At 61.3% G+C, this 115,343-nt stretch carries 85 protein-coding genes and 1 other annotated feature (1 of these 86 only partly in view); of the genes, 29 read left to right on the top strand and 56 right to left on the bottom strand.

From position 1 onward, the window contains the following. From plsX to AHA_RS11340, 6 genes are all read right to left on the bottom strand, one after another. On the bottom strand, positions 1-496 hold the start of the coding sequence (gene plsX / locus AHA_RS11365; RefSeq protein WP_011706103.1) for a phosphate acyltransferase PlsX. 524 nt of this gene lie to the left of the window's left edge; 496 of the gene's 1,020 nt are visible here — the first part of the coding sequence; the start codon lies at positions 494-496; the stop codon falls past the left edge of the window. Positions 497-505: 9 nt separating this feature from the next. Beyond that, positions 506-673 carry a 50S ribosomal protein L32 gene (gene rpmF, locus AHA_RS11360; RefSeq protein WP_005300935.1) on the bottom strand — a complete coding sequence of 56 codons (168 nt, stop codon included), beginning with the start codon at positions 671-673 and terminating at the stop codon, positions 506-508. Between the two features lie 19 nt (positions 674-692). Next, a complete protein-coding gene (yceD, locus tag AHA_RS11355; protein ID WP_011706102.1) occupies positions 693-1,214 on the bottom strand; it encodes a 23S rRNA accumulation protein YceD in 522 nt (173 codons plus the stop codon). A 248-nt stretch (positions 1,215-1,462) separates the two neighbouring features. Then, positions 1,463-2,128, bottom strand: coding sequence for an START domain-containing protein (locus tag AHA_RS11350; RefSeq protein ID WP_011706101.1), 666 nt, complete (start codon positions 2,126-2,128; stop codon positions 1,463-1,465). Positions 2,129-2,197: 69 nt separating this feature from the next. Further along, positions 2,198-3,172: an HTH-type transcriptional regulator YidZ gene (gene yidZ, locus AHA_RS11345; RefSeq protein WP_011706100.1), complete on the bottom strand. Its 975-nt coding sequence runs from the start codon at positions 3,170-3,172 to the stop codon at positions 2,198-2,200. Positions 3,173-3,174: 2 nt separating this feature from the next. Further along, positions 3,175-4,368 carry an MFS transporter gene (locus tag AHA_RS11340; RefSeq protein ID WP_011706099.1) on the bottom strand — a complete coding sequence of 398 codons (1,194 nt, stop codon included), beginning with the start codon at positions 4,366-4,368 and terminating at the stop codon, positions 3,175-3,177. Between the two features lie 183 nt (positions 4,369-4,551). Here AHA_RS11340 and AHA_RS11335 point away from each other — a divergent pair, with 183 nt between their 5' ends. Further along, on the top strand, positions 4,552-5,133 hold the full coding sequence (locus tag AHA_RS11335) for a Maf family protein (protein ID WP_164927647.1): 582 nt from the start codon (positions 4,552-4,554) through the stop codon (positions 5,131-5,133). A gap of 77 nt (positions 5,134-5,210) precedes the next feature. Here the strand turns inward: AHA_RS11335 and AHA_RS11330 are convergent, their stop codons facing one another. Together AHA_RS11330 and rluC are read right to left on the bottom strand one after the other, a co-directional pair. Continuing rightward, positions 5,211-5,858 (bottom strand): HAD family hydrolase, encoded by a 648-nt coding sequence (locus AHA_RS11330; protein ID WP_011706097.1) that lies wholly within the window; start codon positions 5,856-5,858, stop codon positions 5,211-5,213. Beyond that, positions 5,858-6,802, bottom strand: coding sequence for a 23S rRNA pseudouridine(955/2504/2580) synthase RluC (rluC, locus tag AHA_RS11325; RefSeq protein WP_202795491.1), 945 nt, complete (start codon positions 6,800-6,802; stop codon positions 5,858-5,860). Before rluC ends, AHA_RS11330 begins: the two co-directional genes overlap by 1 nt. Before the next feature lie 411 nt (positions 6,803-7,213). On the opposite strand from rluC, the gene rne reads away from it, so the two are divergent. Then, positions 7,214-10,333, top strand: a complete 3,120-nt coding sequence (gene rne / locus AHA_RS11320) for a ribonuclease E (protein ID WP_011706095.1) — start codon at positions 7,214-7,216, stop codon at positions 10,331-10,333. Positions 10,334-11,148: 815 nt separating this feature from the next. Here rne and AHA_RS11315 read toward each other — a convergent pair. The 4 genes from AHA_RS11315 to apbC all read right to left on the bottom strand — a co-directional run bounded on the left by AHA_RS11315 (position 11,149) and on the right by apbC (position 15,507). Then, complete coding sequence (locus AHA_RS11315) at positions 11,149-12,618, bottom strand: inorganic phosphate transporter (protein WP_011706094.1); 1,470 nt, start codon at positions 12,616-12,618, stop codon at positions 11,149-11,151. Between the two features lie 407 nt (positions 12,619-13,025). Further along, entirely contained in the window at positions 13,026-13,607 is a 582-nt protein-coding gene (dcd, locus tag AHA_RS11310) for a dCTP deaminase (RefSeq protein WP_011706092.1), read from the bottom strand. A gap of 63 nt (positions 13,608-13,670) precedes the next feature. Beyond that, positions 13,671-14,315 (bottom strand): uridine kinase, encoded by a 645-nt coding sequence (udk, locus tag AHA_RS11305; protein WP_011706091.1) that lies wholly within the window; start codon positions 14,313-14,315, stop codon positions 13,671-13,673. Positions 14,316-14,424: 109 nt separating this feature from the next. After that, the gene (gene apbC, locus AHA_RS11300; protein ID WP_011706090.1) at positions 14,425-15,507 is read right to left on the bottom strand and encodes an iron-sulfur cluster carrier protein ApbC; all 1,083 of its coding nucleotides are present in this window, start codon (positions 15,505-15,507) and stop codon (positions 14,425-14,427) included. A gap of 186 nt (positions 15,508-15,693) precedes the next feature. Here apbC and metG point away from each other — a divergent pair, with 186 nt between their 5' ends. Then, entirely contained in the window at positions 15,694-17,727 is a 2,034-nt protein-coding gene (gene metG / locus AHA_RS11295) for a methionine--tRNA ligase (protein WP_011706089.1), read from the top strand. Positions 17,728-17,781: 54 nt separating this feature from the next. On the opposite strand, the gene AHA_RS11290 is transcribed toward metG, so the two are convergent. Next, a complete protein-coding gene (locus tag AHA_RS11290) occupies positions 17,782-18,744 on the bottom strand; it encodes an IS1595-like element ISAhy1 family transposase (protein WP_011706088.1) in 963 nt (320 codons plus the stop codon). A gap of 227 nt (positions 18,745-18,971) precedes the next feature. Here AHA_RS11290 and AHA_RS11285 point away from each other — a divergent pair, with 227 nt between their 5' ends. Continuing rightward, the gene (locus AHA_RS11285) at positions 18,972-19,607 is read left to right on the top strand and encodes a glutathione S-transferase family protein (RefSeq protein WP_011706087.1); all 636 of its coding nucleotides are present in this window, start codon (positions 18,972-18,974) and stop codon (positions 19,605-19,607) included. A gap of 77 nt (positions 19,608-19,684) precedes the next feature. On the opposite strand, the gene AHA_RS11280 is transcribed toward AHA_RS11285, so the two are convergent. Next, on the bottom strand, positions 19,685-19,957 hold the full coding sequence (locus AHA_RS11280) for an acylphosphatase (protein WP_005300975.1): 273 nt from the start codon (positions 19,955-19,957) through the stop codon (positions 19,685-19,687). Between the two features lie 85 nt (positions 19,958-20,042). Between AHA_RS11280 and AHA_RS11275 the strand changes: the two genes are divergently transcribed. Further along, complete coding sequence (locus AHA_RS11275; protein ID WP_011706086.1) at positions 20,043-21,473, top strand: methyl-accepting chemotaxis protein; 1,431 nt, start codon at positions 20,043-20,045, stop codon at positions 21,471-21,473. A gap of 157 nt (positions 21,474-21,630) precedes the next feature. On the opposite strand, the gene AHA_RS21955 is transcribed toward AHA_RS11275, so the two are convergent. Continuing rightward, positions 21,631-23,145 (bottom strand): flagellin N-terminal helical domain-containing protein, encoded by a 1,515-nt coding sequence (locus AHA_RS21955; RefSeq protein ID WP_011706085.1) that lies wholly within the window; start codon positions 23,143-23,145, stop codon positions 21,631-21,633. A 347-nt stretch (positions 23,146-23,492) separates the two neighbouring features. Between AHA_RS21955 and AHA_RS11265 the strand changes: the two genes are divergently transcribed. After that, positions 23,493-24,686 (top strand): class I SAM-dependent methyltransferase, encoded by a 1,194-nt coding sequence (locus AHA_RS11265; RefSeq protein ID WP_164927646.1) that lies wholly within the window; start codon positions 23,493-23,495, stop codon positions 24,684-24,686. A gap of 481 nt (positions 24,687-25,167) precedes the next feature. On the opposite strand, the gene AHA_RS11260 is transcribed toward AHA_RS11265, so the two are convergent. Next, positions 25,168-25,812: a glutathione S-transferase family protein gene (locus tag AHA_RS11260; RefSeq protein WP_011706083.1), complete on the bottom strand. Its 645-nt coding sequence runs from the start codon at positions 25,810-25,812 to the stop codon at positions 25,168-25,170. Between the two features lie 260 nt (positions 25,813-26,072). Here AHA_RS11260 and AHA_RS11255 point away from each other — a divergent pair, with 260 nt between their 5' ends. The 4 genes from AHA_RS11255 to AHA_RS11240 all read left to right on the top strand — a co-directional run bounded on the left by AHA_RS11255 (position 26,073) and on the right by AHA_RS11240 (position 30,449). Continuing rightward, entirely contained in the window at positions 26,073-27,257 is a 1,185-nt protein-coding gene (locus tag AHA_RS11255) for an acyltransferase family protein (RefSeq protein WP_011706082.1), read from the top strand. Positions 27,258-27,642: 385 nt separating this feature from the next. Next, positions 27,643-28,680 (top strand): selenide, water dikinase SelD, encoded by a 1,038-nt coding sequence (selD, locus tag AHA_RS11250; protein ID WP_011706081.1) that lies wholly within the window; start codon positions 27,643-27,645, stop codon positions 28,678-28,680. Then, positions 28,677-29,777 (top strand): tRNA 2-selenouridine(34) synthase MnmH, encoded by a 1,101-nt coding sequence (gene mnmH, locus AHA_RS11245; protein ID WP_011706080.1) that lies wholly within the window; start codon positions 28,677-28,679, stop codon positions 29,775-29,777. Before selD ends, mnmH begins: the two co-directional genes overlap by 4 nt. Before the next feature lie 27 nt (positions 29,778-29,804). Continuing rightward, positions 29,805-30,449, top strand: a complete 645-nt coding sequence (locus AHA_RS11240; protein ID WP_011706079.1) for an MBL fold metallo-hydrolase — start codon at positions 29,805-29,807, stop codon at positions 30,447-30,449. On the opposite strand, the gene AHA_RS11235 is transcribed toward AHA_RS11240, so the two are convergent. The 7 genes from AHA_RS11235 to AHA_RS11205 form a co-directional block, all read right to left on the bottom strand. Beyond that, positions 30,439-31,440 (bottom strand): response regulator, encoded by a 1,002-nt coding sequence (locus tag AHA_RS11235; RefSeq protein ID WP_011706078.1) that lies wholly within the window; start codon positions 31,438-31,440, stop codon positions 30,439-30,441. The two genes, AHA_RS11240 and AHA_RS11235, sit on opposite strands and share 11 nt — an antisense overlap. Next, entirely contained in the window at positions 31,437-34,607 is a 3,171-nt protein-coding gene (locus AHA_RS11230) for a hybrid sensor histidine kinase/response regulator (protein WP_164927645.1), read from the bottom strand. The genes AHA_RS11235 and AHA_RS11230 overlap by 4 nt, the downstream gene beginning before the upstream one ends. Positions 34,608-34,812: 205 nt before the next feature. Further along, entirely contained in the window at positions 34,813-35,100 is a 288-nt protein-coding gene (rplY, locus tag AHA_RS11225) for a 50S ribosomal protein L25 (RefSeq protein ID WP_024945378.1), read from the bottom strand. Positions 35,101-35,206: 106 nt separating this feature from the next. Beyond that, entirely contained in the window at positions 35,207-36,073 is an 867-nt protein-coding gene (locus AHA_RS11220; protein WP_011706075.1) for a hypothetical protein, read from the bottom strand. 66 nt (positions 36,074-36,139) lie between these two features. After that, positions 36,140-40,039 (bottom strand): ATP-dependent RNA helicase HrpA, encoded by a 3,900-nt coding sequence (gene hrpA, locus AHA_RS11215; RefSeq protein ID WP_011706074.1) that lies wholly within the window; start codon positions 40,037-40,039, stop codon positions 36,140-36,142. A 217-nt stretch (positions 40,040-40,256) separates the two neighbouring features. Continuing rightward, positions 40,257-40,679 (bottom strand): CBS domain-containing protein, encoded by a 423-nt coding sequence (locus AHA_RS11210; protein ID WP_011706073.1) that lies wholly within the window; start codon positions 40,677-40,679, stop codon positions 40,257-40,259. Positions 40,680-40,763: 84 nt separating this feature from the next. Beyond that, a complete protein-coding gene (locus AHA_RS11205; RefSeq protein WP_011706072.1) occupies positions 40,764-41,834 on the bottom strand; it encodes a helix-turn-helix transcriptional regulator in 1,071 nt (356 codons plus the stop codon). Positions 41,835-42,871: 1,037 nt separating this feature from the next. On the opposite strand from AHA_RS11205, the gene AHA_RS11200 reads away from it, so the two are divergent. Then, on the top strand, positions 42,872-44,560 hold the full coding sequence (locus tag AHA_RS11200) for an ArnT family glycosyltransferase (protein ID WP_011706070.1): 1,689 nt from the start codon (positions 42,872-42,874) through the stop codon (positions 44,558-44,560). Positions 44,561-44,745: 185 nt separating this feature from the next. Here AHA_RS11200 and AHA_RS11195 read toward each other — a convergent pair whose 3' ends face one another. From AHA_RS11195 to AHA_RS11180, 4 genes are all read right to left on the bottom strand, one after another. Continuing rightward, positions 44,746-45,075 (bottom strand): YbaB/EbfC family nucleoid-associated protein, encoded by a 330-nt coding sequence (locus AHA_RS11195; protein WP_011706069.1) that lies wholly within the window; start codon positions 45,073-45,075, stop codon positions 44,746-44,748. Between the two features lie 115 nt (positions 45,076-45,190). After that, entirely contained in the window at positions 45,191-47,740 is a 2,550-nt protein-coding gene (gene dnaX / locus AHA_RS11190) for a DNA polymerase III subunit gamma/tau (protein WP_011706068.1), read from the bottom strand. A gap of 182 nt (positions 47,741-47,922) precedes the next feature. Then, positions 47,923-48,468: an adenine phosphoribosyltransferase gene (gene apt, locus AHA_RS11185; RefSeq protein WP_016350746.1), complete on the bottom strand. Its 546-nt coding sequence runs from the start codon at positions 48,466-48,468 to the stop codon at positions 47,923-47,925. A gap of 131 nt (positions 48,469-48,599) precedes the next feature. After that, the gene (locus tag AHA_RS11180) at positions 48,600-48,977 is read right to left on the bottom strand and encodes a YbaN family protein (RefSeq protein WP_011706066.1); all 378 of its coding nucleotides are present in this window, start codon (positions 48,975-48,977) and stop codon (positions 48,600-48,602) included. Positions 48,978-49,195: 218 nt separating this feature from the next. Between AHA_RS11180 and dusC the strand changes: the two genes are divergently transcribed. The 3 genes from dusC to AHA_RS11165 all read left to right on the top strand — a co-directional run bounded on the left by dusC (position 49,196) and on the right by AHA_RS11165 (position 51,459). Next, positions 49,196-50,140: a tRNA dihydrouridine(16) synthase DusC gene (gene dusC / locus AHA_RS11175; RefSeq protein WP_011706065.1), complete on the top strand. Its 945-nt coding sequence runs from the start codon at positions 49,196-49,198 to the stop codon at positions 50,138-50,140. Between the two features lie 97 nt (positions 50,141-50,237). Next, entirely contained in the window at positions 50,238-50,606 is a 369-nt protein-coding gene (locus AHA_RS11170) for a TraR/DksA family transcriptional regulator (RefSeq protein WP_011706064.1), read from the top strand. A 94-nt stretch (positions 50,607-50,700) separates the two neighbouring features. Further along, positions 50,701-51,459, top strand: a complete 759-nt coding sequence (locus AHA_RS11165; protein WP_011706063.1) for a substrate-binding periplasmic protein — start codon at positions 50,701-50,703, stop codon at positions 51,457-51,459. Positions 51,460-51,506: 47 nt separating this feature from the next. On the opposite strand, the gene rnd is transcribed toward AHA_RS11165, so the two are convergent. The 7 genes from rnd to AHA_RS11130 form a co-directional block, all read right to left on the bottom strand. Further along, on the bottom strand, positions 51,507-52,619 hold the full coding sequence (gene rnd, locus AHA_RS11160) for a ribonuclease D (protein ID WP_171280573.1): 1,113 nt from the start codon (positions 52,617-52,619) through the stop codon (positions 51,507-51,509). 96 nt (positions 52,620-52,715) lie between these two features. Next, on the bottom strand, positions 52,716-54,392 hold the full coding sequence (gene fadD / locus AHA_RS11155) for a long-chain-fatty-acid--CoA ligase FadD (protein WP_011706061.1): 1,677 nt from the start codon (positions 54,390-54,392) through the stop codon (positions 52,716-52,718). 198 nt (positions 54,393-54,590) lie between these two features. Further along, positions 54,591-55,457, bottom strand: coding sequence for an alpha/beta fold hydrolase (locus AHA_RS11150; RefSeq protein ID WP_164927644.1), 867 nt, complete (start codon positions 55,455-55,457; stop codon positions 54,591-54,593). A gap of 8 nt (positions 55,458-55,465) precedes the next feature. After that, positions 55,466-55,981, bottom strand: a complete 516-nt coding sequence (locus AHA_RS11145) for a Slp family lipoprotein (RefSeq protein ID WP_011706059.1) — start codon at positions 55,979-55,981, stop codon at positions 55,466-55,468. A 94-nt stretch (positions 55,982-56,075) separates the two neighbouring features. Beyond that, positions 56,076-56,777 (bottom strand): tRNA (adenosine(37)-N6)-threonylcarbamoyltransferase complex dimerization subunit type 1 TsaB, encoded by a 702-nt coding sequence (tsaB, locus tag AHA_RS11140; protein WP_164927643.1) that lies wholly within the window; start codon positions 56,775-56,777, stop codon positions 56,076-56,078. Between the two features lie 109 nt (positions 56,778-56,886). Then, positions 56,887-58,809, bottom strand: coding sequence for an ATP-dependent DNA helicase (locus AHA_RS11135; RefSeq protein ID WP_011706056.1), 1,923 nt, complete (start codon positions 58,807-58,809; stop codon positions 56,887-56,889). Positions 58,810-58,876: 67 nt separating this feature from the next. Continuing rightward, a complete protein-coding gene (locus tag AHA_RS11130; protein ID WP_011706055.1) occupies positions 58,877-59,119 on the bottom strand; it encodes a hypothetical protein in 243 nt (80 codons plus the stop codon). Positions 59,120-59,305: 186 nt separating this feature from the next. Then, positions 59,306-59,434: a sequence feature (His leader region), on the top strand. A 24-nt stretch (positions 59,435-59,458) separates the two neighbouring features. Here AHA_RS11130 and hisG point away from each other — a divergent pair. The 11 genes from hisG (at position 59,459) to hisIE (ending at position 74,288) form a co-directional block, all read left to right on the top strand. Beyond that, complete coding sequence (gene hisG, locus AHA_RS11125; RefSeq protein WP_011706053.1) at positions 59,459-60,355, top strand: ATP phosphoribosyltransferase; 897 nt, start codon at positions 59,459-59,461, stop codon at positions 60,353-60,355. Positions 60,356-60,367: 12 nt separating this feature from the next. Continuing rightward, positions 60,368-61,693 carry a histidinol dehydrogenase gene (hisD, locus tag AHA_RS11120; protein ID WP_011706052.1) on the top strand — a complete coding sequence of 442 codons (1,326 nt, stop codon included), beginning with the start codon at positions 60,368-60,370 and terminating at the stop codon, positions 61,691-61,693. Beyond that, positions 61,690-62,760, top strand: coding sequence for a histidinol-phosphate transaminase (hisC, locus tag AHA_RS11115; RefSeq protein WP_011706051.1), 1,071 nt, complete (start codon positions 61,690-61,692; stop codon positions 62,758-62,760). Before hisD ends, hisC begins: the two co-directional genes overlap by 4 nt. A 15-nt stretch (positions 62,761-62,775) precedes the next feature. Beyond that, positions 62,776-63,927, top strand: a complete 1,152-nt coding sequence (hisB, locus tag AHA_RS11110; protein ID WP_011706050.1) for a bifunctional histidinol-phosphatase/imidazoleglycerol-phosphate dehydratase HisB — start codon at positions 62,776-62,778, stop codon at positions 63,925-63,927. Next, positions 63,927-64,568 (top strand): imidazole glycerol phosphate synthase subunit HisH, encoded by a 642-nt coding sequence (gene hisH, locus AHA_RS11105; protein WP_011706049.1) that lies wholly within the window; start codon positions 63,927-63,929, stop codon positions 64,566-64,568. Before hisB ends, hisH begins: the two co-directional genes overlap by 1 nt. Before the next feature lie 5 nt (positions 64,569-64,573). Next, positions 64,574-65,317: a 1-(5-phosphoribosyl)-5-[(5-phosphoribosylamino)methylideneamino]imidazole-4-carboxamide isomerase gene (gene hisA / locus AHA_RS11100; protein ID WP_011706048.1), complete on the top strand. Its 744-nt coding sequence runs from the start codon at positions 64,574-64,576 to the stop codon at positions 65,315-65,317. A gap of 165 nt (positions 65,318-65,482) precedes the next feature. Then, a complete protein-coding gene (locus AHA_RS11095) occupies positions 65,483-66,592 on the top strand; it encodes a response regulator (RefSeq protein WP_011706047.1) in 1,110 nt (369 codons plus the stop codon). Beyond that, on the top strand, positions 66,585-68,738 hold the full coding sequence (locus AHA_RS11090; protein ID WP_011706046.1) for a PAS domain-containing protein: 2,154 nt from the start codon (positions 66,585-66,587) through the stop codon (positions 68,736-68,738). Before AHA_RS11095 ends, AHA_RS11090 begins: the two co-directional genes overlap by 8 nt. Next, positions 68,735-72,706 (top strand): PAS domain S-box protein, encoded by a 3,972-nt coding sequence (locus AHA_RS11085; protein WP_011706045.1) that lies wholly within the window; start codon positions 68,735-68,737, stop codon positions 72,704-72,706. The genes AHA_RS11090 and AHA_RS11085 overlap by 4 nt, the downstream gene beginning before the upstream one ends. 180 nt (positions 72,707-72,886) lie before the next feature. Beyond that, on the top strand, positions 72,887-73,660 hold the full coding sequence (gene hisF, locus AHA_RS11080) for an imidazole glycerol phosphate synthase subunit HisF (protein WP_011706044.1): 774 nt from the start codon (positions 72,887-72,889) through the stop codon (positions 73,658-73,660). Continuing rightward, positions 73,653-74,288 (top strand): bifunctional phosphoribosyl-AMP cyclohydrolase/phosphoribosyl-ATP diphosphatase HisIE, encoded by a 636-nt coding sequence (hisIE, locus tag AHA_RS11075; RefSeq protein WP_011706043.1) that lies wholly within the window; start codon positions 73,653-73,655, stop codon positions 74,286-74,288. The genes hisF and hisIE overlap by 8 nt, the downstream gene beginning before the upstream one ends. A 39-nt stretch (positions 74,289-74,327) precedes the next feature. Here the strand turns inward: hisIE and AHA_RS11070 are convergent, their stop codons facing one another. Next, positions 74,328-75,821: a KAP family P-loop NTPase fold protein gene (locus tag AHA_RS11070; protein WP_164927642.1), complete on the bottom strand. Its 1,494-nt coding sequence runs from the start codon at positions 75,819-75,821 to the stop codon at positions 74,328-74,330. 139 nt (positions 75,822-75,960) lie between these two features. Further along, positions 75,961-77,583 (bottom strand): acyl-CoA synthetase, encoded by a 1,623-nt coding sequence (locus tag AHA_RS11065; protein WP_011706041.1) that lies wholly within the window; start codon positions 77,581-77,583, stop codon positions 75,961-75,963. A 635-nt stretch (positions 77,584-78,218) separates the two neighbouring features. Here AHA_RS11065 and AHA_RS11060 point away from each other — a divergent pair. Further along, positions 78,219-79,745 (top strand): YfcC family protein, encoded by a 1,527-nt coding sequence (locus AHA_RS11060; protein ID WP_011706040.1) that lies wholly within the window; start codon positions 78,219-78,221, stop codon positions 79,743-79,745. 59 nt (positions 79,746-79,804) lie between these two features. Here the strand turns inward: AHA_RS11060 and AHA_RS11055 are convergent, their stop codons facing one another. Further along, positions 79,805-79,993, bottom strand: a complete 189-nt coding sequence (locus AHA_RS11055) for a hypothetical protein (RefSeq protein ID WP_011706039.1) — start codon at positions 79,991-79,993, stop codon at positions 79,805-79,807. Between the two features lie 503 nt (positions 79,994-80,496). Here AHA_RS11055 and AHA_RS11050 point away from each other — a divergent pair. Continuing rightward, entirely contained in the window at positions 80,497-81,042 is a 546-nt protein-coding gene (locus AHA_RS11050) for a glycine zipper 2TM domain-containing protein (protein WP_011706038.1), read from the top strand. Positions 81,043-81,179: 137 nt separating this feature from the next. Here the strand turns inward: AHA_RS11050 and AHA_RS11045 are convergent, their stop codons facing one another. The 12 genes from AHA_RS11045 to mocA all read right to left on the bottom strand — a co-directional run bounded on the left by AHA_RS11045 (position 81,180) and on the right by mocA (position 102,820). After that, positions 81,180-84,398, bottom strand: a complete 3,219-nt coding sequence (locus AHA_RS11045) for an ExeM/NucH family extracellular endonuclease (RefSeq protein WP_011706037.1) — start codon at positions 84,396-84,398, stop codon at positions 81,180-81,182. A 532-nt stretch (positions 84,399-84,930) separates the two neighbouring features. Beyond that, positions 84,931-85,416 carry a xanthine dehydrogenase iron sulfur-binding subunit XdhC gene (xdhC, locus tag AHA_RS11040; protein ID WP_011706036.1) on the bottom strand — a complete coding sequence of 162 codons (486 nt, stop codon included), beginning with the start codon at positions 85,414-85,416 and terminating at the stop codon, positions 84,931-84,933. Continuing rightward, positions 85,413-86,291: a xanthine dehydrogenase FAD-binding subunit XdhB gene (gene xdhB / locus AHA_RS11035; RefSeq protein WP_011706035.1), complete on the bottom strand. Its 879-nt coding sequence runs from the start codon at positions 86,289-86,291 to the stop codon at positions 85,413-85,415. Before xdhB ends, xdhC begins: the two co-directional genes overlap by 4 nt. Further along, the gene (gene xdhA, locus AHA_RS11030) at positions 86,284-88,602 is read right to left on the bottom strand and encodes a xanthine dehydrogenase molybdenum-binding subunit XdhA (RefSeq protein ID WP_011706034.1); all 2,319 of its coding nucleotides are present in this window, start codon (positions 88,600-88,602) and stop codon (positions 86,284-86,286) included. Before xdhA ends, xdhB begins: the two co-directional genes overlap by 8 nt. Positions 88,603-88,931: 329 nt before the next feature. Beyond that, positions 88,932-90,308 (bottom strand): NCS2 family permease, encoded by a 1,377-nt coding sequence (locus AHA_RS11025; RefSeq protein ID WP_011706033.1) that lies wholly within the window; start codon positions 90,306-90,308, stop codon positions 88,932-88,934. Positions 90,309-90,589: 281 nt separating this feature from the next. Beyond that, positions 90,590-91,906, bottom strand: coding sequence for a guanine deaminase (gene guaD / locus AHA_RS11020; protein WP_011706032.1), 1,317 nt, complete (start codon positions 91,904-91,906; stop codon positions 90,590-90,592). A 24-nt stretch (positions 91,907-91,930) separates the two neighbouring features. Then, on the bottom strand, positions 91,931-93,448 hold the full coding sequence (locus tag AHA_RS11015) for a nucleobase:cation symporter-2 family protein (protein ID WP_011706031.1): 1,518 nt from the start codon (positions 93,446-93,448) through the stop codon (positions 91,931-91,933). A 95-nt stretch (positions 93,449-93,543) separates the two neighbouring features. Continuing rightward, positions 93,544-96,441, bottom strand: a complete 2,898-nt coding sequence (locus tag AHA_RS11010) for a molybdopterin-dependent oxidoreductase Mo/Fe-S-binding subunit (protein WP_202795490.1) — start codon at positions 96,439-96,441, stop codon at positions 93,544-93,546. Next, a complete protein-coding gene (ygfM, locus tag AHA_RS11005) occupies positions 96,438-97,214 on the bottom strand; it encodes a molybdopterin-dependent oxidoreductase FAD-binding subunit (RefSeq protein ID WP_011706029.1) in 777 nt (258 codons plus the stop codon). The genes AHA_RS11010 and ygfM overlap by 4 nt, the downstream gene beginning before the upstream one ends. A gap of 80 nt (positions 97,215-97,294) precedes the next feature. Continuing rightward, positions 97,295-98,623, bottom strand: a complete 1,329-nt coding sequence (ssnA, locus tag AHA_RS11000) for a putative aminohydrolase SsnA (RefSeq protein WP_011706028.1) — start codon at positions 98,621-98,623, stop codon at positions 97,295-97,297. Between the two features lie 30 nt (positions 98,624-98,653). Beyond that, positions 98,654-101,764 carry a putative selenate reductase subunit YgfK gene (ygfK, locus tag AHA_RS10995; protein ID WP_011706027.1) on the bottom strand — a complete coding sequence of 1,037 codons (3,111 nt, stop codon included), beginning with the start codon at positions 101,762-101,764 and terminating at the stop codon, positions 98,654-98,656. Positions 101,765-102,184: 420 nt separating this feature from the next. Then, a complete protein-coding gene (gene mocA, locus AHA_RS10990; RefSeq protein ID WP_256681961.1) occupies positions 102,185-102,820 on the bottom strand; it encodes a molybdenum cofactor cytidylyltransferase in 636 nt (211 codons plus the stop codon). Here mocA and yqeC point away from each other — a divergent pair. After that, entirely contained in the window at positions 102,819-103,667 is an 849-nt protein-coding gene (gene yqeC / locus AHA_RS10985) for a selenium cofactor biosynthesis protein YqeC (protein WP_011706025.1), read from the top strand. The two genes, mocA and yqeC, sit on opposite strands and share 2 nt — an antisense overlap. A 19-nt stretch (positions 103,668-103,686) precedes the next feature. Beyond that, positions 103,687-105,279 (top strand): selenium-dependent molybdenum cofactor biosynthesis protein YqeB, encoded by a 1,593-nt coding sequence (gene yqeB / locus AHA_RS10980; RefSeq protein WP_011706024.1) that lies wholly within the window; start codon positions 103,687-103,689, stop codon positions 105,277-105,279. A gap of 69 nt (positions 105,280-105,348) precedes the next feature. Here yqeB and AHA_RS10975 read toward each other — a convergent pair whose 3' ends face one another. The 7 genes from AHA_RS10975 to AHA_RS10945 form a co-directional block, all read right to left on the bottom strand. Then, on the bottom strand, positions 105,349-106,272 hold the full coding sequence (locus tag AHA_RS10975; protein WP_011706023.1) for a DMT family transporter: 924 nt from the start codon (positions 106,270-106,272) through the stop codon (positions 105,349-105,351). 182 nt (positions 106,273-106,454) lie between these two features. After that, positions 106,455-107,387 (bottom strand): carbamate kinase, encoded by a 933-nt coding sequence (arcC, locus tag AHA_RS10970; RefSeq protein WP_011706022.1) that lies wholly within the window; start codon positions 107,385-107,387, stop codon positions 106,455-106,457. 95 nt (positions 107,388-107,482) lie between these two features. After that, complete coding sequence (hydA, locus tag AHA_RS10965) at positions 107,483-108,907, bottom strand: dihydropyrimidinase (protein WP_011706021.1); 1,425 nt, start codon at positions 108,905-108,907, stop codon at positions 107,483-107,485. A 118-nt stretch (positions 108,908-109,025) separates the two neighbouring features. Beyond that, on the bottom strand, positions 109,026-110,243 hold the full coding sequence (locus tag AHA_RS10960; protein WP_005301172.1) for a YgeY family selenium metabolism-linked hydrolase: 1,218 nt from the start codon (positions 110,241-110,243) through the stop codon (positions 109,026-109,028). Between the two features lie 123 nt (positions 110,244-110,366). Continuing rightward, the gene (dpaL, locus tag AHA_RS10955; protein WP_011706020.1) at positions 110,367-111,566 is read right to left on the bottom strand and encodes a diaminopropionate ammonia-lyase; all 1,200 of its coding nucleotides are present in this window, start codon (positions 111,564-111,566) and stop codon (positions 110,367-110,369) included. Positions 111,567-111,693: 127 nt separating this feature from the next. Next, positions 111,694-112,881 carry a knotted carbamoyltransferase YgeW gene (ygeW, locus tag AHA_RS10950; protein ID WP_011706019.1) on the bottom strand — a complete coding sequence of 396 codons (1,188 nt, stop codon included), beginning with the start codon at positions 112,879-112,881 and terminating at the stop codon, positions 111,694-111,696. A gap of 428 nt (positions 112,882-113,309) precedes the next feature. After that, positions 113,310-115,244, bottom strand: a complete 1,935-nt coding sequence (locus AHA_RS10945) for a sigma 54-interacting transcriptional regulator (protein WP_011706018.1) — start codon at positions 115,242-115,244, stop codon at positions 113,310-113,312. Between the last annotated feature and the right edge of the window lie 99 nt (positions 115,245-115,343).

Below are 115,343 nucleotides of genomic sequence, written 5' to 3'. Positions count from 1 at the left end.
CGCCCATCACCGCAAATTGCAGCAGGGTATCGGCATCGCAGCTGACGTTCGCGCCAAGATCCAGCATCACGGTACGTTTGCCGGAAAGGGTGGGCAACGCCTTGATGAGAGCGGGTCGGTCGACCCCGGGCAGGGATTTGAGCACGCACTTGGCCATGGCCATCAGCGCACCGGTATTGCCGGCGCTGACGCAGGCATCGGCCTCGCCGGCCTTCACCAGATTGAGGACGACCCGCATGGAGGAGTCTTTCAGGGTGCGCAGCGCCACGATCGGTTTGTCGCCCATGCCAACCACCTGGGATGCATGCACGAAACGAACGCGGGGATGATTCAGCAAGCCATGTTGCTGCAAAAGAGGGGTGGTCTGGTGTTGGTCACCGACCAGGATCAGTTTTAACTGGGGTAAAAGAGACAGTGCCTGCACGGCGGCAGGCACTGTTTCCGAGGGGCCAATATCTCCCCCCATGATGTCTAGCGCGACAGTTTGCGTAGACAAAGGCAATCCTTAAGCGATTACCTTTTTACCGCGGTAGAAACCATCGGCAGTCACGTGGTGACGACGATGGATTTCGCCACTGGTCTGATCAACAGTCAGGGCAGCGGTGGTCAGCGCATCGTGGGAACGACGCATGCCACGCTTGGCACGGGTTTTACGGTTCTGTTGTACGGCCATTGTAGGCTAACTCCTAAATTCACTTACGTTTAAGCTCTTCAAGAACTGCAAAGGGATTCGGCCGCTCATCAGCAGGTTCGATTTCACCCCAGGTCATCTCCATGTTACCGCGCGGGCAAGCATCCATGGGATGCATGGCCACCTGCGGCAACGAAAGGATGAGTTCATCCTCCAGGATTTGATGAAGATCCATCTCGCCGTTTTCGTCCAACTCAATGGGCTCATAAGCTTCCGGCAGTTCTTCCTCGTTTGTTCTCTCGAACAGCGGAGTGTAGATAAATTCAGCTTCACAGAGATGCTCGAATGTTTCTCCACAACGCTGGCAAACCAGGTCAACCTTGGCATGGGCAGTGCCTTTCATAACGGTCAACTTCTGGACATCTTTGCCAAAGTGCAGCGATACATCGATATCACTCTGCAAGCCTGCGGTTGATTCCTCCAGCCTGGGCATCTGCGACTTTTCCACTATCCCGACATAATCGAGCAGCTTCGAGGCACTACGGACTGGATCAACCTTTACGGGCAACTTCACCTTTTGCATAGGGCGCGAATATTATAGGTCCAACAACTGATAGTCAAAGGAAAAAGTCCTTACCGCCGATGATTTTAACCTCACAACCCCCGCACATGGCGGAACTTGCGCTCACCGGTGGCTGATTATGCCATAAACCAACGGATCCGACACCGGATCCTGGCCGCATTTGCGTTGACGGCGGGGATCCGGCTCACTCCTTGACAGCAGCATTTCACGGCGCAGGTGGCTCAATCACTCCCCTGCTCCAACGGGGTTCATGGATGGCTGCCGCACAGCCCAACCTGACGCCCCTGCCGCATGCGGGCGCAAGGGCAAGGTTCGGGCGGGATGGCCTCCATCAGACGGCGGATGGCCCGAAAACTGTCCAGCGCGGCCTGGGCTGCGATGGGGTTGATGAGCCAACCAGGCAGGTTGTCACCCGGGTTGGTATAGGTTTCGAGGCGTATCAGGGTGGTGCCGTTGAGTTGCGGCACCGCCTCCCAGCGTCCTTCACTGGTGCGGATCCGCACCCGACCGGGATAAGGCGGCAGAGCATCAGGGGCGGCCCATACCGTCAGCACCAGAGCACAATTTGGTAGGCGTTGCAGGCGGGAGTGGGTGATAAGCTCCCGCTCCTGTACCGGCCAGGGCGCAGAGAGCCGGGTATAGACCAGATCTTCATCGGGTGCCGGCTTGGCCAGAACTCTTACCTCCAGGCTCTGGGGCAGCCACTCCTGATGGCGGGCGGTATCACGCAGCACGGCCAGCAGCGCCGACGGCGGAGCAGCCACGTTCATCTCCAGGCGCAAAGTCTGAAAGGCGCCGGGAGGATGGGCCCGGCTCCAAAGCAGTATGCCCGCCTCCCCCGCCTGCAGGTGCCAGCCCTGTGCCCAGGCCGGCGCGCAGAGCAGCCATAACAGCCATATCCCGACTCTCATCATCCATGACCCCGCCTTGCCCATTCCTATGCTTATAGCCGTTTTTCTGGCCCTGCGAGGTGCTGACCAGGGTTAACCCGCGCCAGCGGCCCCGATATGCTGGTGGTAGAGGCGTTTGATCTCGTCGCGCAGCCACAGCACCTTGGTGTTGTGGTTGTTGCGCTTGTGCCAGAGCAGGATGAAGGCGATGTCGAGTTGCCGATAGAGGGCTTCATCCAGCGGCAACGGCAAGGAGATGAGATTGTTGTGGTGCTGGCGGGCATAGCTGGCGCAATAGGAGGGCACCACCGCGATCAGTTCGTGGTCAGACTGGGCTGCGATATGCAGCGCCTGCTCGAAGCTGGAGACCCGGATCGGCACCTGCCGGCTAAGCCCCTCATCATCCAGCAGACTGTCGAGCGCCCAGGCATCGCTCGCCTCCCACACCACGCTGACATGGGGATAGGCGAGAAAGTTGTCGAGGTTCCAGGTGCGGGCCAGCAGCGGGTGATCCTTGCGCAAAAACACCATGGGCCTGTCTTCGAACAACACCTCGTGATCGATGTAATAGGGCAGCCGATTGACCCTGGCAAGCGAGCTGGGGTGGGTTTCCCTCGCACAGAAGCCGAGATCGGCATCGCCATTGATGATGTCGTTGAGGGAGTGATGGTCCCAGTTCATGATCCGGATGGTCGATTTGCGATAGGTTTCATAAATCACCATGGGCAGATCATTGAGAAAGCTGATGTAAAAGGGCGACTCCAACACCAGCCTGAACGCGGCCCCCGCCGGAATGGCATTGCCGCAGAGAGAGGCGATGTTGCCCGATAGCTGGAACCACTCCTTGAGCTCTTCCTCCAGGGTGAGCGACAGATTGGTGGGCTCCAGCCCCCGCTGAGTGCGAAGGAACAACGGGTCGTCGAACCAGTCGCGCAGCCGCGCCAGCGCCTTGCTGACGGTGGGCGCCGTAACATTGAGTTTCTTGGCAGCCTTGGTGACACTGCGCTCTTGCAACAACAGCCGAAATACCACCAACAAATTGAGATCGAGGTCGATCAAGGGACGCATGCTCAGGGATTCTCCATGACCGGGGCGCCGTGGGCGGGGCTGTCGAAGGCCGGTCCCAAGGCGCGAAAGAGCAGATAGAGTAACACGGCGCCGAGCAGGGCACAGGCAAGCAGCGTGCTGGGGGTAAAGCCAAGCCACCCCATCAGCCAGATATAGCCGGCGCTCACGGTTATCTGGGCAAGACAGAGGGTGGCGCTGGCGAGCGCTATCTGGTGACGGCAACTGGCCAGCGCCTCACCCATGGCGATGCCGAAGCTCGCGGAAAAACCGATGCAGGTGAAGGCAAAGCCCGCCAGTAGCAGCCACAGGCCCCAGGAGCTCTCAAGATGAGAGGCCAGGATCAGCAGCAGCGCCAACCCTAACCCGCTGTGGGCCAGTGCAAGCAGGCTGTGCTTGTGGAGCCGACGCAGCAACCAGGGGGCAAGGAAAGAGGTGATCATGCTGATCATCGCCATGATCATCATGATGCGGGCATACTCTGCGGTTGCCAGCCCCCTCTGGGCCATCAGGATCATGGGTGAAGTGCTGACGTAGGTCAGAATGCAGGTCATGCCGGCACTGCTCAACGCGCACATCCAGAGGAACTGCGGCGCTCGCAAGCAGGCAAAGCGGGCTGCTGACGCGCTCGAGGATGACTCAGGGTGCAGCGGCAGGCTCTCTTTCAGCCCCAGCAGGTTGATCAGCAGCACCATGCCGCCGAGCAGCGCCATGGCCTGAAAGATGGCAGGCCATGGGAAGCCGGTCAGGATGAGATAGCCCAGCAGCGGCGCCAGCACGGGGATCACGCAGATGACCCCATTGATGGCCGACAGCACGGCCGCCAGACGGGCCGGTGGCAGCACGTCTCGCAGTACGGTAAATGTCATGATGTAGAGCGCGCCAGCCCCTGCCCCCTGACCCACTCGCGCCAGCAGAAACTGCGCAGTGTCGTCGGCGCTGCCGGCCAGTAGCGACGCCAGCATAAACAAGCCGGCCCCACTCAGGATCACCGGCCTGCGGCCGTGGCGATCCGCCAGCAGGCCGGCCAACGGGACGGTCGCCGCCATGCCGAGCAGATAGAGGGAAAACGCGGTGTGCAGCTGAGCCTCGCTGGCCTGAAGGCTGGCGCCTATGTTGGGCAACGCCACCAGATAGAGATCGATCCCTACCGGGTAGAGCGTGATCATCAAAAAACAGCAGAGCATGTAACGGCCCATGGTGACTCCTCAGCGAATGGGTAGCATCGACGGGGCACTATAACGTCAGGCCGGATGAATAAGCCGATAGCGGTGTTTTCCAATCTCGACATGCTGGAGAGAATGGCGGCGATATTTGCCCTCGCCGCACGGGGGCGATACCATCCACGCCTGCCCGTTTCTGAACCTGGATACCTGATTGCCATGTCGCGTCCCCTGATCCTCGCTTCCACCTCCCGTTACCGCAAAGCCCTGCTGGAAAAGCTGGGCCTCCCCTTTGAGTGCGCCGCGCCAAATGTTGATGAATCCGTGCTGCCCGGTGAAGATGCACAGACGCTGGTGGCACGGCTTGCCCATGCCAAGGCCCGTGCCATCGCCGACCAGCATGATCAGGGGCTGATCATCGGCTCGGATCAGGTGTGCGTCTGTGATGGCCGGATCCTGGGCAAGCCGGGAACGGTCGAGCGAGCGGTGGCCCAGCTGATGGCGGCCCAGGGGCGCAGCGTCACCTTTTATACCGGCCTGTGCGTGCTGGACGCCGCGTCTGGCCGCGCCGAACAGCTGATAGAACCCTTCACCGTTCATTTTCGCCAGCTGGATGAGGCGGCCATCCGCCGCTATGTAGAAGCTGAACAGCCCCTCGACTGTGCCGGCAGCTTCAAGTGTGAAGGCATGGGGATCGTGCTGTTCAAGGCCTTGGAAGGGCGCGATCCCAATGCACTGATCGGCCTGCCGCTGATCGGCCTGATCGAGCTGCTGGCCCGCCACGGTATCACCCTGCCCTGATGGGAGCGGCATGTCAGCCATGAAAAACGGGAGCCAAGGCTCCCGTTTTTCGTTTATTCATCGGTCATATCGCAAGGCTAATCCAGCAACCGCTGAAGCTCCGCCATGGTATCGACCACCGCCAGCGGATGGTGGGCCAGCAAGCGTGTACGGTCGTGCACGCCCCAACTCACCCCGATCCGCGGCATGGCCAGCGCCTCGGCCATCGCCATGTCGTGGATGGAATCGCCGATCATCACCGCCTGGTGCGGGGCAATGCCCAGCTCATCCAGAATTTGCGTCAGCATCAGGGGATCGGGCTTGGAGTTGGCCTCGTCCGCCCCGCGCGTGGCGGCAAACAGCGGCCGCAACCCGGTATCATCCAGTACCCTGTCCAATCCACGCCGTGACTTGCCGGTGGCGACCGCCAGGGCCACCCCTTGTGCATGCCAATGCTGCAACAGCTCCCTTGCCTCGGCAAACAACGGGCTGGGGGTGCTGTCATGGACGTAATGGTGGCGATAACGGGCGATCAGGGCGTTGGCTCGTTCACTCCCCTGCTCCAGGGAAAACAGCCGGGGGATACCAACCTCCAGACTGAGACCGATGATCTGGTGCGTCTCGACGGCGGTGGGCACGGGCTCGCCGCAATCGCCAGCCGCGTGCGCCACACAGGCAACAATCCGGCCCACCGAGTCCATCAGGGTACCGTCCCAATCGAAGATGGCGAGCCGGATGGTCTGCATCAGCGGGCCAACTTGTTCAGGAAGTCGTCGAGTTCGGGGGCCAGCGGTGCTTCCACCTGCATCTCGCGGCCATCGGCCGGATGGATGAAGCTCAGCTTCCAGGCATGCAAAAACAGTCGTTTCAGCCCATGGCTACGCATTTTATCGTCAAATGCGGCTTCTCCATACTTGTCATCACAGGCGATGGGATGACCCGCATGCTGGGTATGCACCCGGATCTGGTGGGTACGACCGGTGATCGGGCTGCACTCCACCAGGGTGGCCTCGGCAAACTGACGGGCAATCCGGAAACGCGTCTCGGAAGGCTTGCCATCGCTGCTGACCCGCACTACCCGCTCGCCGGATTGCAGGTCATTTTTGCGCAGCGGCGCATTGACCACCTTGACGTGAGGCTGCCACTGGCCACGCACCAGCGCCAGGTACTGCTTGCGCATGGTCTTGACCCGCAGTTGTTCATGCAGGCTGCGCAGGGCGCTGCGCTTCTTGGCAACCAGCAGTACGCCGGAGGTGTCGCGATCGAGCCGATGCACCAGTTCAAGGAAACGGGCTTCCGGGCGCAGGGCACGCAGCCCTTCAATCACGCCAAAGCTCAGACCGCTGCCGCCGTGTACCGCCATGCCGGACGGCTTGTTCAGCACGATCATGGCATCATCTTCAAACAGGATCTGGCTCTCCAGACGCTGGATGCTGCCGAGATTGGCCGAGGGCAGTTCGTTCTTTTCGGCAACCCGCACGGGGGGAACCCGTACCTCGTCGCCGGTGCAGAGTTTGTATTCCGGTTTGATGCGCTTTTTGTTGACGCGCACTTCCCCTTTGCGAAGGATGCGATAGATCAGGCTCTTGGGGACGCCCTTTAGCTGAGTCTTGAGAAAATTGTCGATGCGCTGCCCTTCATGCTCAGCTTCGATGGTGAGCAGCTGCACTTGTTGATGTATCTGTGTCATGGCGCGGATTTTAACACTGCCGGCGGCCCTTGGCTGCATGCTTTGTTGAAAAATGGCGCCTTGCTATAAAAGTGGTTTAAATGGGATAATAAACAAGGTTTTGTCATTGTGTTCAAGCCTTGTACTAAGTGGCCAAAATTTATGCCACCCAATCCCGAAACACCGTGTATACAAGAACATGACGGTTCCCGGGTGCGAGGTACAGCGCATGGAGAACGCAAACAGAACCGCTAATTTGTCTCCACACCGGTATCCTTTTCATGCCTTCTCGAGAAGGCTGGACCAGAGTGCCCTTAGTTTGCGCCTCATGCATACCCCAACCGGGAGGTTGCCCCAGTATGCTGAAGACCCGAGGCCGGCGCCGGCAGGATCCTGTGGAGGAAATCAAAATGACAAAATAACGAGAACTCAATGAAAAGAATGCTAATCAACGCGACTCAGGAAGAAGAGTTGCGCGTAGCGCTGGTTGACGGACAACAGCTCTACGATCTGGATATTGAAAGTCCGGGACACGAGCAGAAAAAAGCGAACATTTACAAGGGCAAAATCACCCGCGTAGAACCCAGTCTTGAAGCTGCTTTTGTCGACTATGGCGCCGAGCGCCACGGTTTCCTGCCGTTAAAGGAAATCGCCCGCAATTACTTCCCCTCCGGTTACTCCTATCAGGGTCGTCCCAACATCAAAGAAGTGGTCCGCGAAGGCCAGGAAGTGATCGTCCAGATCGACAAGGAAGAGCGTGGCACCAAGGGTGCAGCCCTCACCACCTTTATCAGTCTGGCCGGCAGCTACCTGGTACTGATGCCGAACAATCCTCGCGCCGGCGGCATCTCCCGTCGTATCGAAGGTGATGAACGGACTGAACTGAAAGAAGCCCTGAGCGGCCTGACCGTGCCGGACGGCATGGGCCTCATCGTGCGTACCGCCGGTGTGGGCAAGTCGCCAGAAGAGCTGGAGTGGGATCTGAACGTTCTGCTCAACCACTGGGATTCCATCCACAAGGCGTCACAGAGTCGCTCTGCACCGGTGCTGATCCATCAGGAAAGCAACGTCATCGTGCGGGCCATCCGTGACTACCTGCGTCGCGATGTCGGCGAGATCCTGATCGACAACCCGGTCATCTTCGAGCGTGCCAAGGCGCATATCGAGCTGGTTCGTCCCGATTTCCTCAATCGCGTGAAGCTGTACAAGGGTGAAGTTGCCCTGTTCAACCACTTCCAGATCGAGAGCCAGATCGAGTCGGCCTTCCAGCGTGAAGTGCGTCTGCCCTCCGGCGGCAGCATAGTCATCGATCCGACCGAAGCACTGACCTCCATCGATATCAACTCCTCCCGCGCCACCAAGGGCGGCGATATCGAAGAGACGGCGCTGCAAACCAACCTGGAAGCGGCCGACGAAATTGCCCGTCAATTGCGTCTGCGCGACCTGGGTGGCCTGATCGTCATCGACTTCATTGACATGACTCCGGTTCGTCATCAGCGCGAAGTGGAAAACCGTCTGCGTGAAGCGGTGCATCAGGACCGTGCCCGCATCCAGCTGGGCCGGATCTCCCGTTTCGGTCTGCTGGAGATGTCTCGCCAGCGTCTGCGTCCCTCCCTCAACGAGTCCAGCAGCCATATCTGCCCTCGTTGCCAGGGCCAGGGTGTGATCCGTGACAACGAATCACTGGCGCTGTCCATCCTGCGTCTCATCGAAGAAGAGGCCATGAAGGACAACACCGAGCAGGTTCACGGTCAGGTGCCGGTCGATGTTGCTGCCTATCTGCTCAACGAGAAGCGTGCTTCCATCGCCAGCCTGGAACAGCGCAATGATGTACGTGTCTACATCATTCCGAACCAGCATCTGGAAACCCCGCACTACGAAGTGACCCGCATCCGTCAGAACGAGATCCCGGAAGCGGCCAGCTACGAGCTGAAAACCGAGATTGCCAAGCCGGTCTACCAGCCGAAGCAGGCTCAGGTGATCGAGCGCGAACAACCGCTGCTGCAAGGTTTTGTCCAGGCGCCCCAGCCGGCCCCCGCCGCGCCGGCCCCGGTCGTGGCTCCCGCTGCACCGGCCGCCCCCGAAGCCGGTCTGTTTGGCAAACTGTTCAAGGCCATCTCCGGCTTGTTCGGTTCCGACACCGCCCCTGCCGACGTGAAGGCTCCGGCCGACAAACCGGCCGCCCAGCGCGAAGCACGCAAGGATGAGGGTCATCGTCATCAACGCGATGAAACCCGCAGCCGTGGTCAGCGTGGTCGTCGTGATGACAACCGTGGTAACCGCAGCCCTGCCGACGCCGCAGAGAAGCGGGAAGCGGGTGCCAACCGTGAAGGCGGTGAAAGCCGCAACCGTCGTCCCCGCAAAGAGCGTGAGCCGCGCCAAGAGCGTGAAGCCCGTGGCGAAGTGCGTGAACAGCGCATGGAACGTGAACCTCGCGAGGCTCGTGAGCCGCGTCAGGAACGCGAACCCCGCGCCCCGCGCCCTGCTCGTGAGCCCCGTGCTTCGCGTGAACCTCGTGCCGAAGTGGTCGTTGACGCGGTAGAAACCGTCGATACCACCATGGTCAACGACGAGCCGCGTCTGGAAAAAGAGCAGAAAGTGGCTGAGCGCCGCGAACGCCGTCAACTGCGCAAGCAGATCCGGGTCGATGCCCCGGCCAGCGACGTTGCCGCCCTGCCCGCCGATGCTCCGGTTGTTGCCACCGAAGATGCCTCCGACTCAGTAGAGCAGCACGATGAGCAGGCCGAAGGCCAGCGTCGTTCCCGTCGTACGCCGCGCAATCAGCGTATCGAAGGCCAACGTCGCAAGCGCATCAATGAAGATGCCCGCAGCCAGCGTGAAGATGAAGAACAGTCTGCCGAAGGCGCTACCCCTACCCTGACTGCAGCTGCCCAGGCAGATGCCGCCCAGGTGAAAGTGGAAGAGCCGGCAGTCCCTGTCATCACCATCCCCAGTGCTGAAGCGGTTGCCGCCGCCCTGCAGGCCTCTGCTGCGCTGACCGAGCATGTCGTGCCTGAAGCCGTTGTGGCAGAGGCTCACGAGCAGGCTGAAGTCGTGGCCGCAGAGCCAGTGGTAACCGAAGCGGTAGTTGCTGCGGTAGTTGCTGAAGAAGCCCAGGTAGCGGTTGTCAACGAGCCAGTGGTTGCAGAAGTTGCAGCCCCGGTCGCAGCGGAAGTCGTTGCTGTCGAGGCTCCGGCCATCGAGACTGCCGTGGTTGAAGCGGCACCTGCTGCACCGGCAGTTGAAGAAGCGGCTCCGGCAGTGGTTGAACAGCCAGCTCCGGTCGCTGAGCCTGTCATCGCTGACGAGGCTTCGGTAGCCACTGCCGTAGCAGCCCCTGTGGCCAAGCAAGTCAAACGTGGTGGTGGCCTGCTGGCCGGTGCCCGCAAGGCCTCTGCGCCGATGGCCACACCGGCTGCGGCCCCTGCCCTGCCAGTACGCGAGCCGGTTGATCATGCGCCGCTGGTGCGCAGTGAAGTGGCAAGCTCAGGTCGCCATGGCGGCAGTACCGCAGCGGTCAACGTTGCAACCAGCCCGGCCGGTCGTCCTTGATGACTCGCTAGTCTGACAAAAAGAGCCACACATTGTGTGGCTCTTTTTTTTAGGTGCGGTATAGCGTCAGCTCGTCTCGGTTACCCGTCCTTTTACTACTCCGCTACCTACCTACTAGCACTTAGAGCCACAAGTCTCTCGCATCATATTGAATAACCACAGCCATTGGCTCATTGCGGCTCAATCCACACTCCTTGTTTTGTCTTCCTGCTGCTGCGACTGTATGGCTCCTGATTTAGGCAGACTGGATAAGATAAGAGCCGGCACAGATACAAATATCGCGCTGTGTAGACATCCTTGACGACACTGGTGCGCATGAACTACATGGCCAACATCTCGAAATCGGTTTGAAGTGCGTATGCCTCTATCAATCGGCATTGGTTGTCCATTCGACCTTCCATCCTCTCGGCACTCCAGACGTACTGCCGACCAATACAGGCAAAGACCCCTCTTCCACCGCTGTCAACACAGCTAATCCCATCTGCTAATTTAGGCCGTCATGTACCATGGGATAACAGGCGCCGACCTTAGCCGAGCAGCGCCATGGCTCTCACGGCACCCTATGCAGGGGGTATTAACCGCAAAAGATGCCCAATCTGCCACCTCCCTCTGTTTTGAATGCCTGTTGATGGGTGGGGATGATCTTGGAGGGTGAGAGAACTAATTGATTAAATGGAATAATTAGTTTGATGGCATATGAAGGATGGTCAGGCTGGAAACCCGGCGGGTAGGAGCCTGACATCACACGCTCGTTTTTAAGGCCATGAAAAAAGGGCCGCAAGGGCCCTTTCTCAACACGCTTTTGGTATCTGCGATCAGCTGAACAGATGATGGCTGATCAGGAACAGACCACCCGAGAGCAGCATGGTCAGCGGCAGGGTCAGCACCCAGGCCATCAAGATGGTCTTGATGGTCTGGCTCTGCAGGCCCGACTTGTTGGCCACCATGGTCCCCGCTACCGCAGAGGAGAGGATATGAGTGGTCGATACCGGCATCCCGGTCAGACTGGCCACGCCGATGGAGGCGGCAGCGGTGATCTGGGCGGCGATCCCCTGGCTGTAGGTCATGCCGGAGGAGCCAATTTTCTCGCCTACTGTGTAGACGATACGACGCCAGCCCACCATGGTGCCACAGCCCAGCGCCAGCGCGATGGAGACGATGACCCAGGTCGGTGCATATTCGGCAGTGGCCGTCAGATCCTTGCGCCATTTGGCTAGGTCAGTCAGCTCTTTGGCCGGCAACGGCAGCTTGGACACCTTGCGAGCGGTATCGTCGATACACAGCAGCAGACGGCGCACTTCACGGCGGTCGGTCAGGTCCATCTCTTCATAGGTCCGCACTTGGGCAAGACGATTGTCCAGCGTGGCCATGGCCTGCAAGGCACCATCGGCAGCACAATGGGTCATCAACTCTTCCTGGGCCTGGGCAGGCACACTGAAGTTCACTACCTTGGAAACCTGCTCATGGTTGCGCTGATAGATCTCCATGATGCGCTGATTGGCATCCTGGGTGCGATCCAGGTCATAGGAGCGGCTGTTCATGTCCAGTGCGAAATAGGCAGGAGCCATGCAGATCAGCACCAGCATCACCAGACCGATACCCTTCTGGCCATCGTTGGAACCGTGCACAAAGCTCACGCCCATGGCAGATGCCACCAGAGTGAGACGTGCCCAGAACGGCGGATGCTTCTTGCCGTCCACCAGCAGACGCTCTTCCGGGGTCTTGTGGATTTTGCTGCCCTGCCAGACACGTTTCATGGCGAACAGCAGCAATGCGGCGATGATGAAACCGACGGTGGGAGAGATGATGAGGGAAAGCATGATGTCGATGGCTTTCGCGACGTTGATGCCTTCCTGCAGCGGTTGATGGCTGATCCAGGCATAGGCGCCGCCTACCCCCAGAATGGAGCCGATCAGCGTATGTGAGCTGGACGCCGGGATCCCGAAGAACCAGGTACCCAGATTCCATACGATGGCGGAAAACAACAGGGAGAACACCATGATCAGACCCTGAGTGGAGTCCATCCCCAGCAGCAGATCGATGGGCAGCAGGTGGACAATGGCATAAGCCACGCCCAGACCACCCATCATGACCCCGGCAAAGTTGAACAGACCGGAGGCCACTACTGCCATGTGTGCCGGCATCGCCTTGGTATAGATAACCGTTGCTACCGCGTTGGCGGTATCGTGAAAGCCGTTGATGAATTCATAGGCCAACACAAAAAAAACGGCCAATACCAAACCGATTGACCACCACAAACCCAAACCACTAAACATTTCAAACATAAAAAACGAACCTGTTTATGAGTTGCGGCGGATTATGCCAGAAGGCTGGTAACGCCATACCCGTTGTTGAAATATTTCAGTAAGAAAAAAAAAGAGCATTCCGTCTGCAAATAGCTTAGAGCCAGTCACCATGCGGCTTGTCACAGATTAATTAAACAGACCTTGCCTGACAAAAACAGTGCCCAAACGGGAACAATTCATCATCAGTCTGCCGCAGAGATCACTCTCACCGACCTCGGCTCCGTCAATTTTCGACCGACCGTATCGCCCTGTTTGTACGAATGGCAGGCAAGATCACTCCCTCGCCCTGCCCTCTTCGCCACATCAATCTGCCGAAGCAAATGGAGAAGGGCGCCATCGGCGCCCTCTTTTAACACATTGCCAACGGCTCGACTGTCGACCCGCTCTCAGTCCTGATTGATGCGGCTGGCAACCGCACCCTGCTGGCTCTTGTACTTGGCGTTTTCCCGTTTGTTGTAGGGACGCGCCGCCACACCGGAGAGCATCTCGAAGTTCAGCGCACCGATCTTCATCTTGGGGCGCAGCGCCAGCGGCAGCTTGCCGCCGTTGTAGAACTCCAGCACGATGCGGCCGGACCAGCCCGGATCGATGCGGTGCGCAGTCACGTGCACCATCAGCCCGAGGCGGGCCAGGGACGAGCGGCCATCCAGCCAGCCCACGATGTCGGCCGGCAGGGTGACCGATTCATAGGTCACCGCCAGCGCCAGCTGACCCGGGTGCAGATAGAAGGCTTCGCCATCCGGCACATGGATTTCATCGCTCATCACCCGATCGATGGCGTCGGCCATTTCGCTGCTGGGGCCGCTCAGATCGATATAGGGGGCGGTATGATCGCGAAACACCCGAAACTCGTTGCCCAGCAGCACGTCGACGCTGACGCCGCTGATCCGTTCAATACCGGGTCTGGGCTCAATGACGATCTTGCCTTCATCCAGATGACGTTCGATATCGGTATCACAAAGACGCATTGGGCGACTCTCCTGACAAATTGTTCATTTAAAAAAGCCGGGCATCACCCGGCTTGATTTCTCTCAACCAATCAACATGTGGCGAATACGCGCCTTGAGCATGTCGATGGCGATGCGGTTCTTGCCGCCACGGGGGACGATCACGTCCGCGTACTGCTTGGAAGGCTCAATAAACTGCAGGAACATGGGGCGTACCGTCTTCTGGTACTGCTTGAGCACCGAGTCCATGGTCCGGCCACGCTCCTGCACGTCACGCACCAGACGGCGCAGCAGGCAGATGTCGAGCGGCGTATCCATGAAGATGGAGGCATCCATCAGATCCCGCAAACGGCTGTCGGTCAGCAGCAGGATCCCTTCCAGAATGATCACCCGACGCGGTGCGAACGGGGTCACTTCACTCATGCGGGTATGTTCGGTATAGGAGTATTGGGGAATATTGACCGCATCACCTTGCACCAGCTGGCTCAGGTGCTGGACCAGCAGGTCGTGATCCAGCGCGTTGGGGTGGTCATAGTTGGTTTTGACCCGCTCTTCCATGGTCAGGTGGGTCTGATCGCGGTAGTAGCAATCTTCGGTGATCACGCCAATCTGACCGGCTCCCAGCTCGGCCACCAGCTCTTCATAGATGGTTTGGGCTATAAGACTCTTGCCGGAAGCGGATGCACCAGCAATACCGATGATCACACACGAATGTTGAGTATCAGACATTGAAAATACCTAAAGAGAAGAGCAGTGGGGATGGTTTAAACCGATCCATTATATAAAAAAGGGTGAGCCATGCCCACCCTCAAATCCACCCCAGGCGGTCGACCGCCGATTATTCATCCAGCGCCATGGCATAGAGGGGGGTCGCAATCGGTTTACCGCTGAAATAGAGTTCAGCTCCCACCCGACGGGCCAGTTTCAGATAGGCCTCTGCCAGCTCCCCGCTCGGGGCGCCAAACACGGTCGGACAGCCATCGTCCATGTGCTGGCGGATGTCGATGTGCAGCGGCAGCTGGCCAAGCAGCGCCACCTGGTACTGCTCCGCCATCTTCTGGCCACCACCGGTACCAAACAGCGGCTCATGATGACCACAGACGCTGCAGACGTGGTAACTCATGTTCTCGATGATGCCAAGCACCGGCACGCTGACCTTGTTGAACATGGCCAGTCCCTTGCGGGCATCCGCCAGTGACACGTCCTGCGGCGTGGTGACGATCACCGCCGCCGTGGTCGGCACCTGCTGGGCCAGGGTCAGCTGGATGTCGCCGGTACCCGGCGGCATGTCCACTACCAGATAGTCCACTTCGCCCCAGCGGGTCTCGTGGAGGATCTGGGCCAGCGCCTTGCTCGCCATGGGGCCACGCCAGATGGTGGCATCCTGCTCGGCCACCAGATAGCCGATGCTGTTGCTCTTGAGGCCGCAAGCCATCACCGGCTCCATCAGCTTGCCGTCATGGCTGACGGGGCGCTCCTTCAAGGTCCCGGTCATGGTCGGAATGGAGGGGCCATAGATGTCCGCATCCAGAATGGCCACCCGCGCCCCCTCCTTTTGCAGCGCCAGCGCCAGGTTGACCGCGGTGGTGGACTTGCCCACCCCGCCCTTGCCGGAGGCGACCACGATGATGTTGCGAATGCCCTGCACCGCCGCCAGCCCTTGCGCTCGCGGCAGGCTGGCTACCTCGATTTCGCCAACCCAGTCGATACGGGTGGCGCCGGTGGCGCTGCGCAGGCGAGCATCGAACTCCTGCTTGATCTGCTCAAACAGGGAGTGGCCCGCAAAGGGCAGCACCAGCTTGATGGTCAGCGTCGAGCCCTGTTTGTCGATGCTGCGCACAAAGCCGGCAGCCACCAGATCCTTGCCCCAGCCAGTTGGCTTAAATTCGGCGAGGATCTGTTTTACTGAATCAATCACCATTAACTCCTCATTATCTTGTCTTTATCTTGAGGTGAACGGTTACCGCACACAAATCAGTGGCTTGCCTGCTGGTCGACCAGCGTACGCCGGCAGGGCGGACGAGCCACAACCCTAGGCAGGCTACCCCCAATTCGGGTAACATGCACGGCACTCTATCATCCCAACAAGCACATCAAGAACGACTATATGGCAACTGATCCTCGTACAATGCTGGTAACCTGCGCCCTTCCCTATGCCAATGGCTCCATCCATCTTGGCCACATGCTGGAACACATCCAGGCCGATATCTGGGTTCGTTATCAGCGAATGCGCGGTCACCAGGTGCACTTTGTCTGTGCCGACGATGCCCACGGCACCCCGATCATGCTCAAGGCCCAACAGCTGGGGATCACCCCGGAAGAGATGATCGCGGCCGTCTCCAAGGAGCACCAGGCCGACTTCGCCGGCTTCAACATCAGTTTTGACAACTATCACTCCACTCACAGCGACGAGAACCGCGAGCTGGCGGAGCTGATCTACGGCCGTCTGCAGGCCGGCGGCAAGATCAAGAGCCGCACCATCTCCCAGCTGTTCGATCCGGAAAAGTCCATGTTCCTGCCGGATCGCTTCGTCAAGGGTACCTGCCCCAAGTGCAAGTCCCCGGAGCAGTATGGCGACAACTGTGACAGCTGCGGCGCCACCTACAGCCCGACCGAGCTGATCGATCCGAAATCCGCCGTCTCCGGCGCCACCCCGGTGATGAAGGACTCCGAGCACTTCTTCTTCGATCTGCCGCAGTTTGAAAAATGGCTGGCAGAGTGGGTGCGCGGCTCCGGCGCCATCCAGGAAGAGATGGCCAACAAGATGCAGGAGTGGTTCGAAAGCGGCCTGCAGCAGTGGGACATCACCCGTGACGCCCCCTACTTCGGGTTCGAAATTCCCGGCGCCCCGGGCAAGTACTTCTACGTCTGGCTGGACGCCCCCATCGGTTACATGGCGTCGTTCAAGAACCTGTGCAACAAGCGCCGCGACATCGATTTCGACAGCTACTGGAAAGCGGACTCCGAAGCCGAGCTCTATCACTTCATCGGCAAGGATATCGCCTACTTTCACTGCCTGTTCTGGCCGTCCATGCTGGAAGGCGCCGGTTTCCGCAAGCCGACCAAGGTCAACGTGCACGGCTACGTGACCGTCAACGGTGCCAAGATGTCCAAGTCCAAGGGCACCTTCATCAAGGCTTCCACCTATCTCAACCACCTGGATCCGGAGTGCCTGCGTTACTACTACGCCGCCAAGCTCAACAGCCGCATCGACGATCTGGACTTGAACCTCGATGACTTCGTCGCCCGCGTCAACGCCGACGTGGTCAACAAGCTGGTCAACCTGGCGTCGCGCAACGCAGGTTTCATCGCCAAGCGTTTCGACGGCAAGCTGGCGGCGACCTGCGCCGAGCCTGAGCTCTACGCCGAGTTCGCCAACTCCCGCACTGCCATCGCCGAGGCCTACGAGAGCCGCGAGTTCAGCCGCGCCATCCGCGAGATCATGGCGCTGGCCGACAAGGCCAACCGCTACGTGGATGACAAGGCTCCTTGGGTCATTGCCAAGCAGGAAGGCGCTGACGCCGAGCTGCAGGCGGTCTGCTCCGTCGGCATCAACCTGTTCCGGGTGCTGATGGCCTACCTCAAGCCGGTGATGCCGCTCTTGGCCGAGCGCGCCGAAGCCTTCCTGGCCGAAACCCTCAGCTGGGATGGCATCGAAATGCCGCTGGTTGATCACACCGTTGCCCCGTTCAAGGCGCTGTTCTCCCGTATCGAACCGGCCAAAATCGAAGCCATGATCGACGCGTCCAAGGAAGATCTGGCCAAAGAGCAGGCACCGAAAGCGAGTGGCCCGCTGGTAGACGATCCCATCAGCGAGACCATCAGCTACGACGACTTCGCCAAGATTGACCTGCGCGTAGCGCTGATCAAGAAGGCCGAAGCCGTACCGGAAGCGGACAAACTGCTCAAGCTGCAGCTGGATATCGGTGGCGAGACCCGTCAGGTGTTTGCCGGCATCAAGTCCGCCTACAACCCGGAAGATCTGGAAGGCAAGCTGACCGTGATGGTGGCCAACCTGGCCCCGCGCAAGATGCGTTTCGGCATGTCCGAAGGCATGGTGCTGGCGGCAGGCCCAGGCGGCAAGGATCTCTGGATCCTGGAGCCGCAGGAAGGCGCCAAGCCCGGCATGCGCGTCAAGTAAGCGCTGCCCGGTCATCAAGCAACGAGGGAGGCCTGAGGCCTCCCTTTTATTTGGCTATGTCCCAATTACGTGTTGCATGGGGCGCCCCAGCGCCTCATGCAAGCAACGTGAGATATTCACTTCCCGCCCATAGCGCTCCAACATCCTTCGCCAACCTAGATAATTCCTCAGATAGTGGGTCGCGACCCCATGGAACCGTTCCATCCACTCCTTCAATCGCCTGTGGTACCCGTTCACATGTTGGATGTGATATGCACCCACCACCCGCTCTCCCGCTCGATTGCGCACCACTTGGTGTGTTATCCCTTGCTCCTCGCTGAAACTCGCATACACCCCGGCACCATCGCTGCACAGGACGGCATCCGGGGCGATAAGCGGCTCAAGCACCGCCTTCACCGCCCGGGCATTCAGCCGTTCCAGCTGGAAGTCAGCCAGGTAGCCTGCTCGGTCTTGCACCACCATCACCGGGATGTAATCCGGTCCTGTGCCTCGGGTACGGCCTTTACCTCCACGATGGCGGGCCGGACGGGGCAATCCGCGCTGTCCTTTGAACGACGCCAGGAAGAAGGTCTCATCGACCTCGACGATACCCTCTTCCCGTACCGCCTGGTGGCTGGCCATGGCCTTCAGGAAGCGGTGACGCCACAAAAAGGCGGTGTTTTTACCGACCCCACAGCGGAGCGCCGCCTGCCGGACGGTCAGACCGTCGATGAGGGCCTGTGCATAGTCTTCCCAGCACTGTGGCTTGCGAAGTCGGGCGAGAGGCGTGTTGGTGAGCACGGAACTGGTGCGCAAACACTGCTTGCAGCGATAACGGCGCAGCCCTCGAGACCAGCCCCAGGGAGCCAGCTGTGTGGTCTCGGCCTGACAGTGAGGGCAGCATTGGCATGCGGGCAGTTGAGTGGCCAACGAGGTGATGGGGTGAGGGGTGGTGAGTTCCTGTTGCGCGAGACGACGCTGACGCAAAGTGAGCAATGGGAAGAGGGACAGTAGATGTTGGAAGGCTTGGGTATCCATGATGGCGGCCCTCAAGGTGATGACCTACTTCAAGGTTAGCCTTTCAACACATAACTGGGACAGAGCCTTTTATTTGCCCTCTTCGCCCCTTTCCTCGTTCCTCTCCCCACTGAACGCCCTGGGTGGTGCGCGCTTCACCCTTTCGGTGCTTGTTGCACCTGGGTAATTTGCCTAGACTGGCGATTCACTTCGGGCCCATGGCCCCCTTCATCAGGCAAGGAGCAAGCATGATCACCTTATATGGCACCCCCGTCAGCCGGGCCCTGCGCGTATCCTGGTTACTGGAAGAGCTGGACGTGGCATGGCAGTTCCAGTTTCTCGACTTCGCCAAGGGCGAGAACCGCAGCGACTGGTTTTTGACCCTCAACCCGAGCGGCAAGATGCCGGTGCTCAAGGACGGGGAGTTTGTGCTGACCGAATCCGCCGCCATCATGCAGTACCTGGCCGAGGTGTATGGCCCGAACTGGCTGCCAGCCAGAGGGAGCCAGGCCTCGGCGCTGCACGCCCAGTGGGTCAGTTTCATCACCTGCGAGCTGGAGCAGCCACTGTGGACCATTGGCAAGCACCGCTTCGCCCTGCCCGAGGCCCAGCGCCTGCCGGCCATCTTCCCCACTGCCAAGTGGGAGTTCGACAAGGCGGCGGCCATCGCCGAATCCTGGGTGCCCGAGCAGGGTTACCTGCTCGGTGAGCAGGTAACCATCGCCGATCTGCTGCTGGCCCATACCCTGATGTGGGCCACCCGCTTCGAGCAGACCATTCCCCCCAAGCTGGCGGCCTATCGGGATCGTCTGGCCAAACGCCCCGCCCTGCAGGCGGTGCTGGCCAAGACCCAGGCCATCGCCGATGCCGCCCAGGCCGGCTGACTCAAGAGTGCTATCGATGCAAACGGGAGCCTGTGTGGCTCCCGTTTCTCATGGCTGTTCGGCGTCTGGCAAGGCGATCAATTGGTATGAAAGCCGCTCCCCTTGGGCGGCGGCGCCACTTCATACTCCATCCGGGTCACCTCGGCGGTACGCGGCCCGCGCTCCAGCCAGCCCAGCATCATTTGCACGCTCTGCTCCGGCCCGCAGATGAGGATCTCCACCGAGCCATCTTCCAGGTTGTAGGCGTGGCCCCGCAGCCCCAGTTGCAGCGCCCGCTCCCGGGTGAAGTAACGAAACCCCACCCCCTGAACCAGGCCCCACACTCGCACGACAAACGATTGCTCTCCCATTTCTCACACCTTCCCCTTAAGAAATTTCCCCCCAAGGCGATAATGAGCGCGACACTCTCATCCCCTTGCAGGACGCAATACCATTATGAAAGAAGTAAAGTTTCGGTGGGTTGACCGTTATCTCATTCACCTCACGATCAGCGAAAAATTTCTCATCACCTTCTGGTGCCCGCTGCTGTTCATCGCCTTTCTTAGCTGGTATCTGCTGGCAGACGGTCACCAGCAACAGATGCAACTGCGCCTGGATCAGCTCAAGCAGCGGGTCGAACTGAGTGCCCAGCTATCAAGCCAGCACGCCGGTCTCACCCTGCCGGCCGAGCTCACCCTGAGCCCGACCGGCAGCACAGGGTTAACCCGGCAGGGCGACATCTATCGATATGGTGCCAGCGCCGGTCAAGCCGGGGTCGTCACCGGCACCCTGGATGCCTCCCGCTACTCCATGTGGGATGGTCAGGGCACCACGCTCACCATCATCGCCGTGCTGGCTGCCCTGCTGGCGCTGGTCACCCACTACCTGATGACCTTTGTCTCCGGTGCACTCTACTCCACCAACAAGGCGCTGCAGACCGTGGCGGATGGCGATCTCACCTTCCGCCTCAACTTCTTCCCGGTGCGCGACGAATTCTCCATTCTGGCGGGCAGCATCGACAGGTTTACCGACCGCCAGCACAAGATAGTGCAACTGGTGGAAGAGTCCGCCGAGGCGCTCACCCTGGCCGCCGACGAGTTTCGCGATCATGCCAGCGAGGGCGAGAGCATGGCCCGCTCCCAGCGCCAGCACATGGACTCCCTGGCCGCCGCCATGGAGCAGATGTCTGCCGCCATCCGCGAAGTGGCCCGCAACGCCAACGACACCTTGCAACAGACCCGTCAGTCGAGCGAAGAGGCGGCCAACGGCGCCGCCCGGGTATCGCGTACCATCGCCGCCATCCGTACCCTGGCCGACGAGATAGGCAACGCCTCCGGCGCGGTGGAACGGCTGACCCACAACGCCAATCGCATCAACGAAGTGGTCAACGTCATCAACGCCATCTCCCAGCAAACCAACCTGCTGGCCCTCAATGCCGCCATCGAGGCGGCCCGCGCCGGCGAACAGGGTCGCGGCTTCGCGGTGGTGGCCGACGAGGTACGCACCCTCGCCAGCCGCACCCAGCAGGCCACGGTGGAGATCCAGCAGATGATCGAAGAGCTGCAGGCCGGCACAGGGGCGCTGAACGACATCATGGAGAAAACCGTAGGTCGCGCCGCCAGCAGCCAGGCCTTGATCAGCGAAGTGGGGCTCGACATCGACAAGCTCAGCAACCACAGCGATGCGGTGCTGGAGATGAGCACCCAGATCGCCACCTCCAGCGAACAGCAGAGCTCGGTGGCCGAGGAGATCACCCGCAATCTGGATCAGGTGCGCCACGAAGCGGGTCAGGTGGAAGAGTCCGCCAGCGCCTCGGTGGCCGGCACCGCCGGCCTCAAGGCCACCGCCACCGAGCTGGCCCAGGCGCTGAAGGGGCTAAAAATCTAACGTACCGCCAAACAACAGAGGCCATCCATAGGACGGCCTCTGTTGTTTCAGCATCAATTCACAATCTGAATATCATGACTTCACAATCATCTGCTAAGGGATAAATCCCTTTGTTGAACTCATGGCACTGCAGAGTGCCATGAGTTCAACTTGCTGATCATGACTGCAGCAGACTAAGTGCCATATTGGGCCGACTATTGGCCTGACTTAATATGGATGAGCTGGCCTGCTGCAAGATCTGAGTACGAACCAGACGCGCCGACTCACTCGCCATATCGGCATCACGGATCCGTGAACGGGCAGCACTGAGGTTCTCATTGGCATTGGCAAGATTGCGCACCCGTGCATCCAGTGCATTGGCCTGCGCGCCCAGTCTCGCACGCTGCACTCCCAGCTGTTTCATTCCCACATCCAGCGTCTTGATCGCTCTGCTGGCATTGTCATTATTCAGAACATCAATGTTATCAACGGTGTATTTCTTCTTGTCCGCTTGATAAAAGCCCAGCGCATTCAAGCTAGCCCCTTGCATATCGATGTTAGAGTACTTGTCGCCTGATGAATGCAGCTCTATCTGACCGATATATGTCGTGGGGGTAACATCAGGCAACAGAGCGCTCAAAGAGGAGTTGCTGCTCACTGGAGGCGCCGGTGGGGCGGGCTGCGGAGGGGCCGTTGTGCCATTGGCCAGCGCCAGGCTGTTGCCCTGAGCGCTATGCATGGTCAAAGCATTGCTGGCGGGATTGCTGTTGTTGGAGGCACTCACATAAAAACCCAGACCTGCCGCTTGAGCAGTACTGTTGATGCGCTGAGCCACGGTTGCCATGATGGCACTATTTTTCGCTGTCGGATTGACCGGATCCCATCCAGTCATGTCAATGCCGGTGGTCAAGTCCACAGAGTGGCCCGCCACATCGATATAGGATGGCAAGGCGGATAAATCGACTGCAGAAGCGACTGAAAAAGGCAGTTGTTGTGCTTTTACCGGCCCCTCATTATTGGGGAAAGTGGTGCCATTGATATCTGCCACGAATGCTTCCAGGGTGGAATAATCTTTGTCAAAGGTCACGCCATTGAGAGTCACAGGTTGAGATGAAAGTTTGAGATCAGCAATGTCATATGCCCCCGGCTTGCTGCCTGCCGGACTGCGCGCTTGCCACTCCATCTCTCCCAAATTTTTGGTCTGGGCATTGAGATCGGTAATGACGGTATTCTGTCCTGCATAAGCACCAACCGAAAAAATGCCTTTGTAGCTCCCCACCAGCAGATCCTGTCCGGCAAACCGGGTGCCTGTGGCAATCCGGTCCATCTCCAACTGCAGTTGCTTGAATTCAGCATTCAAGGCCGCGCGATCCTCTGCCGTATTGGCACCGCTTCCCGACTGAAGAGCCAAGGTGCGCATTCGCTGCATCAGGTTTACCGACTCATCGAGCGCACCATCGGCCACGTTGATGACCGAGATCCCATCATTGGCATTGCGGATCGCCGTGTTGGTTCCGTTCACTTCACTGGTAAGACGATTGCTGATCTGCAAGCCGGCTGCATCATCGGCGGCACTGTTGATACGCAGTCCGGATGACAGTCGTCGATATACAGAGTCCAGCGTATTTGCTGACTGACCAAGATGGCGAGACGCATTGAGGGCAGAAACATTGGTGGCAATAGAAAGTGACATGGACAGCTCGATGCAAGGAAAGATTCAAAATAGCCCCCACTCTATCGACATCACCAAATGGCTCTTTAGAGGAAATCTCACAAAATAAAGATAAAAATACCAATATGGATATATTTTGCACATCAAGAAACGATTATTGAACGTAAATTAAGCACTTCAAACCACAGCCAGTAAAATAAGCAGCCTACAACACCAACAAGAAATCTCCTCAGACTACGCACATCCTGCATCCAACCATTGTCCAACGGCAAAGATGAGTCATTCGTCATATACCAGCAAAGACTGGCTTAGCCGCCCTATTGCCCTTAGAATGTGGCCCCTTTTCTTTTGACCATCTGGCAACCCCCATGAGCGCTTCCATCTATCTCGTCAAAGGCCGCGAAAAATCCCTGCTGCGTCGCCACCCCTGGATCTTCTCCAAGGGGATCGAGCGGGTACAGGGCAACCCCATCGATGGCGATACCGTCGAGATCTACACCCAGGATGGCAAGTGGCTCGCCCGCGGTGCCTGGTCCGGCAGCTCCCAGATCCGTGCCCGGGTCTGGACCTTCGACAAAGAGGAAACCGTCGATCTCGACTTCTTCATCCGTCGCCTCAAATACGCCCAAGAGTCCCGCGATGGGCTCATCAAGCGTCAGGGCCTCACCGGCTATCGCCTCTGCGCCGCCGAATCCGACGGCCTGCCGGGTCTGACCATCGACCGCTACGCCGATTTTCTGGTGTGCCAAATTCTCTCCGCCGGGGCCGAGTTCCAGCGCGACTTGATCACCCAAGCGCTGCGTACCCTCTACCCCGAGTGCAGCATCTATGAGCGCTCCGACGTGGCGGTACGCAAGAAGGAAGGGCTGAAGGAACGTACCGGCGTCATCTATGGCGAGACCCCGACCGAGCCGGTGGTGATCGAGGAGAATGGCGGCGTCAAGATCCTGGTGGACATCCGCAACGGTCACAAGACCGGCTTCTATCTGGATCAACGGGACAACCGCCAGGCTGCCGCCAAATACACCGAAGGCAAGCGGGTGCTCAACTGCTTCTGCTACACCGGTGGTTTTGGCGTCTACGCCCTCAAGGGCGGCGCCAAGGAAGTGGTCAACGTCGATCTTTCCCAGAATGCACTGGATATTGCCCGCCAGAACGCCGAGCTGAACGGGCTGGATACCAGCAACACCCAGTTCGTTCGTCACGACGTGTTCAAGCTGCTGCGTGAATACCGCGAAAAGGGCGATAAGTTCGATGTCATCGTGCTGGACCCGCCCAAGTTCGCCGAGAGCAAGGCCCAGCTGCTGGGCGCCTGTCGCGGCTACAAAGACATCAACATGCTGGCGTTCCAGCTGCTGGCACCGGGTGGCGTGCTCTTGACCTACTCCTGCTCCGGCCTGATGGAGCAGAGCCTGTTCCAGAAGATCGTCGCCGATGCGGCGCTCGATGCCGGCCGCGACGCCCAGATCCTGGAGCTCTTGTCCCAGGCCTCCGATCACCCCATCGGTACCGCCTATCCGGAAGGCTTCTACCTCAAGGGGCTGGTGGTGCGCGCTCGCTAAGCCGAGCAGACCAACGCAGCCCCCATTGTCCCCGGTTCCAGATCCAGGCCAGGATTGGGTCCGGCAAGCCATCAAAAAGCCCGCGATCAAAGCGGGCTTTTTTTATGCAGCCGCCAAAGAGATAACCTCACCTCCGACTCTGCTACCAACAGCGAGGGGTGCTCCTATCTCTCCTCTTCAACTGACTGCAGCCATCCTCAATCTGAAATTGCCCCATCGTTAGCCCGATTCTCATCTATCTTTCACCCCAAGCATGGCATACACAGCCCGCCAGCAGGGACATTCCCGGCATTTTTATGCAAAAACATGAAATATTACGCATCAACATTAAAAGTTCCTCGGGGAAATATCAGCCATAAACGCATACCCACTCATCTGAATGAATATTGCTGTTTTTCCCCGGCAATTGATCACGCCATGCCCCTGTCCGCCTCGCACATTGCCCGGGGCGGCAATGCCCGCCCGCCACAAATCATCCCGCTCAGTCACGCGCCGGCGCGCCCAGCGGGAAGTAGTGTCGAAATGGCCTGGCCTCCTCCACCACCCGCACGATGGAGGGATGATTGAGCAGACGGGCGCGATAGGCACGCAGACGGCCATAGCTAGCGGGGATCTCGTGGGCCCAGTCGGCGTAGAAGAGCGAGGGGGCGGCGGCGCAATCGGCCAGCGTGAAGCCAGCGCCGGCAATCCAGTGGCGCCCTTCGAGCCGCTGATCGAGCCAGGGGTAGATCTGATCGAGCAGCTCGCGGGCCTCCGCTACGCCATAGCGGTCGCGATCCGCGACCGGGCGCAGCGCATCCAGCACCACTTTTTGCATCGGCGTCATCACATAGTTGTCGAAGACGCGATCCAGCATATGCACCTCCAGACCCGCATCACCGGGCGGGATCAGGCTGACGGGGCCCGGGTGGTGCGCCTGCAGATGGGCGACGATGGTGCTGCTCTCGAGAATGCAGCGACCGTCATCGAGCAACACGGGGAAGCGCTTGAGTGGCCAGAGGGCAGCAAGTTCGGCGTTGGCCGCCGGCTCTTCGAGATTCCGGTACTCGAACGGGGTGGCATTCTCGTAGAGGGCGATCAACACCTTCTGGCTGTAGGATGAGAAAGGATGGGCATAGAGTTTCATCGGGACGATCCTTGCACACTGATGGATGACTTCCCTAGTCTAGATCCCCTCTTCACCTTCGCTGCAGCGCGGATCCCTTGCTGGTTTTTGGATGATAAATGCGCATTCATGACGAAAATCACACCCGTATGGCTCTCTTTTAGGTAGGGTGATCCCGCCTGTGGCCGCCAAGCCTGGGCAGCCGACTCATCAGGGTTGATGAGCGGCACCACAACAAAAATCGATGTCAGGCCAAGCTGAACATCATCAAGGATCCCGTCATGAATCAATCATTGCCGCTGTTGACGCCGCTGCGGGGCATCGCTGCCCTGATGGTGGTGCTGTTCCACGCCCGCTTGCTGCTCTTTCCCCAGTGGATGGAATCGATCGCCGGCCACACCCAACTCATCGAGAACGGCTACCTCTGGGTCGATCTGTTCTTTATTTTGAGCGGGCTGGTGCTGGCCCACGTCTACGGGGAGGCCTTTGCCCGCACGCCCCGCACCATAAGTTATGGCCGCTTCCTCTGGCTGCGGCTGACCCGGGTTTATCCCCTCTACCTGGTGACCCTGCTGCTGCTGGTGGGCTGGGAGCTTTACAAGGCCCACCATGGGATTGGCTTCTACGCCGGCCCCCTGTTCAAGATGTGGGAGTGGGAGGGGATGCCTCCTTTCGGCTCGCCCTTTACCCCGGCCGAGGCGCTGCCAAGCAGCCTGTTGCTGCTGCAGGTGGTGACCGATCACGGATTGACCTGGAACTTCGCCGCCTGGTCGCTGAGCGTAGAGTGGATCAGCTATCTGTTGTTTCCGCTGCTCATTCCCCTCGCCGTCACCCGCAGCCGCTGGAGCAACCTCGCCCCCTTGCTGGCCCTGACGGTGCTGGCCTTTATCGTGCACAGTCGCGGTACCCTGGATGTCACCAGCGGGGCGCTGGCCATTGGGCGCGGGGTAAGTGAATTCGTGCTCGGGCTCTGGCTGCTGCCGAAGGTCAAGGCTGCCCGCCAGTGGCCCATGATGCAGCAGGATCTGCCGCTGCTGCTCGCCTTTCTGCTCCCCTTCGCGCTGATGCAGTTCACCATGACGCCGCAGCTGACCCTGCTGCTGATCAGTGCCTACGTGTTGCTGATCTGGATTGCCGCCTGCCAGGGGGATCGCCAGAGCCCGCTGCTGCGCCTCCTGGATAACCGCGTCACCAACTGGCTGGGGGATCTCTCCTACTCCATCTACCTGCTGCACGCCCTGGTGCTGCTCACCGGCTGCGAGCTTGTCCACTATCTGGCGCCGGGGCTCACCGAGTGGTGGTACGCCCAGACCAACCCCTTGCTGGGTGTGTTGGCCACCATGTTGATGCTGGCGGTGCTGATCGGGCTCTCGGCGCTGAGCTACACCCTGCTGGAGCGGCCGCTGCAACGGCGCCTGCGCCGGCTCGGCAAGGCTCGCCAGCCGGTGATGGAGCAAGCCGGCTAAGTTCCCCACCAAAAGATGGCCCCGATGGCAGCATGGCTCGCCTTCGGGGCTGCGCCGGGGGAGAGCCTTGCCTGCGTCATGACGAAGGCTGACCCTTTCCTCTAAAGCCGCCAATTCCCTGCGCTTTGTGTGAATTCCAGTTCGAACCAGAGCGGCCATTTGTGGCATAATGGCCCGTCCTGTGGCCCTTGGAGGGGCTGCGCCGGCGCATCTGTCGCCTCTCCTCCCCCGTCCTGCCAGACTGCCTTGCACGGCTGCCTGACATCGCTGCGCTCAAAGCCAGCCAAGGCCACCCGAATTTCGCGCGCATACGCGCACATTTGACGGCTCCACAGAGCCGCTGCACTTATTTGTATACGCAAGTTTGCACACACAAGGGGAAAGTATGTCTTCCATTCGTCTGACCCAATACAGCCACGGCGCTGGCTGCGGCTGCAAAATCTCTCCCAAGGTGCTCGACACCATTCTCAAGAGCCAGATCCCGGGTTTTGACGACCCGACGCTGGTGGTCGGCAACAGCAGCAAGGATGACGCGGCCGTGGTCGATATCGGCAACGGTCAGGGTATCGTCTCCACCACCGACTTCTTCATGCCCATCGTCGATGACCCCTTCACCTTCGGCCGCATCGCCGCCACCAACGCCATCAGCGATATCTACGCCATGGGCGGCAAACCCATCGTCGCCATCGCCATCCTCGGCTGGCCCATCAACACCCTGGCGCCGGAAGTGGCCCAACAGGTGATCGACGGCGGCCGTCAGGTGTGCCACGAAGCGGGTATTTCTCTGGCCGGCGGCCACAGCATCGATGCCCCCGAGCCCATCTTCGGTCTCGCGGTGACCGGTATCGTGCCGCTCGATGCCATCAAGCAGAACGACACCGCCAAGGTGGGTGACACCCTCTATCTGACCAAACCCCTCGGCATCGGCATCCTCACCACTGCCCAGAAGAAGGGCAAGCTCAAACCCGAGCACGAGCAACTGGCCCCCAACGCCATGTGCACCCTCAACAAGATTGGCCAGCGCTTTGCCGAACTGCCCGGCGTACACGCCATGACCGACGTGACCGGCTTTGGTCTGGCCGGCCATCTGCTGGAGATGTGCGAAGGTTCCGGCGTCAGTGCCCGCCTAGACTTCAAGGCGCTGCCGCTGCTGGACGAGGTGGATTACTACCTGAGTGAGGGCTGCGTACCGGGCGGTACCCTGCGCAACTTCGACTCCTATGGTGACAAGCTGGACGCCATGGATGATCGCACCCGTAACATCCTGTGCGACCCGCAGACCAGCGGCGGCCTGCTGGTAGCCGTCGGTAAAGAAAGTGAAGCCGAGCTCCTCGCCATTGCCGCACAGGCAGGGCTGACCCTCTCCCCCATCGGCCAGCTGCAGGCCCGCACCGGCAACCAGTTCATCGAGGTTGTCCAATGAGTGCACTGCCACTGGCCACGGATTACGCCCGGATTTTTCTGGATGACGTTCCGCTCATCGACCTGCGCGCCCCCATCGAGTTCAAGGAGGGGGCCTTCCCCTGCTCGACCAATCTGCCGTTGATGACGGATGATGAGCGGGCCCAGGTCGGTACCTGCTTCAAGCAGCAGGGGCAGGCGGCCGCCATCGCGCTGGGCCATCAACTGGTCGGTGGCGCAGTGCGGGCCGAACGCCTCGAGGGCTGGCTGGCCCAGCTGCGCCGGCAGCCGGATGCCGTGCTCTACTGCTTTCGCGGCGGCCTGCGCTCGCAAACGGTGCAGCAGTGGCTGCATGAAGCTGGAGTCACCCGCCCGCGGATCGCAGGTGGTTACAAGGATCTGCGCCGCTTCCTCATCGACACCCTCGATGGAGCGGCCGCAGAGTGCCAGTGGACCGTGCTGACCGGCATGACCGGCTCCGGCAAGACCCACATGCTGGCCGAGGTGGCCCAGGCGCTGGATCTGGAAGGCCATGCCCATCACAGGGGGTCGTCGTTTGGCCAGCTGCCCGGCGGCCAGCCCAGCAACATCAACTTTGAAAACAACCTGGCCATCGAGCTGCTCAAACGCCGCCATCAGGGTGAGCAGGCGTTCGTGGTGGAAGACGAGAGCCGTCTCATCGGCCGCTGCTGCCTGCCCAATCCACTGTTCGATGCCATGAGCCAGGCACCGCTGGTGGTGGTCGAGGTGCCGCAAGAAGAGCGCGCCGAACAGATCCGCCAGGACTATGTGCACGACCTCTGGCTGCGCTATCAGGCGATGTTTGGCGCCGAAGAGGGCTGGCCACTGTTTGCCGCTTACCTGACCGATGCACTGGCCAGACTCAAGCGCCGGCTCGGTGATCAGGCCCATCGCGAGCTGGACACCCTGATGCAGAGCGCGCTCGCCGAGCAAGCCAGCAGCGGTGATACCTCGCTGCACCTGGCCTGGATCACCCTGTTGCTGACCCGCTATTACGATCCCATGTACCTTTACCAGCTTGGCAACAAGCGCGAGCGCATCATCTTTCAGGGTGACAAGCAGGCTTGCCTCGACTTCTTTGCCAAGCAGCGTGCCTGAATCAGCGGCCCATCAAGAGGACCCCATATGTTGAAATTCGAGGTGATCCCGGTCACCCAGTTTGCTCAGAACTGCTCCCTCATCTGGTGTGACGAGACCCATCAGGCCGCCCTCATCGATCCGGGCGGCGAAGCGGACAAGCTGCTGGCCGCCATCGCCAAACGCGGGCTGACCCTGACCCATATCCTGCTGACTCACGGTCATCTGGATCACGTGGGTGCCGCTGCCGAGCTGCGGGAGAAAACCGGGGTGGCCATCACCGGCCCCCACAAAGAGGATGCGTTCTGGCTCGACATGCTGCCCCAGCAGAGCCAGATGTTTGGCTTCGCTCATACCCCCGCGTTCACGCCGGATCACTGGCTTGAGCAAGGTGACAAGGTAAAGGTGGGTCAATGCGAGCTGGAGGTGTACTTCTGCCCTGGCCACACCCCGGGCCATGTGGTGCTGCTCTCTCAGACCGAGCGGCTTGCCTGGGTGGGCGACGTGCTGTTTGCCGGCAGCATAGGTCGGACCGACTTCCCCCGTGGCGATCACGGGACGCTGATCAAGTCGATCACCGAGACCCTGCTGCCCCTTGGCGATGACATCGTCTTCATCCCCGGCCACGGTCCCAGCTCGACGTTCGGCCGCGAGCAGGCAAGCAATCCCTACCTGACACAACCTATCTGGTGATCCCCCGCTCCTCGCGGGTGTCCCACTGGGCCTTGAGGCGCAAGATCTCCGGCATGATCTCGAGAAAACAGGCGAGCAGCCGGGGATCAAAGTGCTGGCCAGCACCGTCACGCATCGTCGCCAGCACCTGCTCCAACGGCCAAGGCTCCTTGTAAGGGCGACGCACGCTCAAAGCATCAAACACATCGGCGATGGCCACGATCCGCGACGCCTCGGGGATCCCTTCGCCGGTTTCTCCTGCAGGGTAACCCGAGCCGTCCCACTTCTCGTGGTGATGCAGGGCAATCTCCGCCGCCATGCGGAAGATGAGCCCGTCTGAGCGCTTCAAAATTTCGTAACCGATGCGCGGATGGGTGCGCATGATGGCCCACTCCTCTTCGGTGAGGGGGCCGGGCTTCTTGAGGATATGATCGGGGATCCCAATCTTGCCCATGTCGTGCATGGGGGCCGCCAGCTCCAGCAACTCGGACTGATCCGCACTCCAGCCTGCCGCGTCGGCCAGGGCTCGGGCATAGGCGGCCATGCGCCAGATATGTACCCCGGTGTCGGTGTCGTTGTAGTGGCCCGCCTCGCTCAGCATCACGATGGCGGTGCGGTAGCTGCGCTCGAGCTGATCGAGCCGCACCAGTGAGAGGTGAGTGCGCACACGGGCGCGCACCGTGCTTGGGCAGACCGGCTTGTAGATGTAATCCACCCCGCCCGCTTCGAACCCCTGGCTCTCGCTGTCCGGGTTGTCGCTCGCCGTGATGAATAGCACCGGGATCCCGGCGTGGGCCGGATCGGCTTTAAGCCTACGGCACACCTCGTAGCCGTCCATGTCAGGCATGCGCACATCAAGCAGGATCAGGGCCGGTTCGTGGCGCGCCACGGCGGCAAGCCCCTCTTCGCCGCCCTTGGCAAAAAAGAGGCTGTACTCCTCCTTGAGGATTTGCCGCAACAGCCCGAGGTTGCTCGGCTCGTCGTCGATGATCAACACGCGCGGTCGATTCATGATCCAGGTGTCTCCCGATTATCCAGATACCCCTCCAGCTTGCAGGTCGCGAGCTGGATGTCGAACAGCTCCAGGGCCGCACCGATCTCGCTCACCAGCTCAGCAGGCAAGTAACTCTTGGCCTGGCCCAGCGCCGGTTCAATCAGTTCCAGATCCTCGCTCACAAGGGCCTCACGCAGAGCGTGCAGGCACACCTCCTGCGCCTCACCCTGAGCCAGCGGGGAGCTGACGGCTCCCGGCTCTCGTCCGGCATAGAGGTCGATGGCCTGCTGCGCCCGTTCCAGCGCCTCCAGGAAGGGAGCCATCAGCTGACTGGTGTCTCCCCCCTGCTCGATAGCCTCATTCAGTTCTGCACTGATGCGCGCCACATCGGTGAGCGACAGGCTGCCTGCCACCCCCTTGAGCTTGTGTGTCAGGCTCGCGGCCGCATCAGTCTCGTGCTGGGCGATGTAGTCCGGCAGCACGGTACCGACCGTCATGTAGTCATCGCGGAATCGGCGCAGGTATTTGAGATAGACGGAGGCCTCACCCCAGTTGCGAAGCCCGGTATCGATGTCAATGCCGGCCACCGGCTCCACGGCAGGTGGCGCGTCGCTGATCGTGAGCGGCACCACACTGTCGGGCAGGTAACGCAGCAGGGTCGCGATGAGCTGCTCCACGTCGAGCGGCTTGGCGATGAAATCGTTCATGCCGCAGGCCAGCGCTGCCTCGCGTTGATCCTTGAACACCCCGGCGGTGAGTGCCAGCACGGGCGTCTCCTTGTGTCCCGGCAGCTGGCGCAGGCGACGGGTCGCCTCGTAGCCATCCATCACCGGCATCTGCACGTCCATGAGCACCAGATCGATACGCTGCGCCGGATCGGCAAGACAGGTCAGGGCCCGCTCCCCGTCAATGGCGGTGATCACCTCGGCCCCCTCCCGCTGCAGCAAGCGGGTTGCCACTTCCAGGTTGATGTCGCTGTCATCGACCAGCAGTATGTGAACGCCAGGCAGGCGCAGACGGCGCTGGCCGCTCTCCAGCAGATCCACATGCTCGCGCTTCTCATGGATGAGGCGTGCCACCGCGTTGTAGAGGCTGGAGCCAGTGACCGGCTTGTGCAGCACCAGATCCACCTGCTCCGAGCCGGGGCGGCGCATCAACTCTTCCTGGGAATAGGCCGTTGCCATGATGATGATGGGCGAGCGCTCCTGCTGCTCGAAGGCTTGACGAATGGCCACGCAGGTCTCGAGACCGTCCATGCCAGGCATGATCCAGTCGAGCAGGATCACATCGAAACGCTCCCCCTGACGCAGCAGATGGTGCAAGGCCTGCTCGCCCGACTCCACCACCCGTGACTGCCAGCCGAGGGAGCCCACCGTCATCGACAGGGTGTCACGGGTCACCTGGTTGTCGTCGGCGATAAGCAGCGAGACGTGTTGCAGCCGCTCGTGGAAGGCCTCTGGCCGCTCTACCTGCTCCAGCCGGACACGGAACCAGAACTCGCTCCCCTTGCCCAGTTCGCTGGTAACGCCGATGTCGCCCCCCATCAGGTTCACCAGACGGCGACTAATGGTCAGGCCGAGCCCGGTTCCCCCAAAACGACGGCTGGTGGAGGAGTCGGCCTGGGAGAAGGCATTGAAGATGTTGGCCTGCTGCTCGGGCGGAATGCCGATCCCGGTGTCACGCACCCGAAACAGCAAGGTGGCCATGCCGTCTTGCTCGGCTTCCAGCTCGACCCTGACTTCCACCTCCCCGCGCTCGGTGAACTTGATGGCGTTGCCGGTCAAGTTGAGCAACACCTGCTCGAGGCGCAGGGCGTCCCCAACCAGGTGGGCGGCCTGTTCGGGGGCGCTGCTCACCACCAGCTCGAGGTGCTTGTTGCCAACGCAGGTGGACATGATGGCCGCCACATGATCGAGCACCTCTTCCAGGCTGAATGGCACCTGCTCGAGCTCGAGCCGGCCCGATTCAATCTTGGAGAAATCGAGGATGTCGTTGATGATCCCGAGCAGAGCCTGCCCGGCCTGATGGATCTTGCGCACCAGGGCGCGCTGGCCATCGTCGAGCCCCCCCTGTTCGAGCAGGTAGGCCAACCCCATGATGGCGTTCATGGGGGTGCGGATCTCGTGGCTCATGTTGGCGATGAAATCCCCTTTGACCCGCGCCAGTCTGGCTGCCTCCTGCTGCGCCAGCTGCTCCCGATGCCGGCTGAGCACCAGCGAGGCCACTGCGGCGCCGAACAACAACAGCAAGATGGCGCAAGTGGCCGAGATGATCCCCCAGATATGAGTGCGAATGGCCAGCAGCTCGCTGCGTGGCACCATGGAGGCAGCTTTCCAGGCCAGCTGATCGTGATTCAGTGCCGGGTACAGCGTGGTCCAGCTCCACAGACCGTCGGCAAGCTCAACCTGGCCACTCGAAGCACCCAAGAATGCCTGCCAGGCCTGGGGAGAAAACTGCTTCAAGGTGAGGTCCGGACGCTCGAGCATGAAGCCCCACTCTTGCGCTGGATCCGGGCTGCGCAGCCAATAGCCATCCTGATTGAGCAGCATGGTGTGATCGGCGGCCCTGCCACTGCTGTTGGCAAATACCTTGAGCATACGGCCGGCCTGCACGTTGATAAGCAGCAAGCCCAGATCGCGATCTCCCAGGCGCAGGCGCTTGGCAATACGGATCATGGGATTGAAGGGGCGATCGATCACCCCCTGCTCGACGTTGAGATCGAGCGGCGAGACGTAAATCCGCTCCCAGGGCAGCGCCATGGCATCGCGGAAATAGTAGCGATCCTTTTTGTTTTGCAGCTGGTCATCGGGCACGCGCTGCAGATGCTGGCCCTGACGATTGAAGCGCACCAACTCCATGCCATCCGGCGCCAGCCAGCGTACCTGGGCATAGTCAGGATTGCGGTTCATCAGCACGGTAAACTGGGCGGCAATGTTTTCACGCTCGTTGCGACCCGCCGCCTCGAGCAGGATGGGCTCTTCAGACATGCTGCGCACATGGCGCAGCGGCACCGCCAGTTCGTCATCGAGACGACCGCTGGCAAGCGACAGGAAGGTGCTCTCATCGCTACGTACACGGTAGAGCTCGCGCTCGATCAGTGCGTCACCCAGCAGATACCCCCCCACCAAAACCAGTACCAGAATGGGTGTGAACAGCAGGAAATATCCCCGTATGATTCCCTTCATCACGGTCAACATTACCCCGTATTTGGACTTGTTCGAATACTTCGTAGATGCCAGAGCATCACAGTTGGTGTGTCGCTGTCAATCATGCCTACAAGTAAAGACTAACAGTACTATTTGAGTATTTTATTTTTATCGGGGAAAAATGCTGTAAAAACAAAGAGGCCACCCGTTTGGGTGGCCTCTTTACTGGAACGTTCGTTGTCGATTAAACGCGAACGAAGTCCAGGTGAACCAGCTTGTAACGAACCGGGTGACGCTGGATAGCCTTCACTTTCACGTTAACTTCTTCGCCGTTGATAACCAGAGTCAGTACAGACTCGTAGAATTCCGGCTTTTCTTGGGCCAGGATGAATTTCTTGTGGTCAACGGTGATGGACTGGGCTTCTTTGCCTGCACCGTAAACGATGGCAGGAACTTGGTCAGCATGACGCAGGCGGCGGCTCGCACCTTTCCCCAGGTCAGAACGGACTTCAGCTTGGAATACGAAAGACATAATGTTTATCTCATATAGATGAATGTATGGTGTTGACTGCGACCGGTCAGCACCTCGCAAAACGAGGGCGCATACTATCACGGGCCCCGAACAGTGACAAGAGACCTTAACGCCCCTGTTCCAACCGGGCAAAGCGCTGCTGCCGCTGGGCCGGGCTCAGGGCATCGAAGCGGGCCAGGGTCTGCGGTGCCGGGCAATACAGGGTGTCTCCGGCCTTGACCCGAATGCCGTTGCCCATCAGTGCCCGATTGTCATCGACGATGGCCAGCAGATAGCTGTAGGTATCCCCCGCCGCCCCCGTCACGGTACCGCTCTGGGCCAGCATGGCGGCGATGCGCCAGAGCGTCTCCCCCGCCGCGACCTGATGACATACCCGTTTGCCGCCCGCCGCTGGCGCCGCCAGCGTGAGGGTACTGCCAGTCGGCTCGCTTGCCAGTGACACCAGCGCGGGATCCTGCCTCTCACCTGCTTGAGCAAGCAGTGTCGCAGGCACTTGCCAGTCCGCTGCTCGCAGATTGAGACCAGCCAGCAGGGGCTCGGCATCCTCTGTACTATTGCTACGGGGCTGACCTAGTCGCTGCGGCGCGGCAAACTCGGCCATGAAGGGTACGCCAAGGGTGGCCACCTCTTGCTGCGCATGGTGCTGGTAAGGGGGAACCGCAACGGGTGCCAGCCCGTAGGCCGCCTCGTCAATGCGCCTTAACCTGGCCAGATAGGCCTTGGAGAGCTCGGCCTCCCCTTCGAACAGATCGAACGGTGGCACCAGCCTGGCCGGAAACAGCACCTGCCAGCGCCCCTTCTTCTTCTTGAGTTCCAGGGTGGGGAATTGATTACCCCGCCAGGCCACAAACATGGCGGGCGGGGTGCGTTGCAGCGGGTAGTATTCCGGGTTCAGTTGCACCCAGGTTTGCTCGGCAATGGGTTGATAGCCACTGATGTTGACCATCGCCATCCCTAACCAGATTCCAAGCATCCTTGCTCCTCCGTCAGCGTCCAACCGGCCGGCAACACTGCACCGGCCCCTCTCCTTTACAGCAGATTAGCACTGAGCGATAGCGTTCAGCACCCGTTTATCCGACACCGGATAGGGGGTGCCCAGATTCTGGGCAAAAAACGATACCCGCAGCTCCTCGATCATCCAGCGAATATTGGCCACCTCGGCCGGGATCAGCTGAGATTTGGGGATCTTGGCGAGCAGTGCCTTGTACTCCGACTCCACGCTGTGCACCTTGAGCATGTAGACCCGATCCCGGTTGGGATCGATGGCGAGCTTCTCGAGCCGCCGCTCGATGGCCCGCAGATAGCGCAGCAAGTCAGGCAGCCGCTGCCAGCCGGTCTCGGTGACAAAGCCCTTGTGAATGAGGTTGCCGAGCTGCTGCTGGATATCCGACATGGCAAAGGCGGTGTCGAGCTGCATCTTGCCCTTGAGCCGTTTCTTGATCTCATGGGACAGCGTCAGCACGGCTTCCACCTGCTTGGCCACCTCCACCACCGCATCGTTGAGCTCGGCGCGGACATACTCCTTGAGCGCCTCGAAACCGGCCTCGTCCCACGCCATGCCGCCGTGCTGCTCGATGAGCTTGTCGCAGCCGCAGGCAATGCAGTCGTCAATCAGCTCGGCCACCTTGCCAAACGGGTTGAAATAGAGCCCCAGCTTGGCCTTGTTGGGCAACTTCTCCTGCAGGTACTTGATGGGAGATGGCACGTTGAGCAGCACCAGCCGGCGTTGGCCTGCCCACATCAGCTGCTGCTGCACCACTGGACTCTCCACCAGCTGGATGGCAACCGAATCCTTCTGATCCACCAGGGCCGGATAGGCCTTCACCTCGAAACCGCCCCGCTTCTGACTGTACTCTTGGGGCAGCTCGCCAAAGCTCCACAGGGTGAGGCCAGACTGCTCGATATCGTCGTCCGCCACTTGCGACAGGGTCTCCTGCACCTTGCCGCGCAGGGACTCTTTCAATGCCTCCAGATCCTTGCCTTCCGCCACCTTCTTGTGCTTGTCGTCCACCACCCGGAAGGTGAGTTTCAGGTGATCGGGCACCGCAGCCCAATCCCAGGATTCACGGGGCACGGTCACGCCGGTCATGCGGCGCAGCTGACGCTCCATCTCGTCCAGTAGCGGCCCCTGTTCGGGGTTGATGCTGGCGAGCAGCGCATCGGCATAGTTGGGGGCCGGTACGAAGTTCTTGCGCATCGGTTTTGGCATCGACTTGATGAGGGCTACCAACAGCTCGTGACGCAGCCCCGGGATCAACCACTCGAACCCCTTCACCTCCACCTGATTCAGGAGCGGCAGCGGAATATGCAGGGTCACGCCATCGGCGGCCTCCCCCGGCTCGAACTGATAGGTCAACTTGAGCTTGAGGCGCCCCTGCTGCCAGAAGTTGGGGTAGTCGAGATCGCTGATGTGGGCAGCATCCCCCTTCATCAACATCTCTTTTTCGAAGTTGAGCAGCTCGGCATCCTGCTTTTGCGCCTCTTTCCACCATTTGTCGAAATGGCGAGCGGAGATCACCTCCTCTGGCAAGCGGGCATCGTAGAAGCGGAACAAGTCCTCGTCATCCACCAGGATGTCGCGCCGACGGGACTTGTGCTCCAGCGCCTCCACCTCGGCCAGCAGCTTGCGGTTATCGCTGAAGAAGCGGTGGCGGGTCTCGAAATCCCCCTCCACCAGGGCGCGGCGGATAAACAGCTCCCGACACAGCGCCGGATCGATGCGGCTGAAGTTGATGGTGCGCTCGTTGACCAGCGTCAGGCCATAGAGGGTCACCTTCTCCTTGGCCATCACGGCGCCATTTTTCTTCGACCAGTGGGGATCGCTGTGGTGCAGCTTGATGAGGTGGCTTGCCAGCGGCTCCACCCACTCGGGTTCAATCTTGGCGTTGATGCGGGCGTAGAGGCGCGAGGTTTCCACCAATTCTGCAGCCATCACCCACTTGGGCGGCTTCTTGAACAGACCCGAGGCCGGGAACAGGTGGAAACGGCCGTTGCGGGCGCCGAGGAATTCGGGCTTTTCCAGATCCTTGTTGCCGATATGGCTCAAGAGGCCGGTCAGCAGGGCGCAGTGCACCGTCTTGAAATCCGCCGGCTCATGGTTGGCTTTAAAACCAAGCTCTTTAACCGTCTGACGCAGCTGGAAATGGATGTCCTGCCATTCGCGCACCCGCAGGTAGGAGAGAAACTCCTTCTGGCACATGCGACGGAACGGGTTGCTGCCGAGCAGATCCTGCTGCTCCTTCAGGTAATTCCACAGATTGACGAAGGCGAGGAAGTCGGAATCCTTGTCCTCAAAGCGTCTGTGCTGCTCGTCGGCGGCCTGCTTCTTCTCCATGGGCCGTTCGCGGGGATCCTGAATGCTGAGGGCCGCGGTGATCACCATCACCTCGCTCAGACAGCCGGTCTGCGCCGCAGTGATCACCATCTTCGCCAGACGCGGATCAAGGGGAATGCGCGAGAGCTGGCGACCGGTCTCGGTCAGCTGCAGTTTCGCTTCGCGATCGCCAGTGGCGGGCAGCTCGCGCACCGCTTCCAGCTCTTTCAATAGGGTCAGGCCATCCTTGATATGGCGCGACTCTGGCGGCTCGACGAAGGGGAAGGCCTCCATGTTGCCAAGGCCGAGCGCCAGCATCTGCAAGATGACGGAGGCCAGGTTGGTGCGCAGGATCTCCGGATCGGTAAAGGCCGGACGGCCGTTGAAATCCTCTTCCGAGTAGAGGCGGATACAGATGCCGTCCGCCACCCGGCCGCAGCGACCCTTACGCTGGTTGGCGCTGGCCTGGGAGACCGGCTCGATGGGCAGGCGCTGCACCTTGGTGCGCCAGGAGTAGCGGCTGATGCGGGCGGTGCCCGGATCGATGACGTAACGAATGCCCGGCACCGTCAGCGAGGTCTCCGCCACGTTGGTAGCCAGCACGATGCGCCGTCCGGCGTGTTGCTGGAACACCTTGTTCTGCTCGGCGTTGGAGAGGCGGGCGTAAAGCGGCAGCACCTCGGTGTCGCGCAGGTTGAGCTTGCGCAGGGCGTCGGCGGTATCGCGGATCTCCCGCTCGCCATTCATGAAGATGAGGATGTCCCCCAGCCCTTCGCGGGCCAGCTCTTCCACCGCATCGAAGATCCCCTGCAGCTCGTCGCGCTCCTCCAGCCCTTCACTTTTATCACTGGTGAGCGGACGGTAGCGTACCTCCACCGGATAGGTGCGACCGGAGACCTCGATCACCGGCGCCTTGTTGAAATGGCGGGAGAAGCGCTGCGGGTCTATGGTGGCCGAGGTGATGATCACCTTGAGATCGGGGCGCCTTGGCAACAACTGCTTGAGATAGCCCAGAATGAAGTCGATATTGAGGCTGCGCTCGTGGGCCTCATCGATGATGATGGTGTCGTACTGGGTGAGCATCCGGTCGTTCTGGATCTCCGCCAGCAGAATACCGTCGGTCATCAGCTTGATGTGGGTCTGTTCGCTCACCTGATCGGTAAAGCGCACCTTGTAGCCCACGTAGTGACCGAGCTCGGACTCCATCTCTTCGGCGATACGGGCCGCCACGGTACGGGCCGCCAGACGACGCGGCTGGGTGTGGCCGATAAAGCCCTTCACCCCGCGCCCGAGCGCCAGACAGATCTTGGGGATCTGAGTGGTTTTGCCCGAGCCGGTTTCGCCGGCGATGATCACCACTTGGTGCTCTTCAATGGCTTTGGCGATCTCCGCCTGCTTTTGGCTGACCGGCAGGTTGTCCGGATAGGTGACCTTGGGCACGCCCGCCAGACGGGATTGGTAGCGCGCCTGTGCCGCATCCAGATCGGCGGCGATGGTCTCGAGTACGGCAGCCTGTTTGCCCTCGGGCAGCTTCTTGGCCCCGTGCAGACGGCTGGAGAGACGGCGGGCGTCGAGATTCATGCAGGCAGGGAGACGGCGGCGCAGCGCCTCGATAGAGAGAGACAAGGTACGAATTCCTTAAAAGAGTGCCCGGCAAGAGGGCCATATCGATAGCTGGGAGAGATCCTAAAGAGCGAGGCCGGAGGGTGCAAGCCTTAAAGCGGCCGCGAGGGCGATGAAAGAGGCGTTATTTATCTAGGTAGGCGGCACTCCACATCACAATAAGAAAGAGCAGGCCAGATGCCTGCTCTTTGGATGACAACAGTGCCCCCATCAATCGGACTCAGGCCCGCGCCTTGCGCACGAAGCAGGATCCCAGCTGGGCGTGGATAGCCTGCATCACGTCGTGGCGGCTGATGACCCCGAGCAGATGTCCCTCCTCCACCACCGGGTAGATCTTGGGTTTTTGCCCCATCATCATTTCGGCCAGCTCCAGGATGCTGGTATCGGGGCCGACGGCCAGCACCTCCTTGCGCATCACGTCCCGTACCTGGGCCACCTGTTCACAGTGGTAGGCCTCTTTCAACATGACGGCGATGCAGTCCTGCTCGGAGACCCAGCCCACCAGATGGCCCCGCCCATCCACCACGGGGCCGCCAAGCTGACGGCTGTTGAGAAATTTTTCCACCGCCGCCTGCACCATCATCTCCGCGCTGAAGGTGATGGGCCGAGTCTGCATGTAATCCTTTGCCTTGAGTGATTCCATCGTGCATTCCCCCAACCGGCCTCCCGGCCGGGAGGCGCGAGCCGGGCACTATGTCCGGCTCACTCCAAGCATAGCTTGCATGGATCAGGAGATGGATTGCAGCAACAGCAAGAGCTCGTTCTGGCTGTGGCAATCGGTCTTCTTGAAGACCCCTTTCAGGGTCGAGCGCACGGTTTCCACCTTGACGCCGCGCAGCTCGGCGATGTCGTTGCTGCTGTAGCCCTTGCTCATCAGCACCAGCAACTCTTTCTCGCCGATGGTGAGCGGATATAGGCTGGCCAGTGCTTCAATGTCGGGATTGAAGGAGTGTTCGGGATCCCGCAGCACCACTTCCACATACCGCTCGAAGCGGTTGAGACCGCTCATCAGGGTGCACTGGATCAGCAACGGCCGCAGATTGGGCTGACGGGGAATGGACATATAAGCGCTGGCACCAGGCAACAGATAGGCAAAGCCATTCAATATCTCTTTGAACTGGCGTTGCTGCTCCTTATTTTGCAGCGAGAAAATACCATTGCCTGCCCGCAGCTCCACGTTCTCGTCGGCAATACGATTGAAGGCCACATTGGAATAATGAATATGCCCTTTGTCATCCACGATGGCGCTGGGTTTATTGTGGTTTTTTACCAGCTGTTGCAGCTGATAGTTCTGGGTTTCCAGGGCCAGCAGGTTCCAATAATGTTGGCTCCAGGCCGCGAGGCCAGAATAAACTTCGCCAAGGGAAGAAATTTCCTGGGCGCTGAAATCATCCTGGGTGGCCGCCCGGTAGGTACACAGGCTGCTAAGTCCCCGCCCCTTCACCCGGCAGACACCACCGGCCGCGAACTGGGCGCCGAAGCTGGCCAGCAGACCCGCCGAGTTGGACAGCGTGTTGGCGCTGACGATCCCCTGGCAGCCCTTATCCAGATAGTGATTGAACCACACATCCTGGCGATGGTGCTGGACGTAGAACTGCTGCTGGGCCTCGGTCAAGCCGCTCGCGAAGAGCTTGATGCCGTCACTCTTGTCATCATCACGCAACAAGAACAGCGACGAGCTGCCCGACACGTCGGAGCGGAACTGATCCACCACCAACTTAATGTCAGAATCATTAATACCGCACTCATATAACTGGCTTATATAGGGCGATACCCTTTCTTTTACTAATGCCTTCACACCCGAACTCCTAATTCTTATTTTTATTGAAGTGGCATCTTACTCTGCAATGAGAAACGCGAAAAGTAGTCAAATGAACAAAGGTTTTATAACTGATCCATAAATAGTAATGATGAAACGACATAAGCGTCTTCGAAAGCGAAAATCTTAAATCCAAGTTAATGTTTTATATGATTTTTGTCGCTGATGTTGGATTTATCTGCAACAAGGCAACAGGCCAGTACCACGGTCAATTGCGCGCAAAAGCTCTCATCTTGCACCATTTGTCGCGACAAGTTGCACTGCAGCGACAAAATCATCCCGCCAGCCGGGCCGTTGCCCCAGTTATTCTGGGCCTGCCGCCGGTGCAACGCACTCCGCCATTCGCACGTATCGGCTGCAACTTGTCCAAAGATCTGCGGGCAACCAGCAAGGTACTCTCGGCAACTCGAAGCGCTTCATCTCGACCTTCGTCCCCACCAGCATCCTCAACGTCTCGGTCAACGTGGATCAGCTGGCGGTGATCTGGCTGCAGAATGAGCACACCCAAAAGACGCTATCACCTCACTTGCTGTTGACGTATCCAGTCAAGCGAAGATCCCAACACAATGCATCTGCTCTGCCTACCTTCGCCATTGCCTCGATACCAGGTTCATCTTCCATCAGGAAGTCGCGCATATCGAGCTCCAGAAAACCGATATGAAAAATAAAAACATAGAAGCGGCCAGCGGTATCAATATATGGCCGACATGTTTATCCATGGCTCGTCAAGCACATTACTGACTACAGATAAAAAGAATAAGTGAAGCAATCAATGTATTTATGTTGCAAGTAGCAAACAAGACAAAATGTCTCACCATAATAAAGGTGAACCTCTTAAGTAATATTTGGTAACAACTTGTTCATTAGCATCCATCAGAATATGTGATACTAGATTGAACATCGATATTTTAGTGTGGTGGCCTTTATCAATATGGATATTACCATGACCCATTTTCAGACCACGGATGTCAGTCTGTTCGTTGTCAAAGCGCAGTCTTGCCTGCCGGGAGGCCCTCATGCAGCCCACTAGCACAGCCCCGAATACGCATCTGTACGGATTATTGCTGATGGTGCTTGCCATCACCCTGATGGGCCAGTTTGGACACCAGTTGTGGACGCCCGACGAGCCTCGCGAGGCAGCCATCGCCTGGGAGATGTTCACCAGCCGTGAACTGGCCATTCCGACGCTGGGCGGCAGCAGCTTCATCGAAAAGCCGCCCCTCTATTACATCCTCACCATTCCCTTTCTTGCCCTGCTGCACGACAACCTCGGCGTCACGGTGGCGCTGCGTCTGGTGGGAGCTCTGTGGGCCATGGCAACCCTGCTGTTCACCGGCCTGCTGGCCAGACGGGTACTGGGCTCCAGCACTGCCGCCCTCTGGTCGGTGATCGCCCTGGGTACCATGGAGGGCTTCATCATGAACAGCCACTGGATCCGGGTCGATACCAGCCTCGCCTTTTTCGTCGCCTTCACCATGTGGGCATTTGCCGAATGGTATCTGGCGGATCGCCAGCACATGCTCTGGTGTGCGGGACTTGGGCTCTCCTTCTGCTTTCTGGTCAAGGGCCCCATCGGCCCCATCACTCTCTTCTTCGGCTGGCTGGCGCTGTTTCTGCCGGCACTCAAACGCCATCTTGCACACCAGGAGGGAGGCCGCGTCGTGATACAGCACCTCGGTATGACCCTCCTGTTTGTCGCCCCCATCGCCGGCTGGCTGCTAGCCCTGTGGCAGCATCCTGAGGGGGAGTCGCTCTGGCAGCAGTGGTTCTGGCAAAATCAGGTGGGCAGGTTAACGGGCAGCTCGGCCGAACTCGGTCACATCAAGCCCGGTGAATACCTCTTTTACCTTGGCGGGCTGGCCGAATACACCCTGCCCTGGCTGCCCCTGGTACTGCTCTGGTGCTGGCAGACCCTCAGGCAGAAGCAGTGGAGCGCCTCCCGCCTGTTTCTGCTGATCTGGGCGCTGGGTACCCTGCTGCTGCTCAGCATCGCCTCCACCAAGCGAACTCTCTACCTCTTTCCATTGATGCCGGTCTTTGCCCTGATGATCGGGCAACTGAGCGTCTGCTGGCCTCGCTGGATCAATGGCTATGGCCGTGGCTGGACCTTGTTCATGTTCCTGTTTGCACTGGCGCTGCTGATGGCCCCTTTTTATCTGCCGCTGTTGCCGCTGGAAATACCCGACAAGGTGCTCACGGTCATCAGTACGCTGGGTTGGCGGCATGTATTTGCGGCCATATTACTTATCTTTGCAGTAGAACAGTTGTGGCGCTGGCGCGAAATACACGGCGCAACCTTGCTGGCCAGCGCAGCCGGTATTATGTTTATGCTGACGTTTATTCTGGCCTACCCCGCCATTGATGCCGCCAAGAATATGAAAGATGACACCCAACACTTCTTGTTTACAATACCGATAGAACAACACACCTATATTGCCGGCTGGCAATTTGGTGAAACCGAACGCGGATTATTATCGGTATATGGCAACTGGCAAATAACCAATGTCAACAAGACCCGCCTCGATGCTATTTTGACCTGCCGGGACCCCGTCTATACCAGCCTGCTCATCAACCAGGATGACCCGCATTTCCAGCTGGCCCAGTTGCTGGCAGAGCAGCCTTACCGGCTACTGGCGACAGGCCACCCCAGGGTAGACAAGGATGCCCGAGCCATCTATTGGGTGAAGGGACGCTGCCTTCCTTGATGCTCCCCCCTGCATGGCTGGGTTAGCACTGCACAGTTGCGCGCCAACAGGCAACCAAACAAGACCGGCTATCGCCTTGCAAACCGGATAAAAAAACACCGCGGATACATCTCTGTATCCGCGGTGTCGTCTGGTCACGCCATCGTGCGCAAAAAACGCAGTACGGCGCACTTGCCAGGCCGAGCTTAGAACGGCATTTTGAAGCCGGGGGGCAGTTGCATGCCGCCGGTCAGTTCGCCCATCTTGCTCTTGTTCTGCTCTTCCACGCGACGCACGGCATCGTTGACGGCAGCGGCCACCAGATCTTCCAGCATCTCTTTGTCATCTTCCATCAGGCTCGGGTCGATCTCGATGCGGCGCACGCTGTGGCTGCCGGCCATGGTGACCTTGACCATGCCAGCGCCGGCTTCACCGACCACTTCCATCTGGGCAAGCTGCTCTTGCATCTTCTGCATGCGCTCTTGCATCTGTTGGGCCTGTTTCATCAGGTTCCCCATTCCACCTTTACCAAACATATGTCGTCTCTCGTCTTGAAATCCGGCATCCAGCGCCGGGCCGTGGGTTTACCCGTCCTAAGTGGGGACAGCCAAACCATTTTTCAACCGGGCACCAGGCCCGGCATGGTGTTTGTCAGCGACTCAGCGGCTCTATGCTGTCGTGGTGAAGCACGGCGCCGAATCGCTGCTGCAAAAATTGCACGTTGGGATCCTGCTCCAGATCCCGGGTGACCTGCTCACGCACCCCGAGATAGAGGCGGTGCTCTATCTCCAGCGGCGTCTCCTGCTCGGGCACGTTGCCCAGCGTGACCTCCACCTGCACCGGTTGCCCCAGCTCGGGGCCGATGATCTCGGCCAGATCGGCGCGCGCCCTGTCGCTGATCAGATGGCGCTGCTCCGGTTTGAGGGTCAACAGTACCTTGTCCCCCTGCTGGCTCATGACCGAGTTGATGGCCAGCTGACGCAACCGGCCACCGACACCGGTGCGGGCAATCAACTCGGCCCAGGGATCGCCACAGCTGTTCAGCAGAGAGGACGGGATCAATCTGGCCGCCACTTCTCCCGCTTGCGGCTGGTTGTCACCCTCCAGCTCATCCCAGTCGATGGTTTCCATGACCGAGACGGCAGGCGCCGACTCGCTGGCAACGACCTCGCGAGGGGCCGGCACAGGTGTTGCAACAGGCGCAGCGCTAACCTGCCGAGGTGCACTACCGTCCAGATCCCAGGGCGGCAGATCATCTGACTGAGGACGTGCCACGGCCGCGGGGACAGGCGCTGGCGACAAAGCCTCGGCAGCCCGCTCCGGCAGAGGAGCGCTGGCGAACGCATCGCTGAAACCTTGACTCAAATACTCTTCGTAGTCGCTGCCGCTCTCTTCATAGGCATCGAGCGGCGGCAAGTCGTCATACCCCGTCTGCGGGGCTGGTCGGGCAGATGCCTGTCCTTGCCCATCAACTCGCGCCGGTTGCGGCTCGAAAGCCGGGGCTGGCGTGGCGGCTGGCTGTATCACAGTTGCCGATCTGGCGGCTGCCACTGGTTTGGCGGGAGCTGCGCGCGCAGCGCTGGTCGCCGCCGACGGTTCGCTACGCAAGCGACTGCGCAGCAGATTGCGCTTGCCAAGCAGGCTTTGCATGCTGGAGACCGTCGAGGGAACGGTATCTGTGTCGGCCACAACCTCGGCCTGCGGGATTGATTCGGGCTCGGGCTCGGCCATGACAGGCACTGAAGGGGGAGCTACAGACGCCTCAGCCGGCAGGTCGCCGGACGCGGTCGGCAACGTCACCGCCTCGTAACCCATCTGCTCGGCCTCGCGCAGCAACTCATCCTGCTCGGCAAACAGCGGATCCAGATCGGCGCCGTTATCCTGTCTCTCCAAAGCTGGCTCGACAGTTGCTGGCTCGGCCATCACAGCAGGGGCCATGGGCGCTGCAGGTGCGGCGGCTGCAACCGCTGACGGAGCCAGTGGCGCTGCGCTGGCAGCCGGGGCCGGCTCAGCCCCCTGGGGCTTTCCCGGCGCCGCTGCGCCACTTCTCGCCTCTGTCGCCAACCCTCCCATGGCGGGGGGCAGCGCCGTCAGACTGGCGGGGTGCAGTACTTCGCGCCGGGGCGAAAAGGCCAGCATCCGCAGGCAGGTCATCTCCAGCGCGGTGCGGCCATCGGGGGCCCAGGGCAAGTCTTTACGGCCACCCAGCACGATTTGATAGCAGAGCTGTACCTCTTCCGGGCTCATGGCCTGGGCCAGCTGCAGCAGGGCATCGGCGTCCGCCCCCTGCTCCTGCACGGTGGCCGGCAGCAGCTGCGCCATGGCGATACGATGGAGCAAGCCTTCCAGCTCGGCGTGCAGCTGATCAAAATCGGGGCCCAGGGTGGCGATTTCGGTGATCTTGGCCATGGTGGCCGGCGCATCCTGGCGCAGCACGGCCTCCAGCAGCTGGTGCAGATGGCGATGATCGAGCGTACCCAGCATGGCCAGCACGCTGTCGAGGCGCACGCTGCCATTGCCGTGAGCCAGTGCCTGATCGGTCAGGCTCAGGGCATCGCGCATGCTGCCGTCAGCCGCCTTGGCCAGCGCCAGCAGGGCGCGCGGCTCAAAGGGTTGGCCCTCCTGATCCAGCACCCATTCGAGCTGCTTGGCGATCTGGGTCTGATCCAGACTCTTCAGATGAAACTGCAGGCAGCGCGAGAGGATGGTGATCGGCAGCTTCTGCGGATCCGTGGTGGCCAGCAGGAACTTCACATAGGGGGGCGGCTCTTCCAGGGTTTTCAGCAGGGCGTTGAAGCTGTGGCGCGACAACATGTGCACTTCATCGATGAGATAGACCTTGAAGCGGCCACGGGCCGGCCGGTACTGCACGTTGTCGAGCAGTTCGCGGGTATCTTCCACCTTGGTGCGCGACGCAGCATCGATCTCCAGCAGGTCGACAAAGTTGCCCTGATCGATCTCGCGGCAGGTGTCGCACACCCCGCACGGGTGGCTGCTGATCCCCTGCTCGCAGTTGAGGCTCTTGGCCAGGATGCGGGCGATGGTGGTCTTGCCGACCCCGCGGGTGCCGCTCAGCAGATAGGCGTGATGCAGCCGTCCCTGATCCAGGGCGTTGGTCAAGGCGGTCAGCACATGATGCTGGCCTACCACTTGTTCAAACGTATGGGGGCGCCATTTACGCGCCAGAACCTGATAGCTCATAGATCTCGATGCAGGGATGACAAGGCATTGAGGCTGGATGCTAACACAAATGCGGGGCGGGCTGTATCGGCTATCGGCCAGGGCGGGAGGGATCGCTTGAATTTCAAACCGATGCCCGTACGGGCACCGGTCTGGACGCAGGCAAGGCTGACGAGACCTGCCTGCTCGGTGAGACTGAGGGCTTATTCGCCCGGCAGTTCGACCAGAGAAACCACCTTGACGCCGGCGGCAGTCAGGCGGGCATCACCACCGAGGGACGGCAGGGAGATGATGAAGGCGGCATCCACCACTTCACCGCCAGCGCGGCGAATGAGCTTGACGGTGGCATCGACGGTGCCGCCGGTGGCCAGCAGATCGTCCACGACCAGCACCTTGTCACCGGGCACGATGGCGTCGGTGTGCAGTTGCAGGGTATCGGTGCCGTATTCGAGGGCATAGGACTCTTCGATGACGGCGCGGGGCAGCTTGCCCGGCTTGCGAACCGGCACGAAGCCCAGACCCATGGCGTAGGCAACCGGCGCGCCGAAGATGAAGCCGCGCGCTTCGGTACCGACAATCTTGGTGATCCCTTGATCACGATAGTGATTGGCCAGCAGATCAATGGTGGCCTTGAAGGCGTCGGCATTCTCGATCAGGCTGGTGATGTCGCGAAACAGGATGCCCGGCTTCGGATAGTCGGGAATGGTCTTGATGCTCGCTTCGATAAATTTCAGGGTTTCCGGATTCATGGTGTGACCGTTTGTTTTTCGACGCAGATGGTCGTTTCTCTCAGCTTCCCGCCAGCGGGAAATAAAAAGGCCCGTCACGCAAAAATGACAGGCCGACTCCATAGCATTATTGCCGCAATAGCTTAGGGACTTCACTTCTCCATTGCAACTGGCTCCAGCACCGGCAGACGCATTAACCAGGTGAGCAGGATCACCATTATGGCAATGAGCAGCAGCCTGACCCACAGCAGGGGGACCACCGCCAGCGACACCGAGAAGGAGAGCAGAATGAAGAGGATGGCACGCCGCCGCGCATGGCGGCGAATGCCGCGATACTGCTGCCAGTCGGCAATGGGCGGCCCGAACCAGGGATGGGCCAGCAGCCAGCGGTGAAAACGGGGTGACGAGCGGGCAAACAGGGCCGCCGCCAGCAGCATGAAGGGCGTGGTCGGCAGCAGGGGCAGCACTATGCCGATGATGCCGGTCACAAATGCCAGCCAACCCAACCCCATCAAACACCAACGTTTCATCGCAGCCCCTCTTGCATGCCCTTGCGCCATCCTAACAGGATCCGCCCCCATGTTGACAACGATTCCCATTAGCACGGCAACTGATGCCCCGGATCGCGGGGCTTGCGCGCCAGTCATGGCCTTAACCTGCCCATTCCCGTGGCATGACGGCTGACAACCTGCCCCGTTACCACTACAATCTGCGCTCTTTTTTCTCTGTTTGCCCTTCGGAACCGGTTATGCGCGTAATTTTGGCCCCCATGCAGGGGGTGCTGGATCACTTGATGCGGGAGGTGCTCACCTCCGTCAACGATTACGACCTCTGCGTCAGCGAATTCATCCGGGTGGTCGATCAGCTGCTGCCGGCCAAGGTGTTCCATCGCCTCTGTCCCGAGCTCAAACAGGACGGCAAGACCCGAGCCGGCACCCCGGTGCGGGTACAACTGCTGGGCCAGCACCCCGAATGGCTGGCCGAAAACGCGCTGCGGGCCATCGAACTCGGCTCCCCTGGCATCGATCTCAACTTCGGCTGCCCTGCCCCCACGGTCAACAAAAGCAAGGGGGGCGCCGTGTTGCTCAAAGAGCCCGGCACCATCTATCGCATCGTCAAGGCGGTGCGCGAAGCGGTGCCTGCCCATCTGCCGGTGAGCGCCAAGATCCGCCTCGGTTACGATGACAAGGAGCTCTATCTGGAAAACGCTCATGCCGTTCATCAAGGCGGCGCCAACGAGCTGGCCGTGCATGCCCGCACCAAGCGCGAAGGCTACAAGGCGCCGGCCCACTGGGAGTATGTGGACGCCATTCGCCGTGCCCTGCCCATTCCCGTCACCGCCAACGGCGAGATCTGGGATCATGCGGATGCCCTCGCCTGCGCCCAAGTCTCCGGCTGCGACACCCTGATGGTGGGCCGCGGCGCCATCTCCCTGCCCAATCTGGCCAACGTGATGAAGACCGGCTGTGCCCACATGAGCTGGGCCGAGGTGCTGCAACTGATGGTGAGCTACACCGAGCAGGACTTGGCAAGCGAGAAAGCGGACTACTACCCCAGCCGGATCAAGCAGTGGTTCAGCTATCTCAAGCGGGAGTATCCCGAGGCGGATCGGCTATTTGGGGAAATACGGGTACTCAAGGAGACCCATCCCATCCGGGATGCCTTGCTGCAGGCGTCGAAAACTGTGATCTAACCGTCCTTTACTTGACGCATATCATCTTGATAATCCTGTCGCTTCCCTATACTGCCCCAGATTCGTAATTCGTCTGTTGGGGGCTAGTGTGTGTGAAATGACGCAAGCTCAGTTGGCCGTGTGGCGTGATCGCCTGCTGACTGACTGGGCGCAAGTAAGAGAAGAGCTGATCGGTCAGCTCAAAGCCTGTCGGCGTGACGAGTGGGCAGAGAAGGTGGATCACTGCGAGCGGGATCAACTGGTTGATCTGACCAGCCGTCTCGACTTGCCCAAGGTGGAGCAGAGCGTGGCTCGCCTCAAGCGCATCGATGCCGCCCTCTGTCAGATGGATCTGGGCCTCTATGGCCTCTGTTCCGACTGCGAGGAGCCGCTGGCCATCGAACAGCTGGAACAGGACCCGACCCTGCAACGTTGCCCGCGCTGCGAAGCCCGCTATCGCAAGGGATTCCACGCCCACGAACTCTGAGGGATGCACGTCCGTGCATCCTCTCCTACGGGCTGGTCAGCCCGACATTTCTATTCAATAATCAACAACAACCACGCTGAACAGGGACATCTCCGTGTACAGAGTCTTGTTGTTATGGTGTTTGTGCTGCTCCGCCTGGGCGCAAGAGTCTTTGCTGGTAGGCTGGTCAAGCTGGCACCCGTTCAGCTTTCGCGACGAACAGCAGCAACTGCAGGGGCTGGATATCGACCTGCTGGAAGCCATCTTCAACCGGGCTGGGTTTCACGCCAACTACAGCGAGATGCCCTGGGCCCGCGTGCTGCGCGAGCTGGAATTCGGCACCATCCAACTGACCATGTCCGCCAACCAGACTGCCGAGCGCGACCTGTATGCCCGCTTTACCCTGCCCTATCGCAATGAAGAGACCGTGCTGCTCATCCGCCGTCAGGACAAGGGGCGCTGGCAGGAGATAACCCAGCTCTCCGACTTGCTCTCCCGGCCGGACTTCACCATCGGCTTGCTGCGTGATTTTGATTACGGCACCGATTTTCGCACCTTCATGCAGTCACCCCAGATGCAGCAGCGACTGCTGGTAAGGCTTAAAATGGAACCGCTGATCAAGCTGCTGCTGGCCGGCCGGATCCAGGGGGTTGTCATGGACCCCATGGGATTGCAGCAGCTCAATCTGGCCGGGATCCCCCTCGATCAACTGACCACCCTGCTCGACATCCAGCAGACCCCGGTCCACCTGATGCTGAGTCGCCGCACCACCACGCCGCAGCAGTTGCAACGGCTTGATGAGGCGATCCGGGCCCTGCTGCAGAGCCCGGAGTACGGGCAGATCCTGGCTCGCTACCGCTATCCGCTGCAGTAACGCCGACAAAAAAAGGGGCCCCGAGGGCCCCTTTTTTTATCTTGTGATCACTGTGCCAGCAAGTGGCCAACCAGTTCATGGCGCCAGCCTTGCAGCAGCATCGGCTTGTCGGCCCGGGCGCGCTCTTCGTCGCTCATGCGCCAGCTCCAGGTGAAGTACTGGTGAATGATCTTCTTGCTGGCCACCAGCTCGGGCGGAATGTTGCTGGCCTTGGCCTTCTCTTCCACCATCCCCTTGATGCGCTTGAGCTCGGCCTTGTACTGGGGGTAGTCCACCAGCCGGCGAATGGGCTCGGGCCAGCTGTCGGGATCGCTCTGCTGGGCCGCGGCCACGATGTCGAGCATCCGTTTGCCGTGGATCTTGATCTCGATGGGGGCCAGCCCCAGCTCGTTCAGATCGCGCAGCGAGGTCGGTCTGCGCTCCGCCACCTTGAACAGATGCAGCTCTTTGACCACAAAGTTGAGTGCCAGATCCCGGCGCACCGCCTCCTGCTGACGCCAGGCGGCCAGCTCACGCAGGATCGCCAGCTCGCGGCGTCCCAGTTGCCAGGCATTGACGATGTCGAGATAGGCCTGGCGGGGATCACTGGTCTGGGTCTTGCGGGCGGAGTGGTTCTGGCACTCCTGCTCGAACCAGGCGAACTTGCCGCTCTCATGCAGCTTGGCCATCACCTTCTCGTAGAGTGGCAGCAGATAAAACACGTCGGCCGCCGCGTACTCGAGCTGGCGAGGTGTGAGCGGGCGCGCCAACCAGTCGGTGCGGGCCTGATCCTTTTCCAGCTCCACCGCGAGAAACTCGTTGACCAGGGCGCCAAAACCGACCGATACCCCGTAACCCAGGAAGGCGGCTGCCAGCTGAGTGTCGTGCATCTGGTTGGGCAGATGGCCTGCCTGATGCTGGATAAGCTCCAGATCTTCACCGGAAGCGTGCAAGATGGCGATCTGCCCTGCCCGGCCGAGCCGTTGCCAGAGGGAGGAGAGATCCAGCGTCAGCGGATCCAGCAGTGCCAGATGCTCACCGTCATAGATCTGGAACAGGCCCAGCTGGGGATAGTAGGTGCGGGTGCGAACGAATTCAGTATCGATGGCCAGGGGAACGTCGGCCAGGGAGGCGAGATACTGATCCAGTTCGGCTTGCTGTGAAATGAGTTGATAGTGCATCTGTGCCTGCGCGTTGATCAGGGCCAAAAGAAAAAACCGTGGGCTGACCCACGGTTTTGCATAACGACGGCATGCTGCTTGGCAGCGCCACGCCGGTTACTGCTTGGCAATCTCCTCGTCGCGCAGCACGCGGCGCAGGATCTTGCCCACATTGGTCTTGGGAAGTTCGTCACGAAATTCTACCAGTTTCGGTACCTTATAGGCAGTCAGATGTTTGCGGCAGTGAGCAATAATCTCGTCTTCCTGCAGCTTTGCATCTTTCTTGACCACGAAGATCTTCACCAGCTCGCCGGAGACCTTGTGCGGCACGCCGACGGCGGCCACTTCCAGCACTTTCGGGTGCAGCGCCACCACGTCTTCAATTTCGTTCGGATAGACGTTGAAGCCGGAGACCAAGATCATGTCCTTCTTGCGATCGACGATCTTGAAGAAGCCCTGCTCGTCGCACACCGCGATGTCACCGGTACAGAGCCAGCCATCCTGCATCACCTCGGCGGTGGCTTCCGGCCGCTGCCAGTAACCGCTCATCACCTGCGGGCCGCGCACCTGCATCTCGCCGGGTTTGCCAAGCTCGTGGATCACCTGACCTGCATCATCAACCAGACGAATGTCGGTGGAGCAGACCGGCAGGCCGATGGAGCCGTTGTAGTCGAGCAGATCATAGGGGCAGACGCTCACCAGCGGCGAACACTCGGTCAGGCCATAACCTTCCAGCAGCGGCGTATCGGTCAGCCCTTTCCACTGTTCGGCCACCGCCCGCTGCACCGCCATGCCGCCACCTATGGTCAGCTTCAGGCGGGAGAAGTCCATCGACTGGAACTCACCGTTGTTGACCAGCGCATTGAACAGGGTGTTGACCCCGGTAATGCAGGTAAAGGGGTACTTTCTGATCTCTTTGACAAAGCCCGGGATGTCGCGCGGGTTGCTGATGAGCAGGTTGTAACCGCCGATGCGCATGAACAGCAGACAGTTCACGGTCAATGCAAACACGTGATAAAGCGGCAGTGCGGTGACCACGAACTCCTTGCCCCGTTCCAGCATGGGGCCGTATACCCCGAGGCACTGCTCGACGTTGGCGATGAGATTGCGGTGAGTCAGCATGGCCCCCTTGGAGAGGCCGGTGGTACCGCCGGTGTACTGCAGGAAGGCCAGATCGTCGTTGTTGATCTCGGGCTTGATGTACTGCAGATAGCGGCCCTTGGCCAGCGCCTGGCGCATGGTGCTGGCGTGGGGCAGATTGTATTTGGGCACCAGCTTCTTGACGTATTTCACCACGAAGTTGACCAGGGTGCCCTTGGCCAGGCCCAGGTTGTCGCCCATGCGGGTCAGGATCACGTGCTTGACCGGGGTGTCGTAAACCACCTTTTCCAGGGTATGGGCAAAGTTGGAAACGATGACGATGGCCTTGGCGCCGGAGTCCTTGAGCTGATGTTCCAGCTCGCGCGGGGTGTACAGCGGGTTGACGTTGACCACTATCATGCCAGCACGCAGGATGCCGAACACCGCGATGGGGTACTGCAGCAGGTTGGGCATCATCACGGCGACCCTGTCGCCCTGACTGAGCTTGAGCTCGTTTTGCAGGTAGGCGGCAAAGGCGCGGGACTGCTCTTCGAGGCGACGGTAGGTAATGGTCTGCCCCATGTTGACGAAGGCAGGCTGATCGGCGAATTCGTTCACCGACTCTTCAAACATTTCGACCAGGGAGCTGTATTGGTCTGGATTGATCTCGGCGGGCACCCCTTCTGGATAACGCTTCAGCCAGACTTTTTCCACGAACTTCTCCTGCATAACTAGCACCTGTGCGCTCACTGTGTTGCCTCCGTCCCTGTTCACATCCATTTCAAGCAGTTGTTTTAAGCTCATACTCTAATGCCGCCCATATTTACATAGGGCAACATCAATTAACAGCAAATTAACAACGGAAAAATGTGAGGGAGAAGACAAACCTGGAATTATTGAAAGCCGACGATTCTACCGAATTTGACAAAATTTTTCGATACAAACCGCGGTCTCTGCCGAATTTTCCATATGAAAATGGTGGTTTCCCGCCAAAACGACCCGCTCTATCTGGGTAAACGCGGCATGACGCTGTTGCCACTGCGCCTGCAGGCTGGCAAAACCCTCTGCACCGGCGATAAACAGCACAGGACAGGTAATGGCCCGGATCAGCGCCTGGGCCTGCCCTTCGCTCATGCGCATGGGGGAGAGATCCCGCAAACGAGGATCGCTGCGCCAATGCCAGCGCCCTGCCCGTGCTTCCAGCTGCCGCTCGCAGATGAGGCGTGCAGAACCCGGGTCAATGTCGGCCACCTTGCAGCGCGCCGCCACCGCTTCATCGATGGACGCAAAGCCCTGGGAGGCTCGCTCGCGGGTACGACTGCGATTAAGGATGGCGCGGCGCAGTTGCTCCGGCACCGCCTCATCCGGCTGGCTGAGAGGCCCGAGCCCCTCCAGCAGGATGAGTCGCTCCACCTGCTCGGGGAAGACCCCGGCATAGGCGGAGGCGATCAAGGCCCCGAGGGAATGGCCAAGCAGCGTGAATGCCGTCCAGCCCGCCGCCTGGGCGATCTGGTAGAGATCGTCCAGCCAGTCGACGAAGACATAGGGCGTGCTCTTGTGATCCGAGTGACCGTGCCCCGGCAGATCGATGCAGACCAGCTGAAAGTGGGTCAGATAGGGGGCTAGGGGCAGAAAGCTCGCACTGTTGTCGAGCCAGCCGTGCAGTGCAACCAGCAAGGGTTTGCTCATCTGCTCAGCCGGCGCTGGCTGGCTCTCAAGCAAGGCCACCCGGCGGCCATCGGCCAGGGTCAGGAAGCGCTCCTGTAGCACGTCGTTCACTCCCGGTCCTAGCGGCGCAGCGGCCGTCTCGGCCAGTAGGGATCATAGAAGGGGTCGTAGAAGTAGGGATCCACATAGCGAACCTCCACCTCCTTGACCGGCGGCCACAGCTTGCTGCCCGTCACCTTGAGCACCGAGAAACGGTATTTGTGCTCGCCTATCTGGCTGTCGAGCGGCTTGTCGATGGTGCCGAGCACCGTCAGGCTGCGCCCCTTGGCATAGAGGGTCGGGTCGACAAAACCCTGCATGATGGCCAGAAAACGGCCGGGGCTTTGCTCGGTCTGCTCCGGCACCCCGTTGGACTTGAGCGGCAGATAGACCACCTCGATGACGCTCTGATCCGCCTTGTTGTGTACCGCCGAGATGACCCCGCTCCAGCGGGCCGGTTTGCCCTCCAGGCCGGCAAGGGCCGGCTGATAGGCCACCAGCTGGTTGGCGGGCTCATAGGCCAGCTCTTTCGGGACCGAGCTGCAGGCACCGAGCAAGATCCCTGCGGCCCCCATCACCATTGCACGCTTCAACATGTCACGCTCCTCTGGCCGGATGAAACCGGCTGTCAACCACCCGCAATGGGGCATGTTCCCATCGGCGTGAGCGACATGCCTGCCACTCCCGCCCTTATTCGCGACCCGGCAGCTTCTTCCAGGTCACCTTGTCACGCAAATAGACCGGGGTCGCCTGCTCCACCGCCACCGCCTCACCCGCCAGCCAGGCGCTGTGCGCCAGCGGCAGCATGTCCAGCGCCGCCGGGAAACGAACCTGGCTCGCTACCAGCTCGTCGGCAAGACCACTCAAAATCTCGCCATAGGTCTCAAAACCGGTGCCGACGCAGGTCACTCGACCCGCCAGCTTGCCACGGACGTCAACCAGTGCCGCGGGATCGCTCACCACCTCGTCGCCCACCAGCTGCATGCGGCCATCGACCAGCTCATAGCGGCCGAAATAGACCTCATTCATCCGCGCATCGATGGCGGTCAGCACTTGTTCGGCGCCATCCAGACGATAGGCACCTTGCGCCATGGCGGCCAGGGTGGAGATGCCGATCAGCGGCACGCCGGCCCCAAAGGCCAGGCCCTGCGCCACACCGATGCCGATGCGCACCCCGGTAAAAGAGCCGGGACCACGACCAAAAGCGATGGCATCGAGCTCATCCAAGGTTATCCCGGCGTCGTCCAACACAGCCTGAACCATGGGCAGGATCTTGCGGGTGTGATCCCGCGGCGCCTCCTCCCAGCGGGAGAACACCTGTTCCCCCACCAGCAAGGCGGCGGAGCAGGCTTCGGTGGCGGTATCAACGGCCAGGATCTTCAACTCGTTCATGCTTTCCAATCTCTATAAAATCAGTCAATTACATAATCTGCAAGCAGACAGTGCCAGCAGTTTTTCAAAATGTTGCAAGGCTTGCCCGGCCACGCCAGGGCAAACGCGATCACCGCCCGGCAAGCGCCTGCTGCTCGAAGAAATTCCCCAGCATCGCCAGCTCCCGGGTCCGTGGAATGGCAGGCAGACTCTTGATGAAGGTGGCGCCGTAGGGCTTGTTGACCATGCGGGGATCACAGATGACCAGTACTCCGTGATCACCGCGATCACGGATGAGCCGCCCCACCCCCTGTTTCAAGGCGATCACCGCCTTGGGCAGCTGGATATCGGCGAAGGGATCGCCGCCCCTGAGCTTGCAATCATCCACTCGCGCTTTAAGCTGCGGATCATCGGGGCTGGCAAACGGCAGCTTGTCGATGATAACACAGGAGAGCGCCGCCCCCCGCACGTCGATCCCCTCCCAGAAGCTACTGGTCGCCACCAGCACGGCGCGGCCATTCTCAACGAACTCCTTGAGCAGCCGCTGCTTGTTGTCCTCTCCCTGCAGCAGGACGGTACGGCCGATCTCCCGGCGCAGCACCTCGGCCACCTGGCGCATCACCTGATGGCTGGTACAGAGAAAGAAACAGCCCCCCGGCGTCTTGTTGATGAGCGGGATCATCAGATTGGCCAGCTGCTCGCCACGGCCAAAGGCATTGGGCTCAGGCAGAAAGCGCGGCACGCACAGCCGCGCCTGCTCGCCATAGTCGAACGGGCTGTCGAGAATAAGCTCGGCGCTGCCGGCCAGCCCCAGCTCGGCTTTGAAGTGATCAAAGCGCATGTCCACCGTCAGGGTGGCCGAGGTAAACACCCAGGCTACTTCGGGGCGCAGCACCTCGGCGCCAAAGCGCTCGGCCACCGACAGAGGTGTCAGGTTGAGGGTAAAGTGCAGCCGCGAGCAGTCGTACCAGTAAGAGAAACCGGTCTGGTTGATGGCCAGCACTTCGCCAAGGCGGGTGCGCAGCTCACTGATGCGCTCGAAACAGTGATCAAGCTGCTCGCCGCGCCCGAGCGCCAGTTTCAGCACTTCATAACAGAGTCCGAGAGCATCATTGAGGCGGGCCAGCGCCTGGCCCCAGAGCGGCTGGCGCAGCATATCGCGGGTGTTGCCGCGTCCACCGTCCACCCCGAAGGCAAGCCGCAGATCCTGGCTGGCAATGGCGAGCCGGTCGGCCGCCTTGCCGAGCTGGGCCATATCGTGAGCCTCGGCCCGATAGGCGAGCTGGATATCCTGCGCCAGATCCAGGATGGTGCGGCTGCCCACCGATTTGCCAAAGTAGTTGGTAGCAATCTCGGGCAGCTGGTGCGCTTCATCAAACACATAGACCTGCGCTTCGGGCACCAGCTCGCCAAATCCCGTGTCTTTCACCGCCATGTCGGCGAAGAAGAGGTGGTGGTTGATCACCACCACCTGGGCATCCATGGCACGGCGGCGAGCCACCACCAGATGGCAGTCGTCGTAATAGGGGCAGTCGCGACCGAGGCAATTTTCATTGGTGCTGGTGACGTGCGCGAGGATCTCGGCATTCTCTTGCAGCCCCGGAATATCCGCCACGTCGCCGTTGTCGGTGGCGGTGGACCAGGACTTCACCTTGACCAGATCATTGAGCACTTCCGGTTTTTGCAGGTGGGATTCGCTGAGCAGCCGGTTCATCCGCTCGATGCACAGATAGTTGCTGCGCCCCTTGAGCAGGGCCACCGGCGGGGTATAGGAGAGCGCCCCCGTGATGGTGGGGAGATCCCGGTAGAAAAGTTGCTCCTGCAGGTTCTTGGAGCCAGTGCTGATCACCACCCGTTTGCCGGATTCCAGCGCCGGCACTAGGTAGGCGTAGGTTTTGCCGGTACCGGTGCCCGCCTCCACCAGCAAGCGACCATGCTCCTTGATGGCACGCGCCACCGCCTCGGCCATCTCCAGTTGCGGGGCTCGGGCTTTGAAGCCGTCGATATGGCTGGCCAGAGGGCCGTCTGGCTTGAACAGGGTCTGGATGGTCAAAAGGGCGTCCCGCAGCAAAAGGGGGCATTATGCCAAAAGTGTGGCAAAAGCGGGACTGATTCTGCGTCTAGACGAAGAGATCGATCTGGTGATCGGGATCCGGCTTGTGATCGTCCTCTTCAGGTGCCGGCTGATCACGCTTGGCCGATGGATAAGGCTGCTGGCGCTGCTGGGAGTCACCGTTGTCGGTGCTGGTCTTGCGAAGCTGATGCTTCTGGCTGATCTGGGTCACTTCCCGCTTGATGTCGTCACTGCTCGGGGCAGCCGGTGCCCGGGGCAGAATGGGGAATAACAGGTCCTGACTGGGCATGATGTCGCCTCCTCTGGCTCACCTTGTCTAGTTATCGACCAGAAAACCGTTTTCTCAACTTTAATCGACCAAATCACATTTTCCGGTTGCTTTTTCCGTCAAGGCAGGTAGTTTAAATCGGGCGTCAACTACGACATCTTATTTGTAAAGGATTGATTACATGCAGTTCACCAGCCTGAAGACTCATCACCACCATCATCATCCCGAATAGTCTTTCAGGAGGTTGACTGCTGGAAGACACTTAACTGGTGACTTCCAAAAGGACCGCAAGATTCATAAGCCCTCGGAAGCACTGACTTCCGAGGGCTTTTTCGTTTTTGACTAGAAGGAAATCGAGCAATGGAAACACAACGTCTGCGCATCGCCATGCAAAAATCTGGTCGCCTGAGCCAGGACTCCCAGGCCCTGTTCAAGAGCTGCGGCCTCAAGATCAACCTGCGCGAACAGCGCCTCATCGCCCATGTCGAGAACATGCCCATCGACATTCTGCGAGTACGCGATGACGACATCCCGGGACTGGTGATGGAAGGGGTAGTCGACCTTGGCATCATCGGTGAAAACGTGCTGGAAGAGGTGCAGCTCATCCGCGCCTCCCAGGGCCAGCCCTTTGCGGTCAAGACCCTCAAACAGCTCGACTTCGGCGGCTGCCGCCTCTCCCTAGCGGTACCGGACGACGTCACCTACACCGGGCCACAGAGCCTCGCCGGCAAGCGCATCGCCACCTCTTACCCGGGGCTGCTCAAGCGCTTCTTCGACGAAAAAGGGCTTAGCTTCAAGAGCGTGATGCTGGGTGGTTCGGTGGAAGTGGCGCCGCGTGCAGGCCTGGCCGATGCCATCTGCGATCTGGTCTCCACCGGCGCCACCCTGGAGGCCAACGGCCTCAAAGAGGTGGAAGTCATCTACCGCTCCAAGGCTGTACTGGTGCAGGCGCCCAACCCCTTGTCCGATGCCAAGCAGAAGATCATCGACACCCTGCTGCCCCGCATTCAGGGGATGCAGCAGGCGCGCGAGAGCAAGTACATCATGCTGCACGCGCCCAAGGACAAGCTCGATGCCATCACCGATCTGCTGCCGGGCGCCGAGCGTCCCACCATCATGCAGCTGGCGGGCGAGACCAACCAAGTGGCGCTGCACGTCGTCTCCAGCGAGACCCTGTTCTGGGAAACCATGGAGCAGCTCAAGGCCCTCGGCGCCAGCTCCATTCTGGTGCTGCCCATCGAAAAAATGATGGAATAAGGAAGGGACATCATGCAGACCCTGATCTGGAAGACCCTCTCCCCCGCCCAGCAGGCCGACGTGCTGACCCGGCCGGCCCTGAGTGACGAGGCCGACATCGGCGCCGTGGTGCGGGAGATCATCGCTGCGGTGCGCAGCCGGGGCGACGAGGCTCTGCGCGAGCTGAGCCAGCGCTTCGAGCGCGTCCCCCGTCAGCAACTGCAGGTGAGCGATGCCGAAATCGAGGCCGCCTGCGCCCGCTTGGGTGACGATATTAAGGGCGCCATCGAGGCGGCGATTGCCAACATTCGTTCCTTTCACGCCGCCCAGGTACAGCCGGTGGTGCGGGTGGAGACCCAGCCCGGGGTAGTGTGCGAGCTGCGCACCCAGCCCATCAGCCGGGTCGGTCTCTACGTGCCAGGGGGCAGCGCGCCGCTCCCCTCCACCGTGATGATGCTGGCCATTCCAGCTGCTATCGCCGGTTGCCGTGAAGTGGTGCTCTGCACCCCGTCCCCGGCCAGCGACGAGATCCTGTTCGCCGCTCGCGCCTGCGGCGTCGAGAAGGTGTTCGCCATCGGCGGCGCCCAGGCCATCGCGGCCATGGCTTACGGCACACAGAGCATCCCCAAGGTGGACAAGATCTTCGGCCCGGGCAACGCCTATGTGACCGAAGCCAAGGGCCAGGTATCCCGTGACTGGCGCGGCGCCGCCATCGACATGCCCGCTGGCCCCTCCGAGGTGCTGGTGATTGCCGACGAGAGCGCCAACCCGGCCTTCGTGGCGGCGGATCTGCTCTCCCAGGCCGAGCACGGCCCCGACAGTCAGGTGGTGCTGGTGACCACCTCGCCGCTGCTGGCCGATGCTATCAACGGCGAGATCAAGCGCCAACTGGCCAAGCTGACTCGCCGCGATATCGCCGCGCAGGCGCTCGGCAGCAGTCTGGTGATCCTCTGCGACGATCTGGCAGAAGCCTGCGCCATCTCCAACGCCTACGCGCCGGAGCACCTGATCGTGCAGACCCGCGCTCCCCGTGATCTACTGGATCAGCTTGAGAATGCCGGCTCCATCTTCCTGGGAGCATGGACGCCGGAATCGGTCGGCGATTACGCCAGCGGTACCAACCACACCCTGCCCACCTACGGTTATGCCCGCACCTGCTCGAGCCTGGGCCTCGCCGATTACCAGCGCCGCTACACGGTGCAGGAGCTGAGCGAACGCGGCATTCAGGGCCTTGGTCCCATCGTCGAGCGCATCGCCCAGGCCGAGGGGCTCGATGGCCACAAGAACGCCGTCACCCTCAGGTTGAACGCCCTGGCCGCCGCGCCCCAACAAACAGCACAGCAGAAGGATTTGTCATGAGCATTGCCAACCTGGCGCGCCGCGTGGTGCGGGCCCTCACCCCCTATCAATCCGCTCGCCGCATCGGCGGCAAGGGCCACGTCTGGCTCAACGCCAACGAGGCGCCGCTGGCCTATCCCTTCACCATTGAGGGCGGCCGTCTCAACCGCTACCCCGAGTGCCAGCCGGCCGAGGTGGTGAACGGTTATGCCGCCTACGCCGGGGTCAACCCCGATCAGGTGCTGGTGAGCCGCGGTGCCGACGAGGCCATCGAGCTCTTGATCCGCACCTTCTGCGAAGCGGGTGAAGATCAGATCCTGATCTGCCCACCCACTTACGGCATGTACGCCATCAGCGCCGAGACCTGTGGTGTCGGCATCGTCGAGCAGCCGCTCACCACCAGCCGCCAGCCTGACTGGCCCGCTATTGCCGATCGCCTTTCCGACGTGAAACTGGTGTTCCTCTGCTCCCCCAACAATCCCACCGGAGATCTGGTGGGCCGCGACGGCCTCATCGCCCTGCTGGAGAAGGCGCGGGATCGCGCCATCGTGGTGGTAGACGAGGCCTATATCGAATTCTGCCCCGAGGCGTCCGTGGTGGACCTGCTGGCCCGCTTCCCCAATCTGGTGGTGACCCGCACCCTCTCCAAGGCCTTTGCCCTGGCGGGGATCCGCTGCGGCTTTACGCTGGCCAGTCCCGAGGTGATCGCCATGCTGGCCAAGGTGATCGCCCCCTATCCCATCCCCGAGCCCATCGCCCAGATCGCGGCGCAGGCCCTCTCCCCCATGGGACTGGAGCTGATGCAGGAGCGAGTGGTGGAGCTCAACAAGCAAAAAGCCGCCTTCAAGGCCGCGCTGGCAACCCTGCACTGTGTGAAAGAAGTGTTCGAGGACAAGGGCAACTTCGTGCTGGTGCGCTTTGTGGATGGCGCCGCCGTCTTTGCCGCCATGAAGGCCGCCGGCATCATCTTGCGGGATTTCTCGACCAAGCCGGGCCTGGACAACAGCATTCGGGTCACCATCGGCTATCAGGGCGAGATGGATGCCGTGCTGGCGGTATTGCGTGACCTGCCCTCTCCCTCTTTTTAAGACAAGGATGTAGCGATGAAGACCCCGTTTTTGTTTATCGACCGCGACGGCACCCTGATTGAAGAGCCGGTGACCGACAAGCAGGTGGACAGCCTCGCCAAGCTGCGCTTCGAGCCCATGGTCATTCCAGTGCTGCGCGAATTGCAGGCCGCCGGCTACGTGCTGGTGATGGTGACCAACCAGGACGGGCTGGGTACTGCCAGCCTGCCGCTGGAGAACTTCCAGCCGCCCCACGATCTGATGATGCACCTGTTCGAATCGCAAGGGGTGAACTGGGAGCAGGTGCTGATCTGCCCGCACTTCCCCACCGACGGCTGCAGCTGCCGCAAGCCCCACCTCGGGCTGGTGAAGGAGTATCTCGCCTCCGGTCGCATCGACTTTGCCAACTCCTTCGTGATTGGTGACAGACAGACCGATCTGCAGCTGGCCGACAACATGGGCATTCGCGGGATCCGCTACCACCCGCAGGATCACGACTGGCTCGCCATCCGTGATCAGCTGCTGTCCAAGGGGCGTGTGGCCGAGGTGGAGCGTTACACCAAGGAGACTCGCATCCAGGTGGCGGTGGATCTCGACAAGAGCGGCGGCAACCAGATCGCCACCGGCATCGGCTTCTTTGATCACATGCTGGATCAGATAGCGACCCACGCAGGTTTCAGACTCAAGCTCAAAGTGAGCGGCGATCTGCACATCGACGATCACCACACGGTAGAAGACGTCGGATTGGCCCTGGGTCAGGCGCTGCGCCAGGCCCTTGGCAGCAAGCGCGGCATCGGCCGCTTCGGCTTCGTGCTGGCGATGGACGAGGTTCAGGCGGTGATCGACGGTCGCCCCCGCCTGGTTGACGGCGCCAATGACAGCACCCAGGCTCCCTCGTTGACCGAGCTGGACGTGGCCACCGCGCTCGACTTGAGCGGCCGCCCCTACTTCGTGTTCGACTGCCCGAGCGGTTTTGGCCGCGACAGCGTGGGCGAGATGGCCACCGAGATGGTGCCCCACTTCTTCCGCTCCCTCTCGGATGCCATGGCCATCACCCTGCAGATGAAGGTCGGCAGCGGCAACACCCACCACCAGGTGGAGGCGCTGTTCAAGGGCTTTGGCCGCGCCCTGCGCCAGGCCATTCGAGTGGAAGGGAGCGAGCTTCCCTCCAGCAAGGGGGTGCTGTGATGGATGTGAGCAAGCAGAAGCTGGTCATCATCGACACCGGCTGCGCGAACCTGGCCTCGGTGCGCATGGCATTCGAGCGCCTCGGCGTGCAGCCGCGGGTCTCCCGCGAGGCTGCCGATATCGAGCAGGCGGACAAGCTGATCCTGCCCGGCGTCGGCACCGCGGTGGCCGCCATGAAGAATCTCAACGAACGGGGGCTGGTGCCGCTCATTCGCGCCGCCAAGCAGCCGCTGCTGGGTTTTTGCCTCGGCATGCAGATGCTGGCGGAGGCCTCCGAAGAGAGCATGGCGGCCGATGGCAAGACCCATGCCTTGATCGATTGCCTTGGCATAGTACCGGGCAGGATCAAGCTGATGGAAGTAGGCAATCTGCGTTTGCCCCACATGGGCTGGAACCAGATTGAACACGACGAGACCCATCCTCTGCTCAAGGGGATCCCGAGCGGCAGCTACTTCTACTTCGTGCACTCCTATGCGCTGGAGGTAACCGAAGCGACGCTGGCGACCTGTGACTACGGCAAGCCTTTCACCGCCATCGTGGGCGGGGTTGCAGAGCGCAGCAATTTCTTTGGCGCCCAATTCCACCCGGAGCGCTCCGGCGCGGCCGGTGCCCGCCTACTGCAAAACTTTTTGGAGCTGTAACAAGGATGATTATTCCAGCCATTGATCTGATTAACGGCCAAGTCGTGAGGCTCTATCAGGGCGACTACGGTCAGAAGACCGCCTACAGCGACAGCCCGCAGGCCCGCTTCGACGAATATGTCTCCCAGGGGGCGGTGCAACTGCACCTGGTGGACCTTGATGGTGCCAAGGATGCCAAGGCGCGCCAGCTCCCTCTCATCGCCCAGCTGCTGTCGGCCACCGAAGCACCGGTGCAGGTGGGGGGCGGCGTGCGCAGCGAGCAGGATGTGGCAGATCTGCTGGCCGCCGGCGCCAGCCGGGTGGTGATCGGCTCCACCGCCGTCAAATCGCCGGATCTGGTGGCCAGCTGGATGGAAAAATACGGCCCCGAGCGCATCGTGCTGGCACTGGACGTCAACATTGATGCCCAGGGCAATCGCCATATCGCGGTAGCCGGCTGGCAGGAGAACAGCGGGGTGACCATCGAAGCTTTGATCGAGCGCTTCCTCCCTGCCGGGCTCAAGCACGTGCTCTGCACCGACATCAGCCGTGACGGCACCCTCTCAGGCACCAACGTCGAGCTCTACCGGGATCTCTGCGCCCGTTATCCGAGCGTCGGCTTTCAGGCCTCCGGCGGCATTGGCGGCATCGAAGACATCGAGGCGCTCAAGGGTTCAGGGGTCAAGGGGATCATCCTTGGCCGCGCCCTGCTGGAGGGCAAGTTCTCGGTAGGGGATGCCATCGCCTGCTGGGGAAATGGCAGCCTGTAAGCAAGCCGCAGCGTCGCCATCAGGACGTCGATTGAGAGAGAGGCTCCCTGCCGGGCCGTCCGGCCGGAAGCCTCTTCATCAAGGGGTAAATCGAGGTAAGTCCTTATTACTTGGTAACAATTGACTCTATACTCGAATTCACTGAGACAACGTCACGGAGGACCTATGTTTACATCTCACTCCGCCACCATCCTGATTGTCGATGACTCACCCGAAAATCTGATGGTGCTGACCGACCTGCTCTCTCCCACCTATCGGGTGCTCGCCGCCCAGAGCGGGGAGAAGTGTCTGCGGATCGCCACTGGCAAGACAATCCCGGATCTCATCCTGCTGGATGTGATGATGCCTGGCATGGACGGCTATGAGGTGCTCAAACAGCTGCGTATTACCCCTGCAACCAGTCGTATTCCGGTGGTGCTGCTCACCGCCCTCGCCGACCCCCAGAGCGAGGAGTACGGGCTGTCGCTGGGCGCTGCCGACTACATTACCAAGCCCATCAAACCGGCCATCGTCCAGGCGCGGGTACGTACCCAGCTGGAGGCCAAACAGGCCCGCGACGGCCTGCAGAATCAGAACGCGGCGCTGGAGGCCGAAGTCGCACGCCGGATGACCGAGAACGACCTCATCCAGCAAGTCTCCATCCGGGCGCTCGCCCATCTGGCGGAGATCCGCGACCCCGAGACCGGCAATCACATCTTGCGCACTCAGGGCTATGTCAGGCAACTGGCCTGTGCGCTGGCCAGTCACCCCCGTTTTAGCGACACCCTGACCCCCCGCTACATCGATCTGCTGAGCCGCTCGGCGCCGCTGCACGACATCGGCAAGGTGGGCATTCCGGATCAGATCCTGCTCAAGCCGGACAAGCTGACCCCGGCGGAGTGGCAGATCATGCGCACCCACGCCAAGCTCGGCAGCGACGCCATCGAAGAGGCCGAACGGGACATCGAACAGCCGCTGGCGTTTCTCACCCTGGCCAAGGAGATAGCCCACTGGCACCACGAAAGATGGGATGGCAGCGGCTATCCCGATGGCCTGCAAGGGGACGCAATTCCGCTCTCGGCCCGCCTGATGGCACTGGCGGACGTGTTCGATGCGCTGATCAATGTGCGGGTCTACAAGGCGGCCATGCCCTATGAGGAGGCGCGCGCCCTGATCCTCTCCGGCAGTGGCCAGCATTTCGACCCGGATGTGGTGACGGCGTTTGACAACCACTTCGAGCAGTTCGTCGCCATCGCCGAGCGCTACCAGGATGACAATGAGGCCAGACATGGCTGAGCAGCCCTCGTTGACCCGAGCCCATGTACTCAACGTCGTGCTCACCTATGCCGCGGTGGCGAGCCTGTGGATCCTGCTCTCCGACAAGGCGGTGGAGTGGCTGTTCAGCACCCCGGCCCAGTTCGCGCTGGCCAGCACCATCAAGGGGTGGCTGTTCATCCTCATCACCGCCACCATGCTCTATACCATGCTGCGCCGGCGCATCGACCAGCCGACGGTGACCACCACCCCTTCCCGGCGCCAGCTGTTGCCGTTCGTGCTGCTCAACGGCCTGATCCTGGCCCTGACCGCCATGGCCATCGCCCAGAACATCAACCTGACCCAGGACAAGGAGGCAGCCCGGCTCGAGACCATTGCCGATCTCAAGAGCAAGCGCATCACCGAATGGCTCAGCGCCCGGGAATTTGACGCCCACATTCTGTTTGAAAACCCGCTATATGCCGCGCTCTATCGCGAAGCCCAGGCCACCCGGGCCGGTCATGCCAACCTGATGACCAAATTGGACGAATTTATCTCCATTCGCCGCTTCAGCGCCGCCAGCGTGCTCTCGCCAGAGGGCAACCTGCTGTGGCACACCCCGGATGCCAGCGGCCTGAGCGCCCAGTTGCGCGCGGCATTGAAGAACGCAACAAGCGGCAGCATCACCCGGGTCGGCCCCTATCTGGACGAACAGGGTCAAGCCCGCCTCGACTTTATCGCCCCGCTCCCCATGGCGGGCGACAAGTCGCCTTTCATCGTGCTGCAGATAAGCCGCAGTGACTGGCTCAACAACATTCTCAAGTCCTGGCCGGTGCCGGACAGCAGCGGTGAGGCCCTGCTGTTTCGCCGCAGCGGCGATCAGATCCAGTTTCTCAACGATGTGCGCTATCGCCCCGGTTCGGCTCTCACCCTGCATTTGCCCGTCAGCAGCAAGGAGTTGCTGGCAGTCCAGTTCCTGCAGCAAAGCCGCAATGAAGAGGGCAAGGCGATCTTCTTTGGCAAGGATTACCGCAACACGCCGGTGTTTGGCACCGTACAGCCGGTCATGGGTACCGACTGGTATCTGCTGGCCAAGATAGACAAGGCCGAACTCACCCGGGCGGAGCTCAAAGAGAGCATCTGGATCGGGCTGATCGGCCTGCTAGTGCTGCTTATCGCCAACACCGGCATCGTGCTGCTGCGCCAACACACCCGGCTGCAGATGGCCGAGCAGGTTCGCCAGTCCCAGGCCGGCCGCCTGCAGGCGCTGCAACTGCTCTCCGCCATCGCCGACAGCTCGGAAGATGCCATCTTCGCCAAGGACAGAGAGGGTAAATACATTCTGTTCAACCGCGCCGCCAGCCAGTTCGTCGGCAAATCGGCCAGCGAGATGCTGGGTCAGGACGACATGGCCATCTTCCCCCCCGATCAGGCCCGTATGCTGATGGCGCTGGGTGAACAGGTGATCGCCAATAACCGGGTTCAGACCCAGGAGGAGTACCTGACCCTGCCAGGCGGCGAGCGGGTGTTTCTCGCCACCAAGGGACCGCTGCAAGACAGCGATGGTCAGGTGATAGGCATCTTCGGTATCTCTCGCGACATCACGGATTTCAAGCGAGCCGAAGCGGGCCTGCGTGAGCGGGAAGGACTGTTTCGCGCCCTGGTAGAACAGTCACTGGCCGGCATCTACATCATCCAGCAGGGTCAGCTCTGTTACATCAACCCAGGATTTGCCCGCCTGTTCGGCTATGCCTCGACTGCAGCTCTGCTCAAAATCGGCACCCTGCACGCTCTAGCCAGCCCGAAAGACAGCGCCAGGGTGGCTGAGCAGCTGCAGCGCTGCGAACAGGAAGACAGCGAGATCCACACCCGCTTCACCGCCCTGCACCACGACCACCAGAACATCGAGATGGAGCTCTATGGGCGCCGTGTCGACTATCGCGGCCAGCCCGCCGTGCTTGGTCTGCTGCTGGATGTCACCGAGCGCGAACAGGTCGAGCAGGCCCTGACCCGTCAGGCCAGCGAGCTCCGCCAGCAAAACAATGAACTGGAGCGGTTCAACAAGGTGATGGTGGACCGGGAGCTGGCCATGCTGGCCCTCAAGCACAAGATCAACGAGCTGTCGCTTCAGCTCGGGCAACAGCCCCCCTATCCGCAGGCCCCCACCCCGCCGGAGGAGTCCCTATGACGCGCTGGTCTTCACTGTGGCATCCTCGCCAACCCAGACAGCGCTGGGGGGTCTGCCTGCTGGCCGTGCTGCTGCCTGTGCTGATGCTGCAGATCCGGGTCCAGCTGCCCATCGCCTTTGGCGAGCGGCCGCTGCTGGTGCTGTTCATGCTGCCCATCACCGTCTGCGCCCTGCTCGGTGGCCTGCTGCCCGGCCTGCTCTGTACCCTGGTGAGCGGTCTGCTCACCACCTACTTCCTGCTCGCCCCGCTTCACGAGCTGCGCATCGGCGCCGGGCAGGATCTGGTGCAGTGGGGCATTCTGATCGCCAACGGCGTTCTCATCAGCCTGCTCAGCGCAGCCATGCACCGCTCCCGCGCCCGGGAAACCCAGCGCTGGCAGGAGCTCAGCAGCATCCAGTCCCGCCTGCAACAAAGCGAGACCCGCTTCCAGGCTACCTTCGAGCAGGCTGCGGTCGGCATCGCCCTGGTCTCCCCGGACGGCAAGTGGCTGCGGGTCAATCGGCGGTTGTGCGACATGCTGGGCTACCAGGCCGACGAGCTGATGGGCATGACCTTCCAGCAGATCACCCACCCGGATGATCTCTTCATCGATCAGACCTACGTGGCCCAGATGCTGGCAGACGAACGTCAGCACTACACCCTGGAGAAGCGTTATCTGCGCAAGGGCGGCGAGGTCCTCTGGATCACCCTGACGGTGGCGCTGGTCAAGGATCTCAAGGGAAAACCGGATTACTTCATCTCGGTCATCGAGGATCACCAGCAGCGCAAGGAGACCGAAGAGGCGCTGCGCCGCAACGAGGGGATCCTGCGCGAATCCCAGCACCTGGCCAAGATCGGCAACTGGCGCTGGAACATCACCGACGACAGCCACTTCTGGTCGCCGGAGATCTACCGCATCTATGGCCGCGATCCTTCCCTGCCTCCCGCCATCTACCCAGAGGTGAGGAAGTACTTCACCCAGGATGGCTGGCGCGCCATCGCCCAGTCGGTCGAGCGCTGTCTGCAAGATGGCCTGCCCTACGAGTGCGATGCCGAGGTGATCCACGAACAGGGTGAACCCATCTGGATCATCGCCCGCGGCGCCGCCCTGCGCGCCAACGACGGCACCATCGTCGAACTGTATGGCACCGTGCAGGACATCACCGAACGCAAGCTGGCCGAGCAGCAACTGCTGCACAACCAGCAGCTGGCGCTCGATACCCAGCGCCGCGCCAGGCTGGCGGCACTCAACCTGATGGACGACGCCATCAGCGCCCGCATCCGCGCCGAAACCACCAGCAGTGCACTGCGCGAGAGCGAGCAGCGGCTGCTGATGGCCCAGGAGGGTGCCCACGTCGGGATCTGGGAGTGGAACATGCAGGGTGGCCGGCTCTTCTTCTCCCCCGAATGTGCCCGCCTCTATGGTCGCAGCGCCGAACAGCTCAGCGAGTTCAAGCAGTGGCACAGCTGCCTGCACCCGGACGACAAGCCCCGCCTCGACAAGTTGCTGGCCGAGCTGCCGGCAAGCGGCAAACCCATCGAGATCGAATTTCGCATCCTCTTGCCAAACGGCGATGTGCGCTGGCTCAGCAGCAAGGGCAGCATCTACCGGGATGCCCAGCAGCGCCCGCTGCGCCTGCTCGGCATCCACCTCGACATCACCGAGCGCAAGCAGGCAGAGCAGCAGTTGCGCCAGCTTTCGCTCGCCCTGGAGCAGAGCCCGGATGGCGTCTTCATCACCGATACCCAGGCCCGCATCGAATATGTCAACGTCGCCTTCCTGGCCGCCAGCGGCTACCAGCAGAGCGAGGTGATAGGACAGACCCCTTCCCTGCTGCGCTCCGGGCTTACCCCCAAGGCCACCTACATCGCCCTGTGGGATGCCATCAAGCGCGGCCAGCGCTGGCACGGCGAGTTCATCAACCGGCGCAAGGACGGCTCTCACTATCAGGTGCTCGCCACCGTCTCCCCCATTCGCCAGGAGAACGGGGCCGTCACCCACTACGTGACGGTGCAGGCCGACATCACCGAGAAGAAGCAGCTCGGCGAGGAACTCGATCAGTACCGCTACCACCTGGAGGAGATGGTCAACGAGCGCACCCTGCAGCTGGCTCAGGCCCATCAACGGGCGGAGAGTGCCAACCGCGCCAAGAGTGCCTTCCTGGCCAACATGAGCCACGAGATCCGCACTCCGATGAACGCCATTTTGGGGCTCACCTACCTGCTCAAGCGCGACACGCCGGATCACACCCAGCAGGATCGACTGGAGAAGATCGACAACGCCGCCCAGCACCTGCTCACCATCATCAACGACATCCTGGATCTCTCCAAGATCGACGCAGGCAAGATGGCGCTGGAGCAGAGCGACTTCTCCCTTACCGCCATGCTGGACAACGTCAGCGCCCTGATGAGCGAGCAGGCGCGCGCCAAGGGGCTCACCATCATAGTCGACATCGGCGATACCCCGGCCTGGGTGCACGGCGACATCACCCGCCTGCGTCAGGCGCTGCTCAACTACGCGGCCAACGCCATCAAATTCACCGAACAGGGCTCGGTCACCCTGCGGGTCCGGGTGGATCACCCGCTTGCCGGCGGCTATCTGTTGCGTTTCGAGGTGGAGGATACCGGCATCGGCATCAGCCCGGAGCAGAGCGAGAAACTGTTCCAGGCTTTCGAGCAGGCGGATGTCTCCACCACCCGCAAATATGGCGGCACCGGCCTTGGGCTGGCCATCACCAGCCGGCTTGCCACCCTGATGGGCGGAGAGGTCGGGGTCACCAGCACCCTTGGCAAGGGCAGCTGCTTCTGGTTTACCGCCCGCCTCGCGGTGGGTCAGGGTGAACCGCAGCAACCGGCAGCGCTCGAGCAGACGGTGCAGCAGGCCCTCTTCTTTGCCAACCACCCCAGGGTATTGCTGGTGGAGGACAACGCCATCAACCGCGAGGTGGTGCTGGAGCTGCTCAACAACAGCGGCCTCGTCATCGAGACGGCGGTCAATGGCCAGGAGGCGCTGGAGCGCGTCAGCCAGCACGCGTTCGATCTCATCCTGATGGACATACAGATGCCGCTGATGGATGGCTACAGCGCGACCCGGGCCATCCGCGCCCTGCCGGGCTGGGAGCAGGTTCCCATTCTGGCGCTGACCGCCAGTGCCTTCGAAGAGGACAGGAAGGCCTGCGAATCCGCCGGCATGAACGATTTCATCGCCAAACCGGTGACCCCCGCCAAGCTGTTCGAGGCGCTGCAGCAGTGGCTGCCCCACAGCACGGCCGCCGCCCCCAAATACCAGCGGCGAACGACCGACCTGCTAACTGGCCCCCTCACCCGCCTGCAAAATCTGCCCGGGCTGGATCTGCAACAGGGGCTGGCGGCACTGCAGGGCAACCAGAGCAAATACGTCGCCCTGCTTCGCCACTTCGCCAGCGAACACAGTCAGGACATGCAGCAGCTGGAGAACCATCTGCATGCTGGTGACAGGCCAGCCGCCAGCCGGCTGATCCACACCCTGCGCGGGGTGGCCAGCACCCTCGGGCTGGTGGAACTGGCCGCCCAGAGCCAACAACTGGAGCTGGATCTGGCCAACAACAGCCAACCCCTGGCCGAGCGGATGGCACCGATCGCCCACCTCCTCAGCGAACTGCCCAGTCTGCTGGGGGAAGAAGATCCCAGCCCCGCCGCGAACGCCGCGCCGCTTGGCAGCCACTGGCAACAACAGCTGCTGCGCCAGATTGAGGAGTTGCTGGTGCAGAGCGACACCGCCGTGATCCCGCTGTTTGAGCAGTACGCGGCCCCTCTGCTGCTCACCCTGGGGACTCAGGGCGAGATCCTGGCTCGCCAGCTGAAAGTGTTTGATTTTGACGGTGCCCTGCTCACCCTTCGTGAGCTGCTGGCAGCAGATGGCTCTCAGCCAGGCTTGAGCGGCCAGGCGCCTGCTGGCACCAGCCGGCATCAGGGCGCGAGCAAGCTGGATAAAGGGTTGAATCACTGAATAAAGTCGTGCATATAGTGGTACTCCACCGAGTGAAGACGCCGCCCGTTTCGGGTCTCTTTTTCCCGCTCAGGAACCCGCTGTTAAAGCATGCAAGCCACCTTTTTCACTCGCCGCCGGGCCCTCGGGCCCGTTGGCAACAACGTTAGTTTTAACAGTGCTTTACATGGAGCAACGAGCATGTTGTCAAAGCGTATTATCCCCTGCCTCGACGTCAAAGATGGCGTGGTGGTCAAGGGAGTGCAGTTTCGTAATCACGAGGTGATGGGCGGCATCGTCGAGCTCGCCCGTCGCTACGCCAGCGAAGGGGCCGACGAGCTGGTGTTCTACGACATCACCGCCTCGAGTGATGAGCGGGTGGTGGACAAGAGCTGGGTGAGCCGAGTGGCCGAAGTCATCGACATCCCCTTCTGCGTCGCCGGCGGCATCAAGAGCGTGGAGGATGCCCGCCAGATCCTGGAGTTCGGGGCCGACAAGGTCTCCATCAACTCGCCGGCGCTGGCCGATCCCACCCTCATCACCCGACTGGCCGAACGCTTCGGCGTGCAGTGCGTGGTGGTGGGCATCGACTCCTATTTTGATGCGCAGAGCGGTCACTATCAGGTCAAGCAGTTTACCGGTGACGAGAGCCGCACCCGCACCACCGCCTGGCATACCCTGGATTGGGTCGAGGAGGCGCAAAAGCGTGGCGCCGGTGAAATCGTGCTGAACGTGATGAACCAGGATGGCATGCGCCAGGGCTATGATCTCGAGCAGCTCAAGCTGGTGCGGGCCGTCTGCAAGGTGCCGCTCATCGCCTCCGGCGGCGCCGGTGCCATGGAGCACTTTCGCGATGCCTTCACCCTCGCCGACGTGGACGGGGCGCTGGCCGCCTCCGTGTTCCACAAAGGCCTTATCCCCATTCCCGAACTGAAACGCTGGCTGAAAACCGAAGGAGTCGCCATCCGTGAATAATCAAGCAGTAAACAACGAGCAGTCGCTCGCCGAACGCCTGGACTGGGCAAAATGTGACGGCATGATCCCCGCCATCGTCCAGCATGCCGCCAGCGGCGAAGTGCTGATGCAGGGTTTCATGACCCGGGAAGCTTTGGATAAAACCCTGGCGACCGGTCAGGTCACCTTCTTCAGCCGCAGCAAGCAGCGCCTCTGGACCAAGGGGGAGAGCTCGGGCCATGTGCTCCAGCTGGTCGCCATCACCACCGACTGCGATCAGGACTCCCTGCTGATCGCCGCCAACCCCGTCGGCCCCACCTGCCATCTGGGCAACCCCTCCTGCTTCGACGGCCACCCCGTGCCGCCGCTTGGCTTCCTGGCCGAGCTCGAACAGATCCTGGCAGCACGCAAAGGCGCGGATCCGGCCACCAGCTACACCGCCAGCCTCTATGCCAAGGGCACCAAGCGCATCGCCCAGAAGGTGGGTGAAGAGGGGGTGGAAGTGGCGCTGGCCGCGATGGCGAAAGACAGAGAGGAGCTCATCAACGAATCCGCTGACCTGCTCTACCACCTCACCGTGCTGCTGCAAAACGAAGGGCTGGCGTTGAAGGATGTGGTGCAGCGGCTGTATGAGCGCCACAATAAATAAAGTATCATATTGCTTAACGGGCTATTTGGCCCGTTAAGCTCATTCAAATGACACTGCTAACTCAACCCAATTCCTATATGTAGACATATCCACTCGTGATTTTTTATGTAAGCACGAATTAATAACTCCTTCTTTTAATTTCTCTGAAAAGACTTCCGCAGTCATTGAACGATATTTTTCATCAAACTCCTTAACATCCCTCTTTAATTTACTATCAATATTTTGATACTCACCCAAGTAACCAAACAAATAGTTTCTAATAAGAGCTTTAATATGCACTTGGTATACACCTTGTGTAAATGCACCATTGCAGCCACTTTCCATTTTAATACTAACTATCCCAGAAATATTATTCATGCCGTGTGGTTTAATCTCATCGGACTTAATACCAGATAAAAGTGAATGACTACGCTTCAATGAAATTATAGTCTCATAGTCAGATGGCTTGCTTTCATGCAAGGCTATAAGATAAGCAAGAAAGACTATATTAATAGAATCATCTTTCATATTCACAAGAACTAACAATAACCTATCAATAAGTCTTTCAGTACTTCTGAGTGAAAGCTGACAAGCATCTGCTATCGATGAAATAATTACTCCAATCGAGTCCACACTCAGGCCTGTAGGCCATATGTTTTCAAAAAGACTGCTATTAAGATAAGTTACATCAGATAAGTGACTTTCAACAAAATCATGCCTTGAGCCACTAAGCATACTGAATCGCCGATTAAAAAAACGACTTAGATATATATAAGCATCAAATTCGGAACCATAAATTACTTTTACAGCATGTTGTAGTTGTTCTGTATCTGTAGCCAACACAAAGACCACTCTGGGAATATCGAATATATGTTTGATAGTTTCCAGCATTTCTACCGCATAAGGAGGACGACAACGATCCAGCTCATCGATCAAGATAAATGCCGGGTAATCCAGTTCTCCATCACTTAAACCAACAGCCCCCTCGACCCATTGCCGTATCTCCTGTTTAAGATACTGAATAGATTCATAACGCTCTTTTTGGTTGCTGCAGAGAGCATCAACCAGCTGATTGGCATCTTCCCCTTCCAGAGAAAAATCGTCTTCTTCCAGTCCAGCTTTCTTGATGGCCGCTTTCAACGCAAGCTTGCTACCTACCTTGAATAATCCCAATAGCCGCTGGCGCATACCTTCTGGGATTTTATTGTCTTTCCCTGCAACTTCTTTGAGCTGATCGATTATAGACGAAATAACTGTCAATAATGGATCATCAGAAAAGTCCTGCTGCCAGGCATCGATATAGACGGTGGGATAATGCTGTTTCAGCTCCATATACCAGCGCTTGATAAACCAGGTCTTGCCTGCTCCCCACTCAGCATTGAGGTTCAGTACATAGTTGCGCTGTTTGCCCTCTGCCGCCAGATAATTGGTCAGAAACTCGGCATAGCGAGCGCGATCCAGCCGATCTCCTGCGAGAGTATCCTGCACTCCTTCAATGGTTCCCGGACCACTCCATGCTATGGAATTTTCCCAATTAAACTCCGCTCGCGTCATAATATTTCCCTGCCTCGATATTGAGCAGGATATTACCAGAGTGAGCCCCGAAAGAGTTTGATGAACATAGAAGTTTGGCGCCATATTGCTTCAGGCAAAATGGCACCAACTCAAAACGTTGGATAAGAGTGGCTAGCTCCTACCCCAGCTGCTGGCGCAGCATAAATTTCTGCACCTTGCCGGTGGAGGTTTTCGGCAGCGGGGTAAAGATGACGCGCTTGGGGGCTTTGAAGTGGGCCATCTGCTCGCGGCAAAACGCAATCAGTTCGGCCTGGGTGAGTTCGCGCCCCTCCTTGAGCTTGACGAAGGCGCAGGGCACCTCCCCCCACTTCTCGTCCGGCATGGCGATCACCGCCACCTCGTCCACATCGGGATGGCGATAGAGCACGTCCTCCACCTCCAGACTGGAGATGTTCTCCCCGCCCGAGATGATGATGTCCTTGGATCTGTCCTTGATCTCCACGTAACCGTCCGGGTGCCACACCGCCAGATCGCCGCTGCGAAACCACCCCTCCGCCATCGCCTCGGCACTGGCGGAAGGATTCTTGAGATAGCCCTTCATCACCACATTGCCGCGCAGCACGATTTCCCCCATGGTCTTGCCATCCTGAGGGACCGGCTCGCCGCTGACCGGGTTGATGACCCGCATCTCTCCCTGCAGGGGTGAGGCTACCCCCTGGCGTGCTTTCAGACGCGACAGCGTGGTGGCATCCTGCCCCTGCCAGCTTCTTTGCGGTTCGCACAGCACGCAGGGGCCATAGGTTTCGGTGAGGCCGTAGACGTGGGTCACGGCGATCCCCATGGCCTCCATGCCGGCGATCACGGTGGCGGGTGGCGCCGCGCCTGCCGTCATCACCTTGATGGGATGGTCGAGCCCGCGTTTGAGGGCCGGATCGGCGTTGTTCAGCATATTGAGTACGATGGGGGCGGCGCAAAAATGGCTCACCTTGTGCTCGTGCAGCGCCTCATAGATGGCTGCCGCCTGCACATGGCGCAGGCAGATGCTCACCCCAGCCGTCGCCGCCAGGGTCCAGGGGAAGCACCAGCCGTTGCAGTGAAACATCGGCAGGGTCCAGAGATAGACGCTGTGCTTGGGCAGCTCCCAGGAGAGCACGTTGTTGACCGCATTGAGGTGGGCGCCGCGATGGTGATAGACCACCCCCTTGGGGTTGCCGGTGGTGCCGGAGGTGTAGTTGAGGGAAATCGCCTGCCACTCATCTTGCGGCAACCAGCCGGGCTCATCCCCACTCCCCTCGGCAAGAAACGCCTCATAGTCGAGGTCACTGACCAGCTCCCCCTCCCGGTAGAGGGGATCGTCGATGGCGATGAGCAGCGGCTGGTTCTCGACAAGTGCCAACGCCTTTTGCACCAGGGCGCCAAACTCCCGGTCTACCAGCACTACCTTGCTCTGGGCATGCTGGAAGATAAAGGCCATCGACTCGGCATCGAGCCGGGTGTTGATGGTGTTGAGCACGGCGCCACTCATGGGCACCCCGAAGTGGGCCTCGAACATGGCCGGGGTATTGGGGGCGACGATGGAGACGGTATCCCCCTCACCGATGCCGCGGCGGCGCAGGGCCGAGGCCAGCTGGCAGCAGCGTCGCTCGGTCTGGGCCCAGCTCTGGCGCAGAGGGCCGTGGATCAGCGCCGGATAGTCGGGGTAGACCCGGGCGGCCCGCCCCAGAAAGCTGATGGGGGTCAGCGCCTGGTAATTGGCGGGATTTTTTTCCAGATCGCGCTGATAGATGTTCTGCTCTGTCATCGGGTTCCTTCCTTGCAGGTAGCAAAAGCGGTGCGCTCCCGGGAGCGCCGGCAACCATCCTCTGGCGTCCTGCCAGAGGGTGCTCGTATCGGGGATCACAGCCTAGCGCGAGGTGATGGTCGCGGGTATTAGCAAAACGTCTTAGGGGCGCCGAGCTGGCGCCGCTAATCTGACCGAGCTGCATGCTGGTGCCTGTTTTTTCAGCGGCAAATGTCGACAGACAATATCCTCGGCATAAAACCCGACAAATAATGAATATGCTGATGTTGGCATGCAAGCTGGCCATATCAGGTTGCAGGCTTGCCGATGTCGATATATTTATAAAAACCGCTGCCTGGATATTTATGGCATAAGCAAGCGCATCGGTTTATTGCTAGAAAATTAATGACAGATCCCTCATTAAATATATTTTGTGACGGCATCCATAAAGCAGGCCCGCAGCGCTGTTCATGCTTCCCCTCGGCGGGTTATGGTTTCCTGGCGAAACAATCTACCGGATGTTCAATATCAGGCCAGATTTCTCGCCATACGATGCGCCACAACCAGTGAGTTTGCGCACTCCCGCTGCATGACGAAGGAACCCTATCGACCCGATATTCCGCCGAGCCCGAACCTGCTTTATCGAGGAGCATTTTATGTGTGCCGAGCCGAATACCCAGACCCGCAGACAATTTCCCACCGCGTTTACCATTTTGTTTTTGATCATGTTGTTGGCCATCGCCCTCACCTGGATAATTCCGGCGGGCGCCTATGCCAAGCTCTCTTATAATGCCGCCAGCCATATGCTGACCATCAATACGCCGCAAGGGGAAACCCGGCGAGTGCCCGCCACTCAGGATGAGCTGACCAGGCTCGACATCAATATCGGGGTGGAGCAGTTCGTCAACGGTACCATCCGCAAGCCCATCGCCATCCCCGGTACCTATGAGCGGCTGGCCCAGGCGCCGAAAGGACTCTCCGATGTGGCGGTGAGCATGGTCAAGGGCACCATAGAGGGGGCCGACATCATCGTCTTCATCCTGGTGCTGGGGGGACTGATCGGCGTCATCAACAAGACCGGCGCCTTCAATGCGGGGCTGGTAGCGCTGTCGCGCAAGACCCGCGGCAACGAGTTCCTGTTTGTGGCGCTGGTCTGCTTTGTGATGGCGCTGGGGGGCACCACCTGCGGACTGGAGGAGGAGGCGGTCGCCTTCTATCCCATCCTGGTGCCCATCTTTCTGGCGCTCGGCTATGACGCCATCGTCTGCGTGGGGGCGATCTTCCTGGCCGCCTCCATGGGTACCACCTTTTCCACCATCAACCCCTTCTCGGTGGTGATCGCCTCCAACGCCGCCGGCATCCCCTTTACCGAGGGGCTCATCTTTCGCGCCGTCGGCTGTCTGGTGGGCACCCTGGTGGTGATCGGTTATCTCTACTGGTACTGCAAAAAGATCAAGGCCAACCCTGCCTTCTCCTACACCTATGAGGACAGAGAGAGCTTTCGGGCCCGCTTTCTGAAAGAGGGCTCCCTCGATGAAGGGGTCCCCTTCACCCTGCGCCGCAAGATCATCCTGACCCTGTTCATCCTCGCCTTCCCCCTGATGGTGTGGGGCGTCTCCATGGCTGGCTGGTGGTTCCCGCAGATGGCGGCCTCCTTCCTGGCCGTCGCCATCGTCACCATCTTCATCTCCGGCCTCAGGGAGAAAGAGGCGGTCGAGGCCTTCACCCAGGGGGCGTCAGAACTGGTGGCCGTCTCGCTCATCATCGGGCTGGCGCGGGGGGTCAATCTGGTGCTGGATCAGGGGATGATCTCGGACACCATCCTGGCTTATGCCTCCAGTCTGGTGGCCGGCATGCACGGCGCCGTGTTTGCGGTGGCCCAGATGCTGGTGTTCACCCTGCTGGGGCTGGTGGTGCCCTCCTCCTCTGGGTTGGCGGTGCTCTCCATGCCCATCATGGCACCGCTGGCGGATACCGTGATGATCCCGCGCTATATCGTGGTGTCGGCCTACAACTGGGGGCAATACGCCATGCTGTTCCTGGCCCCCACCGGGCTGGTGCTGGTCACCCTGCAGATGCTCGGCATCCAGTTCAACCAGTGGGTCAGGTTCGTGCTGCCCATGGTGGGCTTCGTGCTGGGCTTCGGCGCCCTGATGCTGGTGGCGCAGGTGATGCTGATCTAGGGCACATGGCCCCCGCCCCGGCGGGGTCATGCCTTATCAAGGGCGCAGATCTGGAAAGCCTAGTGGTGCACCCTGTGCTGCTGGCGAAAACAGAAGAGCTTGAGGCTGATGTCGGCAAGGTCGGCGGGCAGCTCCTGCGCCGTCTCACAGAGGGGTTGATAGAGGGAGTCCAGCAACCGCTGGGCTTGTTCCTGGGTGATGATGCCGGCCTGCACGGCCGGTTGTATCCATCTTGGCAGCATCGACATATGAACCCCCTTGCTGACCGGATGACCGCAGCCGAACGGGCCTGACTGCGGGTGGCGCCTGCCGGCTCACATTGGTGCTGGCCGCCAGAGACGCGCGATTGATCCTCTCTGCCAACAGAGCAAGCATAATGCTTGCCGTGATCTGTTATCGGCCGCCAGCCATCCTGGCAACAGTGATTTATCAAGCGGTTGGCGTGCCCTGACTGACGCTGGGGGATGACAAGCCCCTCTGGTTTGCCACTGCGCCAGCCGGCGGTGGCAGAAGCTTGGCGCAAAATGGGAAAATAGGCCCAGCTGAATCGCAAAATGCCACTCGCAGATCGCTTTTGCTGCCTTTCCCCCGCCTTTGTCGCCAAAGCCCGACACCTTTTTGACGAGGCATTTTTTGGTGCAGTCAGGGGCTGTCGTGCCCGCACTGGCTTTGCCTTGTGCCTCCTTGCTCTTGTGCCAAGATGACCGCAAGCAAGAGACGCATCCCGTGATGCATTTGAGGAGAAGAGAAAATGAACAAATCCATGTTGGCAGGAGTCGGGATCGGTGTGGCCTCTGCGCTGGCCTTGTCAGCCGCCGCCAGCGGATCCCTGTTTTCATCACAGCCTCAGTTCGCCGAAGTGCTGGCCAGCAAAGCGGTGACCGAGACCATCAAGACCCCCCGTCAGGAGTGTCGCAACGTCAGCGTGACCCACCGCAAACCGGTGCAGGACGAGCACAAGATCCTGGGTACCGTGGTCGGTGCGGCGCTGGGCGGGGTGCTCGGCAACCAGTTTGGTGGCGGCAACGGCAAGAAGGTGGCGACCGCCGCAGGCGCCGTGGCGGGTGGCTATGCCGGCAACCAGGTGCAGGGCAACATGCAGGCCGGTGATACCTACACCACCACCGAACAGCGCTGCAAGACGGTGCAAGAGAGCAGCACCCGCACCCTTGGCTATGACGTCACCTACCGCCTCGCCGGTCAGGAAGGGGTGATCCGCATGAACAAGGCCCCCGGCGCCACCATCCCGGTCAAGGATGGCAAGCTGGTGATCGACGACCCCCAGAGCGGCAGCTGATCCCGTCAGCGTGTCCAGTTCAGAGGCCCATCCTGGTGATGGGCCTCGCTGTTTTCGGCACTCCCGTGCTGACAACAGCAAGGTGGCTGACAACAGAAAGGGGCCCGCAGGCCCCTTTTCTTATTGCTCAATCATCCTCAGTGGCGACCGAAGGGCCACCAGGACTTGTCGTTGTCCAGAATGTCGACCCGGGTCTCCTGCAGGTTACCCGGCTGGCCACCCTGCAGCGCCGCCAGGCTCACCTTGAATTGCTCGGTGGGTTCGACAAACCAGTCATCGATGATCAGCACCTTGACCGACTTGCTGCCCCCCTCGCCTGCGGCCCAGCTCACCGACTGACCGAACCAAGGCAGGAAATCCAGCCCCCAGCGTGCCGTGACTCCGTCAAGGGCCACCCGGGCCCGGGCCGGCTTGCTCAGATCGCCGCTGCGCACCAGCGGGATCTCGGCAAACCACTGCCCCTCGTTCACCGTCAGGCTGGCGCGCGCCAGCGAGATGGTGGACGGCGCCAGCTTGTCCTTGATGGTCACCAGGGTCTGGTGCTGCTCGCCCAGGGTCGCGCCACTCGGGTCAAACAGCTCCAGGGTAAAGGTCTCGTCTCCTTCGCGCAGGGTATCGCTCTTCACCGGGATGCTGATGGTCTGACTGTCGCTCTGCCCGACGGCCCAGTGCAGGGTGCCAGTGAGCGGCGCCACGTCGTTGGCATCGGCGCTGCCGTAGGCAATGCGGTAGCTGACGCTGGCCTCACCATAGGTGCCGTCGCGGCGCGCCACGCTCAAGGCCAGGGTGTTGCCCTCCTCCACGTTCGCAGCGGCGCTCTCGAGGCTCAATACCCCGGCGGGCGGCAGCGGATACTGGATGGCTACCAGCACGGGATCGTGATCCGAGGCGCTGAAGGGCCCTTCGGATTTCACCAGCTGGCCGCTGTACTTGCTGCCGTACTCGAAGAAGTTGCTCTCGGCGGAGTTGATGTGCCAATCCTCGATGCCGATCACCTTGGCCGCGAGGCTCGGGTTTGCCAGGGCGTGATCCAGGTTGCCGAGCTCCCCTTCATAGCTGTAGGAGTAGGTGTCGGTGCCGTGGAAGCGGGTGTTGAGGTTGACATAACCATACCCCTTGCCAAGGGCGCTGCCGCTCTCTTCGAAGGGCTGGCCCGCCAGAGTGGTGAAGGAGGCGCTCATGATGTGGCGCGGTTGAGCGGCCGGATCATAGTCGGTCAGCACCCGGATGGGATCCTCCATGCCGTAGGCGTTCATGTCGCCGATGAGCAGCAGATCCCCGGCCAAATCCTTGAGCTGTTCCCCCAGCACCTTGGCGGCGGAGACCCGCAGCGCGTTGCAGTGGCCCTGGCCATCCAGCGGATCGGCAGTGGCGTAATCGGGGTAATCCTCGAAGCAGGCGGAGCCCTTGGACTTGAGATGGTTGACCACCAGGGTCAGCGGTGCATCTCCCTTGGGCGAGCTGAAGCGCTGTACCAGCGACTCGCGCATCCCCTGATTGATGGTCACCGGCTTGCCGCTGGCGTCCACCGCCTCGGCCTGCTGCACCGGCAGCGCGATGAGGCTGGCGGCCCCCTCCGGGGTCACCTTGGCGGGCCGGTAGATGAGCCCCACCGTGATGGCGTCGGTGCCAATCGGCTGGCCATCCGGCGAGGCAATCCAGCGGTAGTGATCCGCCTCATCCGGCTGGGCCGCGTTGAGGGCCGCCACCAGGTTGGCGATGGCGGAGTTGTCGCCGTAGCCGTTGTTCTCTATCTCCATCAGCCCCACCACGTCGGCATTGAGGCGAGTGATGGCGCTGACGATCTTGGTGCGCTGCAACTCGAACTCCGCCACCGTCAAGGCGCCCCGGTTGCTGCCGGTGGGGTTGGCATCCCCGCCCACCACAGTGGTGAAGAAGTTGAGCACGTTGAAGCTGGCGACCCGCAGATCCCCCGCCTCGGCGAGCTCGGGGGTTTCCACCCGATCCCAGCCGCTGTGATCTATCTGGCTCGCGTCAATGCGGTTGCTGGCCACCAGTCGGAACAGGTTGTAGGAGTAACCGAGCGCCCCCTCCAGCCCGTTGAGCTTGTCGCCGATGCGCAGGTAACCGTCTTCGGCGTTGAAGCCGGGGAACCAGGGCAGCACGCCATCCGGCGCCTTGGCGTCGGTCTCCACCACCAGCTGGTTCTGCTGGTTGCGCAGGGCCCAGTTGCTCGCCTCCTGGCTCATGGCGGCAAATTTCTGGGTCGACTTGATGAGCGGTGCGCCATAGGCCAGCACCAAGTTGTTGCGCTTGCCGTCGTAATCGAAGCTGAAGTTGCGGGTCACCACCAGGCTGGAGCCCGGCACCAGCCGTACCTGCATCCCCTCGTGACGCTCCAGCAGCTGGCTCAAGCTCTCGCCCGCCACCGGCAGCAGATCCACCGCGGCCGGGATGGCCCCCAGCGGCCGGGTCACCACCAGCTCGTCGGCGTTGAGCTGGGTCTGGTTGAAATACTCCTTCACCTTGCCCGAGACGCACACTTCGGCCCCCGGCACGATGGCAGCGTTGGCCTTGGTGCTGTAGACGAAGAGGCCGTCGGAGGTGGCCGGATCGCCGTCCCCCTGCTCATCCTGAATAAAGAAGCCCTTGTAGAGGCCGCTGACCACCTGAGTCACCACGCCGCGGGTGGCATAGGCTTGTTCCGATTCGAACTTGCCGGCCGGCACCAGCGGGCTGCTGCTGCCCGGGCCCTGAATGGCGGGCACCGGCACCAGGCTATCCACCGGGCAGACGAAGGCAGGCGGCAGGGTGCCATCGCAGGGACCATCGCCGCTGCAACCCAGGCCGCTGGCGTCATCTTTCGGGGCCGCCACGTATTCGAGCGCCGGATCGAAAGGCGACGTAGCATCAGTCCGGCCCATGGTGACGGTGGCCTTGCGGCGCAGGGTCATGTCCAGGGTCGAGACGTTGCCCGACACCCAGGCCGTGCCCGGATCCACCCCCACCTGGCCGAAGCTGTCCACTATTTCGCTGCCGCGATAGAGCACCAGAGCGTCGTCACCGTTGAACACCAGGTTGCCGCTGGTGCGGTTGGCCTTGGCCAGGATCTCGCTGCTGGCGGAGGGGTTGGCCAGCACCAGGGTGGCGCCCGGGGCCAGCGTGCCTTGCAGCGTCAGGCTGTTGGTGGGTGATTCGCTGAGAGGTTTGCCGTTGGCGTAGAGCGCCAACCGGTATTGGGAGAGATCGACAAGGTCGCTGCCGAGGTTGCTCAGCTCCACCGCCTTGTTGTTGCCCGAACCTTCCAGGTATTCGCTGATGAGCAGCTGTGCCTGTGCCGGTCCCGCCAGCGCCAGCCCGACGGCCAGCGCTACCAGAGAGTGTCTTCCTGACATGCCAGTTTCCTTTTTCTTTTTGATGTTATGTTTTGCGCCCCGCCAAGCGGGCCACAGCACCTGATTACAACCCTGATTACGCATCATGGCGGCCTTCGCCGACCATGGCGCCTACTCTGCCCGTTTCAACGAAGGGTCGCCGCGAGCTGGCTAACAATTACAGAAAAATGTTGCGACCAGGTGACAAAAAAGGGAGCTTTTTTCAGACCCCTTGCCACTATTTTCCGTTATTTCCCGCCCGCCGGTATTTGCTGTCGCCAATAGGCAAAGGCGGCGCACAAGATGGCGACACAAGCTGACATATCGCGTAAAAACAGTCGCTTGCCACCCCACCGGCTGCCGCACGCAGCCGATTGTTTATTATTCAGGCGGGCAGGTAAGCGACACCGGATGGGTGCCCCCCATTGCCCGCCCGAAATAACGGGATGCACGCTTGAGCGGCGGGGTGAAAATAACCCTCCCGGCCTATTTCAGCCGCTATCATCCCGCTGCCAAACGGCGGCTTGAGGAGGTAAGGCTAGGGGCAACCCCATCACCCCTTGCAGCACTTTTTCACCGCCCGCACCACGTTCTGATAACCGGTGCAGCGGCACAGATTCCCCGACAGGCCGCGGCGGATCTCCGCCTCGCTCAAGGGACGGCGCTCTGTCTTGTCGAGCAGGGCGGCGCTCGCCATGACCAATCCCGGGGTGCAAAAGCCGCACTGCACCGCCCCCTCGTCGATAAAGGCCTGTTGCACGTCGGAGAGCTCATTCCCCTTACGCTCCCCCTCCACGGTGCGAATGGATTTGCCATCGGCCCACACCGCCAGATAGAGGCAGCTGTCGATGGCCGTGCCATCCACCCGCACGGTACAGGCGCCGCACTCACCGACACTGCACCCCTCTTTCACGCTGATCAGCCCCTGCCCGCGCAGGAAGTGAAGCAGCGACATGGTGGGCGACACCGCGTAGGAGTAAGGCTTGCCGTTGATCTCGCACTGGATCGCAACAGTGGGACAGCTTTGCGGTTGCATCATAGGATCTTGCCTCCGGCACGTTCGACGGCGCAGGTGATCACCCGCTGCGCCAGGGTTTTGATCAGGTGCAGGCGAAATTCCTTTTCTGCCCGCCAGGAGGAGCGCGGCGCCACGTCAGCCACCACCGCCTCGGCAATGGCTGCCAGCGTGGCACGGGTCAGCGGTTGCCCCTCGGCCGCGGCTTCGGCGTGCGGGGTGCGCACCGGCGTCGGTGCCGCCACCCCGTAGGCCAGCCGCAGACGCTTGAAGTGACCATCCTCAATCTGGCAGTAGGCGGCGCAGCCGATGGTGGCGATGTCCATGGCCCCCCGCATGGCGTACTTGAAGTAGTGGGAGCCCACCTGGGGGTGCGCGTCCGGGGCAAAGTGAAACGCCACCAGGATCTCCGCCGGTTGCAGTGCCACCTTGCCCGGGCCGGTGTGAAAACCGGCGATGGGGATGCGGCGCGTGCCATTGGGCCCGGCGATCTCCAGCTCAGCCTCCAACGCGACGGTGGGCGCCGCCGAGTCGGCACTGGTGGCGCCGTTGCAGATGTTGCCGCCATAGGTGGCGACGTTGCGGATCTGCGGGCCGGCGATGGTGGCGGCGGCTTCGGCCAGCATCGGCAGGCGGCGCTGCACCAGCTCGTTTTCGATGAGCTCGGTAAAGGTGGTGCCAGAGCCGATACGAATAGCGCCGTCGGCCAGCTCGCTCACCCCCTTGAGCTCGGGCAAGTCGTGAATATCGACGATATGACGATAGGCGGCGTTGAGGTGATGCAGCTGGATCATCACATCGGTGCCGCCGGCCAGCAGGCGCGCCTCGGGGTCGGCCTGGCGCAGGGCGACCGCCTCGGCCACGCTGTGGGCCTTGTAGTAACAGGCAATATCAAACATGGCGTTGTTCCTCCCCTGCTCCCTCGCCAATCAGACCCGCCGCGACAAACTCCCGAAACAGGGTCTTGGGGGTGATGGGCAGCTCGTTGATGGCGACCCCGGTCGCCATGCGAATGGCGTTACGGATCGCCGGGCCCGGCGAGATGATGGGCGGTTCCCCCAGGGATTTGTGGCCATAGACCGACTGGGGCTCGTAGGTCTGTACAAAGTCGCACTCGAGCTCGGGCAAATCCAGCATGGTGGGGAACTTGTAGTCGAGCAGGTTGGGGTTGCGCACCACGCCGGTCTTGGCGTCGATGATCATCTCCTCGAACAGCGACCAGCCGATCCCCATCCCCATGCCGCCGTGCACCTGCCCCTCCGCCAGCTGCGGGTTGAGGATCTTGCCCGCATCGTGCAGGTTGATGATGCGATTGATGGTCACCTTGCAGAGATCGATGTCGACACTGAGATCGACGAAGGTGCAGCCAAAGCTCGGCGGGTTGGTGGTGGTCTTGTGGGAGACCTCGGAGGTGATCTGGCCGCCGATGGTGAGGTGGTAGTAGGCGTTGACCGACACCTCGGCGACGCTGATGAGCACCTTGTCCGGTGCACCCGCCAGCACCACGTAGCCATCGATCAGGGTGAGCGACCCCACATCCTGATGGCAGAGCTGGGCCGCCAGCGAGAGGATGCGGGCCCGCAGCTGCAGCGCCGCCTGATGGATGGCGGGGGCCGCCACATAGCTCTGGCGCGAGGCGAATGAGCCCGGATCGTAGGCGGTAATGTCGGTATCCTGGGTCGAGATGACCCGGATCTGCTCAAACGGAATGCCTAAGGTCTGGGCCGCCATCTGGGCAAAGACGGTGTCCGACCCCTGCCCTATCTCGGTGGCGCCGATCTGCAGATTGACGGTGCCATCCTGATTGAGCAGCATGCGGGCGCCGGCGATCTCCACCCCCACCGGATAGGTGTTGGAGCCATAGCTAAAACACGCCACCCCGATGCCGCGCCGTACCCGGCTCGCCGGATCCTGCGCCAGACACTCGGCCTTGAGCCGCTCCCACTCGAACTGCTCGCCACCCCGGCGCAGGCACTCAGGGAGCCCTGCGCTGTAGATGGTCTTCTGGTTGACCTGATTGACATCCCCCTCGCGGGCCACGTTGGCGATGCGCACCGCAAGCGGGTCGAGTCGCAGCTCGGCGCAGGCATCGTCCAGCATGCATTCGAGGGCAAACACCACCTGGGGCGCGCCGTAACCGCGCATGGCACCGGCGGTGGGCAGGTTGCTGTAGAAGGTTTTGGCGTCATAGCCAAAGGCGCTGCGCGGATAGAGGTAGCTTATCTTGTTGGCGCCGGCGCTGGCGATGGAGTGACCGTGGGAGGCATAGCCGCCGGTGTTGGAGAGCACGTCCAGCTGATACCCCTTGAGCACGCCATCCCGGCTGATGCCAAGAGTGCCGTCGATGGCAAAGCCGTGGCGGGTACGAGAAGCAAAAAAGCACTCCTCCCGGCTCAAGGTCACCTTGACCGGCACGCCGCCGAGCTTGTAGCTCAGAAACGCCGCCATCGGCTCTTCCAGCACATCCTGCTTGTTGCCAAAACCGCCGCCCATGTAGGGCTTGATCACCCGCACGCTGGACCAGGGCAAGCCGAGGGATTTGGCCACCCGGCTGCGCACAATCTGGGGGATCTGGGTGCTGGTGACGACGATGATGTGGTCCGGCTGATCCATGTAGGCGTAACAGGTCACCGTCTCCAGATGACAGTGCTGCACCACCGGCGTCTGGTAGTGCCCCTTGAACTGCAAGTCGGCGGCGGCGATGGCCTGCTCCGGCTCTCCCGCCCGGATTTGGCTCTGGCGCAGCAGGTTGCCGGTTGGGTGGATGGGATAAGCCCCCTCGGCCAGGGCGCTGGCCGCATCCGTCATCACCGGCAGCGGCTCGTAGGTCACCTTGACCAGGGCGGCGGCCTTCTCGGCGACCAGCGGATCGCGGGCCACCACGATGGCGACGCCATCGCCAAAGTGGCGCACATGGTCGGTGAGCAGGCGGCGGTCTTTCACGTCCCGCTTGGTCTCATCGAGGGACCAGGCGTGGCCGGCGGTGCGAAAACAGGTGGTGGGCACATCCTCGTGGGTGAACACGGCTTCGACCCCGTGCAGGGCCAGCGCTTCGTTGGCATCGATGGTGAGCACCTTGCCGTGGGCGATGGAGCTTCGCACGTACTTGGCGTGGCGCATGCCAAGCATGATGTTGTCGTCGGTGTAGCGGGCGCTGCCGGTCACCTTGGCCTCGGCATCCACCCGCTTGAGCGGTAATCCTATGGACATATGCAAGTCCTTTGTCAGGCAGAAAAATCAGAACCGGTATAAAAAACAGCAAGATATGCGCCCGTTTCCGGCAAGGCGGGCCAACCGGTGGGCAAAGGCGGCGAGCAAAGGGAAGAAGTGTGAAGAAGATCCCATCCGGCGCCCATCAGGCTCTCCGTCATGGCCGTGACCAGCCCCGCAGCAGCAGCCCATGGATGACTCGGCGGCGCCAGTGCCGGGCGGCGTTATCAATCTGGTAAGCCCCGTTATCAAAATGGTATGAGTGCGGTTTGAAGGGCGGGGCCGGCCAAGAGAGGCTGGCCCCGCGATAGAGAGGGACGCGATGCGGACTAGATGGCCCAGCCGCCAGCGTAGAAGAGCACCAGCGCCAGGGCGATGATGACGGTGCCGACGTTGAGCTTGCGCCACTCCTTCGAGCAGATGCGGCCGATCACCAGGGCACTGAAGCCCAGCATGATGCCGGTGACGATGTTGCAGGTGAGCACGATGAAGACGGCGCACAGCAGGCCGGACATGGCGCCGACGAAGTCATCGAAGTCGAGCCGGGCGACGTTGCTCAGCATCAGCAGCCCCACGTACATCAGCGCCGGCGCGGTGGCATAGGCCGGCACCAGGTAGGAGAGCGGCGAGAGGAACAGCATCAACAGGAACAAGACCCCCACCACGGTGGCGGTGAGGCCGGTCTTGCCGCCAGCCGCCGTGCCCGCCGCCGATTCGATGTAGACGGCGGCCGGCGCGGCCCCCACCAGACCGGAGAAGATGCTGCTGATGGAGTCGGCGCTGAGCGCCTTGCCGCTGTTGATAATGTGGCCATCCTTGTCCAGCAGATTGGCCTGCCCCGCCACGGCGCGAATGGTGCCGGTGGCATCAAACACCGCCGTCATCACCAGCGCCAGCACGCTTGGCAGCACCAGCGGCGAGAGCGCCCCCATGATGTCCAGGCTGAAGATGAGGGACTTGCCCTGCTCGTCGGCGAGGCTCGGCATGGCAAACAGCCCCTGGTACTTGACCGCCGGATCGAAGATGAGACCGAAAATGGAGATGGCGATGATCACCAGCAGGATCCCGCCCGGCACCTTGAGCTTCTCCAGCCCGACGATGACCGCCAGCCCGATGAGAGACATGATGACCGGCATGGAGGTGAAGGCCCCCAGCGCCACCGGCAGCCCCTCCAGCGGGTTCTTGATCACCAGCCCCACCCCGTTGGCGGCGATCAGCAGCAAGAAGAGCCCGATGCCGATGCCGGTGCCGTGGGCGATCCCCATCGGCAGGTTATCGAGGATCCAGCTGCGCACCCCGGTCACCGAGATGGCAGTGAACAGCACCCCCATCAGAAAGACGGCGCCGAGGGCCACCGGAATGGAGATCTGCTGCCCCAGCACCAGGCTGAAGGCGGTAAAGGCGGTGAGCGAGATGGCGCAGCCGATGGCCATCGGCAGCTTGGCCCAGAGCCCCATCAGCAGCGAACCAAAGCCCGCCACCAGACAGGTGGCCACGAACACGGCGCCGGGGGGAAAGCCCGCCTTGCCGAGCATGCTGGGCACCACGATCACCGAATAGACCATGGCGAGGAAGGTGGTGAGCCCCGCCAGCACCTCCTGGCGCACGTTGCTGCCCCGCTCGCTGATCATGAAGTAGCGATCGAGTGCGCCGCCGGCGGGCTGTCGTCCCGCCGCCGCCCCCTTGTCCGCAACTGCCCCGTCCATCTCGTTTATCCTGTTTGTCTGGCTCATGGCCGACTCCTTCCTGCATCCCTGAATGTGTCGTGACGAAATGGCGGTCGGTGCCGTGGATCTCTGCTGCCACGGTCGCCGGCATCACGGGGTTGGCAGGCAAGGCAAACGTTTGACTTGCCGTCTAAAAAAACCGGGCCATTTCACCTGCTGTGGCGGGGCAAACGCCCCGCCTGTCGTGCGGCGCAGGCACCACGCTGGCCCCTGCTGCCGTGTTCCCGGGGCGAGCATGCCCCTCTGCTTTGAAAACCGGATCAGCCCCGCTCGTGCACCAGCTGACCATCCACATAGGTGCGGTAGATGGATCTGTCATCCCCCAGGGTCAGCAGCACGAACAGCTTGTCGCGCAAGGTGGTGGAGTTGTCATAACGCAGCTGCTGCAGCGGGGTGGCGACCGGGTCGAGCACCACGAAATCCGCCTCCTTGCCCACCGCGAAGCTGCCGATCTGCTCGTCCAGCCCGAGCGCATGGGCACCGCCCAGGGTGGCCAGGTAGAAGGCCTGATAGGCCGAGAGGCGCTCGCCCTGCAACTGCATCACCTTGTAGGCCTCGTTGAGGGTCTGCAGCATGTTGAAGGTGGTGCCGGCGCCGATGTCGGTGCCCATCCCCACCTTCACCTGCTTGTGCCACGCCTTGTGCAGCTTGAAGAGCCCACTGCCGAGATACAGATTCGAGGTGGGACAAAACGCGATGGTGGAGCCCGTCTCCTTCAGGCAATCCCACTCCTGCTCTTCCAGATGGACGCAGTGGGCAAACACACAGTTGTGGCCGGTCAGCCCATGCTGGTGATAGACGTCGAGATAGCCCTGATGCTCTGGGAAGAGGGATTTGACCCAGGCTATCTCGTCCTTGTTCTCGCACAGATGGGTGTGCAGATAGGTCGTCGGGTACTCTTCGCGCAGTCGTCTCGCCATCACCAGCTGCGCCGGAGTCGAGGTAGGGGCAAAGCGCGGCGTGATGGCGTAGAGCAAGCGGCCGTTGCCGTGCCAGCGCTCGATGAGCGCCTTGCTCTGCTCATAGCTGCTCTCGGCAGTATCCAGCAGATAATCTGGCGCGTTGCGATCCATCATCACCTTGCCGGCGATCATCCGCATGTTGATGCGGCTGGCCGCCTCGAACAGGGCATCCACCGATTCGGGGTGGACGGTGCCGAACACCAGCGCCGTGGTGGTGCCGTTTCGCAGCAGCTGCTTGATGAAGAAGGTGGACATCTCGCGGGCGTACTCGAGATCGTTGTAGCGCCGCTCGGCCGGGAAGGTATGGCGGTTGAGCCACTCCAGCAGCTGCTCGCCATAGGCCCCCACCATCTCGCTTTGCGGGTAGTGGATGTGGGTGTCGACAAAGCCCGGCACTATCATCTTGCCGCGATAGTCGCGCACCCGTACCTGGACCGGAATGCGATCCTTGCCCTCCTCCCACTGGCCGAACCAATCGATGCAGCCGTTGCGGATGATCAGCAGGCCGTCTTCGATGAGGCGGGCATTGGGCTCTATCTCCTCGGGCTGGCTCACCACCCGGGTGATGTCAAAGAAGCTGCCGCGCACCGCCTTGACGGAGTTGTCGTTTTTCATCTCTCAATTCCCTCTTGTTGTTCGTTAGCCGCGATCCACTTGCGGGGCGCGTATCTGGGCCTCGTCCGTCGCCAGCCCCTGTTGGCGGGCGGTGGCCGACGGAGCGGGCCGGGTGGCAAAACGGGTGTCGGGCTTGTCGCTCAGCTGGATCAGCTCCACCGCCTCGGTGGCATTGGCGGCCGCCTGGCGTCTGCGGCTTTGCGGCAGCACCAGGTTCATGATGATGGCGGTGATGCCGCCGGCGCAGATGGGGTTCTCCACCAGCATGTAGATCCCCGCCGGCAGCACCTTGAACACGTTCGGGTCGTAGGAGACCCCGAGCCCCAGCCCGAGCGAGGTGGCGACGATCAGGGTCTCGCGCCGATCGAAGCCGTGACTGATGATGATGCGCCCGCCGGCGATGGCGATCATGGAGAACATGATGACCATGGCCCCCCCCATCACCGGTGACGGTATGGTGGTGAAGAAGCGCCCCACCACCGGGAAGAGGCCGAGCAGCACCAGGATGACGGCGATGAACTTGCCCACGTGGCGCGAGGCCACCCCGGTCATCTGGATGACGCCGTTGTTCTGGGCGAAGGTGGTGAGCGGCAGGGAGCCGAGCGCCGAGGCGATCACCGATACCAGGCCGTCCGCCAGCACGCCGCCGGAGAGCCGTTTTTGAAACTCGGGGCCCTGGATCTGCCGGTGGGAGACCATGGCGGTGGCGGTGATGTCCCCCACCGCCTCCAGCACGCTCAACAGATAGATGGTGCCGGCCAGCACAAAGGCGTGCAGATCGAAGGAAAAACCGTACTTGAACGGAACAGGCACTGTGATGAGCGGCAGGTTCTCAAGGGCGGAGAAATCCACCATGCCGAGCATCAGGGCCACCGCATAACCCACCAGCAGGCCGATGGCGATGCCGCTCATGCGAAGCAAGGGGCTCTTGCTGCAGTTGAAGGCGACGATGACGCAGAGCACCAGCAGCCCCAGGCCGATGTTCTCGTATTTGCCGAAGGTGCCGCTGCTCATGGCGGAGAAGCCGCCGCCAAAGTCGATGATCCCCACCTTGATGAGGCTCAGGCCAATCATCAGCACCACCACCCCGCTCACGGTGGGGGTGATCACCCGCTTGAGATAGGGCAGCACGAAGGAGGATCCCATCACCAGGAAGGCGCCGACGAAGGAGACCCCGAGCAGGGTCGAGACGATCAGCTCCTCGTGCAGGCCATCTTTTTTCATGGCGCTGCCAAGCGCAATCATCACGGTGACGAAGGAGAAGTTGACCGACTGGATGGAGAGCAGCCCCGAGCCGATGGGGCCGTAGCGATTCACCTGCAGCCAGGTGCCGATGCCGGAGGCGATCATCGCCATGGAGACCAGGTAGGCGGTGGTCTCGGTGGAGAGGCCGAGGGCCCCGCCCACGATCAGGGCCGGCGTCACCATGGGCACGAAGATGGCCAGCAGGTGGGTCACGGCCCCCATCAGGGTTTGGTAAAAGGGTGGTTTGTCTTCGAGCGCGTAAATCAGGTCCGAGTGCTTGCGTGTTGTTTTAGACATCTTGATTGTCCCATCACACAGAATATGGGCGGAGTACTCATTCCGCTGTCAGGTGCTGGGGGCGAGCCTGCGCCCGCCCCTCACCTTTTCTTTTGTTATGCCGACGCTTGTTGCTCCAGCTTGCCCAGTTCGCGCAGGATCTGCTCCGGCGTGAAGTGCCACTTGCGCAGCCAGACACCGCAGGCGTCGTGGATGGCGGTGGCGATGGCAGGTGCGGCGCCGTTGACCCCGATCTCCGAGATGGACTTGGCGCCGTAGGGGCCGACCTTGTCGTCACTCGGCACCAGGAAGGCCCGAAAATCGCGCGGAATGTCGCCAATCTTGGGCGCGCCATAGCTCTTCAGATCCCGGGTGAGCGGGATGCCCTTGCCGTCGTAGCAGATCTCCTCGGTCAGGGAGTGGCCGATGGCCCGCATGGTCGCCCCGTAGATCTGGCCGAGCGCCAGCTCCGGGTTGATGGGGGTGCCGCAGTCGAGCAGGGCGTAGAACTTGTCGAGCCGGATCTGGCCGGTTCTGACGTTGACCGCCACCTCGGCGAAGTTGGCCCCGTACGGGAAGGCAAGCTCCGAGGTGATGTAGCTGGCGGTGCCCACCAGGATACCGAAGCCGGTACCCGTCTCGGCCTTGTGGGCCAGCTTGGCGAGGCTCACCTCCCCCAGCTTGCCGCGCACCAGGCCCGGAAACGCCAGCTCAACATCGGCTACCGGCTCGCCCAGCATGGCGGCGCCATGGAACAGGATCTTCTCCTTGAGATTCTCGGCCGCCTTCTTGGCCGCGTTGCCGGAGAAGCAGGTGCCTGACGAGGCGTAGGCCCCCTTGTCGAACAGGGCGTGGTCGGTGTCGCCCGAGATGACGTGCACATCCCCGAGCGGGCAGTGCAGCACTTCGGCAGTCAGCTTGGCCACCACGGTATCGAGGCCGGTGCCGATATCGGCGCCACCGGAGTGGACGATAAAGGTGCCGTCCGATTCCAGCTTGACCATGCAGTTGGCCTGATCGATGTCCGGGATCCCCGATTTTTGCATGATGATGGCGACGCCACGACCGATGCGCCAATCCCCGTCGGCGGCTTTGGGGCTGTCCCAGGCAATCAGCTCGCGACCCTGCTTGAGGATGGGTTCGAGGGCACAACTGGCCGCATGGGGCACCGAGGTGGGCATCTTGCCCTCGCCGATGGCACCCAGCACCTTGAGGATGTCCCCCTCATGCACCCGGTTGTGCTCCACCATCTCGAGCTGATCGATGCCGAGTTTCTCGGCAAGTTCCGCGATGGCCATGGTCAGCGCGAAGTTGCCCTTGGGCGCGCCGTAACCCTGATAGGCGCCGGTCGGGCAGATGTTGCTGTAGTAGGTGTTGACGGTAAAGCGCACGTTCTCGCACGGGTAGAGCGGCAGCGAGAGCGCCGGGCCGTTGCTCGGCACCGTCAGAGAGTGGTTGCCGTAAGGACCGGTGTTGGCACGAAAATCCATCTCGATGGCGGTGATGGTGCCATCCTTCTTGGCCCCCACTTTCACCTTCACCTTGGCCACGTGGCGCGAGGTGTTGCTGATGAACTCCTCTTCACGGGTGTAGCGGAAGGTAACGGGACGGCCGGTGACCTTGGTCGCCCAGGCGCACACCTCTTCCAGCAGGATATCCTGCTTGGAGCCAAAGCCGCCCCCTACCCGCTCCTTGATCACATGCACCTGGTGCTGTTTCATGCCGACGATGCGCGCCACCTGACGGCGCACGTGCCAGGGCACCTGGGTGGAGGCGTGAATGACCAGACGCTCCCCATCCATGTAGGTGAAGCAGATGTGCGGCTCGGTCGGGCACTGCTGGGCCTGGGTCGATTCGTAGGTGCGCTCGACAATCTCGTCCGCCTCGGCAAAACCCTTGGCCACATCGCCAATCTGGCCATGGACGCTGGCGGCGAGGTTCTCGTGGGGACGGGAGCCGATGGGGAAGTTGATGATCATGTGCTCGTCGCCGCGGCGCACCGAGCAGGCGTTCTGCTGTTCCAGATCCGCCGGCGCCCCGGCCATGTAGACGATGGGCTCGTCATGCACCAAGGGTGCATTGGGGGCCATCGCCTCGTCTATGTTCATGACCGCCGGCAACACCTGATACTCGACCTCGATGAGTTTGAGCGCCGCCAACGCGATGGCTTCGCTCTCGGCCACCACGGCGGCCACCCTGTCCCCCACGTGACGCAGCTTGCGGCCAAACATGCGGCGATCGAGCGGTGACGGCTCGGGGGCGCTCTGGCCACCCGGGGTGTAGTAGACATCCGGGCAGTTGAGGTGGGTGATGACGTGCACCACGCCCGGCATGGCTTCGGCGCGGCTCACGTCGAGTTTGGTGATCACCGCATGGGGATGGGGGCTTCGCAGCATCTTGATGACCAGCGCATCCTCGCTGACCCTGTCCTCCACGTAGCAGGGCTTGGCCTGCACCATCTTGGCGGCGTCCACTTTCGGGCAGCTCTTGCCGATGTGGCGCAAGTCGCCCCGAAACTCGGGGGCAATCTGGCACAGGTAATCGGGATCCTTGAGGCGCGAGCTGGCAAGCTCGATGGCCTGATAGAACTGCTGGTAGCCGCCGTCGCGGTGAAACAGGCCCGAGAGGGCGTCGTCGATTTGATCACGGCTGGGGTTGGGATGGCGATCAAGCAGGTCGGTGACGATGAGCGCAGCAGCCGGATCGTTGTAGCCGGACTGCACCACGCCCACGTCCACCATGGCCTGCTGTACCAGACTGAGCTGGTTCCAGCTGCCGAGCGACTCGGCGGTGCGCACCTGCGCACCCTCCAGCTGGGCGGCGATCAGCAGGGAGGCGTTGATCACCTTGCCGTTGAAGAGGATGGCGTCGGAGCCGGCAAAGCCAAAGCCGTCGTCGCTGTTGCGCACCGAGTGCATCCGACACTGGTTGAACAGCACCCGCTGGGCATTCTCGCCAGCCGGGGTGATGACGGTGCGCAGGGCACCGTTCAGGGTAAAGTTGAGTTCCATCATGCCTGTACCTCCTGCTGCTGGCACTCCACCAGCAGATCCGCCACCACCACCCCGCTGATATAGCGCTTGTAGGCCACGCTGCCACCGAGATCCGCGCGCGGCGCAATCAGTGCGCTCACCGCCGCCTCCAGCGCCGCATCCCGCAGCTCATGACGCTCCACATCCCGCAGACGCATCGGCTGCGGCGTCACGCCCGCCAAGGCGACCCGCATCTCGCCAAGGGCATCGAGGGCCACGGCGGCCGTCATCACCGCCAGGCCGTCGGCGTTGCGGCTGATGCGGCGAGTGGCGCAGCGCAGTTCAGGCTCCGGCAGCACCACCCCCAGCACCAGCTCCTTGCGCTGACCGGCCAGGTAGGCGTCGATGGGTTGCAGCTGGTTGTTCTCCAGCACCACCACGGCTTCAAGCACCAGCAGTACCGGCAGTAGCGGAGAGTCCTGCTGCTGGCAGGCAATTTCGCCGCCGAGGGTGGCCTGATTGCGCAGATGGCGGGAGTAGACAAACCCCAGCGCCTCGCACAGGGCGGCCGGCGTACGCGGGTCATCTTTGAGGGCTTGCAGGGTGACGGTGGCGCCGATGTGGAGCTGACCGTGCTGCTGCTCAATCTGGCCAAGCCCGAGCTTGTCCAGCGAGATGGCGACCTTCTTGTCGGTGCGGGTCGGGGCGGCGTTGAGCTTGCTGCCACCCCCCATGTAGACGGCGTCGTTGCCAAAGCGGGCCTTGAGTTCCAAAGCCTGACCCAGTTGCTCGGGTCGGAAGAATTGCTCAATCATGTGTCGTCCTTACTCTTGCTGCCCGCCGCCGGGGAGATCCACTGGGCGGGCAATCCAGTCCAAACGTGCGGAGGGTGGCCTCAGGCCAGCGCGTCCATTCGTTGCCACAGGCGGCTTGCCACCTTGCTGGCCTGCTCATAAAGGGGCGCGACGTCAAAGGCGAACTCGCGATCCTGATAGACCATGCGCCCCTCCACCATCACGCTGTTGACCGAGGATGAGCCCATGCCGAAGGCGAGATGGCCACCCAGGTTGCGCGGTGCCAGCGGGGTCGGTGCGGCGTAGTCGCAAATGGTGAGGTCGGCCTTGTAGCCCGGTTCCAGGCGGCCAAATTTGGCGCCGAAGTTGCGCTCAAGCAATGTGTTGCCGTTCCAGAGGAAGCGGGCAAAGCTGTCGGGCCAGAGCGCCCCGCCGGCATCCTTGTGTTTGAAGTAGGCGAACTTGAGCTCTTCGAGCATGTCGGAGCCGATACCGTCGGTGCCAAGCGCCAGATTGCGATACTCCGGCAGGTGCAGGTTGTAGCCCACGTGGTTGTTCATGTTGGAGCGGGCGTTGTGCACCAGGAAGGCATCGCGGCTGTTGAGCAGCTCGATGTCAGCCGGACTTAAGTAAATGCCGTGGGCGATCAGAGTCTTGCTGTCGACAAGGCCAAACTCGTCCAGCCGGGCGATGGGCTCCTTGCCATGGTGATGGTGGCCGTGAGCCATGTCGTAACGGTCTTCCGCCACATGGATATGCAGACCGCGACCGGTGACCTGCACCGCTTCGCGCAGCATGGCGAGCCCCTCGTCGGGCACGGTGAAGGGGGCGTGGGCACCGATATGGGCCTCCACCAGATAGGGCTCGCTCCCCTTGGCCTTGGCAGCGTCAATGGCCTGCGCAAACAGGATGTTCTCCTCCACCCCGGCCTGCAGCTCGGCGAGGCCGCCGTTGCGATCCGTGGTCTCGAAGCAGGTCATGCCGCGCAGACCCGCCTCCACAAACCCTTTGCGCAGCACATTCAGGGAGCCTTTGATGAAGTTGGGCGAGGCGTGGTGGTCGATCACCGCGCTGCAGCCGCTCTTGATCGCCTCCAGCGAGCAGATGAGGCCGCTGTAGTAGAGGGACTCTTCATCGAGCGCCCGATCGAGCCGCCACCAGAGGTTTTTCAGGGTGGAGATAAAGTCCGGGCAGGGGGCTATGTTGGCCATGATCCCCCGCGACAGGCCGGAGTAGAAGTGGTTGTGGGCACAGACGATGCCAGGCATCACCAGCTTGCCCCCCATCTCCCGATAGGTGGCCTCTGGGTAGAGGGCCCGCAGATTGGGCCCCACCGCTTTGATAAGCGATCCTTCGATGGCGATATCCACCCCTTCCAGCACCCGGGTCGGCTCCAGCTGGACGGCGGTGACGTTTTTCAGAATAAACATGGTTGGCTCCTTCGCTTATTCGTGGTTCGCTCAGGCCGCGACGGCCCCCAGCAGGTAGTGGTGATGAGCATGGACATGGCTGATGATGCGGCACATGTCGCCAAGGGCCGCAGGCGCATCCTTGATCCGGCTCTGGGCGTCTATGGTCAGGCGATAGGTCTCGCCGCCCTGACGTACCCGCAGCTCACCGCCATCAGCCAGATAGAAACCGGGGTTGCGGCTGTTGTCGAAGTCCTCGGGCAGGCTGAAGATGGTGACCTTGTCCTGATAGGGCTTGCCCTGCCAGGGGCAGAACTGGGCGCAGTTGCCGCACTCGTTGCAGTAGGCATCCAGGTGCAATGTCTGGAATTGGTCCTTGAAGCCCGGCACAGCGATGGCGACGTTGGCCCGGTTGGGGCAGACGTCCACACACTTGCTGCAGAGGTAGTTGCACTCGAGGCAGCGGTGCGCCTCTTGCGCCACGAAGGCATCGCGCTCGCTCTTGTCAATCATGGTGACGGCGATGTTTCCCTTGCGGCGGTAGATCTCGTCTTTGCCCGACGGCTGGGTGGTCACGTCACGCTGCTGGCTGGCGATATGCTCGCGGGCCAGCACCAGATCCGCGGCGCGGCGGGCACCACCGATGGCACCGACGATGGAGGATGGGCCGCTTTGCACGTCACCGATGAGGAAGACGTTGCGACGGCTGGTTTCGCCGCTCAGGCTATCCACCTCGGGCCAGCCATCACTGCCAAGAGGAATGCCCATGGCTTTAAGCACCTCGCAATCAGGCTGCTCGCCGATGGCGGTGATCAGGGCATCCATCTGCATCACCTCGGTCTGCTCGGTGGGCACCGGACGGCGGCGGCCTTGCTCGTCAGGTTCCCCCAGCGCCATCATCCGCACGACAAGCTTGCCATCTTTCTCAAAGCCCTCCGGATTGGTGAGGAAGCAAAAACGCACCCCATCCTCCACCGCTTCCAGATACTCCTCGCGATAGGCGGGCATCTCTTTCTCGCTGCGACGGTAGATAACGGTCACATCGCTGACACCGGGCACCTTGAGGGCGGCGCGGGCGCAGTCCATGGCGGTGTTGCCGGCACCGATCACCGCCACATGGCGGCCCAGCGGCAGCGGTTTGCCCTGATTGAAGCTGCGCAGGAAGTTAAAAGACTTGTAGACCCGATCATGTCCCCCTTCGAGGCGCATGCCCCCGTTCTTGTCGGCGCCGATGCCAACGAAGACATAGGTAAAGCCCTGGGCGTGCAGCTTGTCGACGGTGAGCGCCGGATCGCAGCCGAACTCGAACTTGACCCCGTGAGCGGCGACAAAGTCGATGTCGTGCTGAATCAGCTCCGCCGGAATGCGGAACTCGGGGATGATGTGCTTGACCACGCCACCGGCATCCGCTTCACGCTCGAACACGGTGACCGGGTGACCGGCACGGGCCAGGAAGTAACCGGCTGAGAGGCCGGCCGGGCCGGCGCCAATCACCGCCACCGGGTGTTTGTCACCACTGCCTGCCGGTTTGTGCCAGCGCGCCTTGTACCCTTCCCAGCCCCGCTCCAGCGCGACCTTCTTGAGTTCGCGGATATTGAGCGGGCTGTCGTAATCAAGACGGGTGCAGTTGTACTGGCACTGGTGATCACAGATATGGCCGGTGATGGCGGGCAAGGCGTTGCGCTGATAAATCAGCTCAAGGGCTGCCACATACTCCCCCTCGCCCATCAGACGAATGTACTCGGGGATATCCTGATGCACGGCGCAGGCGGTGACGCAGGGCGCCACGTAGCAGTCGGTCAGCGGCAGACCGCCGCCCACTTCGATACGATCCTCGGACTTCCACTCTTTCTGGGTGTAATCCATGGTGAGCGCCTTGGCGGCAAGGGCCTCCAGCTTCTCGACATCAACCTGGGTCATGGCCCAGCTATCGGAGGCATCGATCTCGTTGAGGCACTCAATCTGGCGCAGGTAACCACCTGGCTTGAGCAGGTCGGTCGCCATGGTGATGGGACGAATGCCGGTCTCGAAGATATCGCTGATGTTGAACTTGCTGGCACCACCGGAGTAGGAGATGGGCAGCTTGCCATCGAAGGCGCGGGACAGCACGGCCGCCACGTTGATGGAGAGCGGGAACAGCGCACGGCCGGACATGTACATCTCATCGCCGGGCAGTGCCCCCTTGCGGTTGATGGTGCCCAGGGTGTTGGTGAGCTTGACCCCAAAGGTGAGCCCCTTCTCGGCCCCCAGCGCCATCAGTCGGGTCAGCATCGCCTTGGCCTGATCCAGCTTGAGGTCGTGATCGAACGACGCTTCGCTCAGACCAATGTAATCAAAGCCGCAGGTGTCGAGGATCTCGCGCACCCGCGGGTAGCCCAGCAGGGTCGGGTTGAGTTTCACGAAGGTGTTGAGCCCCTTCTCTTCCAGCATGTAGCGGCAGATGGCCTCAATTTCGTTGGGCGGGCAGCCGTGCATGGTAGAGAGGGTGACGCCGTGCACCAGATTGGCCGGAATGCGCTCCACCAGCTGTTGCAGGCGAGCGCGCCGCGCCCCCAGCCCCAGCTCGGCGATAAACTGCTCGTCGGCCACGAGGTCACGTACCACCTGCTGGTACTCGGCAAATTTCGGATTGCTGCCGGCATCCATCAGGCTGTGGATGAACTGCTGCATCGGTGGCTGTTTGATGCCATCGAGGTTGTACCCCACGCTCATGTTGAAGATGAAGGACTTGGCCTCCCCGTCGAGACGGGGGTCAAACACCTCTTCCAGCAGGTAGAGGGCAAACCAGGCTTTCAGATACTCGTCAAACGCCTTGGGCAGGGTGAACTCGGTGGACCACTCGGTGTTGAAGCACTCGTCTTCGGCATCGATGCAGGGCTTTTCCAGTTCGAGACGGTCCAGGATCTGCACCGTCTTGAGCTCGATAAAGCGCCCGCCAGTCAGCCAGGAGGTGACGATGTTCTGGGCCAGCTGGGTATGGGGGCCGGCTGCCGGGCCGATGGGAGTCTCGCAGGTTTCACCGAACACCTTGATCTTGCGCTCGTCCTGCTTGCGATAGAATTGCGCGGCGGGAATGCCGAAGATGGATTGACTCGCTTTATATTCCGAGAAGATACGGACCAGAAGGTTCTTGAAGGGAACGGGTCGCATAATATCGCCCATGTTGATCTCCTTGCAGCGGCACTGCTCATTGACAGGGTGAATAAATGGGGCCCATCCATAACCACGCATAAAAAGCCCCTTGAAACTGACAGGAGCAACAATCAGGCCAGCGCCGGATCTTTTTATTTTTCAGCCATAAAAACGTGAGGTACCTCCAATTAATAAAACATCGAAAACCGATACCAGTTTCCACAATGAGAGTGGCTATCAACACCGAATTTAAATAATGGAAATGCCGCCCTCACGGCTAAAAATGATCTCACTTTGGCGCGGCGCGCTATCAGTTTGATAAAGAGCGAGGCCATCGCCATTATCAGGCAGGCTAGGATGATAACGGCCGCGGTCGGCCCCTGATAACGGGTTAGACAAGGGGATAGATATGCAAAGCAAGGCTCGGCAAGCCCCTGCCAGCCGACCAGTTCAGCGCTCGAATGCGCCCCTTGCCAGCAGCGCCTGATAGCGCTCCGGGGTGTCCACATCCTGCAGGATGGCGGCGCTCTGCACCTCGATGAATCGGTGGGGATGCGCCAGCAGCCAGCGGCGCACCGAACCCTGTGCCGGCGCCGCCGCCAGCGCCCTGACAAGGGCTCTGGGCAACAGCACGGGGTGGCCCGCCTCCCCCTGATAGGAGGGAAAGAGGGTCTCGTCCCCCCGCGCCTGCCAGAGCGTGCGGTACACCTCGGGGGGGATGCAGGGCAGATCGCCGTGGCTCACGAAGAGGTGATCGCTGCTACAGGCGGCGAGCCCCGCGCGGATGGAGCTGCCGAGCCCTTGTGCATAATCATGGTTGTGTACCAGCCGGATACGGGGGTGATTGGCATAGCGGCTGATCAGCTCATCGGCGCGGTGCCCCACCACCAGAATGACCCGGTCACACAGCACCAGGGCATTTTTGAGACTCTCATCAAGAATCGTGCTCTGGCGATACGGTAGCATCAATTTCCACGCGCCCATTCGTGATGAGAGCCCGGCCGCCGTAATTAGGCAGTCGCACCGCTCGCGCGAATGCCAGTGCTTCTCACTGACCGCGCCTCTATTTTCATCGGTCGTCACCATGGCTATTTCATCACCCATTCTGCTCACCTCGCCAAATATCGAGAGTGTATTAAACCCGCTCACCGAAAATATTGATGGGCGTACCACTTTAATTAGTCTTTGCGGCGCCGGGGGGAAAACCAGCACCCTCTTCTGGTTGGCCGACTATTTCCATCAACAGGGCAAGAAGGTGCTGCTCACCACCAGCACCCGGATGTTTCTGCCCGCCCCCTCCCCTCGGCGCACTCTGCTGATCGAGGCCGACCCCATTCGGCAGCTGACCCGCTGCCAGGCGCTGCCCGATGAACCGATGCAACTGGTGCTGTTCAGCCACCTCGATCGGGCCAGCGGCAAGGCGGTGGGGCCGAGCCCTCAGCAGATCGATCTGCTCAAGGGACAGCAACGCTTCGACATCATCCTGGTGGAGGCGGACGGCGCCCATCACAAGTTATTGAAAGCGCCCGCTTTGCACGAACCTTGCATTCCTCAGCACAGTGATTGGGTGATCGCCCTGGTGGGCGGCGCCATGGTGGGCGCCTGCGCCGACCCGGCGCAGATCCACCGCTGGGCCGAGTTCCAGGCCCTGTGCGGGATTGCGGCCGGTGAACGGCTCGACTGGGCCCTGTTTGACCGGCTCATCGCCCACCCCGAGGGGGCGTTCAAGGGCACCCCGCCCGGGGCGCGACGGATCTGGTTTATCAATGGCGATTATCAAAATGAGCAGCAGTGGCTGCCCGCCCTGATAAACCTGCTGCAACGCCACCCCGAGCTCCACGCCATCTGGCAGGGGGCCGTGCGTGAACCCGGCGCCATTCACCATGTTTGCTGTCGGCCTGCCCCCGAAGCCGCGCAGTCGCTGACCCGTTAAGGATGATACGAGGTACCTTATGAATCTGTTTGCACACGCTGCCCGACTGGAGCAGGAGAACACCCCCTTTGCCATGGCCCAGATCATCGAGAGTCGGGGCTCCACCCCGCGCCATCAGGCCCAGATGCTGGTGATGGCCGATGGCCGGATCCTCGGCACCATCGGCGGCGGCATGATAGAGCGGTTGGTGATCGAAGAAGCAGTGGCCGCCATTGCCGAGCGCAAGCCGCGCATCTTCCACGGCCGGATGGCCCGCAACGGCGAGCATGCGGTGGGCTCGGATTGCGGCGGCGCCATGTCGGTCTATATCGACGTCTACGGCCTGCGCCCCCGCCTGGTATTGATCGGCGCCGGCCACGTCAACCGGGCGCTGGCCCATGCTGCGGCGCCGCTCGGCTTTGATATCCACGTGGGGGATTGCTTCGAGGGGAGCCTCAGCCCAGATCGCTTCCCGGCCGGCACCCATCTGCAGCAGGCCGACACCATCAGCGCGGTGATCGAGAAATTGGCCATCGAGCCCGCCAACTTCGTCATCATCGCCACCAACCACCAGGACAAGGAGGCGCTGGATCGGCTCATCAGCCGTCCCCTCGCCTACCTGGGGCTGCTCGCCAGCAAGCGCAAGGTGCAGACCTTCACCCAGGCCCTGCGCCAGCAAGGGGTGAGTCAGGCCCAACTGCAGCGGCTGCACGCCCCCATCGGCTACAACATAGGTGCCGAGACCCCCGAGGAGATCGCCATCAGCATCCTCGCCGAGCTGCTGCAGGTGAAAAACGGCAAAGCGGGCGGCCTGATGCAGGATGACGTGCGCCTCAAGCGGGATCAGCTGGTGGTGATGCGCGGCTCAGGCGATATCGCCACCGGGGTGGCGCTGCGTCTCTACCATGCCGGCTTCAAGGTGGTGATGCTGGATCTCGACAAGCCAACGGTGATCCGCCGCACCGTCGCCTTCGCCCAGGGGATGTTCGACGGCGAAACCAGCGTCGAAGGGGTACGTGCCAAGCGGGTGGAGAGCGTCGAGCAGGCGTTCGAGCAGCTGGATCTGGGCGTCATTCCGCTGCTGGTTGACCCCGACTGCGCCACCCTCGCCGAGCTCAAGCCCCGCTATCTGGTGGATGCCATCTTGGCCAAGCAGAATCTCGGCACCCACAGGGAGCTGGCCCCCATCACGGTGGCCCTGGGCCCGGGTTTCGAGGCAGGGCGCGACTGCGATGCGGTCATCGAGACCAACCGTGGCCACCATCTGGGGCGGGTCATCTATCAGGGCCCTGCCCAGCCCAATACCGGCATTCCTGGGGTGATCGAGGGGCACTCCGCCCGCCGGGTGGTGCGCGCCCCCGTTGCCGGGGTGATGAAGAGCCTGATCAGGCTCGGCGATCTGGTGCAGGAGGGTGATGTGATCGCCCACGTGGGGGACGCCCCCATTATTGCGCCGCTCTCCGGCATGGTGCGGGGGCTGCTCAGCGATGGCATCGAGGTGACCATCGGCTTCAAGATCGGTGATATCGATCCGCGCGGCGAGCGGGCCGATCCCACTACCGTCTCTGACAAGGCGCGCGCCATCGGTGGCGCCGTGCTGGAGGCCATGATGCATCTGGCCCAACGCAGATAAGAGAGTGTTCTTAAAACCAGAAGGGCCCGCCATGATGGCGGGCCCTTTTTATTTTTGCTGGCAATCGGCTTAGCCCTGCTTGACCCGGGTCTCCCCCGCCACCGACACCGCGGAACGCTTGCCCTTGCGGCTGATGACGATAAGCGCCAGCACGATAAGGGCGATGCCGCTCCCCTCCACCGGCCCCGGATTTTCACCGAGCAGCCACCAGGAGAGCAGCACGCCGCTCACCGGCACCGCCAGGGTGCTGAGCCCGGCGATCCCCGCCGGCAGCTTTTTCAGCACGAACAGCCAGAGGCTCCAGGCCAGCGCCGTGGCGAAGATGGCGCTATAGGCGAGCGCACCAAACACATAGGGCTGCCAGTCGATGGGGCGCTCCGGCACCAGGGCCGCCACCAGCGCCATCACCAGGGTGGCGTAGATCATCTGCCAGGTGGTGAGGGACATCAGATCCACCCCGGGGTGGCGGGCATACATCCGCTTGGCGATGATGGCGCTGATCCCCCAGCAGATCCCGGAGGCAATGCCCAGCAGCGCGCTCTTCATGGAATCCAGGTGCAGCTGCCAGGGCTCGATCACCAACAGCAGGCCGCAGGCGGCCACCCCGACCGCCAGATAGTGCAGCTTGCGCATCCGCTCACCCAGAAAGAGCGCCGCGAAGATCACCACCCAGAACGGCATGGTGTAACTCAGAATGGCCACCTTGCCTGCCCCGCCGCTGATCAGCGCCCACTGGGCCAACCCCACCATGCCGCAGGTCTGGAACAGGGCGATGGCGAGGGTATAGCGAAACGGGGTGGGTTTGAGATAACGGCGGCCGCGCAGGCACTGTACCAGCAGCAACACCAGGGATCCGCACAGGCAGCGCAGGGCGGTAAACTCGAACGCCCCCGCGTAGAGCATCACCTGCTTCATCACGATCCAGCTGTAACTCCAGATGGCGGTGAGCAGGACCAATCCCCCCAGCGCCGCCATGTTCAACTTGCTATTCATTGTGCTGCCTTGTTGCTGCGGTCAGTGCGTCCGCCATTCGGGGCGCCATCTTACTCCTCTGCCGTCCCCCTGCCCACCGCGGATAAGAGCTGGCCGGCCCATGCTTTCCCTCTGCCAATCCCCTGTACCAGCCAACAGAAAGGGGGCCTTGGGCCCCCTGTTTGCAACCATCAAAGGCGAGGCTACAGGCTTATCAGGGTGCCGGTCTTGCCGGCAATGCCGTCGGCCGCCTTCTCCAGCAAGGTGATCAGGGATCTGCGCCCCGCCATGGAGGTGGCGAACGAGAGCGCCGCCTCCACCTTGGGCAGCATGGATCCCTTGGCAAACTGTCCCTGTGCAATAAAGCTGTTGGCATCGGCGACGCTCAGCTGATCGAGCCACTGCACATCGGGTTTGCCGAAGTTGATGGCCACTTTCTCCACCGCGGTGAGGATGATCAGCATATCGGCATCGATCAGCTCCGCCAGCCTGGCACTGGCCCAATCCTTGTCGATCACCGCGCTGGCACCGCGCAGGTGGTTGCCCTCCCGCAGCACCGGAATGCCGCCGCCACCAACGGTGATCACCACCTGACCGGCGGCCAGCATGGCGGAGACGGTCTCTTTCTCGATGATATCGATGGGTTTGGGGGAGGCCACCACCCGGCGATAGCCACGGCCGGCGTCCTCTTTGAGCCGCTCGCCCTTGGCCATCAGCGCCTCGGCCTCCTCCTTGCTGAAGAAGCCGCCGATGGGCTTGCTCGGGTCGAGGAAGGCAGGATCGTTTTTATCCACCTCCACCTGGGTCACCAGGGTGGCCACCGGCTTGTGAATACCGCGCGCCAGCAGGGCCTCGCGCAGGGCGTTTTGCAGGTCATAGCCGATGTAGCCCTGGCTCAGGGCCACGCAGACCGACATGGGCAGATGGGGCGCCTTGGGATCGTGGCGGGCCGCCACCTCGAACGCCTGCTGGATCATCCCCACCTGGGGGCCATTGCCGTGGGTCACCACCACCTCGTGCCCCTGGGCAATCAGGTCGGCAATGGTGCCTGCCGTGCTCTGCACCGCCTTCATCTGCTCGGGCAGGTTGTTGCCCAGCGCATTGCCGCCAAGGGCCAGTACGATTCGCTGTTTCATCTTGTTATCTCCAGTGAGGGGACAAGCCGGCGCGATACCGGCCCACCTTTCGTTGTGCACATAAGCTTGCGGGTCAGTCTGTTTCGAACGGATTGTCAGCCTGCCACCGCAGGGCAAGGCGAGTACCGATCCGGCGCCAACTCAGGGTCAAAGGGCGCTCTGGCCAGAAAGCGGCCATTACCACGGCGCCCCAGAAACTCGCCGTCGCGGGCCACTGTCTCGCCGCGGCTCAGGGTCAGCCTGAGCCGGCCGGGGCAGCGCATCCCCTCGTAGGGGCTGTAGTCGCCGTTGTCGTGCAGCAGTGGGTGAGAAATCAGGGTGTCACCGCGGGGATCCATCACCACCAGATCGGCGTCAGACCCAAGTTGCAGGTTGCCCTTGCGCGGCCAGAGGCCAAACAGACGCGCCGGGTTGGCGCTGGTGAGGGCCACAAAGCGCGACGGCGAGATGCGCCCGCCGAGCACTCCGTGGGCAAACAGCAGCAGCATCCGGTTTTCGACCCCAGGCAAGCCGTTGGGGCAGCGGCTGAAATCGCCGCCGGAGAGGGTCATGCGCTGGGCGTGGGAGAAGTTGCAGTGATCGGTCGCCACCGTGTCGATGTCACCAGCTGCGATGCCGACCCACAGCTTGTCCTGCTCGCTGCGCCCGCGCAGCGGCGGACTCAGCAGGAAGTCGACCCCGTTCTCCTTGTAATAACACTGCTCATCGAGCAGCAGATATTGCGGGCAGGTCTCTACCCAGACCGGCTGGCCCTGACGGCGCGCCAGTTTCAGATACTCCAGCCCCAAGCCGTTGGAGAGATGGACGATATAGAGCGGCGCATTGCCCGCGAGCCCCGCCAGATTGATCATCCGGGCGATCGCCTCCGCCTCACACTGCAGCGGACGGCTTTGCGGGTGATACCAGGGTTCATGGTGACCCGCGGCCAGCAGGGCCGCCCGCCGCGCCGCGATGGCGGCATCGTTCTCGGGGTGGACGGTGGCGAGCGCCCCCACCTCTTTGAGGCGGGCCAGGGCACGCAGCACGTCGTGGTCCCCCAGCTTGTACTGGTAGGTGAGATAGAGCTTGAAGCTGCTGATCCCCTCCTCCTGCACCATGGCGGCCATCTCGTGGAGGATGGCGTCATCCACATGCTGAACAACGCCATGAAAGCTGTAGTCGATCACCGCCTGCTCGGCGGCGTAGTCGTGATAGCGGGCCAGCTGGTGATGCAAATTGCACCCTGCCGGGCCAAATCCCATGTGATCGACGATGGTGGTGGTGCCACCACAGGCGGCGGCACGGGTACCGCTGAAAAAATCATCGCAACTGCGGGCAATCCCAACATCGATGTTGAAGTGGGTATGGACGTCGATACCGCCCGGCATCACGTAGCAGCCGCTGGCATCGATCAGCTCGGTCTCGCCATCGGGCTGGATATCGGCGGCGCGCTCAAGGATCACCCCGTTCTCGATCAGCAGATCCTGACGATATTCACCCTGCGCATCGACCAGCACACCGTGTTTGATCAGCCGTTTCATCCCCACCCCCTCGCACATCCGATCGCGTCAAACAGCAAGGCCCCGCCTGCGAAAGACGGGGCACTGGCCACACTTGCAACAGCCGGGCGGTGATGGCAGTCACCACCCGGCAGCCCCCTTACTTGTCCAGCTCGGCCAGATAGAGCATGGGGATCACCGCGTACATGGCGGCGCACTTGACCAGATGCTCCTTCCAGGTCTTCTCGTTCGGCGCGTGAGCTTCCGGCTCTTTACCCGGGCCAAAACCGATGACCGGGATGCCGTGACGACCCATGATGGAGACCCCGTTGGTCGAGAAGGTCCACTTGTCCACAACCGGCGCCTTGTTGAACAGCTGGGTGTACGCCTTGGAGAGGGTTTTGACCGTGATGTGATCCTCTTCCACCTTCCAGGTCGGGAAGTAGCACTCGGTCGGGTAGACCAGACCGGTGTAGGCCGGACGGTCGTACTGGTACATGGAGACCTCGGCGCCGGCGGCTTGCACCGCAGGCAGGGCGCGGATCTCGTCGAGCGCCCCTTGCCAGGTCTCGCCCCAGGTCAGACGACGGTCGATGGAGACGGCGCAGCTGTCCGCCACGGCGCAGCGGCTTGGGGAGGTGAAGAAGATCTCGGAGACGGTCAGGGTGCCCTTACCGAGGAAGTCGTCGTTGCCGAGGTTGTGGCTCAGCTCCTGCAATTCACCGAGGATCGGGCCCATTTTGAAGATGGCGTTGTCGCCGCGCTCCGGCGCGGAGCCGTGGCAGCTGACCCCCTGCACCTCCACGCGGATCTCCATGCGGCCACGCTGGCCACGGTAGATCTGGCAGTCGGTGGGTTCGGTACTGACCACGAATTCGGGGCGGATCTTGCTCTGCTCGATGATGTACTGCCAGCAGAGGCCGTCGCAATCCTCCTCCTGCACGGTGCCGGTCACCAGCAGGGTGTACTCGTCTTCCAGCCCCAGATCCTTGATGATCTTGCCGGCGTAGACCATGGAGGCCATGCCCCCTTCCTGATCGGAGGCGCCACGGCCACCGATGATCTCGTGATCTTCCATTCCCTCATAGGGATCGAAGGTCCAGTTGGCCATGTTGCCGACCCCCACGGTATCGATGTGGGCATCCATGGCGATCAGGTGCGGGCCGTGGCCGATATAGCCCAGCACGTTGCCCATGGGGTCGATCTCCACCTTGTCGAAACCGACCTTCTCCATCTCCTGCTTGATGCGCAGCACCACCCGCTCCTCATCGCAGCTCTCGCTCGGAATGGCGATCATGTCGCGCAGGAACTGAGTCATCTCGGCCTTGTACTGGTAGGCCTTCTCCAACACCATTTCAAACGGAATTTGCTTGCTCATTGTGATTCTCCATAACAACTGAGAGTGCGCGGCCTGTTCGTCGGCAGCGCCCTGTGCCCGTTACCGCGCCCCGTTGGTGAGGCGCGATCAGTTCTTCAATTCGTGTCTCTGTTCTCGCAGGGATTAGTCGCAGGCGGGGTGCTTGCCTTCCCACACCACTTCCCGGTAATGGGCCACGTCGGTGTCCCCTTCGGTATTGATCACCAGCACCACCGACTGCTCATCGAGCCCAAGCCGGGCCATCAGCGCCGCGCGATCCGGGTGGTGGCGCACCGCCGCCAGCACGCCGGTGCCGACCGAGCCGGATTCGCCGGAGATGATGCGGGGATCATCGCCAAGGGGGTTGCCGAGCACTCGCATGCCGAGCGCCGAGACCTTGTCGTGACAGGAGATGAACTGGGTGGTGCAGCCACGCAGCACCGGCCAGCCGAGGGGATTGGGCTCACCGCAGGCAAGACCGGCCATGATGGTGCGCATGTCGCCCCCCACGTTGACCATCTCCCCCGCCACGCCGGAGCGGTAGATGCAGTCGGCCTGATCCGGCTCGACGACTATGCTGTGCAGGTTCTTCGCCCCGAAGCAGTCCACCAGATAGCCGAGCACGCCGCCCGCCAGCGCCCCGACCCCGGCCTGCAGCAGCACGTGGGTGGGCTGCTTGATGCCCATGGCCTGCATCTGCTCGACCACTTCGTCGGCCAGGGTGGCGTAACCCTGCATGATCCAGGTCGGGATCTTGGTGTAACCCTCCCAGGCGGTGTCCTGCACTATGTACCAGCCGCGCTCCTCGGCCATCTTCATGGTCAGGCGCACGGTGTCGTCGTAGTTCATGTCGGTGACGATGCACTCGGCACCGAGATTGAGAATGTGGTCAACCCGCTCCTGGGCTGAGCCCTTGGGCATGTAGACCACCGCATGCTGGCCCACCTGCTTGGCGGCCCAGGCGACGCCACGACCGTGGTTGCCATCTGTGGTGGTGGCGAAGGTCATCGGCTCCTTGATGGTGCGCTTGATGAGATCGAAGGAGAAATCCTCGATGGCCACCCCGTATTTTTCACAGAGCAGGTTGGCGATGGCGTAGACGCCCCCCAGCATCTTGAAGGCATTGAGACCAAAGCGTTTTGACTCATCCTTGACCAGAATATTTTTTACCCCGATATAGGCGGCCAGATCTTTCAAATCACACAAGGGGGTTGGCTCATAACCGGCCAGTTTTTTATGAAAGGCGCGGGCCTTTTGTGCCTCGGCACGGGAAAACAGGGGCAGCGACTCACCGGTAAAGAAACGGTTATCGGCAATCTCCATCTTCAGGGAAAATTGGGACATGAATACCTCGCAAAGAGTCATCTCGCCGGGGATCATCGAGTGAAAAGCGCCCCGGGGAGAGAACCCGTGACAATAACTGCGTGATGACGACGGCCGGGCGGGACTTATTTCCCGCCCGGCCAGGCCATTATTTGACGCGTTTTTGCGCCTCTTTTATCAAGCCTTCGAGGGCGGCGCCCGGTGCCGAGAATTTACGGGCGACAATCATGGCGGCGATAATATAGGGCTTCCAGCTCGCCTCTTTATAAGTGGCGATCCGGTATTTCTCGAATACCCCTTCACTCACTTCCCCTTCCTTGCAGGAGACGCCGGAAATATCCGCCGGCAGGCAGTGCATATAGAGTGCCTCGCCCCCCTTGGTGAGGGCCATCATCTCTTCGGTGCAGTGCCAATCCTTGTGCTTGGCGTTCTGTGCCAGACAATGCTGCTCCAGCTCTTTCAGGCCGGCGTGATCGTTGGCCCGCAGCAACTCGGTGCGCTGCTCCATCACCTGATAGGGGGCCCAGGACTTGGGATAGACGATGTCGGCATCCTTGAACGCCTCTTCCATGGAGGTAACCTGGCGGAAACTGCCACCGGAGGCCTTGGCATTCTCCTTGGCCACCTCGATCACGTCCGGGATCAGGTCATACCCTTCCGGGTGGGCCAGGGTCACGTCCATGCCAAAGCGGGTCATCAGGCCGATGATGCCCTGCGGCACGGAGAGCGGCTTGCCGTAGCTGGGGGAGTAAGCCCAGGTCATCGCAATCTTCTTGCCCTTGAGGTTCTCCAGGCTGCCGAAGTGCTCCTGCAGCCAGGCGAGATCAGCCATGGACTGGGTCGGGTGATCAATGTCGCACTGCAGGTTGACCAGCGCCGGGCGCTGGGGCAGCACGCCCTTCTCGAACCCTTCGTCAAGCGCAGCGCCCACTTCACGCATGTAGGCGTTGCCGGCCCCCAGATACATGTCGTCGCGAATGCCGATGGCATCGGCGCAGAAGGAGATCATGTTGGCGGTTTCACGCACCGTCTCGCCGTGAGCAATCTGGGATTTGCCCTCGTCCAGATCCTGCTGGGTCAGGCCGAGCAGGTTGAGGGCGGAGGCGTAGGAGAAGCGGGTACGGGTGGAATTGTCACGAAACACCGAGATGCCAAGACCGGTATTGAACAGCTTGGTGGCGATGTTTTCGGCGCGCAGTCCCTTGAGGGCCTCGGCCAGTTTGAGCACCAGCGCCAGCTCCTGAGGGGTCTGCTCCCAGGTCAGCAGGAAGTCTTTTTCATGCAGGTTGGACTTGAGTTCATTGATCTCTTTGATTAACTGGTTCACTGCTTTCATCGTTAGCCCCAATCTGTTGATGAGAAATGCATTGCTCCCCTTCCACTCACAGGTCACCGAAACAAGGGCCATTGGGTGAGTTCATCGGTCAGCGTCAAATAAGGGCAATCAATAAGCGTGCCAACGCATAAATAAGCGGGAAATAACCAGAAAAGGTGTCTTGAATGTGAGCCGGCGCACAGCCTGAGGCTATATGGCGCCTCGCCAAGGCAGGTGGACCAGCATATTTTCAAGCTGATGGCTGCGCGCCACTGAAATAGCGCGGAAATAGGGTGAGAGAAGGCCAAGCCCGCCCTGATAATTATCAGTCCGGCTATCACCAGAGCCTGCCAATTGATAGAAAGCGGGGCCACATTCTCATAATGATAACGCCGCGATTGTCGGTCGCGGCGCGGTCAAGCGGGGCCGCCAGGCGACCCGCTGCGGGATCAGGCCTGCACGGCTATCTCGTACTTCTTTATCTTGCGATAGAGGGTGGCGATGCCGATCCCGAGCGCCTGGGCGGCCAGCTTCTTGTTGCCAAGGCGCAGCAGGGTCTCCTCTATCATCTGCTTTTCCATGTTCTCCAGCCCGTTTTCGCCAAGTGGCGGCGTCAATCCGCGCTCTACCTGACCGGCGGCCGGCTCTGGCAGGCTTGCCTCTGGCGATGACCAAGGCGTCCCGGTAGCCGATGCCGGGTTGGCAGCGGCAGGGCTGAGCGCAGGGTCGGCCAGCACACCATGGGAATAAGGGTCGGGCGAGAGCGGCATGCGCGCGATTTGCACGGCGCTTCGAGGCGGCTCGTCCGCCCCACTGCGCTGGTTGCGCAGGATATTGGGGGGCAGCAGGATGCTCTCGATCACTTCCCCCGCCTGCACCACGTTCACCAGGTACTCGATGAGGTTGCTGAGCTCGCGCACGTTGCCGGGCCAGCGGTAGCCCTCCAGCAGAGCCATTACCTCCGGGCTCAGCCCCGGATACAGCAGGCCGATGCGGCTGGTGTGCAGGTTGAGGAAGTAGTGGGTCAGCAGCGCCACGTCCCCCTCCCGCTCACGCAGGGGCGGCAGGTGGATGGGAATGACGTTGAGGCGATAGAAGAGATCCTCGCGAAACTTGCCCTCGGCGATGTACTGCTCCAGATGCTGGTGGGTCGCGGCTATGATGCGAATGTCCACCGGCACCGGCCGGCTGGCGCCAATGGGGGTCACCTCCCGCAGCTCCAGCACCCGCAGCAGCTTGGCCTGCATGGTGAGCGGCATGTCCCCTATCTCGTCGAGAAACAGGGTGCCCTGCTGGGCGGCCTGGATCAGCCCCTGCTTGCCGGTGCTGGAGGCGCCGGTGAAGGCCCCCTTCACGTAGCCGAACAGCTCGCTCTCGAGCAGCTGCTCCGGGATGGCGGCGCAGTTGATGGCGATGAAGGGCTTGTCGCGGCGCGGGCTGAGTCGGTGGATGGCGCGGGCCACCACCTCCTTGCCGGTGCCGCTCTCGCCGCACACCAGCACGCTGGAGGGGCTCAGGGCGATGCGATGGAGCAGCTTTTTCAGGGCCCGCATCGGCTTGCTCTCCCCGATCAGCATGCTGACTCCCTCGTCGGGCTCCAGCGGCGGGTTCGGCGTGCCGTGAGACTGGTGAAACGCCATCAGAAACAGCTGCTGGCCCTGCACGTGGTGCAGCTGGCCGATGATCAGCTCCTGGCGATCCCCCAGGGTGACGATGTGCTGCAGGTGGCCGGTCAACCCCTGCTGGGCAAAGGTGAGCGGTCGCAGCCCTATCTCGCAGCCCAGCAGCGCCTCCTGCTGGCAGTTGAGCTGCTTGAGCGCGACCTCGTTGGCGTAGAGCAGCTGGCTCTTCTCGTCTAGCAGCAGGCAGCCCTGATCCATGTGGTTCATCAGGCTCAGGAAGACCTTGTTGACCCCGTCCGACAGCCCGCGCGAGTCGAGCAGCTTGGCCACGAAGATACTGGAGATGTGCTGCACATAGTCGCACACCTCCTGCAGGTTGTTGTTGAGACGGGCCTGCTGCTCCGGATTGAAGGCCACCAGGCTGATCACCCCGATGCAGTTCTCCTCCACCATGATGGGCACCCCGAGAAAGGCCCGCTCCCGGCAGCTCTCCTTGCAACTGCACCCCTCACAGACCGGATCCTCGCTGGTGTGGGTGACGATCTTCTCGCGCTGATGCTCGATGACGTAGCGCAACAGGCGGGAGTCCCCCTCCAGCTGGCGACCGAAGAACTTGCCGTAAGGGCCGGTTCCCGCCACCCGCACCATGTTGGCGTCCACGATTTCCACTTCCAGTTGCAGCACGCTGGCCAGCATCTTGGCAAAGCGCAAAATGGTGGGCTGGATCTGCATCAACAAACATTGGTTACTGACGGACATCATGTTGTAAATCCCCTGGCTCCCACCCCGGGTGGGATTCATGCTGGCCAGATACTATGCCAATTCAACGACAGCGACTTCGCCGAGGATCACGAAAAGGGA

Origin of the sequence: Aeromonas hydrophila subsp. hydrophila ATCC 7966, from assembly GCF_000014805.1 — a bacterium.
GTDB lineage: Bacteria > Pseudomonadota > Gammaproteobacteria > Enterobacterales > Aeromonadaceae > Aeromonas > Aeromonas hydrophila.
This window is presented reverse-complemented; position numbering and strand designations above follow the sequence as displayed.

Excerpts from the sequence above, each read along its gene's own strand:
- rpmF (WP_005300935.1), bottom strand. The coding sequence starts at position 673 with ATGGCCGTACAACAGAACCGTAAAACCCGTGCCAAGCGTGGCATGCGT.
- yceD (WP_011706102.1), bottom strand. The coding sequence starts at position 1,214 with ATGCAAAAGGTGAAGTTGCCCGTAAAGGTTGATCCAGTCCGTAGTGCC.
- AHA_RS11350 (WP_011706101.1), bottom strand. The coding sequence starts at position 2,128 with ATGATGAGAGTCGGGATATGGCTGTTATGGCTGCTCTGCGCGCCGGCC.
- yidZ (WP_011706100.1), bottom strand. The coding sequence starts at position 3,172 with ATGCGTCCCTTGATCGACCTCGATCTCAATTTGTTGGTGGTATTTCGG.
- AHA_RS11340 (WP_011706099.1), bottom strand. The coding sequence starts at position 4,368 with ATGGGCCGTTACATGCTCTGCTGTTTTTTGATGATCACGCTCTACCCG.
- AHA_RS11335 (WP_164927647.1), top strand. The coding sequence starts at position 4,552 with ATGTCGCGTCCCCTGATCCTCGCTTCCACCTCCCGTTACCGCAAAGCC.
- AHA_RS11330 (WP_011706097.1), bottom strand. The coding sequence starts at position 5,858 with ATGCAGACCATCCGGCTCGCCATCTTCGATTGGGACGGTACCCTGATG.
- rluC (WP_202795491.1), bottom strand. The coding sequence starts at position 6,802 with ATGACACAGATACATCAACAAGTGCAGCTGCTCACCATCGAAGCTGAG.
- rne (WP_011706095.1), top strand. The coding sequence starts at position 7,214 with ATGAAAAGAATGCTAATCAACGCGACTCAGGAAGAAGAGTTGCGCGTA.
- AHA_RS11315 (WP_011706094.1), bottom strand. The coding sequence starts at position 12,618 with ATGTTTGAAATGTTTAGTGGTTTGGGTTTGTGGTGGTCAATCGGTTTG.
- dcd (WP_011706092.1), bottom strand. The coding sequence starts at position 13,607 with ATGCGTCTTTGTGATACCGATATCGAACGTCATCTGGATGAAGGCAAG.
- udk (WP_011706091.1), bottom strand. The coding sequence starts at position 14,315 with ATGTCTGATACTCAACATTCGTGTGTGATCATCGGTATTGCTGGTGCA.
- apbC (WP_011706090.1), bottom strand. The coding sequence starts at position 15,507 with ATGGTGATTGATTCAGTAAAACAGATCCTCGCCGAATTTAAGCCAACT.
- metG (WP_011706089.1), top strand. The coding sequence starts at position 15,694 with ATGGCAACTGATCCTCGTACAATGCTGGTAACCTGCGCCCTTCCCTAT.
- AHA_RS11290 (WP_011706088.1), bottom strand. The coding sequence starts at position 18,744 with ATGGATACCCAAGCCTTCCAACATCTACTGTCCCTCTTCCCATTGCTC.
- AHA_RS11285 (WP_011706087.1), top strand. The coding sequence starts at position 18,972 with ATGATCACCTTATATGGCACCCCCGTCAGCCGGGCCCTGCGCGTATCC.
- AHA_RS11280 (WP_005300975.1), bottom strand. The coding sequence starts at position 19,957 with ATGGGAGAGCAATCGTTTGTCGTGCGAGTGTGGGGCCTGGTTCAGGGG.
- AHA_RS11275 (WP_011706086.1), top strand. The coding sequence starts at position 20,043 with ATGAAAGAAGTAAAGTTTCGGTGGGTTGACCGTTATCTCATTCACCTC.
- AHA_RS21955 (WP_011706085.1), bottom strand. The coding sequence starts at position 23,145 with ATGTCACTTTCTATTGCCACCAATGTTTCTGCCCTCAATGCGTCTCGC.
- AHA_RS11265 (WP_164927646.1), top strand. The coding sequence starts at position 23,493 with ATGAGCGCTTCCATCTATCTCGTCAAAGGCCGCGAAAAATCCCTGCTG.
- AHA_RS11260 (WP_011706083.1), bottom strand. The coding sequence starts at position 25,812 with ATGAAACTCTATGCCCATCCTTTCTCATCCTACAGCCAGAAGGTGTTG.
- AHA_RS11255 (WP_011706082.1), top strand. The coding sequence starts at position 26,073 with ATGAATCAATCATTGCCGCTGTTGACGCCGCTGCGGGGCATCGCTGCC.
- selD (WP_011706081.1), top strand. The coding sequence starts at position 27,643 with ATGTCTTCCATTCGTCTGACCCAATACAGCCACGGCGCTGGCTGCGGC.
- mnmH (WP_011706080.1), top strand. The coding sequence starts at position 28,677 with ATGAGTGCACTGCCACTGGCCACGGATTACGCCCGGATTTTTCTGGAT.
- AHA_RS11240 (WP_011706079.1), top strand. The coding sequence starts at position 29,805 with ATGTTGAAATTCGAGGTGATCCCGGTCACCCAGTTTGCTCAGAACTGC.
- AHA_RS11235 (WP_011706078.1), bottom strand. The coding sequence starts at position 31,440 with ATGAATCGACCGCGCGTGTTGATCATCGACGACGAGCCGAGCAACCTC.
- AHA_RS11230 (WP_164927645.1), bottom strand. The coding sequence starts at position 34,607 with ATGAAGGGAATCATACGGGGATATTTCCTGCTGTTCACACCCATTCTG.
- rplY (WP_024945378.1), bottom strand. The coding sequence starts at position 35,100 with ATGTCTTTCGTATTCCAAGCTGAAGTCCGTTCTGACCTGGGGAAAGGT.
- AHA_RS11220 (WP_011706075.1), bottom strand. The coding sequence starts at position 36,073 with ATGCTTGGAATCTGGTTAGGGATGGCGATGGTCAACATCAGTGGCTAT.
- AHA_RS11210 (WP_011706073.1), bottom strand. The coding sequence starts at position 40,679 with ATGGAATCACTCAAGGCAAAGGATTACATGCAGACTCGGCCCATCACC.
- AHA_RS11200 (WP_011706070.1), top strand. The coding sequence starts at position 42,872 with ATGCAGCCCACTAGCACAGCCCCGAATACGCATCTGTACGGATTATTG.
- AHA_RS11195 (WP_011706069.1), bottom strand. The coding sequence starts at position 45,075 with ATGTTTGGTAAAGGTGGAATGGGGAACCTGATGAAACAGGCCCAACAG.
- dnaX (WP_011706068.1), bottom strand. The coding sequence starts at position 47,740 with ATGAGCTATCAGGTTCTGGCGCGTAAATGGCGCCCCCATACGTTTGAA.
- apt (WP_016350746.1), bottom strand. The coding sequence starts at position 48,468 with ATGAATCCGGAAACCCTGAAATTTATCGAAGCGAGCATCAAGACCATT.
- AHA_RS11180 (WP_011706066.1), bottom strand. The coding sequence starts at position 48,977 with ATGAAACGTTGGTGTTTGATGGGGTTGGGTTGGCTGGCATTTGTGACC.
- dusC (WP_011706065.1), top strand. The coding sequence starts at position 49,196 with ATGCGCGTAATTTTGGCCCCCATGCAGGGGGTGCTGGATCACTTGATG.
- AHA_RS11170 (WP_011706064.1), top strand. The coding sequence starts at position 50,238 with ATGACGCAAGCTCAGTTGGCCGTGTGGCGTGATCGCCTGCTGACTGAC.
- rnd (WP_171280573.1), bottom strand. The coding sequence starts at position 52,619 with ATGCACTATCAACTCATTTCACAGCAAGCCGAACTGGATCAGTATCTC.
- AHA_RS11145 (WP_011706059.1), bottom strand. The coding sequence starts at position 55,981 with ATGTTGAAGCGTGCAATGGTGATGGGGGCCGCAGGGATCTTGCTCGGT.
- tsaB (WP_164927643.1), bottom strand. The coding sequence starts at position 56,777 with ATGAACGAGTTGAAGATCCTGGCCGTTGATACCGCCACCGAAGCCTGC.
- AHA_RS11130 (WP_011706055.1), bottom strand. The coding sequence starts at position 59,119 with ATGCCCAGTCAGGACCTGTTATTCCCCATTCTGCCCCGGGCACCGGCT.
- hisG (WP_011706053.1), top strand. The coding sequence starts at position 59,459 with ATGGAAACACAACGTCTGCGCATCGCCATGCAAAAATCTGGTCGCCTG.
- hisD (WP_011706052.1), top strand. The coding sequence starts at position 60,368 with ATGCAGACCCTGATCTGGAAGACCCTCTCCCCCGCCCAGCAGGCCGAC.
- hisC (WP_011706051.1), top strand. The coding sequence starts at position 61,690 with ATGAGCATTGCCAACCTGGCGCGCCGCGTGGTGCGGGCCCTCACCCCC.
- hisB (WP_011706050.1), top strand. The coding sequence starts at position 62,776 with ATGAAGACCCCGTTTTTGTTTATCGACCGCGACGGCACCCTGATTGAA.
- hisH (WP_011706049.1), top strand. The coding sequence starts at position 63,927 with ATGGATGTGAGCAAGCAGAAGCTGGTCATCATCGACACCGGCTGCGCG.
- hisA (WP_011706048.1), top strand. The coding sequence starts at position 64,574 with ATGATTATTCCAGCCATTGATCTGATTAACGGCCAAGTCGTGAGGCTC.
- AHA_RS11095 (WP_011706047.1), top strand. The coding sequence starts at position 65,483 with ATGTTTACATCTCACTCCGCCACCATCCTGATTGTCGATGACTCACCC.
- AHA_RS11090 (WP_011706046.1), top strand. The coding sequence starts at position 66,585 with ATGGCTGAGCAGCCCTCGTTGACCCGAGCCCATGTACTCAACGTCGTG.
- AHA_RS11085 (WP_011706045.1), top strand. The coding sequence starts at position 68,735 with ATGACGCGCTGGTCTTCACTGTGGCATCCTCGCCAACCCAGACAGCGC.
- hisF (WP_011706044.1), top strand. The coding sequence starts at position 72,887 with ATGTTGTCAAAGCGTATTATCCCCTGCCTCGACGTCAAAGATGGCGTG.
- AHA_RS11070 (WP_164927642.1), bottom strand. The coding sequence starts at position 75,821 with ATGACGCGAGCGGAGTTTAATTGGGAAAATTCCATAGCATGGAGTGGT.
- AHA_RS11065 (WP_011706041.1), bottom strand. The coding sequence starts at position 77,583 with ATGACAGAGCAGAACATCTATCAGCGCGATCTGGAAAAAAATCCCGCC.
- AHA_RS11060 (WP_011706040.1), top strand. The coding sequence starts at position 78,219 with ATGTGTGCCGAGCCGAATACCCAGACCCGCAGACAATTTCCCACCGCG.
- AHA_RS11055 (WP_011706039.1), bottom strand. The coding sequence starts at position 79,993 with ATGTCGATGCTGCCAAGATGGATACAACCGGCCGTGCAGGCCGGCATC.
- AHA_RS11050 (WP_011706038.1), top strand. The coding sequence starts at position 80,497 with ATGAACAAATCCATGTTGGCAGGAGTCGGGATCGGTGTGGCCTCTGCG.
- AHA_RS11045 (WP_011706037.1), bottom strand. The coding sequence starts at position 84,398 with ATGTCAGGAAGACACTCTCTGGTAGCGCTGGCCGTCGGGCTGGCGCTG.
- xdhC (WP_011706036.1), bottom strand. The coding sequence starts at position 85,416 with ATGATGCAACCGCAAAGCTGTCCCACTGTTGCGATCCAGTGCGAGATC.
- xdhB (WP_011706035.1), bottom strand. The coding sequence starts at position 86,291 with ATGTTTGATATTGCCTGTTACTACAAGGCCCACAGCGTGGCCGAGGCG.
- xdhA (WP_011706034.1), bottom strand. The coding sequence starts at position 88,602 with ATGTCCATAGGATTACCGCTCAAGCGGGTGGATGCCGAGGCCAAGGTG.
- AHA_RS11025 (WP_011706033.1), bottom strand. The coding sequence starts at position 90,308 with ATGGACGGGGCAGTTGCGGACAAGGGGGCGGCGGCGGGACGACAGCCC.
- guaD (WP_011706032.1), bottom strand. The coding sequence starts at position 91,906 with ATGAAAAACGACAACTCCGTCAAGGCGGTGCGCGGCAGCTTCTTTGAC.
- AHA_RS11015 (WP_011706031.1), bottom strand. The coding sequence starts at position 93,448 with ATGTCTAAAACAACACGCAAGCACTCGGACCTGATTTACGCGCTCGAA.
- AHA_RS11010 (WP_202795490.1), bottom strand. The coding sequence starts at position 96,441 with ATGATGGAACTCAACTTTACCCTGAACGGTGCCCTGCGCACCGTCATC.
- ygfM (WP_011706029.1), bottom strand. The coding sequence starts at position 97,214 with ATGATTGAGCAATTCTTCCGACCCGAGCAACTGGGTCAGGCTTTGGAA.
- ssnA (WP_011706028.1), bottom strand. The coding sequence starts at position 98,623 with ATGTTTATTCTGAAAAACGTCACCGCCGTCCAGCTGGAGCCGACCCGG.
- ygfK (WP_011706027.1), bottom strand. The coding sequence starts at position 101,764 with ATGGGCGATATTATGCGACCCGTTCCCTTCAAGAACCTTCTGGTCCGT.
- yqeC (WP_011706025.1), top strand. The coding sequence starts at position 102,819 with ATGGCTATTTCATCACCCATTCTGCTCACCTCGCCAAATATCGAGAGT.
- mocA (WP_256681961.1), bottom strand. The coding sequence starts at position 102,820 with ATGGTGACGACCGATGAAAATAGAGGCGCGGTCAGTGAGAAGCACTGG.
- yqeB (WP_011706024.1), top strand. The coding sequence starts at position 103,687 with ATGAATCTGTTTGCACACGCTGCCCGACTGGAGCAGGAGAACACCCCC.
- AHA_RS10975 (WP_011706023.1), bottom strand. The coding sequence starts at position 106,272 with ATGAATAGCAAGTTGAACATGGCGGCGCTGGGGGGATTGGTCCTGCTC.
- arcC (WP_011706022.1), bottom strand. The coding sequence starts at position 107,387 with ATGAAACAGCGAATCGTACTGGCCCTTGGCGGCAATGCGCTGGGCAAC.
- hydA (WP_011706021.1), bottom strand. The coding sequence starts at position 108,907 with ATGAAACGGCTGATCAAACACGGTGTGCTGGTCGATGCGCAGGGTGAA.
- AHA_RS10960 (WP_005301172.1), bottom strand. The coding sequence starts at position 110,243 with ATGAGCAAGCAAATTCCGTTTGAAATGGTGTTGGAGAAGGCCTACCAG.
- dpaL (WP_011706020.1), bottom strand. The coding sequence starts at position 111,566 with ATGTCCCAATTTTCCCTGAAGATGGAGATTGCCGATAACCGTTTCTTT.
- ygeW (WP_011706019.1), bottom strand. The coding sequence starts at position 112,881 with ATGAAAGCAGTGAACCAGTTAATCAAAGAGATCAATGAACTCAAGTCC.
- AHA_RS10945 (WP_011706018.1), bottom strand. The coding sequence starts at position 115,244 with ATGATGTCCGTCAGTAACCAATGTTTGTTGATGCAGATCCAGCCCACC.